Annotated in this window: 83 protein-coding genes and 1 riboswitch (1 of these 84 running past the window's edge); of the genes, 13 read left to right on the plus strand and 70 right to left on the minus strand. The window is 53.6% G+C overall.

Translation table 11 applies throughout. From position 1 onward, the window contains the following. The 5 genes from FPZ45_RS19230 to FPZ45_RS19250 all read right to left on the minus strand — a co-directional run. Positions 1-328 carry the 5' portion of a flagellar hook-basal body protein gene (locus tag FPZ45_RS19230; RefSeq protein ID WP_144705488.1) on the minus strand. 506 nt of this gene lie to the left of the window's left edge, so 328 of the gene's 834 nt are visible here — the first part of the coding sequence; it begins with the start codon at positions 326-328; its stop codon lies off the left edge, out of view. A 27-nt stretch (positions 329-355) separates the two neighbouring features. Continuing rightward, positions 356-1,222 (minus strand): flagellar hook-basal body protein, encoded by an 867-nt coding sequence (locus FPZ45_RS19235; protein WP_144705490.1) that lies wholly within the window; start codon positions 1,220-1,222, stop codon positions 356-358. 67 nt (positions 1,223-1,289) lie between these two features. Then, positions 1,290-2,288: a rod shape-determining protein MreB gene (gene mreB / locus FPZ45_RS19240; protein ID WP_144705492.1), complete on the minus strand. Its 999-nt coding sequence runs from the start codon at positions 2,286-2,288 to the stop codon at positions 1,290-1,292. 105 nt (positions 2,289-2,393) lie between these two features. Next, positions 2,394-2,681 carry a sporulation transcriptional regulator SpoIIID gene (gene spoIIID / locus FPZ45_RS19245; RefSeq protein WP_144705494.1) on the minus strand — a complete coding sequence of 96 codons (288 nt, stop codon included), beginning with the start codon at positions 2,679-2,681 and terminating at the stop codon, positions 2,394-2,396. 202 nt (positions 2,682-2,883) lie between these two features. Then, positions 2,884-4,017 carry an HD-GYP domain-containing protein gene (locus FPZ45_RS19250; protein WP_144705496.1) on the minus strand — a complete coding sequence of 378 codons (1,134 nt, stop codon included), beginning with the start codon at positions 4,015-4,017 and terminating at the stop codon, positions 2,884-2,886. A 328-nt stretch (positions 4,018-4,345) separates the two neighbouring features. Between FPZ45_RS19250 and FPZ45_RS25415 the strand changes: the two genes are divergently transcribed. Further along, entirely contained in the window at positions 4,346-4,501 is a 156-nt protein-coding gene (locus FPZ45_RS25415) for a hypothetical protein (protein WP_186438470.1), read from the plus strand. A gap of 192 nt (positions 4,502-4,693) precedes the next feature. Here the strand turns inward: FPZ45_RS25415 and FPZ45_RS19255 are convergent, their stop codons facing one another. The 17 genes from FPZ45_RS19255 to FPZ45_RS19335 all read right to left on the minus strand — a co-directional run bounded on the left by FPZ45_RS19255 (position 4,694) and on the right by FPZ45_RS19335 (position 22,018). Then, positions 4,694-5,425 carry a M23 family metallopeptidase gene (locus FPZ45_RS19255; protein ID WP_144705498.1) on the minus strand — a complete coding sequence of 244 codons (732 nt, stop codon included), beginning with the start codon at positions 5,423-5,425 and terminating at the stop codon, positions 4,694-4,696. 94 nt (positions 5,426-5,519) lie between these two features. Further along, a complete protein-coding gene (spoIID, locus tag FPZ45_RS19260; protein ID WP_144705500.1) occupies positions 5,520-6,617 on the minus strand; it encodes a stage II sporulation protein D in 1,098 nt (365 codons plus the stop codon). 432 nt (positions 6,618-7,049) lie between these two features. Beyond that, complete coding sequence (gene murA / locus FPZ45_RS19265) at positions 7,050-8,435, minus strand: UDP-N-acetylglucosamine 1-carboxyvinyltransferase (protein ID WP_144705502.1); 1,386 nt, start codon at positions 8,433-8,435, stop codon at positions 7,050-7,052. 230 nt (positions 8,436-8,665) lie between these two features. Further along, positions 8,666-8,926: a DUF1146 domain-containing protein gene (locus tag FPZ45_RS19270; protein WP_144705504.1), complete on the minus strand. Its 261-nt coding sequence runs from the start codon at positions 8,924-8,926 to the stop codon at positions 8,666-8,668. A gap of 61 nt (positions 8,927-8,987) precedes the next feature. Then, positions 8,988-11,114 carry a S8 family serine peptidase gene (locus FPZ45_RS19275; protein ID WP_186438471.1) on the minus strand — a complete coding sequence of 709 codons (2,127 nt, stop codon included), beginning with the start codon at positions 11,112-11,114 and terminating at the stop codon, positions 8,988-8,990. Between the two features lie 183 nt (positions 11,115-11,297). Beyond that, positions 11,298-12,848 (minus strand): NADH-quinone oxidoreductase subunit N, encoded by a 1,551-nt coding sequence (locus FPZ45_RS19280; RefSeq protein WP_144705508.1) that lies wholly within the window; start codon positions 12,846-12,848, stop codon positions 11,298-11,300. 1 nt (position 12,849) lies between these two features. Then, the gene (locus FPZ45_RS19285; RefSeq protein WP_144705510.1) at positions 12,850-14,460 is read right to left on the minus strand and encodes a complex I subunit 4 family protein; all 1,611 of its coding nucleotides are present in this window, start codon (positions 14,458-14,460) and stop codon (positions 12,850-12,852) included. Next, positions 14,460-16,328 carry an NADH-quinone oxidoreductase subunit L gene (gene nuoL, locus FPZ45_RS19290; protein ID WP_144705512.1) on the minus strand — a complete coding sequence of 623 codons (1,869 nt, stop codon included), beginning with the start codon at positions 16,326-16,328 and terminating at the stop codon, positions 14,460-14,462. The genes FPZ45_RS19285 and nuoL overlap by 1 nt, the downstream gene beginning before the upstream one ends. 6 nt (positions 16,329-16,334) lie before the next feature. Then, positions 16,335-16,637, minus strand: coding sequence for an NADH-quinone oxidoreductase subunit NuoK (nuoK, locus tag FPZ45_RS19295; RefSeq protein ID WP_425457028.1), 303 nt, complete (start codon positions 16,635-16,637; stop codon positions 16,335-16,337). A 2-nt stretch (positions 16,638-16,639) separates the two neighbouring features. Next, the gene (locus FPZ45_RS19300) at positions 16,640-17,164 is read right to left on the minus strand and encodes an NADH-quinone oxidoreductase subunit J (protein WP_144705530.1); all 525 of its coding nucleotides are present in this window, start codon (positions 17,162-17,164) and stop codon (positions 16,640-16,642) included. A gap of 3 nt (positions 17,165-17,167) precedes the next feature. Continuing rightward, positions 17,168-17,614 carry an NADH-quinone oxidoreductase subunit NuoI gene (gene nuoI / locus FPZ45_RS19305; RefSeq protein ID WP_144705532.1) on the minus strand — a complete coding sequence of 149 codons (447 nt, stop codon included), beginning with the start codon at positions 17,612-17,614 and terminating at the stop codon, positions 17,168-17,170. Between the two features lie 16 nt (positions 17,615-17,630). Continuing rightward, positions 17,631-18,638 (minus strand): NADH-quinone oxidoreductase subunit NuoH, encoded by a 1,008-nt coding sequence (gene nuoH / locus FPZ45_RS19310; protein ID WP_144705534.1) that lies wholly within the window; start codon positions 18,636-18,638, stop codon positions 17,631-17,633. Further along, complete coding sequence (locus FPZ45_RS19315) at positions 18,638-19,738, minus strand: NADH-quinone oxidoreductase subunit D (RefSeq protein WP_144705535.1); 1,101 nt, start codon at positions 19,736-19,738, stop codon at positions 18,638-18,640. Before FPZ45_RS19315 ends, nuoH begins: the two co-directional genes overlap by 1 nt. Before the next feature lie 6 nt (positions 19,739-19,744). Then, positions 19,745-20,551: an NADH-quinone oxidoreductase subunit C gene (locus tag FPZ45_RS19320; RefSeq protein WP_144705537.1), complete on the minus strand. Its 807-nt coding sequence runs from the start codon at positions 20,549-20,551 to the stop codon at positions 19,745-19,747. After that, a complete protein-coding gene (locus FPZ45_RS19325) occupies positions 20,548-21,066 on the minus strand; it encodes a NuoB/complex I 20 kDa subunit family protein (protein WP_246120509.1) in 519 nt (172 codons plus the stop codon). Before FPZ45_RS19325 ends, FPZ45_RS19320 begins: the two co-directional genes overlap by 4 nt. Further along, positions 21,051-21,422 carry an NADH-quinone oxidoreductase subunit A gene (locus FPZ45_RS19330; protein ID WP_144705541.1) on the minus strand — a complete coding sequence of 124 codons (372 nt, stop codon included), beginning with the start codon at positions 21,420-21,422 and terminating at the stop codon, positions 21,051-21,053. The genes FPZ45_RS19325 and FPZ45_RS19330 overlap by 16 nt, the downstream gene beginning before the upstream one ends. A gap of 161 nt (positions 21,423-21,583) precedes the next feature. Further along, positions 21,584-22,018, minus strand: coding sequence for a Dps family protein (locus FPZ45_RS19335; RefSeq protein ID WP_144705543.1), 435 nt, complete (start codon positions 22,016-22,018; stop codon positions 21,584-21,586). A 159-nt stretch (positions 22,019-22,177) separates the two neighbouring features. On the opposite strand from FPZ45_RS19335, the gene FPZ45_RS19340 reads away from it, so the two are divergent. Then, complete coding sequence (locus FPZ45_RS19340) at positions 22,178-22,690, plus strand: TlpA family protein disulfide reductase (protein WP_144705545.1); 513 nt, start codon at positions 22,178-22,180, stop codon at positions 22,688-22,690. Here the strand turns inward: FPZ45_RS19340 and FPZ45_RS19345 are convergent. The 16 genes from FPZ45_RS19345 to upp all read right to left on the minus strand — a co-directional run bounded on the left by FPZ45_RS19345 (position 22,672) and on the right by upp (position 37,308). Next, on the minus strand, positions 22,672-23,907 hold the full coding sequence (locus FPZ45_RS19345) for an ABC transporter permease (RefSeq protein WP_246120510.1): 1,236 nt from the start codon (positions 23,905-23,907) through the stop codon (positions 22,672-22,674). The two genes, FPZ45_RS19340 and FPZ45_RS19345, sit on opposite strands and share 19 nt — an antisense overlap. A 1-nt stretch (position 23,908) precedes the next feature. Further along, positions 23,909-24,586, minus strand: coding sequence for an ABC transporter ATP-binding protein (locus tag FPZ45_RS19350; RefSeq protein ID WP_246120511.1), 678 nt, complete (start codon positions 24,584-24,586; stop codon positions 23,909-23,911). Then, a complete protein-coding gene (locus FPZ45_RS25420) occupies positions 24,583-25,476 on the minus strand; it encodes a hypothetical protein (RefSeq protein ID WP_186438472.1) in 894 nt (297 codons plus the stop codon). The genes FPZ45_RS19350 and FPZ45_RS25420 overlap by 4 nt, the downstream gene beginning before the upstream one ends. 33 nt (positions 25,477-25,509) lie before the next feature. Then, positions 25,510-27,570 (minus strand): alkaline phosphatase, encoded by a 2,061-nt coding sequence (locus tag FPZ45_RS19360; protein ID WP_144705547.1) that lies wholly within the window; start codon positions 27,568-27,570, stop codon positions 25,510-25,512. A 507-nt stretch (positions 27,571-28,077) separates the two neighbouring features. Then, complete coding sequence (locus FPZ45_RS19365) at positions 28,078-28,482, minus strand: F0F1 ATP synthase subunit epsilon (RefSeq protein WP_144705549.1); 405 nt, start codon at positions 28,480-28,482, stop codon at positions 28,078-28,080. Positions 28,483-28,509: 27 nt separating this feature from the next. Beyond that, a complete protein-coding gene (gene atpD, locus FPZ45_RS19370; RefSeq protein WP_144705551.1) occupies positions 28,510-29,928 on the minus strand; it encodes a F0F1 ATP synthase subunit beta in 1,419 nt (472 codons plus the stop codon). A 96-nt stretch (positions 29,929-30,024) separates the two neighbouring features. Beyond that, positions 30,025-30,885 (minus strand): ATP synthase F1 subunit gamma, encoded by an 861-nt coding sequence (gene atpG / locus FPZ45_RS19375; RefSeq protein ID WP_144705553.1) that lies wholly within the window; start codon positions 30,883-30,885, stop codon positions 30,025-30,027. 83 nt (positions 30,886-30,968) lie between these two features. After that, on the minus strand, positions 30,969-32,483 hold the full coding sequence (gene atpA, locus FPZ45_RS19380) for a F0F1 ATP synthase subunit alpha (protein ID WP_144705656.1): 1,515 nt from the start codon (positions 32,481-32,483) through the stop codon (positions 30,969-30,971). A 46-nt stretch (positions 32,484-32,529) separates the two neighbouring features. After that, positions 32,530-33,078 carry a F0F1 ATP synthase subunit delta gene (locus tag FPZ45_RS19385; RefSeq protein WP_144705555.1) on the minus strand — a complete coding sequence of 183 codons (549 nt, stop codon included), beginning with the start codon at positions 33,076-33,078 and terminating at the stop codon, positions 32,530-32,532. After that, on the minus strand, positions 33,075-33,560 hold the full coding sequence (atpF, locus tag FPZ45_RS19390) for a F0F1 ATP synthase subunit B (RefSeq protein WP_144705557.1): 486 nt from the start codon (positions 33,558-33,560) through the stop codon (positions 33,075-33,077). The genes FPZ45_RS19385 and atpF overlap by 4 nt, the downstream gene beginning before the upstream one ends. Positions 33,561-33,656: 96 nt before the next feature. Further along, positions 33,657-33,875, minus strand: coding sequence for a F0F1 ATP synthase subunit C (gene atpE, locus FPZ45_RS19395; RefSeq protein ID WP_144705559.1), 219 nt, complete (start codon positions 33,873-33,875; stop codon positions 33,657-33,659). A gap of 81 nt (positions 33,876-33,956) precedes the next feature. Continuing rightward, a complete protein-coding gene (atpB, locus tag FPZ45_RS19400) occupies positions 33,957-34,721 on the minus strand; it encodes a F0F1 ATP synthase subunit A (RefSeq protein WP_144705561.1) in 765 nt (254 codons plus the stop codon). 24 nt (positions 34,722-34,745) lie between these two features. Next, positions 34,746-35,120: an ATP synthase subunit I gene (locus FPZ45_RS19405; protein WP_144705563.1), complete on the minus strand. Its 375-nt coding sequence runs from the start codon at positions 35,118-35,120 to the stop codon at positions 34,746-34,748. Continuing rightward, the gene (locus tag FPZ45_RS19410) at positions 35,113-35,340 is read right to left on the minus strand and encodes a hypothetical protein (protein ID WP_144705565.1); all 228 of its coding nucleotides are present in this window, start codon (positions 35,338-35,340) and stop codon (positions 35,113-35,115) included. The genes FPZ45_RS19405 and FPZ45_RS19410 overlap by 8 nt, the downstream gene beginning before the upstream one ends. Before the next feature lie 183 nt (positions 35,341-35,523). Beyond that, the gene (gene wecB / locus FPZ45_RS19415; protein WP_144705658.1) at positions 35,524-36,645 is read right to left on the minus strand and encodes a non-hydrolyzing UDP-N-acetylglucosamine 2-epimerase; all 1,122 of its coding nucleotides are present in this window, start codon (positions 36,643-36,645) and stop codon (positions 35,524-35,526) included. A gap of 33 nt (positions 36,646-36,678) precedes the next feature. Then, entirely contained in the window at positions 36,679-37,308 is a 630-nt protein-coding gene (upp, locus tag FPZ45_RS19420; protein ID WP_144705567.1) for a uracil phosphoribosyltransferase, read from the minus strand. Between the two features lie 229 nt (positions 37,309-37,537). Here upp and FPZ45_RS25800 point away from each other — a divergent pair, with 229 nt between their 5' ends. Next, positions 37,538-37,828, plus strand: a complete 291-nt coding sequence (locus tag FPZ45_RS25800) for an LSm family protein (RefSeq protein ID WP_246120512.1) — start codon at positions 37,538-37,540, stop codon at positions 37,826-37,828. A gap of 64 nt (positions 37,829-37,892) precedes the next feature. Here FPZ45_RS25800 and FPZ45_RS25805 read toward each other — a convergent pair whose 3' ends face one another. From FPZ45_RS25805 to thrC, 8 genes are all read right to left on the minus strand, one after another. Further along, positions 37,893-38,021: a hypothetical protein gene (locus FPZ45_RS25805; RefSeq protein ID WP_342780077.1), complete on the minus strand. Its 129-nt coding sequence runs from the start codon at positions 38,019-38,021 to the stop codon at positions 37,893-37,895. 415 nt (positions 38,022-38,436) lie between these two features. After that, on the minus strand, positions 38,437-39,684 hold the full coding sequence (locus FPZ45_RS19435; RefSeq protein WP_144705662.1) for a serine hydroxymethyltransferase: 1,248 nt from the start codon (positions 39,682-39,684) through the stop codon (positions 38,437-38,439). Positions 39,685-39,724: 40 nt separating this feature from the next. Next, positions 39,725-40,303, minus strand: a complete 579-nt coding sequence (locus FPZ45_RS19440; RefSeq protein WP_144705569.1) for a TIGR01440 family protein — start codon at positions 40,301-40,303, stop codon at positions 39,725-39,727. Between the two features lie 116 nt (positions 40,304-40,419). Continuing rightward, positions 40,420-40,502, minus strand: a riboswitch (ZMP/ZTP riboswitch). Between the two features lie 53 nt (positions 40,503-40,555). After that, positions 40,556-41,137: a low molecular weight protein arginine phosphatase gene (locus FPZ45_RS19445; protein WP_144705571.1), complete on the minus strand. Its 582-nt coding sequence runs from the start codon at positions 41,135-41,137 to the stop codon at positions 40,556-40,558. A 34-nt stretch (positions 41,138-41,171) separates the two neighbouring features. Continuing rightward, positions 41,172-41,732 (minus strand): manganese efflux pump MntP, encoded by a 561-nt coding sequence (locus FPZ45_RS19450; protein ID WP_144705573.1) that lies wholly within the window; start codon positions 41,730-41,732, stop codon positions 41,172-41,174. 222 nt (positions 41,733-41,954) lie between these two features. Continuing rightward, entirely contained in the window at positions 41,955-43,013 is a 1,059-nt protein-coding gene (locus FPZ45_RS19455) for an L-threonylcarbamoyladenylate synthase (protein ID WP_144705575.1), read from the minus strand. 73 nt (positions 43,014-43,086) lie between these two features. Further along, on the minus strand, positions 43,087-43,755 hold the full coding sequence (locus tag FPZ45_RS19460) for a stage II sporulation protein R (RefSeq protein ID WP_144705577.1): 669 nt from the start codon (positions 43,753-43,755) through the stop codon (positions 43,087-43,089). 115 nt (positions 43,756-43,870) lie between these two features. Further along, positions 43,871-45,127: a threonine synthase gene (gene thrC, locus FPZ45_RS19465; protein WP_144705579.1), complete on the minus strand. Its 1,257-nt coding sequence runs from the start codon at positions 45,125-45,127 to the stop codon at positions 43,871-43,873. Positions 45,128-45,269: 142 nt separating this feature from the next. Between thrC and FPZ45_RS19470 the strand changes: the two genes are divergently transcribed. After that, positions 45,270-46,154: a LysR family transcriptional regulator gene (locus FPZ45_RS19470; RefSeq protein WP_246120513.1), complete on the plus strand. Its 885-nt coding sequence runs from the start codon at positions 45,270-45,272 to the stop codon at positions 46,152-46,154. Here FPZ45_RS19470 and prmC read toward each other — a convergent pair. From prmC to FPZ45_RS19495, 5 genes are all read right to left on the minus strand, one after another. Then, positions 46,144-47,034, minus strand: a complete 891-nt coding sequence (gene prmC, locus FPZ45_RS19475) for a peptide chain release factor N(5)-glutamine methyltransferase (RefSeq protein WP_144705581.1) — start codon at positions 47,032-47,034, stop codon at positions 46,144-46,146. The genes FPZ45_RS19470 and prmC overlap by 11 nt on opposite strands. A 15-nt stretch (positions 47,035-47,049) precedes the next feature. Further along, positions 47,050-48,123: a peptide chain release factor 1 gene (prfA, locus tag FPZ45_RS19480; RefSeq protein WP_144705666.1), complete on the minus strand. Its 1,074-nt coding sequence runs from the start codon at positions 48,121-48,123 to the stop codon at positions 47,050-47,052. 175 nt (positions 48,124-48,298) lie between these two features. After that, positions 48,299-49,423 (minus strand): stalk domain-containing protein, encoded by a 1,125-nt coding sequence (locus FPZ45_RS19485; RefSeq protein ID WP_144705583.1) that lies wholly within the window; start codon positions 49,421-49,423, stop codon positions 48,299-48,301. 276 nt (positions 49,424-49,699) lie between these two features. After that, on the minus strand, positions 49,700-50,800 hold the full coding sequence (ychF, locus tag FPZ45_RS19490) for a redox-regulated ATPase YchF (RefSeq protein WP_144705585.1): 1,101 nt from the start codon (positions 50,798-50,800) through the stop codon (positions 49,700-49,702). Between the two features lie 138 nt (positions 50,801-50,938). Further along, positions 50,939-51,817 (minus strand): DUF6612 family protein, encoded by an 879-nt coding sequence (locus FPZ45_RS19495; RefSeq protein WP_144705587.1) that lies wholly within the window; start codon positions 51,815-51,817, stop codon positions 50,939-50,941. Between the two features lie 444 nt (positions 51,818-52,261). Here FPZ45_RS19495 and FPZ45_RS19500 point away from each other — a divergent pair, with 444 nt between their 5' ends. Continuing rightward, a complete protein-coding gene (locus FPZ45_RS19500) occupies positions 52,262-52,972 on the plus strand; it encodes a hypothetical protein (protein ID WP_144705589.1) in 711 nt (236 codons plus the stop codon). Positions 52,973-53,927: 955 nt separating this feature from the next. Here the strand turns inward: FPZ45_RS19500 and FPZ45_RS19505 are convergent. From FPZ45_RS19505 to FPZ45_RS19525, 5 genes are all read right to left on the minus strand, one after another. Next, on the minus strand, positions 53,928-55,952 hold the full coding sequence (locus FPZ45_RS19505; protein WP_186438473.1) for a YhgE/Pip family protein: 2,025 nt from the start codon (positions 55,950-55,952) through the stop codon (positions 53,928-53,930). An 83-nt stretch (positions 55,953-56,035) separates the two neighbouring features. Next, complete coding sequence (locus FPZ45_RS19510) at positions 56,036-56,611, minus strand: TetR/AcrR family transcriptional regulator (protein WP_144705593.1); 576 nt, start codon at positions 56,609-56,611, stop codon at positions 56,036-56,038. 382 nt (positions 56,612-56,993) lie between these two features. Then, the gene (gene trxA / locus FPZ45_RS19515) at positions 56,994-57,305 is read right to left on the minus strand and encodes a thioredoxin (protein ID WP_144705595.1); all 312 of its coding nucleotides are present in this window, start codon (positions 57,303-57,305) and stop codon (positions 56,994-56,996) included. Between the two features lie 98 nt (positions 57,306-57,403). Continuing rightward, positions 57,404-57,829 (minus strand): RrF2 family transcriptional regulator, encoded by a 426-nt coding sequence (locus FPZ45_RS19520; protein WP_144705597.1) that lies wholly within the window; start codon positions 57,827-57,829, stop codon positions 57,404-57,406. 123 nt (positions 57,830-57,952) lie between these two features. After that, a complete protein-coding gene (locus FPZ45_RS19525; protein WP_281284917.1) occupies positions 57,953-58,708 on the minus strand; it encodes an aldo/keto reductase in 756 nt (251 codons plus the stop codon). A 188-nt stretch (positions 58,709-58,896) separates the two neighbouring features. On the opposite strand from FPZ45_RS19525, the gene FPZ45_RS19530 reads away from it, so the two are divergent. Together FPZ45_RS19530 and FPZ45_RS19535 are read left to right on the plus strand one after the other, a co-directional pair. Further along, positions 58,897-59,532 carry a DsbA family oxidoreductase gene (locus FPZ45_RS19530; protein ID WP_144705599.1) on the plus strand — a complete coding sequence of 212 codons (636 nt, stop codon included), beginning with the start codon at positions 58,897-58,899 and terminating at the stop codon, positions 59,530-59,532. Positions 59,533-59,880: 348 nt separating this feature from the next. Further along, on the plus strand, positions 59,881-60,792 hold the full coding sequence (locus tag FPZ45_RS19535; RefSeq protein ID WP_144705601.1) for a cation diffusion facilitator family transporter: 912 nt from the start codon (positions 59,881-59,883) through the stop codon (positions 60,790-60,792). Between the two features lie 66 nt (positions 60,793-60,858). Here the strand turns inward: FPZ45_RS19535 and cyoD are convergent, their stop codons facing one another. The 8 genes from cyoD to FPZ45_RS19575 form a co-directional block, all read right to left on the minus strand. Next, the gene (cyoD, locus tag FPZ45_RS19540; protein ID WP_144705603.1) at positions 60,859-61,197 is read right to left on the minus strand and encodes a cytochrome o ubiquinol oxidase subunit IV; all 339 of its coding nucleotides are present in this window, start codon (positions 61,195-61,197) and stop codon (positions 60,859-60,861) included. A gap of 1 nt (position 61,198) precedes the next feature. Beyond that, on the minus strand, positions 61,199-61,828 hold the full coding sequence (cyoC, locus tag FPZ45_RS19545; protein WP_144705604.1) for a cytochrome o ubiquinol oxidase subunit III: 630 nt from the start codon (positions 61,826-61,828) through the stop codon (positions 61,199-61,201). Then, a complete protein-coding gene (locus FPZ45_RS19550; protein ID WP_144705606.1) occupies positions 61,828-63,798 on the minus strand; it encodes a cbb3-type cytochrome c oxidase subunit I in 1,971 nt (656 codons plus the stop codon). The genes cyoC and FPZ45_RS19550 overlap by 1 nt, the downstream gene beginning before the upstream one ends. A gap of 20 nt (positions 63,799-63,818) precedes the next feature. Next, a complete protein-coding gene (gene cyoA, locus FPZ45_RS19555) occupies positions 63,819-64,712 on the minus strand; it encodes a ubiquinol oxidase subunit II (RefSeq protein WP_425457029.1) in 894 nt (297 codons plus the stop codon). A gap of 296 nt (positions 64,713-65,008) precedes the next feature. Further along, positions 65,009-66,862: a cyclic nucleotide-binding domain-containing protein gene (locus tag FPZ45_RS19560; protein ID WP_186438474.1), complete on the minus strand. Its 1,854-nt coding sequence runs from the start codon at positions 66,860-66,862 to the stop codon at positions 65,009-65,011. 22 nt (positions 66,863-66,884) lie between these two features. Beyond that, entirely contained in the window at positions 66,885-67,496 is a 612-nt protein-coding gene (locus FPZ45_RS19565; protein ID WP_144705610.1) for a hypothetical protein, read from the minus strand. A 99-nt stretch (positions 67,497-67,595) separates the two neighbouring features. Next, complete coding sequence (locus FPZ45_RS19570; RefSeq protein ID WP_144705612.1) at positions 67,596-68,264, minus strand: hypothetical protein; 669 nt, start codon at positions 68,262-68,264, stop codon at positions 67,596-67,598. A 29-nt stretch (positions 68,265-68,293) separates the two neighbouring features. Further along, complete coding sequence (locus tag FPZ45_RS19575; protein WP_186438475.1) at positions 68,294-69,106, minus strand: NPCBM/NEW2 domain-containing protein; 813 nt, start codon at positions 69,104-69,106, stop codon at positions 68,294-68,296. 133 nt (positions 69,107-69,239) lie between these two features. On the opposite strand from FPZ45_RS19575, the gene FPZ45_RS19580 reads away from it, so the two are divergent. Together FPZ45_RS19580 and FPZ45_RS19585 are read left to right on the plus strand one after the other, a co-directional pair. Then, entirely contained in the window at positions 69,240-69,827 is a 588-nt protein-coding gene (locus tag FPZ45_RS19580) for an RNA polymerase sigma factor (RefSeq protein WP_186438476.1), read from the plus strand. Continuing rightward, entirely contained in the window at positions 69,808-70,581 is a 774-nt protein-coding gene (locus FPZ45_RS19585; protein ID WP_144705618.1) for a DUF4367 domain-containing protein, read from the plus strand. The genes FPZ45_RS19580 and FPZ45_RS19585 overlap by 20 nt, the downstream gene beginning before the upstream one ends. Positions 70,582-70,737: 156 nt before the next feature. Here the strand turns inward: FPZ45_RS19585 and FPZ45_RS19590 are convergent, their stop codons facing one another. Further along, positions 70,738-70,980, minus strand: a complete 243-nt coding sequence (locus FPZ45_RS19590) for a hypothetical protein (protein ID WP_144705620.1) — start codon at positions 70,978-70,980, stop codon at positions 70,738-70,740. A gap of 125 nt (positions 70,981-71,105) precedes the next feature. Further along, a complete protein-coding gene (locus FPZ45_RS19595; RefSeq protein WP_144705622.1) occupies positions 71,106-72,575 on the minus strand; it encodes an ABC transporter substrate-binding protein in 1,470 nt (489 codons plus the stop codon). 272 nt (positions 72,576-72,847) lie between these two features. Between FPZ45_RS19595 and FPZ45_RS19600 the strand changes: the two genes are divergently transcribed. The 4 genes from FPZ45_RS19600 to FPZ45_RS19615 all read left to right on the plus strand — a co-directional run bounded on the left by FPZ45_RS19600 (position 72,848) and on the right by FPZ45_RS19615 (position 76,221). Continuing rightward, entirely contained in the window at positions 72,848-73,417 is a 570-nt protein-coding gene (locus FPZ45_RS19600) for a DUF1700 domain-containing protein (RefSeq protein WP_144705624.1), read from the plus strand. Positions 73,418-73,419: 2 nt separating this feature from the next. Further along, a complete protein-coding gene (locus tag FPZ45_RS19605; RefSeq protein ID WP_144705626.1) occupies positions 73,420-74,289 on the plus strand; it encodes a DUF4097 family beta strand repeat-containing protein in 870 nt (289 codons plus the stop codon). 227 nt (positions 74,290-74,516) lie between these two features. Then, entirely contained in the window at positions 74,517-75,125 is a 609-nt protein-coding gene (locus tag FPZ45_RS19610) for a hypothetical protein (protein ID WP_144705628.1), read from the plus strand. A gap of 118 nt (positions 75,126-75,243) precedes the next feature. Then, positions 75,244-76,221 carry a helix-turn-helix transcriptional regulator gene (locus FPZ45_RS19615; protein ID WP_144705630.1) on the plus strand — a complete coding sequence of 326 codons (978 nt, stop codon included), beginning with the start codon at positions 75,244-75,246 and terminating at the stop codon, positions 76,219-76,221. A 7-nt stretch (positions 76,222-76,228) separates the two neighbouring features. On the opposite strand, the gene FPZ45_RS19620 is transcribed toward FPZ45_RS19615, so the two are convergent. The 4 genes from FPZ45_RS19620 to FPZ45_RS19635 all read right to left on the minus strand — a co-directional run bounded on the left by FPZ45_RS19620 (position 76,229) and on the right by FPZ45_RS19635 (position 80,897). After that, on the minus strand, positions 76,229-79,267 hold the full coding sequence (locus tag FPZ45_RS19620) for an EAL domain-containing protein (RefSeq protein WP_144705632.1): 3,039 nt from the start codon (positions 79,265-79,267) through the stop codon (positions 76,229-76,231). Positions 79,268-79,427: 160 nt separating this feature from the next. After that, the gene (locus FPZ45_RS19625) at positions 79,428-79,904 is read right to left on the minus strand and encodes a CcdC protein domain-containing protein (protein WP_144705634.1); all 477 of its coding nucleotides are present in this window, start codon (positions 79,902-79,904) and stop codon (positions 79,428-79,430) included. A 65-nt stretch (positions 79,905-79,969) separates the two neighbouring features. After that, complete coding sequence (locus tag FPZ45_RS19630; RefSeq protein WP_144705636.1) at positions 79,970-80,566, minus strand: AAA family ATPase; 597 nt, start codon at positions 80,564-80,566, stop codon at positions 79,970-79,972. A 43-nt stretch (positions 80,567-80,609) separates the two neighbouring features. Continuing rightward, on the minus strand, positions 80,610-80,897 hold the full coding sequence (locus FPZ45_RS19635) for a hypothetical protein (protein WP_144705638.1): 288 nt from the start codon (positions 80,895-80,897) through the stop codon (positions 80,610-80,612). Between the last annotated feature and the right edge of the window lie 227 nt (positions 80,898-81,124).

Raw genomic sequence — 81,124 nt, forward strand, 5'->3', positions numbered from 1 at the left:
CACCGTTCGTCCGAACCTCGAACATTCCGTTGCCTTCGATCGCAATGTCCGTCATCTCGCCGGTGTGCTGAAGGGAACCTTGGGCCAAGTCCGTCCGGATGGATGACAGCCTTGCGCCCCAGCCGAGCGTCAAGCCGAGAGGCGTTTTCCTGCCCTGCTGGTTGAAATCATCGATCTGCGGATTCAAGCTCGTCAGAATGTCTTCGAACGTCGCTGACTTGCGTTTATATCCGACCGTATTGGAATTAGCGAAATTATCGGCAATTATATCCAGTTTCTGCTGAAGGGCGCCCATGGATACGGACGCGGTAATCATCGAATTGTTCACCCGGAAGTTCCCCCTTGCGGACGTTTATTATACGCGGCCGATTTCGTTCACGGCTTTGTCCAAGCTGCGGTCGTAAGTCTGGATTACTTTCTGGTTCGCCTCGTACGCCCTAAGCGCGGCCATTATATCGATTGCCGCCTGCGCAGAATCCACGTTGGAACGTTCCAGGTATCCCTGGCGCACTTCCACTCTGTCGCCCGCCGCGATCTGATTGATGCCAGCCGTATCCCCTTCATAGCGGAAGCGTCCATCGCCTTCACGGATGAGGAAATTGGGGTTGTCCACGCGCATGATGCGGATTTGTGGATTTCCTGGGAGCTGCTGTCCCGTTTCGTTATTGATGAGTTTGCCGTCGGCCGTCACGCCGACTTCATCCCAAGGAACGTTAATGACGATCGGCTGGCCGTTCGCTCCAACCACCGGAAACCCGTCCGACGTGACCAGTGTGCCGTCCGGAGCGGTCGTAAAGCTGCCGTCCCTCGTATAGCGTTCTTCGCCTCTCGCTTTCTCGATGGCAAAGAAGGCTTGCGGTTGATATGTCGTTACGCCGTTCTCGTCCACGAACTTGCCGGAAGGATCGAAAGTGACCCCGTTCACGAGAATATCCGACAGGATCGCAAAATCCTGATTGCGACGGGTTTCCTGCATGTCTCCTTGAAGCATGCTCGGCAAGTGCTCTTCGGCGAATACTCCGGTTCCGAGCTTACCTATGTTTCCATTGGAAGGATTAGGCCCGCCCATCGCATAAAGAAGCATATCGGGAAACGTTCGATTGACCGAGTTGCCCGCCTTGAACCCCGGCGTATTAATATTGGCGATGTTGTTCGTAACCATATCGTGGCGACGTTGCTGCGCCATCATACCCGATGCTGCCGTGTACAGTCCCCTTAACATGAAGCCATCCTCCCAGCGGACCCGCTTGGCGTTCGTCCGTTAATTCGTCGTATGCTTCGTCTCTTGCTTAGCCCAGCTTGCGGGTCATCTTGTCCAGATGGTCCAGCATAATGCCGGTCCCTTTCACGACACAATGCTTCGGCTCTTCCGCGATCAACACCGGAACCTTGATCTCGTCGGCAAGCAGCGCGTCCAGGCCGTCCAGAAGCGCTCCGCCACCGGTCAGGATCACGCCGCGATCGATGATGTCCGCGGCCAGTTCAGGCGGCGTGCGTTCGAGCACGGACTTGGTCGAGGCCACGATGGACATGACCGGCTCCCACAGCGCTTCGCGCACTTCCTCGGAATGGATCGTTACGGTCAGCGGCAATCCACTGACCATGTCCCGACCGCGGATGTCCATCTCGTCCCGACGCCCTCCCTGATAGACGGTGCCGATCTTGATCTTGATGTCTTCGCTCGTGCGTTCGCCGATCAATAATTTATATTTGTTCTTTATGTACCTCATGATCGCGTTGTCGAACTTGTCCCCCGCGACTTTAAGAGAAGAGGCGGTTACGACGTCGCCCATAGAAAGAACGGCCACATCCGTCGTACCTCCGCCAATATCGACAACCATGTTTCCGCTCGGCTGGAATATATCCATGCCCGCTCCGATCGCGGCCGCTTTAGCTTCCTCTTCGAGGAATACTTCCTTAGCGCCGCTTCTTTCCGCCGCTTCGCGGATCGCTTTCTGTTCCACGGACGTAATGTTCGTTGGACAGCAAATCAGAATACGCGGCCGGCTGTACCAGTTCCTGCCCCCGACTCGCTGAATAAACGCCTTCAGCATCATATCCGTCACTTCGAAGTCGGCAATAACGCCGTCCTTAAGAGGACGTATGGCGATAATATTGCCCGGGGTGCGCCCGACCATCCGATGGGCTTCCTCTCCCACCGCAAGCACTTTGCGGGAGTCGTTCTCAATCGCTACTACGGAAGGCTCGTCGAGCACGACTCCCCTGCCTTTAACGTGAATGGATACGTTCGCCGTACCCAAATCGATGCCGATGTCTTTGCTAAACATGCGCCTATTATCCCTCGCCAAAATGGAGTGTCTGATCTTTTAATAGTATAATATTCGATGCGTTTGCGGCAAATCCTTCTTTTCCTCTCGACATCGTTAGCAAAATTATACTTTTCCCGCTGTCATAACTTCCCGCTTCTTGACGGTTGTCTTCTTGTACTTGATTTTGGTCGCCTCCCCCCCTCTCAGGTGCCGGATCGACTTATGGTACTCAAGGATGTGCTTGACTTGATCTGCCAAGTCCGGATTGATCTCCGGCAGACGCTCGGTCAGGTCTTTATGCACCGTGCTCTTGGATACGCCGAATTCTTTGGCGATCGTACGAACCGTATGGCGCGTTTCCACAATGCAGCGGCCAATCTTAATCGTGCGTTCCTTGATGTAATCGTGCACGCTCCCGCCTCCCTGCTCAAATAGATTGGTACAGTATATGAGGGGCGCGGTCACTTATTCTAGATAGCCAAGCCTGCCGAGCTAGGAAAGTCCCTTTTTTGACGTAAAATATAGGTCTGACAGGCTTTGAAGTGAATCTTAAGTCCCAAGAAAAAAAGACGAAGGAGCTTGTCTCCACCGTCTTCCGGACTGGCTATTCCAGTTATTTGTCGTCTTTTCCGACGATCACGACGTTCATATGCTCCCGCAAATCCAGCAAATAGGGAATAATTGCGGCTTTCCCGTCCGATTCGCAATACACTTGGACGAGCGGACGTTGAATCGGCCGATTCTCCGTCTCCATCACGGTGGCAAGCTGCCCGCTGCTTAACCGAACGCAGGTGGAAACCGGATAGACGACCAAATGGTTCAAAAATGTCTTGATCAAGTCCCAATCGAAATCGTAATAGCCCGATGCGAACAAATACTCGATCGTCTCGATCGGACCGTAAGCGTTGCGGTGATGACGCAGTGAGCCAAGGGCGTTATAGACGTCCGCGATTGCGACGATCTGGGCGAATTCGGGAATTTTGTCATTCGTCATTCCGAGCGGGTAACCCGATCCCCGATATCTTTCATGATGCAGTAACGCGCACTGTGCGGATGAGATCGGAACTTCCTTGATCCCTTTCAGCACCCTGTAGCCTTCGTTCGTATGCTGACGCAGCATCGCCAGCTCACCCTCGTCCAATTCACGGTTCACTTTAGTAAGTCCCGCCGGCAATCGGATCATGCCGATATCGCAGAAGAGAGCCCCCAAGGAAAGATCGTACAATTTGGAACTGTCGTATCGCTGTGCGGTCCCGATAATGTTCGCGCATAGGGTGACATTAAGGGCGTGCTCGAACAACAGGCGATCCGTCGACATCATGACGCCGAGTTCTTCGGCCAATACGGGCTGCGAAGAGATTTCCGCTAGAATCTCGCGTAATTGCTGGCGGAAATTTGCATCGGGAAAAGGCAGCACGACTTGCTCGAGCATCAGGTCTTTGACAGCGAAATCCTGAACGGCCTTGACCGCCTCTCTGCGGGACGCCTGGTCGTTTTTCATTTCGTCAATATTCGGTCGAATCCAAGTGTCGGCCGGTATGTCTCTTTTTCCCGTTACGACTCTTGCAACTTCCGCCTTGGCTTCATTCGCCAAGTAAATCGTTTTGATTCTGAGCGCCTTGAGTCTGCTAATATATTGTTCCGTAAGAACCGTGCCCGCCTCCAGCATCACGATGCCGTTGCTCCCGTTTACCGGTCTTTCTAGAACGTCCCCCGCCTCTAGCTCCGATACTCCTACGATCCTCATGTCTACCAACCTTCCCCAGAAGTACGACAGATGAAATCCACTAATGAAAAATTATGGCATATCCTCCTCCGATTGTCGATATCCCGCTAGGCGCATGTTCTATCGGTTTTGCCTCTATCGGGGCTATTCTATATGAAATTTCATATACGTTCCTTGGATCCCCCCTCTTCTGAGTCGGTTCTGTATGAAATTTCATATAGAATCAGTAGGTTCGGCGCGAGGGTGGCGCATTGTATATGATTATTCGCATATATTCTCCTCATTTGCGCTGATCTTGTGATTTGTATATGAATTATCGTGTTTAACATGCGCCGTATATGCGGGAGAGTTGTTCGATATAATCGAGCTATTCCCGGACGGCGGCGTCTATATGGGGGAGTTGTTAGATATAATCGGACTATTCCTGGACGGCAGTGTCTATGTGGGAGAGTTGTTCGATGTAATCGAGCTATTCCCGGACGGCGGCGTCTATGCGGGAGAGTAGTTCGATACAATCTAATCGAGCTATTCTCAAACGGCGGCGTCTATGCGGGAGAGTTACTCGAAATGATCGGGCCACTCCCAGACGGCAGTGTCTATGCGGGAGAGTTGTTCTACTTTTCTCAAACGCACAAAAAAAATAGAGCGACCCTGCCGCCTGAACGGCGGTAGAATCGCTCCATTTCTTTCTACTCTCTTACTTCGCAGACTTGATCAGCGTGTTAGGGTTAACGGGAAGCCCGTTATTGCGAACCTCGAAGTGAACGTGAGCACCTTCTTGAGGCTCCAACTCGCTTTGGCCAGCGGCGGCAATCGTATCGCCTTGTTTAACTTCGTCGCCGACTTGAACTTTCACGTCGGTCAAGCTTTGATAGACGGTTACCCATCCGTTAGGATGCTCGATCTGCACCTCGTAGCCGTTGGTCGGCGTTTGACTGGCCACCGTTACCTTGCCGCTCATAGCCGCCATAACTTTGAACGACTCTGCATCTTTGCGCGCCAAGTCGGTCGCCATGTGCGGCGTGAACGTGTTCTGATACTCGACCATTGCCGCTTCCTTCTCTTCCTCGGACGCCGAGGCGTCATAGAAAGGAACGAGCGTAGTCATTTCTTCCATCTTGGCTACTGGCCAACGAAGCGTTTCTCCGTTAGCGGTAACCGGGGCTGCATCCGGACTTGCTTGTCCGTTCGCGGTTGCCTCGTTCGCGACTCCGGCTTGACCTGGGACGGCCGTTTCTTTTGCGTCCTTCCCCGAGTTGAGCCAGAGAATCGTTACGATGATTGCTGCCGCGGCCATGTAAGCTGCCGGGAATACCCAGCGCTTGGATAGAAACTTCTTCCATCCTGTTGGCCTAACAGCGGGGGACGTACCCGCAACCGACTTGTGGGATTCTTCGAGTTTGCGTGGCGTTTTGTTGCCTTCATTCATGGTTATCATCACCTCAGTAAGCCATTGTTACCAGGTGACGGGGTTTTATACCTGTTTACGTTGAAAGATTGCAATTTTTATAGCGACAACCTACTTAAAACGCGTTTCCGCTTCGTTTCACAAGCTTAGAAACTTGCTCGATACGAGCATCTATATAATAGTGTTCCAGAATCTGATGCGAACTTTTTCCCGATTTAGCCAGCCCTTCCGCTCCCCACTGGCTCATCCCGACGCCGTGTCCGCTCCCATAGACAGTCAGGATCAAGTCGTCTCCGGTTACCTTCCAATCGAAAGCAGCAGATCGCAGTCCCAATCGCTTCCGGACTTCAACGCCGCTGAATTTGCGGTCTCCGGCAAGCAGTTCCTTCACTCTTCGGCCTTCCGTCCACGCCAATATTCGAATCGGCTGCGTCCGGCCCGCGCTCTTGCCCGCCGCAATGGAGTCTACACCCAATTTATCGTAGAAATCCGCAAGCTTCATTTCTACCGTTTCTTGCGCTCGAGGGGATTCCGCCTTGTCCCATGGACTTTCCACGGATCGCAGATAAGGGAGCTTGGCCGAAAATACCTCTTCCGAATTTTCTGTATATCCGTTGCTAGTGGAAAAGAATAGCGCTTCTATCGGCTCGCCTCCGTACGTAATGATCTCGCCCTCCGTACTCTTAACGGCTTCTTTTGCCTTTAACCAACCGTCCCCGTCCTTCTCTTGAAGCTCCTTCATCTCTGCCAAGGACCGATAGATTTGGTTATCTTGCGTATTCGTGACGTCCGCGCCTCCTACCGGCACTCCCGAACGATCGTGCAACCACAGTCGACGGACCACATACGTGCGGGCGGCAATCGCTTGCGCCTCAAGGGCAGCAGGATGAAATTCCAGCGGCATCTCCCCGGCTATAACGCCTTGAACGTACGTTTCAAGTGGGACCATCTCGACTCTGTGCTCATCGGCCAAGTACACCCGGATATCCGGTTCATGATAATCGTCGGATACCGATATCGGTGAATCGTCCATTGCCGCTTCCTGACTCGCAACCGGCATTACTTCCATTCTCGCATCCTCTTGGCTAAGTACCGCTCCCGACCGCCGATCGCCGTTCTCCCTATGAATTGACGACCACAACCCTATCGCTAACCCGATTCCGATCGCGAACCCGATCCAGATCGGCGCCCCCAACCCAGCCGACTTCCTCACCGATCCACCTCGCTGGTTCGATTTCGGCTCGCCGCTGTCTATCTGCTTGTCTGTCAGGCAACCGATGCTTTCAAAATATGCGAGTTTCCGAGAAGGTAGAACCTATCAACACCACACCAACAGCCACTCCAACTCAGGATATATGTAGGCGGAATGAACCTATCGAAAAGGCACACTTGGGCAAGAAATAAATGCATGGAACGAACCAATTTGCGGTCTCCCGGACCGTTACAGCGGAGGATTCGCGATATTGTGGGCGTGTAGCGGTCTCCCAGACCGTTACAACGAAGGATTCACCAGATCGCAGCCATCTAACGGTCTCCCAGACCGTTAGATCGCCGGATCGAAACAAAACAAAAAGCCCCCGGACCGCGAAGGTCCGAGGACATACAGAATAATCGATTAAGTATGAGAACACGTAAAACTTATGGTTTACGCCAGCGTCGGCTGAATATTGCGAATAACGACTTCCGTCGATGCCGCCGCGTGTTGTTCCATTTGTTTGATCAAGTTTTCCGGCTTTAAGGACTCCTCCTCGGATTCCTGAAGCACGTCTTCCGGCGATGGCGCGCGATAAATATCCGCTCCAAGCGCGGCCAATTTGCTTACGATGTTGACATATCCGCGTTCAATGTGGTGGATTCCGCCTACTTCAGTGCTTCCATCCGCCACGAGCGCTGCGCAGATCAATGCTGCCCCCGCCCGAAGGTCGGTAGCGCTCACGCTTGCCCCGGACAGCTTCATGCCCCCGGTTACGATAGCCGTACGTCCGTCCACTTTGATCTCCGCACCCATCTTAATGAGCTCGTCGACATGCATGAAACGGTTCTCGAACACCGTTTCGGTCACGATGCTCGTTCCGTCCGCGACTAGCAACAGCGTCATCATCTGTGCCTGCATATCGGTCGGAAATCCCGGATAAGGTAATGTTTTCACGTCTACGGCACGAAGTGGCTTCGAAGCCTGAACGCGAATGCCGTTCTCGTCGCAATCCACGCTAACGCCCATTTCCTCAAGCTTGGCAACAATCGGCCCAAGATGATCGCGAATCGCGCCTTCCACATAGACGTCCCCGCCCGTAATCGCAGCGGCGATCATGTAAGTTCCCGCTTCGACGCGGTCGGGTATCACTTGATGATCGGCGCTGTGGAGTTGATCCACTCCTTCAATACGAATGACGCCGGTTCCCGCTCCGCGGACTTTGGCTCCCATTGCATTGAGGTAATTCGCCAGATCAACGATCTCCGGTTCTTTAGCCGCATTCTCGATAATTGTCGTTCCGATCGCGGTCGCGGCTGCCATCATAATATTCTCCGTGGCCCCTACGCTCGCGATATCCAAATAAATTCTCGCCCCGCGCAACTTTCCTTCTACTTTCGCTTCGATAGAGCCTTGACCGAAACCGATCTCCGCTCCCATCGCTTCAAACCCCTTTAGATGCTGATCGATAGGACGCGTGCCGATGGCGCATCCGCCCGGCAACGATATTTTGACCTTGCCCAAGCGAGCCAACAATGGCCCCATGACCAAGAACGAAGCACGCATTTTTCTAACCAGATCATAAGGCGCTTCCCATGAAGTCAGCGACTCCGCATTCAATTGGACGCTTCCGTCTTGTTGCTGCGCGTAAACCCCCAAAGCCGCGAGCACTTGAAGGATATTCTTAACATCGTCCAGAGCAGGAACGTCAGAAATGACGCTAGATCCTTTTTCCGCCAATAAGGAAGCGGCCAGGATCGGAAGGACGGAATTTTTAGCGCCGTGCACGCGAACTGTACCCGATAGGGTGCGTCCGCCGCGGACGATGATTTTGCTCATGGGTGGTTCCCTCCGCGCATTATAAGTTGATTCCGAGGCTGGCAATTGTACCCTGCTCCGAAAAACCCAAATTTTATCATACCACTTCGCATATCATTGACACAAGCGGCATTTTCTGGGGCATACCGCTGAAATTCGAGTTCTTTCGACTTCTTTGTGACCAATTTCGGTGGTTTATATATTATTACCCAACTTCTTATGAAATCCGGCGCTATTCGGCGTTCAAGCGCTTAACCGTTATCGAACAACCATTTGAGATTGCCGACCCAATTCCAATAATCGAGAACAAATCGAGCGAGCAGGTAACCAAGCCCGACGGCGATCAGCAATTGCAACATTCTGGCTCGTGAACCTCTGGGATCGCGCAAGATTTTATCCCATTTTACTTCCTGCAGCACGATCCATACGACGACAACGCAGCCTAACGTAACGAAGATCGAAAACAATCCGTTCCAACCGGCTACTGCGAATACGTCCGACTCGATCCCCATCCATAAGTTCCCCCCGTTCTTCTACGACAAACAGCCACATAAAGTTTAAATCTAGTTCCGATTAGTCTGTTGAATACTGCAGCCAAAGTCCATAATATTGATTGCGATTGGGCCTGTCGGCCGTCACTCTCAGATGATACGTACCAGGGGTCAGCTTTTTTTCTCCGGAGAGCGTTTTCTCTTTTTCCCCGTTGCTCCATTTACTTAGGGTTTGCAGCTTCTTATCGCGCAATTCAACGCTTAACTTCATCTCCGCCGGAATGTGACTGACATCAAGCTTAACCGTTTGCGCCTTTGTAATTTGGAATTTAAACCAATCTTGATCCTTGGCGGTCTGAATCAGAGCGTTATGAATTTTATCCGGCGTTAGCGGTGTTGCCGTTAACGCGCTGTCGTTCGGCTCGTAAAAATCTTCTTTATCGGTAATGTATTCCAATGACGCAGTATATGTCCCGATTACCGCTTCGGGATTCGAAGAAACCGCATTGGAAATCCGAAAATAATATTTTCCGGCTTTCGCATTGTTCAAAGTCCAGTATTCAATGCCCCCGTCTCCGCGCTCGTCGACGATAATCATCTGGCCTCCAGCCGGTTGAATGCGGATTTCCGGATCGATCCTCGTCGTATCGGGCGTAACGGTCAGCTTTAGAATTCCGGGTTTGGGCAAGTTAATGACGAACCAGTCTACATCTCCGCGCTTATGAAAAGTTCCGGTCCATTCCTGGCTCCGAGCGGGAAGATGGGCTGCAGTAGCAGCAGTATCGTTAGGCTCGAACGCATCGGGATTCATCGCAAACGCGGATACGAGCCGGTAACCCTCGGACAACGCGGACGATTCCGCCGCTTGACGCACTTGCAGCCAGTTGCGTCCCTTCTTGACCGGCCACTGGGCAAGGAGGACCTCCGGAACGACCTCCGCCGGAAACGGTTTAACGATCCCGTTCGCCCCGTAAAGCGCGAATCTGGCAGCGTCCCCGGACACGCCGTACACTCCGTCATACGGAGCATCGAACACATACCAGGCGGAATCGGCCGGGCTGCCCCAAGCTCCCACGACCTCTTTGCCGAGCGGGAACTCGCTTGCGCGCGCTTTGGTGTTATTTGGCTTGCGCCAATCGATATGATCATCCGCTTGCAAAGCTTGGGCAGCCGAGAGCAGTCCGTAACCCGCACTTGGACTCCATGGAACGCCTCCGACTGCTTGCGCCGATTTCCTGATCGTTTCTCGAATCTGGATCGGCTTCCAGTCCGGATGCTCGGCTTTGATCATCGCCGCGACAGCCGCCACCTGCGGCGCGCCCATGGAGGTTCCCTCCATCTCGATTCCGCCTCCGCCGACCGCCAGCGTCTGAACGCGCCAAGGGGCGCCCACATCGTTCTCCGGCCCAGCGGTGGCTTGCGCTACTGGTTTCTTCCCTTCAAGGCCGGTTACGGAAAGCACGCTCGGGTACGCAGCCGGATATTGAACGGCAGCTTTCTCGCCGAAGACGGCCGCGTCGTTGCCGCTTGCCGCGATGAGAAGAACATCCCGTCTCTCGGCGTATGCGACCGCGTCGCGCAATCCCGGCGCATCTCTCCTGAGACCGAGCGAGAGCACGATGATATCCGCGCCTTGATCCACCGCGTAAATTATGCCTTGCGTCAATTTTTCTTCGTTACCCGCTCCGAACTGGTCGAGCGACTTGACGGGCAGCAATTTCCCTTTCCATCTTCCCTTGCCCGGGGAGGACTCACCCGCTTTGGCTACAGCGGCGATCACTCCCGCGACGGCGGTTCCGTGGCCGTTGTCGTCCTGTGCCGACTTGCGTTCATTGATCAAATTTTTGCCGTTCATCAGCAACGCTTTCAATTCGGGAATGTTAAAATCGACCCCTGTGTCTACGATAGCAATCGTGGAAGTCACATCTTCGTTTAACTGCGCCCATGCGTCTGGGATCTCGATTGCCCTAAGGTATGACGGAATCGGCAAAGGAGAAGCCAGTTTGCCCCCGTCCGTATCGGATGCCTGCGCACGAACGGCCGTCCGCACTTCGGCGCCTTTCGGCGCAACCGGATTCTCGACGACTTTCTGCGAGCTTGAATAATTGAACAGGATAGTTGCGCAGCATAAGATCGCCAACAGACAAGCCGTCGCGCGACGCCAACCATATGTACGGCTATGGAGGTTTGCTCTCGAATCATTATACAACGTCAACCACACCTTTATCCTCTGAAACTTTCCTAATAAAAGATTTCGAGTTTCGACAACAAAATCCCTTCTTCTACCTATATTTTTAGGACTGAAGACCCATAAATTGGTGGGTGTATCGACCATATGCAAAAAGACGACCCCAAAGCCGTATGCTTTGAAGTCGTCTTTGGTTAATTTTTCTTAACCCCGGAACACTAAGAAATCAAACTGGATCGAGAAAACGTCGTTAATCCAATTTAAGATTGGTACGGGAAAGAATCCGAGCGCCAAGGTGGCGATCGTACAGATCCAGATCGTTATCCCCGCTGGGAACGTCATTTTCAAGCCCGTATCCAATTCTCCGCTGCGCATGAACATCTGCCGAATGAGTGTAAAATAGACCGCGTACGACACGACCGTCGTCGCCAGCATAATCGCGCCAAGCCAGTAAGTGTGCGTCTGAATCGTGCCGAATAGAATGAAGAGCTTCCCGAAAAATCCGCCCGTCACCGGCAAGCCCGCCAAGGAACAAAGCAGCACAACCGCCGCGGCCGCCGTCCAAGGAGCGCGGTGATACAATCCGGCGAACCCGGACAGTGTCTCGTTGCCCGAATCTCTCGATACGATCGTTAGCACGGAGAAGACGCCGATGTTCATGAACGCGTACGCGATGAAGTAATAAATGAACTCGGAGAACATTGAAGTATGGAATTGCGTTAGGCTAAGCGCCAGCGGAGTCAGTAAGATCCCCGCATTTGCCACGCCGGACAACGCGAGAAGCCTCTTTACGTTGCGCTGCCTTAACGCTCCCGCCGTGCCGACGATCATAGCGGCCGCCGCGAGAACGGCCAAGCCCAGGAATATGTCCTTCTGTATGAAGCCCGTCGATCCGATGGCGAAGAAAGCCGTTCCCATGAAAATCCGGTACAGCATCGCGAATGCCGCTCCCTTGGCCACGACGGCCAGGAAGGAAGTAACCGGCGTCGGCGCGCCTTGGTACACGTCGGATGCCCAAGCATGGAACGGAGCAAGCGCCAGCTTGACGGCGAATCCGGCGATCATCAGGAAAAAGCTAATGTAAAGCAGCGCCTCGGAATTCTCGATCGCCGAGTTAAGCCCGTCGTAGATCAAGGCTATGTTCGTGGAGCCGGTAATCCCGTAGAGGAAAGACATCCCGTATAGGATAAACGCGGAAGCCGCTCCGCCGGTCACGACATACTTGAATGCCGCTTCACTGGAGATACGGTTGTTCTTGCGAACCGCGACCAGAATGTACGACGTGATGCTCAGAAGCTCCAGGCCGACGAACAACGTGAGCAGATCGCCGGAGGAGGACATGACCATCGCGCCCAGCGTCGCCGGCAGCACAAGATAATACATTTCCCCTTTGATCGGAACGTCTTCGTCTTTCACTGTCCCAAGGGAAGAGAATACGATGAACCCCGCCGAGCCTAAGAACACCAACTTCAGTAAGTTGCCGAAGTTATCGATCCGGTAGCTGCCTCCCAAGAGGCTGTGGAATGGTTCGGCGCTATTCACTTCGGTTCCGTCGCCAAGAGAGAGAAGGAGCAGGACAACGCATACGCCTGCGCAGATCAAACCTGCAAGCGTCAGCCAGCCAATCACATTGCGGTTGACCTGCTTAGGAAGAAACAGATCGAGCAGCGCGAGCGCAATCGCGAAACCCGACAACACGAGCTCGGGGGATAAGTACCACGTATCGCTCCACGTTAAAGTCTGCAAAGCTTCCATGTTAACCCCCCACCCTCGTCTGTAATTGTTCTAGCAGTCCATCGAATCCATGCTGCATTAGATCGGTCAGTATGGATGGGTAAACGCCCAAGAGAACGATTAGCGCAGCTAGCGCGATCATCGGCAGCGCTTCGACGAACCGGGCGTCTTTCATGTCCGCGAATCGTTCCGGAAGCGCGCCGTATGTGATGTTCAGTATGCTTCGCAGCACGTAGACGGCCGCGAATAGAATGCCGAGAACGCCGATTGCCGTGAGCCACTTCATCGAACCGAACAAGCCGAGGAAAGATAGGAACTCTCCTACGAACCCGGACAATCCCGGCAACCCGAGCGAAGCGAGGCCACCGAGCAGCAATATGCCCGAAGTAAACGGAACGGCTTTGGCTAGGCCTCCGAGTTCGTCTAGTTGGGTCGTGTTCGTTCTTTCATAGAGACTGCCCACGATAAGGAACAGCAGTGCGGAGATCAGGCCGTGAGATACCGATTGGAAGAGCGCGCCCTGTAACCCGACTTCGCCCAGAGAGGCGATGCCGAGCAGGACGATTCCCATGTGACTGATACTGGAGTACGCGAGCACGAGCTTGAACTCCCGCTGTACGCAAGCCAGTACCGCTCCGTACAGGATGTTGACCACGCCGAGGATCGCCAGCACCGTCGACCACGAATGCGATTGCTCGGGAAATAGGAACAGAACGAAGCGGATCAAACCGTATACGCCCATTTTCAGCAAGATCCCCGAGTGGATCATGACGACCGCCGGAGGCGCCTCGGTATGCACCCGGAGCATCCAAGTATGGAACGGGAAGATCGGAACTTTGATCCCGAACGCAATTAGAAGCAGAAGGAACGCCGCCCATCTCGCATTGTCCGTTAAGAATATTCCGAAACCTCTCATCTCCGCGGCATCGATATTCGCCCACGCGTTCGGATTCGACAGATTGCTGAGCAGGACATCGTAGTTACCGGTGAACGACAGATTTGAGCCATCGGCCATGCTGAATCCGAGCGTCCCGATGAGAATAAGGAAGGCGAGTAACATAGCTGCAGACCCAAGTCCGTTATAAATGAGAAACCGCGTCGCCGCTTTCTCTCGCCCGTAGTAGCCCCATATCCCGATCAGGAAGAACATCGGAATGAGCGTCACTTCGAAGAAAATAAAGAACAAAACCAAGTCCCTTGCCAGGAAGACTCCGTATATGCCGGTAAGCAGCAATAGGAAGAGCGAATAGTACGTTTTCCAGCGTTTGCGGATGTGCACCGATGCAAGCACGGACATTGTAGACACGATGCTCGTCAGCAGAACGAGCGGAAGTGAGATGCCGTCGACCGCCAGATGGTAATCGAATACGAGCTTTAAGGAGTCGACCGCTTTAAAAGTTTCGATGTTCAGTGGAATCGACAGCCATGTCGCCTGTTCCGAATAAGCGCCCCCTCCAGAAGAAGGGTGATACGCCGCAAATAGCCATAAGGACAAGACAAGAGGTATGACCGTGAAAATAATGGCGACGGAGCGCAGCCAATTGCTTCTGGCCGCCGGCAGCAGCAGTACGACCAAGGCTCCGACGAGCGGAGCGAACGTAATCAGGGATAAGACCGGCAGGTTATCCAGCATTACCAGAACCTCCTTCCGGCGATGGCCACGATCAAGATGACGATGCCGATTAAGGCGGTGAGCGCATAGGTCTGAACTTGGCCGTTCTGCAGCCTGGAGTTCAACTTGCCAATCGCCGATACCGAATAGCCGGATGCCCGGACTATGCCGTCAACCACGTATTCGTCGAATAGCTCTAGCGCTTTACCCAAGCTTTGAAGAGGTTTCACGAATAGCGCCCGATACAATTCATCGATATAAAATTTATTTTCTAGCAACTTTAACAGCCCCGGCATCCGCGAGGATATCGCATCGCGCCGAATCGTCCCCTTCACGTAGGTCAGCCAGCCGATATAGAGGCCAAGCAGGGCGACCGCAGCGGATAAAATCATCACTAATCCGTTGACGTTGTGTTCCGATTGTTCACCCCACAGCCAATTGCCGAGCCAGCCGTTAAACGGCGTCTCGACGAATCCGGCGACGACGGCCAATACGGCCAGTACGACGAGAGGGATTGTCATGACGGACGGCGACTCATGCGCATGCTGATTTTCTCTGGGCTTGCCCGTAAAAACAAGGAAGAACAGCCGTGCCATGTAAAGAGCAGTGAAGAACGCCGCGATCAATCCGACGATAAATAGAATCGGTTGCTTATCCATCGCCACAGACAAAATCGCGTCCTTGGACCAGAAGCCCGAGAACGGAGGAATGCCCGACAACGCCAGCGCGCCGATTCCGAACGTCCAAGCGGTCAGTTTCATTTTGCCGCCCAGGCCGCCCATCTCTCGGATATCCTGCGTATGTACGCTATGAATGACGCTTCCCGCTCCCAGGAACAGCAGCGCCTTGAAGAACGCGTGCGTAAACAGGTGGAACATCGCGCCGGTAACGGATCCGACGCCAAGCGCCAGCATCATGTAGCCGAGCTGACTGATTGTCGAATAAGCGAGAACCCGCTTGATGTCATTCTGCGCAAGTCCGATCATTGCGGCGAAGATCGCCGTGAACGCGCCGATGATCGCCACCGTATTCATCGCAATCTGCGACGCTTCGAAAATATCGAAAGTACGCACAACGAGGAACACGCCGGCCGCGACCATCGTCGCCGCGTGGATCAAGGCGCTGATCGGCGTCGGGCCTTCCATCGCGTCAGGCAACCAGACGTGCAGCGGGAACTGGCCGGATTTGCCGACCGCTCCGAGGAAGATCAACAACGCGATCAGCGTCGTAATGCTCGTCGTGATGACGCCGCTCTGCGTATGGAATACGTTATGCAGCGCTGTAAAATCGAGAGCGTGGCCTGGCATGTACCAGAATAAGAGCAAGATGGCGATCAGCAGCCCTAAGTCCCCGATGCGGGTAACGATAAAGGCTTTCTTCGCCGCCGCTTTTGCTTCCGGCTTCTGAAACCAGAACCCGACGAGCAGGAAGGAACACACGCCGACGAGCTCCCAGAAAATATAGAAGGTAAGCAGATTGTCGGATAGCACCAGCCCTAGCATAGAACCGGTGAACAGAGCAACGTACGAGAAAAACGTCGTTATTCTCTCGTCTTTCTTCATGTAGCCGAGCGAATATAAGTTGACGAGAAATGCAACCAAGGTCACGACAACCAGCATCAACGTCGACAGGTTCGTCACTTCATAACCGGCGGACAGCTTCATATTGCCGATATGAATCCAATCATACTGCCTGCTGTAATCCGCTGCATTGCCGGACAATCTCTCGGATGCCAAGCACAGTGATAATACCAGAGAGACGAAGGAAGCGATCGTGGCGACCCACGCCCCGCTTTGCTTCAGCCCTTTGCCCATGGCTGTCAGAACGACGAACGCGGCGAACGGCAACACCGGTACGAGCCAAGCGTTCTCGGTAAAGAAGGTGCTCATGGATGTTTACCCCCTCAACTCGTCGAATTCGTCCACGTTCACCGTCACCCGGCTGCGGTAGAAGACGATCAGGACCGCAATGCCGACCGCGGCTTCCGCGGCCGCTATCGAGATGGTGAACAAGGAGAAGATCTGTCCCGTCAACGACGGGTGGACTCCGTATTTCGAGAAGGCGATCAAGTTGAGGTTAGCCGCGTTGAGCATCAATTCGATCGACAGCAGCACGATAATCGCGTTGCGTTTGGTCAGCACTCCGTATAACCCGATACAGAACAGAACCGCCGCAAGCGTAAGAAAAGAGGACAGCATGCTCATTCGGCCCCCTCCTCTCTTTTCGCCAAGGCGATCGCTCCGATGAACGCGACCGTCAGCAGAACCGAGATCAACTCGAACGGAATCGCGTATTTCGTAAATAAGTGCATCCCGATCAACCGCGTATTTTCGTCTGCGATAAACACGTCTTGGGGCGAAAAGTTCGCGTTGCGGATACTATAGAAGAGTATGCCGAAAAGACAGATGCACCCGATCGCAGCCAGCGCCTCTAGAAGAGGCCGGGAAGGTTCCTGCCCTTCGCTGTCGTGTTTGGTCATCATAATGCCGAAGATCATCAGTATCGTGATCGCTCCGACGTACAAGAGCACTTGCACGAAGGCGAGGAATTCGGCCTCCAGAAGCACGTACAATCCGGCGATTGCGACGAAGGTGAACGCGATCGAGAGCGCCGTGTGCACGACTTTCGTGAAGTTGATCGCCATGACGGCGCCGATGATCGCACAAACCGACAGAATGAAAAACGCAACGAATTCGCCCGTGAAATCAATGTTAAAGTTAAGCACCGCTTATTTGGCGCCCCCTTTCGGAGAGCCGATATTGTTGTTGTCCTCGCGGATATTCGAGTTGTTCTCGAACAGCCATTGTTTGTCCTTGTACAGATCGTCGCGGCTGTAGGCGGCAAGCTCGAAATTGTTCGTCATCACGATCGCTTCCGTCGGACACACTTCCGTGCACAGGTCGCAGAGGATGCAGATCTCGAAGTTCACGTCGAACGTATCGATGACCTTGCCCTTTTTTTCCGGATCCGGATTCGCTTTGCCCGTGAGCGTAATGCAGTCCGTTGGACAGATGCGCGCACATTGGTTGCAGACGATGCATTTCTCCGGATCGAAATATTGAATTCCACGAAACCGTTCCGGCATCTGGATGGGAACGTCGGGGTAAGCGTACGTCACCTTCTTCGTACCCATCGTTTTCAGTGTTACGCCGAGCCCTTTGAGCATTCCTTTCATGTCGTCAGCCTCCTCCCTATCCCAGCCATTCGATACCGATAGCCGTTAGGAAAATATTGAGTATCGCGAGCGGCAGCAGCACTTTCCACGCCATCCCCATCAGCTGGTCGACGCGAAGCCGCGGGAAAGTGGCCCGAATCCAGAACAGGGAAAAGACGATAACGGCGAACTTCAGGAAAAACCAGATCAGCCCCGGCACGAAATCCAACTGCGGTATCGGCGGATTCCATCCGCCAAGGAACAGGATCGTGGTCAAGGACGCTATCGCGTATACGTAGATATACTCCGTCAGCATGAAGAACGCGAAGCGGAAACCGCTATACTCGACGTGATAACCGGCCACAAGCTCGGACTCGGCCTCCGGCAAGTCGAATGGAGTACGATTCAACTCGGATACGGCGGCGATCACGAAAATCCCGAACCCGAGAATCTGGGGGATAAAGTTCCAGTGCCAGAAGTAACCGCTCTGGGCAAGCACGATTTCCCTCAGGTTCAAGCTTCCGCTCATCATCACGACGCCGACGACGGACATTACAAGTGGTACTTCGTAGCTGATCATCTGCGCCGCCGAGCGCATTCCGCCCAATAAGGAGTACTTGTTGTTCGAAGCCCAGCCGGCGACGACAATCGCGATTGTCGTAATCCCGGACAGCGCGATGTAGTAGAGAAATCCAACGTTCAAATCCGCAAATTGCAGATTCATCGTATACGGAATGAAAGCAAGTACCGCAAAGGAAGGAATGAATGCCAGCGCCGGAGCCAGAATGAACAAGCCCCTGTCGGCCTTTCTCGGAATCGTGTCTTCCTTCAGCAGCAGCTTGGCGACGTCCGCCACCGTCTGCAGCAGGCCGAGCGGCCCCGTGCGGTTCGGACCTTTGCGATACTGCATCCAGCCGATGAATTTGCGTTCGAAATAAATGGCATAAGTAACGAAAATTATGACTACCGCAAGGATGGCAATCGCGCCCGCGACGAAAATTCCGGCATTGCCCCAGCTTAAAGGCTGATCCCAGAAGCGCTGCATCAGCAGTCAACCTCCCCGAGCACGATATCGATGCCGCCGAGAATCGTAACCAAGTTCGTCATGCTCTCGCCGACGAGCAGCTTCGGCAGAATTTGCAGGTTCACGAAAGACGGTCTGCGGAACTTCAGCCGGTAAGGCTCGGCCTTTCCTTTGGAGACGATATGGCATCCGATCTCGCCCCGCGGCGACTCGATCCGCACGTAAATCTCTCCGGCCGGCGGGCGAATGACGCGTGGCACTTTGCCCATCGTCTCCCCGTCTCCCGGGAATTGCTCCAACGCTTGGTCGAGAATGCGCAGGCTTTGTTCGATCTCCGCCATCCGAAGCTGGTAACGATCGAAGCAATCTCCGTTTTTCCCAACAGGCACATCGAACTGGAACCGGTCATACAAGCTGTAAGGCTCCGCCTTGCGCAGATCCCAATCCACGCCGGTGCAGCGCAGATTCGCGCCGGACAGGCCGTAGTTGATCGCCGTCTCCGCGTCGTATTTGCCCACACCTTTGATCCGGGACAGGAAGATTTCGTTGCCGCTGACCAGGTTATGGTATTCGTCCAGACGGTTGTACATGTCTTTGACGAACGTCTTAACGCGGTCGATCCAGCCTTCCGGAGCGTCCCATTTCACGCCGCCCACCCGCATGTAGTTGTAGGTGAGCCTTGCTCCGCACAACTCGTTGAACAGGCCGAGCACGCGTTCCCGATCGCTGAAAGCGTACAGGAACGGGCTGAGCGCACCGATGTCGAGCAAATACGTTCCCCACCATACGAGATGGCTGGCGACTCTTTGCAGTTCCATGACGATAAGGCGCAGGAATTCCGCGCGTTCCGGAATCTCCAGCCCCATCATTTTCTCTACCGCATGGCAGAGCACGTAGTTGTTCGTCATGGCGGACACGTAATCCATTCGGTCAGTATAAGGGACGATCTGCGTAAAATTCAAATTCTCCGCAAGCTTCTCTGTGCCGCGGTGCAAGTACCCCATCACGGGAGTCGCTTCGGTAATGACTTCTCCGTCCAATTTGACGATAATCCGAAACACGCCGTGCGTGCTTGGATGTTGTGGACCTACGTTGAGCAGCAGTTCTTCTGTACGAATCACGCGTGCTTACACCTCCGGGTCAAGCGGAACGTAGTCTTTGCGAAGCGGATGGCCGACCCAATCGTCAGACATCATGATGCGTCTAAGATCCGGATGGCCCGGAAAATCGACGCCCAGCAGATCGTAGATTTCTCTCTCGTTCCAATTGGCCGTCTCCCAGATCGGAGTGACCGAATCGACCGACGGCCGTTCGCGGTCCGTCTTTACTTTCACGCAATAACAATCGCGCGTGGCCATATTGAGAGGATAGTAGACGACTTCCATGTACGTCTCATAATCTACGCCGGATACGTTGCGTAAATAACTGCAACTTAGATCGTCATGGTTGCGGAACAATTGCGCGGCCCGCCGCCAATGCTCGTTCTTGACGACCAGCGTCGGCAAATGATCGTTGGCTTCGTTAATATAAGCTTCCTCTACCGAATCTTCCGCGATCAGTTCGCGCAATAACGCAACGACTCGATCGAGGCGCGGCTGATTCGGCGAAGGCGGCTTGGGAGGCTGCTCTTCCCCGCCTCCCGCCGCCGCGGCTCCATCGCCTTCGGCGCCGACGGGAGCTGGGCTCGCCGTCCCGGCTTTGGCCGCCTCGGCCGCGGCTTGGGCAGCGGCGGCTTTCGCCGCTTCACGGGCTTCTAGCGCGGCTTTGCGCCGCGCCGCTTTCTCCTCGTCCGTCTCCTTCCGACGGACGGGAGGAGGCGCCTCGCCTTCGGCGGCAGGCGCGGATGGCGTCTCCGAAGCTGGTTCGGGAGAGGATTCAACCGGTTCGCTCGGAGGTTGCTCATGACCCGGTTCTTGCTTGTTCTCCTCGCTCATCGGTTCGTCACCTGCTTCCCGGTCTTCGCTTCGTAGCGAATCTTCTCCTGCAGCTTGTTAATGCCGTAGATCAAAGCGGCAGGGTTGGGAGGGCATCCCGGAATATACACGTCGACGGGCACGAGCTGATCGACGCCTTTAACAACGGAATAGGATTTAACGTAAGGGCCTCCCGCCGTCGCGCAGGACCCCATCGCAATGACCCATTTGGGCTCCGGCATCTGGTCGTACAGGCGCTTGAGCAGCGGTCCCATCTTCTTGGTTACCGTTCCCGAGACGATCATGACGTCTGCTTGACGCGGCGAAGTCCGGAACATGACCCCGAAACGGTCCAGATCGTAGTGCGCGCCCCCCGCGGCCATCATCTCGATCGCGCAGCATGCCAAGCCGAAGGTCAGCGGCCACAGCGAATTGCTGCGGGCCCACCCCTTCAATTGTTCGATGGTGCCGAAGAAAACGTTGCGCTCTACTTCCTTCCGGTCTTCCGGAGATACGTTCGCTAAATCGAGTTCCACTTGAACACCTTCTTTCTCCATGCATACACGAGTCCGACAAGAAGCAATCCCGCGAAAATCACCATCTCGACCAGCGCAAATAGACCGAGTTGCTTATACGCCACGGCCCAAGGGTACAGAAATACGGTTTCTACATCAAATACGACAAACATAAGTGCATACAAATAATACCGAACGTTAAAGCGGATCTGGCTGTCTCCTACGGGTTCGTTACCGCTCTCGTACGTGGTCATCTTCTCTTCTGTCGGCTTCTTGGGCCGCAGCACGGATCCGAGCCACAATACGAATATCGGAAAAACGATACCGATCACGAGGAAGACGGTAACAATGACGTAAGAATTCACATATTTATCCATTGCAACGCCTCCGCAAACAGGTAAATTTCCCCCACAATTATAACAAATGCTCCCAATCAAGTCCACGAAAAAAGCGTTTTCATTGGAAGGCACAACAAAGAGCCGTCGCTCCGCTAACGAGTCGACAGCTCATTTACTCCGCATTTTACATAACGTACAGCTTAACTTAACGTTGACTTTAACATCCACACTTGCTTCTGCAGTTCCTCGATCTGGCCAGTCAATATATCCGCCGTCGCCGTATCCTTCCCGTCCTCCGCCGCCTCCGACGCAGCTTGGAGCCCTTCGATCAATTCCCGCAGATCAGCTATGGTCGCGGAAAGCATGTCATTCTCCGACTTTGCCTTGTCCGCCTCTTTGATCGTAGCATGCGCCAGAAACTCCTTCATCGTCGATACCGGATTGCCCTCTATCGCGAGAATTCGCTCGGCAAGCTCGTCCAGTTTCAGCGCGGCTAACTCGTACAGTTCTTCGAATTTCGCATGCAGCACGGGGAAATGAGGCCCCTTCACATACCAATGATAATGATGCAGTTTAATGTATAACACCGACCAGTTGGACAATTGTACATTAAGCGAATCCGTCAATTTACTCATGGAAATCCCTCCAGCGTTAATTTAACTCTTCCATTTTAATGTACCCTCGTACGGCGAAAAGAATCAGAACTGATTTAATACGACGATAACCTTAAAGAGTTAATCTGGACAAGTAAATCGGCTTCGCCGGCTGATTGATTGAAAAAGGGGATCGGATGAATGAAAAAAATAGGTCAATGGGCGGTGATCGTGGCCGCAATTATAATAGCTGTCTTCTGGGCGATGAAGTCGCCAGATCGGCCGACAGAGGCTAGAATGGGAGAGCAAGCCCCGATGATTAGTCTGCCCTCGCTTGATGGGCATTCGTATGCGTTACGGCCGGAGCCGGGAAAAGCTTTAATCGTCAACTTCTGGGCTTCCTGGTGCGAACCGTGTCGGCGTGAAGCCCCTGAACTCCAGGAATTCCATGACCGCCATCAGGATGAGGCTAACGTTCTCGCGGTGAATTTAACGTCAAAGGATCAAATCGACTTAGCGTTCGCGTTCGCCCAACAAAACAACCTCCTCATTCCCGTCCTGTTGGATGAGAAATCGGAGGCTGCCAATGCTTATCACATCGCTTCGTTGCCGACCACTTATGTGATCGCTCCGGATGGAAAGATATCCGCGAGAAAAATCGGCCAGGTCGACCGGGAAACGCTGGAGACGTTCATTCAGGACGCGTTCAAATAACGCGCCGATTCCGTTCGATAGGCTCCAAGCGCCGGGAATAATCCGGCTGCCGTTCCGACCAGTCCCACCATGCCGATAAAGATTAGCCATTCCCGGTCAAAACCGACCGGAACCGCGATAGATACCTGCTGGCTCATGTAACCTGCCAACACTCCGGCCAAGGCGTAACCTCCCGCTACCCCGATCGCACAGCCCAATATCATGATCAGCACGGATTCCAGCAGCACGATGGCCATGACGGCTCTGCGGCCCGCCCCTATCGCCCTTAGGATCGCGACCGTACGTCTTCGTTCAATGGACGATCCGTACAACGAGAGTGCCACGGTGAATCCTGCCATTCCTAGCACGACATAGCCGATATCGCGCAGCACCGCTTCTCCGCTGCCCATCATATCGAAGATTTTGGCGATCGTCTGACCGGGAAAGACGGCTTGAGCATCCTTGCCCTGATTGATCTCTTGGTACAATTTCATCAGGTCGATGTAACTGTTCGGCTTGACCATGGCGGCGGTAACTCCCCGAATTCCCTCATCTTCTTCCTCATGCCCGATCCCACCCGCTTCCGCTTCGTCATGATGCTCATGACTGACCCAATAGCTATCCATAGAAACAAAGATGCCTTTGTCCGAAGGTGCGGATACGCTTCGCAGAATGCCTACTACGGTATAAGAATGGTCCAGATGCTCCTCAGGTTCGGCTGCCGCGACAACGCCATGAGCGGATGCGAACCGGTCGCCGATCTTCAATCCCGTTTCTTGTGCAACATCGGCCCCAAGCACCGCCTCGAACGCCTGCCCGAACAGCTTTCCCTCCGATAGCCGAAAATAGGGCGGATCCGCCGGCCTACCCCGCAGCTCGAAGAACGAAGGGTCCGTACCGACAATGCGGAAGCCTTTATAGTTATCGCCCAAGGCGAACGGAACCGCCTGTGCGACTCGCGGGTCCTCGCTCAACCGGTCGTAATAGGCCTGTTCCAGATTCCCAAGCGGACTGTCCATCAGAAAAATCGTATTGAATACAAGCTGGTTCGCGCTGCCCTTGGACCCGACGATCATGCCGAACGGTTCGCTGGCGCGGACGATCCCCTGCTTGATTCCGCTCGATAGAATGAGGATGGCAAGAGTCACCGCCAAGCCAACGGCGACGACTCCGATTGTGATCAACGTCTGAATTCGCCGGTTAAGCAGATTTCTCCAAGCCATATATCCCAGGGACATCTTAGTCTCCCCCTTCGGACAATTCGCGCATCTGAACTTGACGTTCCATCCGCCCGGCCAGCTCCAGATCGTGCGTACATAATAGCAATGCCGCCCCTGCCTCCTCGCAGGCATTGGTCAGCAATTCGAACACACGCATGGCGTTGGCGAGGTCTAGACTGGCCGTTGGCTCGTCCGCCAGCACGAGCGAAGGCCTGTTCGCAAGCGCACGAGCAATCGAGACACGCTGCTGTTCTCCTTGACTCAACTGACTGGGGCGATGGTGCAATCGATTTCCGAGTCCGACCTTGTTAAGCAATTCAATCGCTCGCCCTTTTCGATCCGACCGGGACAGATTGGAGCCGAACCGCATGGCGACAAGCACGTTCTCTAGCGCAGTAAACCCGGGCAGCAGGTTAAAACTCTGGAACACATAGCCGATATGAGCAGCCCTAAACCGGTCCAGCTCGGCTTCGCCTGTATCTTCCAGCGTCTTGCCCAGCAGCCGAATCGTTCCTTCCGTCGAACGAAGAATCCCGGCAATCAGATGAAGCAAGGTGCTTTTTCCCGACCCGCTCGGACCGGTCAACGCCGTCCGCTCTCCGGCTGCCATCGCGAAACGGCGGATCGACAGCACGCGCAACGGTTCCCCGCCTTGCTGCGAATAGGATTTAACAAGCCGATCGATTTCCAGCATCATGGGAGCACCTCGGCTTTGACCGCATTGATCCGGACCAGGCTCACGAAGCCGGTCTCCTCGTCCGTCTGGGAGCCAACGCTGAGCGTGCCTGTTACTTTCACTTGATGCTCGGTCGGCTTGATTTCCTTGCTTTCCGGCATGAATACGACGACGATATCCGTCGGCCAATCCGCGTCGGTCGAGCAGAATGGACAGATCGTAAGCGCCACCTTCGTCAATACGAAGAAATGGACGGTCGCGCTGAGCGGCGGCGCCATAAAGCCGGTCATCTCCACCTTCTGCCCATTCAACCGATTGACTTTGTCCGAGAGCTTGATGCCCCTTGCCGTAATATCCGCGTACAGTTCCGAAAATTTCAACGTCTCCGGGTCCCCGTTCTTGGCGGGCGAAGGAAGCGGAGAATCCGATGCGGATGCGGATTCGACCGGTTCGGTTGATGGAGTCGCTGCAGCGGGTTTCCCGTCTGTACCTTCGTCTAAAGGCTTCTCCGCCTTTGGTTGCGGACTCTTCGGAGTTCCCGTGTTCTGCGTGCTAGCCGGCGCTTGTTTCGGCTCACCTGTAGGCGCTTGATGTGAGGGCTTCTCGGTTGCTGGCGGGGTTATTGTGTTGTCGGCAGGCGTGTCCGTTGCCGATGGTGCATTCGTTGCCGATGGTTCGCTCGTTGCCGATGGTTCGCTCGTTGCCGATTGCCCCCCTGCCGATGCATTAAGCCCTTTCGCCTCCGGCGTAGCCGCGGCTTCGCCCAAGCTGTCTCCTATCGCTCCCGAAGCAGACAACGGGGCCGTCTCTTCCCGTTGAGGAAGAGACGGCCCGCCGCAGCCGGCAGCGAGAAGGACGCTTGCGCCGAACAAGATGGTCCTAGCGGAATTCCGCAAGGCACTTGGTTTCATGCACAACGCCTCCTGGCCTATTCAATGTTCCGATTAATTCGTCGCCAACGTTTTGATCAGCGAATCGCTCGTAACAATTGTTTTGCTTTGCACGATTTTGAACTCGAGGTTGACAGGTTTACCTGACTTGGTTGCCTTGCCCGTTGCGTGATTCAGAACGATCGTTTTGCCGTTTGCCGTGATCGTCGTCGTTTTTGATGTACCGTTGTACTTAGAAGTTCCGCCTACAGCCTTCAAGAAATCGTCAAGAGAAACCCATGCTTTACGGTCCGGCTTAGCGCCTGTCAGACTCAAGCCCAAGGAATTTGCCATTCCGAAGAATACTTCCGTGTTGTCCATCGTTCCTTGGAAATAGCTCGAGCCTGGGCCATACGCCATCAGCGGTACGTCGTCAGCAGTGTGAACCCCTTGGGAATCCCCTGCAGGGTTGATCGTACCCGTGCGGTGGAAACGTTCGCGATTCGGATCTTCCGGATTCGCAAGCGTCGCCGGGTTGGCCACGTAAACGCCATCCGAATTGATCGTCGGGGACGTCGGCACCTTGTCGAACTTGTAGTCTTCGTAATGGTCAGGGGCAGCGCCGAATACAACAGCCAGCTTGCGGTCCGGATCTGGATTGTCGGGGAACCCGTCCTTGTTCGCGTCTACGTATGTCGGAAATTTCGCAGCTTCATAGGTGCGCACCGCTTCGCGGCCCGATTTACCGTCACCTTCCCAGTACGTACCCGCAATGCTAGCTGAGTGGGAGTGGTCTGCCGTCACAATGATAAGCGTGTCGTTGTTAATATCCGCGAATTTGCGGGCGACTCCGATCGCCTTATCGAACTCGATCGTATCGTAGGAGGCTCGCTCCCAATCCAACGCATGAAGCTGTTTGTCGATGCTGGCGCCTTCCACCATAAGGAAGAAACCATTCTCGTTTTGGCTCAGTACGTCGATCGCTTTTTGCGTCATATCCCACAGGTTCGGCTGATTCGTAAAGGTCTGAAGGGCGTCCTTATTGTTCGTGGAACGATCATAGTAAACGTTCATATCGCCCGTATGGAATAGTCCCAGCAGTTTATTCGTCTTCGCAGCCTTCATTTGCGTTGCGTTCTCGACGAACGAGTAGCCTGCTTTCTCGAATTGACCGATGATGTCTTTTTCATCCTTGCGCTTAGAGCCCGGGGTCGATTTCGGCAAGAAATACGCGGAACCTCCGCCAAGAACAACTTCCGGTTGCAGCTTGTAGAGCATTTCGGCGATTTCCGGTTTGTCGGAACGGCGGCGCGTATGCGATACGACCGCAGCCGGCGTTGCATCCTCGATCTCCGAGGTGGACACCACTCCGATCGACATGCCGCGAGTACGCTTCAGCATTTCTGCCAGCGTTTCAACCCTCGGATCGTCCAGCGAATCTTCCGTATTGTCCGGATAGATCCCTAGGCCGTTGACTGCCGATTTGTGGCCGGTATTGTACGCGCTGGCGCTGTTAGCGGAGTCGGTAACGAGCGAATCCATACCAGATGTCGTCACGACGGCACGCTGATCGAACTTGTCCATCTCAAGCAAGCCGTTGTACTTGCCTTCGGTCAATCCTTTGGACATGATACGCGCAATAGTAACGCTCGGAAAGCTCATGCCGTCGCCGACGAACAAGATGACGTTTTTCGCTTTTTTACCGACCGGATCCACGTCTACGACTTCATACTTGACCGTTTTGGACAGCGAACCTGCCTTGACGCTCACTGTATATGTACCGGCTTGTTTGATCGTCACATCGCGGACCATGAATTCACGGCTGGTGCTCGTGCTTGTCTTCACGAGGGATTTTCCGAAGAAAGATGCGGCGTCCTTACCGTTCACCGTTATCGTTACAGCTCCCGGATCGCTATTCAAGTCGTTTAACTCTACGCGAAAGTCGAACTTACTGCCTGCAAGAAATTTCGCCCGGTCGATCGGAGCGATGTACACGGAGGGTGCTTTCACCACGGAAGTAGCAGCCACTTCGGCCGCGTTCGCCTGAAAGGATTGGTGGGGCAATGCAGTCTCGCCGACGATAAAAGCCGAAGCGAGAATCACGCTCGTTGCGGTTTTCAATATTTTCGTTTTCATGAAAACAAGAGCACCTCCAGATAATGGGCATGTTATTAACTCTCCCTATCATAAGAGGGTAATGTTATTAGAAAAACATGGAACGGTTAAAGGAATATTAAATGTAAGCGCCAATCGCAACTGTCAGTAGTTGAGTTGTTCGATTGTTTCGAGTTACTCCCCCGGATTCCCGTCTCTGTAGCAGAATTGTTCGATTGTTTCGAGTAACTTCCCTACTTATCCCGAATAACGATGTGTAACATCGCTATTCGACTTGTTCGCATGCTGCTTTGCCGCAATAGCGATGTTCTTCATCGTTGTTCGTCGGAGATTCGTCGTTTGACCGCGACAATTCCACTAAGTACGATGTTTTGGATCGCTAATCGCTCAACAATCGCACCAATTACAGCAATAGCGATGATTTCTATCGTTATTGCTGTAATTGGCGGGTCGATATATAAAGCCGCAAAAAAACGCCTTCTCCGAATCGTGATCGATTCAAGAGAGGGCGTTTTCCTCAAAGCTAGTCTATTTCATATCGTCGACCGTTTCCAGCCGAGCGATCGCGCGTCGCAGCGCCAGTTCGGCACGCTGCGCGTTCATGTCCGCTTGCTTCTGCGCCAGACGGCGCTCAGCGCGTTCCTTGGCGAGGCGCGCACGGGACACGTCGATATCGTTGCCAAGCTCTGCAGCTTCGGCGAGGATAACGACTTTATCCTTGCGAACTTCCATAAATCCGCCGTGAACGGCAATGAACTCGTTGTCGTTGCCGATCTTGGCTTTAACCGGAGCCACTTTCAGCGGCGTAACCAGAGGAATATGGTTGGGCATGATACCGAGTTCGCCGGACACACCTTTGACGACGACCATATTCACGTCTTTCTCGTAAACCTTGTGCTCCGGAGTGACGATTTCCAACCGAAAGGTACTCATATCGTTCCCTCCAAACCGACCGCCGGATTAAACCTCGGCAGCGAGTTTCTTCGCTTTCTCGACCGCTTCCTCGATGACGCCGACGTTATGGAAAGCCGGTTCTGGAAGATCGTCATGTTTCCCTTCGAGGATCTCCTTAAAGCTGCGAATCGTTTCTTTGATCGGAGCGTAGACGCCCGGAATGCCGTTGAACGCCTCTGCGACGTGAAGCGGCTGGGACAGGAACAGTTGCACGCGGCGAGCGCGAAGAACGACCTGTTTGTCTTCGTCGGACAACTCGTCCATACCGAGGATGGCGATAATGTCTTGAAGCTCTTTATAACGTTGAAGCAAACGTTTAACACCTTGAGCGACGTTATAGTGCTCTTCTCCGACGATTTCCGGAGCTAGAATCCGCGAAGAGGAAGCCAGCGGGTCAACCGCAGGGAAAATCCCCATCGCCGCGATGTTACGCTCCAAGTTCGTCGTCGCGTCCAAGTGAGCGAACGCCGTAGCTGGAGCCGGGTCGGTATAGTCATCGGCAGGAACGTAGATCGCTTGGATCGACGTTACGGAACCTTTTTTCGTGGAAGTGATACGCTCTTGAAGTTGACCCATCTCGGTTGCCAGCGTCGGTTGGTAACCAACCGCGGAAGGCATACGGCCGAGCAAGGCGGATACTTCGGAGCCCGCTTGTGTAAAGCGGAAGATGTTGTCGACGAACAGAAGAACGTCGCGGCCTTCTTGATCGCGGAAGTATTCCGCCATCGTCAGACCCGTCAGAGCAACGCGCATACGCGCACCCGGAGGTTCGTTCATCTGGCCGAACACCATCGCAAGCTTGGCGATAACGCCGGATTCCGTCATCTCGTGGTACAAGTCGTTACCTTCACGAGTACGCTCGCCTACACCGGCGAATACGGAAATACCGCCGTGCTCGGAAGCGATGTTGTGAATAAGCTCTTGCATGAGGACCGTTTTACCGACGCCTGCGCCGCCGAACAGACCGATCTTACCACCCTTGGTGTAAGGAGCGAGCAAGTCGACGACTTTGATTCCCGTCTCCAGCATTTCCGTCTGGGTTGTCAACTCTTCGAAAGAAGGAGCCTGACGGTGAATCGGATTCGTGTGCGTACGGTCTACCGTACCTTTGCCGTCGATGGAGTCGCCAAGTACGTTAAATACCCGGCCCAACGTGGCAGGTCCAACCGGGATCGTGATCGCAGCGCCGAGGTCAATAGCTTCCGTGCCTCTGACCAGACCGTCCGTGGAGGACATCGCGACCGCGCGTACCAAGTTGTCGCCCAGATGCTGCGCGACTTCAACCGTCAGGCTGATATCAGCGCCGCCAGCCTTCTCGGCTTTTGCTTCAATTTTAACCGCATTGAGAATGTCAGGCAGGTGACCGTGATCGAACTCGATGTCGACGACCGGTCCCAGGACCTGAACAACGCGCCCTTTGCTCATGGGTTTACCTCCTAAAAATAGTGCGATCAACTAGCTGCGTCCATGACCTCTTCGCTTGATCGTCACTGTGCAATCATTTCGTTTCGCTAAGAACCGTTACTGCTGCGCGTTCGCTCCGCCGACGATCTCCGCGATTTCCTGCGTGATTGCCGCTTGACGAGCGCGGTTATACACGAGCGTCAAATCAGCGATCATCTTCGTCGCGTTCTTCGTCGCGTTACCCATCGCAGTCATCCGCGCACCGAACTCGCTGGCTTTGCCTTCGAGCACCGCGCTGAATACGAGAGTCTCCGCGTATTTCGGCAGAAGCACGTTCAGCACTTCTTCCGCGGACGGTTCGTACTCGTAGTCGGCTTTATCGCCACCGGCTTTCATCTCTCCAAGCGGAAGCAGTTGTTTCAACGTCGGAATCTGCGTGACCGCGTTCTTAAACTCGTTGTAAGCCAAGTGAATCTCGTCGTAAGTTCCGGCCTCGAAGCCTTGAACGGCTTTGGCCGCGATATCCTTGATGTCGGAGAACTTAGGAGAATCGGCCAGACCCGTTACCTCGTCGACGATCGGAATGTCGCGGCGCGCGAAAAAGTCGCGTCCTTTGCGTCCGATGACGAACACGGCGTATTCATCCTTAGAGTTATGCTTTTCTTTGATCGTCTGCATCACTTTACGCAGAATATTGGCGTTGTAACCGCCGGCAAGACCGCGATCCGAGGTGATGACCAGATAGGCCGTCTTTTTGACCGGTCGGCTCTGGAGCATCGGATGCTTGCTTCCTCCCGACGCGGACGCGATGCTGGATACAACTTCCTTCATCTTATCCGTATACGGACGAGCGGCAACTGCAGCCTCCTGGGCTCTTCTTAGCCTTGAAGCCGCGACCATCTCCATCGCTTTCGTGATCTGCTTCGTATTCTGCTTGCTCTTGATCGAGCGCTTGATCTCGCGCATACCTTTAGCCATTCATTTCACCACCTTATTGCCGAGCTTGCTTGCGGCAAGCCCGGCTCAAGCTTATTGTTGCGTCCCGAGTTCAATGAATCCATTTATGCCGTTACGGAAAAGCCCTTCTTGAACGCTGCGATCGCGTCGATCAAAGCTTTGTCGGTGTCAGCCGTCAAATCTTTCGTTTCGCGGATCGAGCTGAAGATTTCCGGACGGTTCGCTTCCACGAAGGACAGGAATTCCGCTTCGAAACGACGAACGTCCTGCACCGGAATCGAATCCAGATGGCCTTTAGTTACGATATAGAGAGATACGACTTGGCGCTCGACCGGAAGCGGCTGGTTAACGCCTTGCTTCAGAATTTCGAGCGTACGGATACCGCGGTCCAGACGCGACTTTGTAACTTTGTCGAGATCGGAACCGAATTGCGCGAACGCAGCCAATTCGCGATATTGCGCAAGGTCGGTCTTAAGCGTGCCCGCGACCTTCTTCATCGCTTTGATCTGCGCGGAGCTACCTACCCGGGATACGGAGATACCGACGTTAACCGCCGGACGTTGACCGGAGTAGAACAAGTCCGATTCAAGGAAAATTTGACCGTCTGTAATCGAGATTACGTTGGTCGGAATATATGCGGAGACGTCGCCAGCTTGCGTCTCGATGAACGGCAGCGCGGTCATCGAACCGCCTCCCAATTCGTCGCTCAGTTTCGCTGCGCGCTCTAGCAGACGGGAATGCAGATAGAATACGTCGCCCGGATACGCTTCGCGGCCCGGAGGACGGCGGAGCAGCAAGGAGAGCTCACGATAAGCCGCCGCTTGTTTCGTCAAGTCATCATAGATGATCAGAACGTGCTTGCCGTTATACATGAACTCTTCGCCCATCGATACGCCGGTATAAGGCGCAAGATAAAGCAAAGGAGCAGGCTCGGACGCGTTCGCCGTTACGACGATCGTGTAGTCGAGAGCGCCGTGTTTGCGAAGCGTTTCAACCAAGCCGCGCACGGTCGATTGCTTCTGGCCGATAGCAACGTAGATACAAATAACGCCATTGCCTTTTTGGTTAACGATCGTATCGATCGCGATCGTCGTCTTACCCGTTTGACGGTCGCCGATGATCAGTTCCCGTTGTCCGCGGCCGATCGGAATCATTGCGTCGATCGCTTTGATACCGGTTTGCATCGGCTCATGAACGGATTTACGGGCCATAACGCCTGGCGCGGGGGATTCGATCGGACGGGTTTTCGTCGTGTTGACAGGGCCGTTGCCGTCGACCGGCTGGCCTAGAGCGTTCACGACGCGGCCAAGCAATTGCTCGCCCACCGGAACTTCCATGATGCGTCCCGTTCTTTTTACTTGGTCGCCTTCGCGGATCCCCGTATAAGGTCCCATGATAACGACACCGACATTATCTTCCTCGAGGTTGAGGGCCATGCCGATAACGCCGTTGGAGAACTCGAGAAGTTCCCCTGCCATACATTTCTCCAAACCGTGCACGCGCGCGATTCCGTCACCGACCTGGATGACGGTGCCGACGTCAACGACTTGAATATCGGATTGGTACTGCTCGATCTGTTGCTTAATCAGAGTGCTGATTTCTTCGGGCCTAATACTCAATTCGTTCACCCCTGTCTCCATTGCTTGCAAATGGTATTGTTATTCATTAAATCGCCGCGGAATGCAGCGTTTTGTTCAGACGTTCGAGTTTGCCTTTTAAGCTGCCGTCGTACAGCGTGTCGCCGATACGAACGGTCACGCCGCCGAGCAATTCGGGATCGACGGTATTCGTGACCCGGATTTTCTTGCCGAGCAAAGCGCCGAATTTCTCGGCCAGCTTCGTTTGCTCATCGTCGCTCAGAGGAGCGAACGAAATCACATGCGCGTCCGAGCGCCCTAGAGCGTCGCCCGCGACTTGAAGATAAGCGGCGAGCACAGCGGCCAATTCACCTTCGCGGCCCCGTTCGATCAACAGAATGACCGTATTCAGGACGACCGGCGTCACTTCGGCTCCGAAAGCTTGAAGCAGCGTTTGCTTCTTCGTCGAGAGCGTGATGTTGGGAGCCGTCAGGAACGCGCGCAAGTCGGCGTTTCTCTCAATGACGTCGACGATCAGCTTCAACTGGTTTTCCGTCTCGGCCACGAGGCCTTTATCTTGTGCCGCTTGGAACAGCGCCTTTGCATAACGTTTGGCGACTACCGTACCGCGGCTCATGATTTATTCCCTACATTCTGCAGGTATTGATCGACAAGCTCCTTCTGGGATTGCTCGTCGACTTGTTTCTCGATGATCTTCGAAGCGATCAGGACGGACAAGCCGCTGACTTGTGCTTTAAGCGCGGCAACCGCTCTGTTCTTCTCCGATTCGATTTCTTGAAGCGCCTCATCCTTGATGCGGGTGGATTCGTTACGAGCCGTCTGAACGATGTCGTCCGCTTGCTTGGAGCTCGTAATTCTAGCCTGCTCGATAATGTCGTAAGCTTCCTTGCGCGCTTGTTGCAGCGCTTGCTTCTGCTCTTCTATGAATTGATCGGCTTCCGCGCGATTTTTCTCAGCGCTATTCATCTGCTCCTGAATCATCTCGCGACGCTTCTCCATGATGCTAAACAACGGACCGAATGCGTACCTATTGAGAAGCCAGTACAAAATGCCGAACGCTAGGATCGCGTATACAAAAGATTCCCATCTTAAGTCCATGGTTGCACTCCTTTCCGTAATCTGATCTTACCTCATTAAAAAACGATGGCGTGGAGGGCTTTGGCCTTCCCCGCCATATTCCGTTTTGCTATGCAATTAGCTGAAGAATGCCAAGAAGCCGATAACAACGCCGATGATCGGAACAACTTCGACGATACCTACGCCGATGAACATCGTTGTTTGCAATTTACTTGCGGCTTCCGGTTGACGAGCGATACCTTCAACCGTCTTGCTTACGATCAGACCGTTACCTACGCCGGCGCCGATAGCGCCCAAACCTACTGCGATTGCTGCTGCCAATACATTGTAATCCATCTGTGAAAATCCTCCTCAAAATGGGTTTGATTAATTATCCTTCCATCCGCGGCCGCCCTCTTGCGAAGCCGGTTCGCGGAGTCAGTGCTGCTCGTTTTCGTCGTGGATCGCCGCCTGCGAGATATAAACCATCGTCAGGATCGTGAACAGGAACGCTTGGATCGCGCCTACGAAAATACTGAAGCCCTGCCAAACGATCATGAACGGCGTTCCCGCAATGCCAAGCATCAAGATCGTGGCGATCAGGACCTCGCCCGCGAAGATATTCGCGTAAAGCCGCAAAGCCAGCGTTAGCGGTTTTGCGATCGTCTCAATCAAGTTGAGAGGTGCGAAGAACCAGTACGGCTGAAAATAGTGCTTGATATAATGCTTGCGATTCAGCTTGAGACCGAGGAAATGAACCACTACGAACACGATTACCGCCAATCCCGCCGTCACATTAATATCCGCCGTAGGCGATTTCCACCACGCGAGCTCGACTGCGCCCCCGTGCTCATTCAATAATTCCTGCGTGACGCCGAGCGCCGCATTGACGCTGTGGGTCTCGGTTACGATCCCGAACGGCAGTCCGAGAAGATTGGATATAAAGATGAACATGATCAGGGTCAATCCTAGCGCCACGAACGGCTTGACGCGGCGAAGCGGCATCGTGCTGGCGATCGTGTTCTGAACGAACTCGACGACCCATTCCATGAAATTCTGCAGTTTGGATGGGTTTTCTACAGACAAGTTGCGCACTGCCAGTCTCGCTAACAAGAAAGTAATGATAGCGGAGACGGTAATCGCCAGAAAAGTCGAAATTTCGATGTGCAGTCCTCCGACCTCTAGCACGGGAAATTCATGCATGCTGTTGTTTCCCCCTCCTTTCCGTCAGAATGTACGTCTGTTGCGTAGAATAGCAAAGAACAATGAAACGACAGGCATAAAGAAACAAGAGTACAAGACAGAAGGCAGATGAAAAAGATCGGGATAACGGTGAGCCAGCATCGCGGCCAACAAAACCACAGCCAGACGGCTCGCCAGTCCCAGACCGACTTTGCGCGGCGGATTCGGATTATCCTTGGACAGGGTTCCGATCCAGGCGACTCTCTTTCGCAGCAAAAAAGCGTTTACCAAGCTGGCCGACACGCCGAGGACAACGCCTGCGGAATAAATCCTCCACTCCGGCCACACCGCCCAAACCATCAGGCTTATCGCGAGGAACCAAAACGCCGCCCGAGTCGATTTCGTTAATATTTCATCCATCTTTGTTCTCCAGAGCCCTCTTGACGAGCAGGATCGCGATCAGGAGCCCGATACCCAGACCCATGAAAACGCCCGCCATCTTCCATCCGGAAGAGGTCGGGCCGATCCAACCGCCAATCAAGTAACCCATTATCGTGCAAGCGCCTACTTCGAAGCCTAGCGCTCCGACGAAGGCCAACGCGCGCCATGGGTTGTCCTCATTGTCCTTCTTTATCATCATGTGTACCTCTGTCGACCTTCATACATTTTATCTAAGTCAAAGAAGGTTTGTCAATTCGAAGAAATTCAAAAATTATGTGAACAAAAAGAAAAGAAACCTTATAACTACGCGGTTTTTTGGCAGACATAACCATACAGTTGAACTGTACACTGTACAGACCGGCACTCAAAAAAAATGTCGGTTCTACGGGCGAAAAGCCTCAGGACGCTCACCGCGTCCAAAATGATGCAAAATGGCTTCCGCGATCCGCTTCGACGCCCGCCCGTCGCCGTATGGATTTGCTGCCTCGCTCATCTTGGCGTACAGCGCTTCGTCCGTCAGCAGGGCGCGAGTCCGCTCGTAGACGTTCTCTTCGCCCGTCCCTACGAGCTCCAGCGTCCCCGCCTCGATGCCCTCCGGGCGCTCCGTCGTGTCCCGCAGCACCAGTGTCGGCACGCCAAATGAAGGAGCTTCCTCTTGAATTCCGCCAGAATCGCTTAGAATCAGATGAGTGTGCGGATAGAAGTTGTTCATTTCGACAACGTCCAAAGGATCGATCAATTTGATGCGGGGGTGGTCTCCGAGAATGGCCCGCGCCGGTTTGAGTACGGCCGGATTCGGATGCACCGGATAGACGATCGCGACATCCTCGAACTCGTCGGCGATCCTTCTAACCGCATGGAAGATTTGCCGATGCGGTTCTCCCAGCGATTCCCGGCGGTGCGCCGTCATCAGAACCAGTCTCTTGCCCGAAGCCCAGTCCAGGACCGGATGGGTGTAATCCGCTTTGACCGTGTACTGGAAAACGTCGGTCGCCGTATTGCCCGTGATGTAGATCGTGTCTTCGTTCTTGTTTTCTTTGCGTAGATTGTTCGCGGACCAATCGGTCGGCGCAAAATGCACGTCAGCAAGAACGCCAGTCAACTGCCGGTTCATCTCTTCCGGATACGGATTCAGCTTGTTCCACGTACGCAGGCCCGCTTCGACGTGACCGACCTGAATCTGTTGCAAGAAAGAGGCGTAACTGGCAAGGAACGTCGTTAACGTGTCTCCATGAACCAGAACGATATCCGGTTTCGCTTCTTTAAGCACCGGTTCCAATCCCTGAAGAACGCGGATGGAAACGTCGTTTAGCGTCTGGCTGGCCTGCATGACGTCCAGATCGTAATCGGGCTTGATCCCGAACACCTCCAGCACTTGGTCCAACATCTGGCGGTGCTGCGCGGTCACGCATACGATCGGTTCGATCTGGTCCGGATACTTCTGGAGCTCCAGAATCAGCGGAGCCATCTTGATCGCTTCCGGCCGAACGCCGAATACGGTCATTACTTTGATCTTGCCGCTCACGTAAATCCCCCCTTACTTCGTTCCGTACAACCGGTCGCCGGCGTCTCCCAAACCTGGAACGATGTATCCTTGCTCGTTCAGCTTCTCGTCGAGTGCAGCCAGATAGATGTCGATGTCGGGATGTTTCTCCTGAACGGCTTTAACCCCTTCCGGAGCCGCGATCAGGCACATCAGTTTGGTCGGGCGGCAACCCCGCGATTTCAGCATATCGATAGCCGCGATAGCGGAGCCTCCGGTCGCGAGCATCGGATCGATCACAATCAGTTCCCGTTCCGTGACATCGGAAGGCAGGCTGCAATAATATTCTACGGGCTGCAGCGTTTCGTGATCCCGATACAGACCGATATGGCCGACTTTGGCCGACGGTATGATCTTCAGAACGCCGTCTACCATGCCGAGTCCTGCACGCAGAATCGGTATAAGCCCCATCATTCTTCCGGCGATGACCTTGCCTTCTGCCACCTGAACCGGCGTCTCCACCCGAACGGTGGACAGCGGCACGTCCCTCGTTAATTCATAAGCCATCAACATGGCCACTTCGTCTACTAGCTCCCGGAATTGCTTCGTATTTGTCATTTTGTCGCGAATGATCGTGATTTTGTGTTGGATCAACGGATGATCGCATATGACGAGTCGTCCCATTATGTTTCTTCCCTTTCTTTAACTACCGACACGGCCGTATTCGGCGGTTATCGGTCGTCTTCCTATGTAGCTTGCCCGTACATTATATCATTGTCTCCGAACAGGTGCATAACATCCTTTCAACCTGCCCGAAATTCGTCGAATTTTTCGAGAGCGGCCGCGCGAAACGCTTCACCTTTTGCTGGGCATCGGCATAACATGAACCAGGATATCCCTAGGAGGAATGCCCATGCCCTCACGCTCCACCGCCAACAGCCCGTTGTATAAAGCGGATAGTCAATGGTCCGATCAGATTCGCAGAACCCGCCAGAAGCTCGCCGGCGTATCCGGGCAGTGCATGAACCGCAGAGTCCGCGTAGAGACGGTAGACGGCCATACGTACGAAGGCGTCGTTGTCGGATCGGATAACACCTACCTGCACCTCATGACCGGCGACACCCGATTTTTCGGCCCCTACGCCTCTGGCGCCATCCTTACTCTGGTGCTGTACGAACTGCTTGTCATTACACTGCTCATTTAGAAAAGCTAGGCCGGTTAAGCGAACCTTGACCGGCCTCGTTTTATTGCCAATTCATGGGGAACTGTTAATTCGCGTTCGTACTGCGGACTTCCTTCAGCGTCGGCATCCCTTCTTGCGCCCCGAATCTCGTCACAGCAAGCGACGATACCCGAATCGCGAAAGCCGCCGCCTCGTGCTCCGCCGGTGTTCCCATTCCTCCAGCACGCCGCGAAGTTCACAAATAGTGGCTGGCACGCTCCTATTAGCGATGTTTTTCATCATACTTGCTCCCCACCAGCGCCCCTCGAGGCGAAAGTATGATGTTTTTCATCACTATTCAGCCGGGAATCGATCAAAAAGTGGCTGGTACGCTCCTATTAGCGATGTTTTTCATCATACTTGCTCCCCACCAGCGCCCCTCGAGGCGAAAGTACGATGTTTTTCATCACTATTCAGCCGGGAATCGATCAAAAAGTGGCTGGTACGCTCCTATAGCGATTATTATCCATGTTCTTACCCTAACAAATTTCTAAAATAGGGCAGTTATTTTATACTCTGATATGTTTAAAAAACCTTAAGCCGGACAAGCCGGCTTAAGGTTCGTCTCTCCCGGTTGCGAAAATGGGAGATTAATATTCCAGATTCGGATATAGCGGGTATTGGGCCGTCAGTTCCGCGACCATGCCGCGCGCTTTCTCAAGCGTGGCTTCGTCCTTCGTATTTTTGAGCGTCAAGGCGATCACGCGGGCGATTGTTTTCATCGCTTCCGGTCCCATGCCGCGCGTCGTGACCGCAGGCGTACCGATCCGGATGCCGCTCGTGATGAACGGGCTCGTCGGATCGAACGGAATCGCGTTCTTGTTAACCGTAATCGCAACGGAGTCGAGCACATGCTCGGCTTCTTTGCCCGTGATGCCCAGATTGCGGGTGTCGATCAGCATCAGGTGGTTGTCCGTGCCTCCGGATACGATATTCAACCCTTCGGCGACCAGCGCCTCTGCGAGAGTTTTCGCATTAATAACGACGTTGCGGGCGTATTCTTTAAAAGAAGGCTGGAGCGCCTCTCCGAAGGCTACCGCTTTCGCCGCGATGATGTGCATGAGCGGACCGCCTTGCGTGCCCGGGAATACGGCTTTATCGATCGCCGCCGCCCAAGCTTTGCGGCAAAGGATCAAGCCGCCGCGAGGACCACGGAGCGTCTTGTGCGTCGTCGTCGTGACGAAGTGTGCATGCGGTACCGGGCTCGGATGCTCGCCGCCGGCAACAAGACCAGCGATATGCGCCATATCGACCATGAACAATGCGCCTACGTCGTTCGCGATTTTGCCTATTTTTTCGAAATCGATCGTACGCGGATAAGCGGAAGCGCCCGCCACGATCAAGCGCGGACGGTGCTTGAATGCCGCCTTGCGCAGCTCTTCGTAATCGATCGTGAACGTTTGGTCGTCCACGCCGTATGCGACGAAGTTATAGAGCAAGCCGGACGCGTTAGCCGGATTGCCGTGCGTAAGGTGTCCGCCGTGCGCCAAGTTCATACCCAGAACCGTGTCGCCTGGTTTCAGGACCGCTAGGTAGACAGCAAGATTCGCCTGAGCGCCGGAGTGCGGCTGCACGTTGGCATGCTCGGCTCCGAACAATTCCAACGCGCGTTCGCGGGCGATCTGTTCCGGGATGTCTACGTACTCGCAGCCGCCGTAGTAGCGTTTGCCCGGGTAACCTTCAGCGTATTTGTTCGTGAGCACCGTACCCATCGTTTCCAGCACGGCTTCGCTTACGATATTTTCGGATGCGATCAGTTCGACGTTGTCACGTTGGCGTTTCAACTCCAAATTCAATGCTTTGACGATTTCAGGATCCTGCTTGCGCAAATTCTCCAACATAGTCATTGCCTCCCAAGAGTTTATAATGGTTGTTTCATTAATCACAAGATTCTGCAGATCGGTCTTCCCGAACGTATACGGCGCGGGCGCCTCCGATCAGCTTGGGTCGGGTCGTCGCTAGGTTTGCCCTAGCTTGCCCGATCATACGGATAGTCGGCCTTAACGGGATGGCCACGGGACGAAGATGCATGCCAATCATCGTCTCGCCAATGTCGACCCCGGCATGAACCTGAACGGCTTCGACCAGGCAGGGATCTTTCATACGGCGATAAGCGCAAGAGGCCATCGAGCCTCCGGCTTTCGGAATGGGAACCGCCGATACTTCGGTCCATCCCTGGGCCTCGGCCAAGTCGCGTTCGGTCACGAGCGCGCGGTTCAGATGTTCGCAGCATTGCCATACCGCATGGAAACCGGCTTGCTCTCGCACCCGTTCGACGCCGGCGTAGATCTGTTCAGCTACGTCCTCTGCGCCCGACGTACCGATTCGCTTGCCGCGAACTTCGCTCGTGCTGACACCCATCACGACGATCTGGCCCGAACGCACACCGCCCGATTGCACCAATTCATTCAACAAAACTTCGACTTGATCGGTTATCGACCGGGTTTCCGTATCCATTCTCCAACCTCCTCGCGAGTCTTTTCCATGAGACGACATAATAAAGGTATTATACCTGAATCATCGCGGCTCAATCGAATAAAAGACAAAAAAGAGCAAACGTGCTTACGCACGCTGCTCTTCGCCCAGGCGACCGGCCGTCATTCCGATGCTCCACCGTGGTATGCTCCACTTGTCGTCGCCAGTTACATCGGAATCTTGAAGTTGTAGCTTTATCATACCGAAGGTCCGCGGAAAAATCAATCACCGATCTTACGTATCCGAATCCAATTTATCCACGAGCGTCAACAAAATATCCTCGATCTCGTCGGCGCACTGCTCGTATAACGGCAGTGGTCCCCCGAAAGGATCCGCGATATCGAAATTCGGAATTCTCCGCTCCAGTTCGAGCAGGCGCGAACGCTCCCCATCGGTCAGAGATTGACCGAGCGCTTGCTTGACCTGCCATTCGGAATACAATCTCTCGATCTCCGCGACGTCGTCCATGACCGGATCGCCGCGCAGAGCGTACTCCTTCAGCGTGTAGGTTTTGGATAACGCCTCAGGATACCTCTCCAGAATCGCCCGCTTGTGCCCCGCAGTCATCGTAAGAATGACGTTCGCCCAGAGCACCTCTTCCGCATTCAGCATCGCGGCCGGGCCCGGCGGAGTCAGCTTACGCCTCCTTAGCGTCTCGGCCGCGTTGGGTGATATCGGCATCCCGTTCGAGGCGGCAACGCCGGCGGAACGAATGTCCAGCCGCTTCCCGCTTCGTTCGGCTAAATCCTTAAGGATCGCTTCGGCCATAGGACTGCGGCATGTGTTGCCGGTGCATACGATTAAGACCCGATTCATGTTCTCACCCCCGTAGATGTTGTCGGTAAAATGCTTATATTAGAAATAATAGACCAAAAGCGAATAAAATGACACCGCCTAACGCCTCTCCATATCCTCCCAGCGACCGGCTCGCGCTTCTTCCTATCATTAACCCGAGCACGCTCATCAATCCGCCGAGCATTCCGAACACGAGTACCGTCATCAGCACGCTCGAGGAGAACATTCCCAGCGATACCCCTACGGAGAATGAATCGATGCTTACGCTAAAAGAAAAAACGAGCATCCCCCAGATCGTGCGATGGTTAATGGATTCAACTGCCTCCCCGCGGATGGCGCTGTACACCATATGGCCTCCCAGGAGAAGCAGCAATGCTCCCGCTGCGGTCGTCGCGATTCCTCCCAACAGAGTGCTGACGTATTGTCCTGTATACATTCCGCCCAGAGGCATCAGAACGTGGAAAATGCTAATCAACGCACTCAACTTCAGGATATCCAACAATCGAATGCCTTTCAGGCCGATTCCGATTCCGAGAGAGAACGCGTCCATCCCCAGCGCGACGGCCATAATGAGTATAGTCAGCATTTGCCCGATCTCCGCCGTTATGTCAAACATCGCTTGCCCCTCCCCCGCGCGTCGCCCGCGCTGCAACGCAGCTGCCTTGTCCTCTAACCAACATATGCGGACAAGTAAACGAACATGCAAAGGGATGGGGGTGGAAAACGGTCCGCGGCGCGGGAGCAAGCAACATGCGTAGGCCAAGGTACTTTATTGGCCTTCGTTCGCTCAGAGCACTTTATTGGCCTTCATTCGCATACCAGCCGTGCCGGGAGAGAATCAGCCTGCGCTAATCTCCCTGCCGGCGGCCGCTTTGCGCAGCCGGTTCATCAGCGCGGCGCCGATGCCGTCCTCGGGGTATCCCTCGGCGACGATATAATCGAGTCCGCGTTCATCGCATTCACGAAGGAACGCGTACAGCGAGTGCGCCGCCTGCTCGGGAGCACGCCTCGGGCCGCAGTCGAACACCGCTACCGCCTTATAGCGGTCAACGTGCTCCGAGCAGCACAGCACGGCGACGCGGCGACCTTCGCCGGCCGCTTCGTCCGCTTTCGCCTGCACGACGGCCGGCAGCTTGTCCGGCACGCCCGTCACGATCAGCATTTCGCCCTTCGGCGCGTAATGCGCGTACTTGACCCCCGGCGACCGGGGCGCTTGCTCGTTCCCCCGCTCGTTCTCCGGCACCTTCGACGACGCGATGTCCGCCGTTCCGCCGACCGCCTCCAGCAATTGCTCTTTCGTCACGCCGCCCGGCCTCAGAATATGAATCCGGCCGTCCAACACCCGAACGACGGTCGATTCCAAGCCTACGCCGGTCGCTCCTCCATCAAGCACCCCGTCGATACGGCCGTCCAGATCCTCCAGCACATGCCGCGCCTGCGTCGGGCTCGGGCGGCCCGAACGGTTGGCGCTCGGCGCCGCGACCGGACAGCCCGACCGCCCGATCAATTCCCGCGCCAACTCATGCTCGGGAACCCGGACCGCGACGGTATCCAGCCCGGCCGTCACCAAAGGCGATACGGCGCCTGCCCGCACGGGCAGCACCAACGTCAAAGGCCCCGGCCAGAAGGCGTCCATCAGCGCCTTCTCGATCTCGCTCACTTCCGTCGCAAGCTCGCCAACGTCCTCGCTTCGCGCCAGATGCACGATCAGTGGATTGTCCGAAGGACGTCCCTTGGCCTCGAAAATCCGCTTCACCGCCTCCGTGCTTCTCGCGTCCCCGCCGAGCCCGTACACGGTCTCCGTAGGGAATGCAATAACGCCGCCTGCGGCGAGCGCCGCGGCGGCTTCTTCTATTCCGAGCTGCGTCTGTTCCGCAGACCAGTATTTCGTTTTCATCGTCTATTCATTCCTTATCGGCTGCCATGCCATGCTAAGTCTTTTTCCGCTATTATAGCACAGCGCGCAACGCTCAAGAGAATAAGGAACGAAGGAACGCGAACAGCTTCTGAAAGAGTTCGACCAAGAAAAACTTCGCTTTCGGCTCTTCGCCGGCTGTGCCGGCAGATGCTTGCTTAACCCCTGTTTGGGCTTTGTTTTGCGTCGCCCCCGCAACCGCGGGCTTGTCGTCCTTGGCCACAGCCGCCGTCAAGCACAGCGGCGGGAACAACACGCACCACCAATTAGCTCCCGCCCCTTTGCCCAAAGTAATCCGCAGCGCCTCGTAGTCTCCCGCCGAATAGGACTCGCTATCGAACTCTTTTTCCGGGAATGGCACTTTCGCAAGCTCTACTTTGCCCCCATACGAAGCCCCTAGGCGATCGAGCTCGTCATTAACGAGCCGCCCGATCTCGGGCAGATGGCCCTCGATCAAATCAAACGCCTCATCATGCGTCGACGGCATCGCTCCCCAAGATTCGATATATGCGGCGACAGCCCCGCGCACTTTATTTTTAATGGCTTGATCCGCCTTAGCGTCGGAGTTCGCGAGAATGCGAATGCGAATGGCGTCATCGGGAATCAGCTTGCCGGAGCTCGCCGAGGCGAATTTGCCGATAAACGCGGATACGACCAAACCGATTACAATCATGCCGACAATTGCTTTAATCGAAAAATAAAAAAAATGATGGCTCTTACGCATAGTTCCCGCTCCTTATCGCACCCGTCGGTGCAGCGCTATGCGTTCCGGAACGTCTTAGCCATCATTATGTCCGGATCTGCAACTCTATAAACCTACTCTATTTAAATTAACCCGATCACGATCCCCGAATGAGCCGCTCCAACGATTCAACCGTCAGATCGGCCGCGAGCATTTGGGCCCTACCGTCCTTAAGCAAATACTCTCGCAACACATCCGTATCCTTTAATAGATTTCCCGTCAGGATGCACGCCACGCTTTCTTCCGCGCCGATCTTCTTCTCCGCGATCAGCTTCCACACGCCCGCGACCGTCGCCGCCGACGCCGGCTCGCAGCCGATCCCGCTTCGGTCGACGAGCGCCTTCGCTTCCATGATTTCTTCATCCGTCACGGAGCAAGTCTCGCCCCCGGTCCGAGACAGGAAATCCCGCGCTTTGCTCCAGCTCGGCGGATTGCCGATGTTCATTGCCGAAGCGATCGTCGACGGACGCTCCACCGGCTCCAGGTTCCGCTTTCCTTGCGACATCATCATATGAAAAGGACTTGCCCCTTCCGCCTGAACCACGGCCACCTTCGGCATCCGCCGAATAAAACCGAGCTCCAGCATATCCTGCAGCCCTTTGCCCAGCGCGGTCACGTTGCTGAGTGCCCCGCCCGGAATGACAATCCAGTCGGGCAGTTCCCAGTTCAAGCTCTGAGCCATCTCGTAGACGATGCTCTTCTGTCCCTCGATCCGAAACGGATTAATCGAGTTGCAGATATACACCCCAAGTTCCCGTCCGTACCTCTCATAGAATCGGATTCCGTCATCGTAAGTGCCGTCGAAACCGATCACCTTCGCCCCGTAGGCGAGCGTCTGAAGCACTTTGTTGAGCGATATCTGTTTCCGGGGCACGAGCGCGATCGCTTCTTTTTCCGCCAATGCGGCGTACATGGCTAGAGATGAAGACGTGTTCCCGGTCGAGGTACAAGTAAAACGTTCGAATCCCAAGGCGCGCCCGTGCGAGATCGCGACCGTCATCCCGTTGTCCTTGAACGAGCCGCTCGGGTTCTCGCTTTGCGCTTTCAGCCAAAGTTCCCGAATGCCTAGCGCACTCCGGATCTGCTCCGAACGATACAGCCCCGTATTCCCTTCATATTTGGTTACGATGTCGCTCTCGGCCAACTCCGGATGAATCAGTTCCTTGTAGCTCCATACCCCGCTTGCGTATACGCTCATCCTCTCGGACAGCCGTTGCGCGAACAGCCGCTTCAATTTCTCCGCATCCAGCCCCGTAAAATCATGGATGACCTCGAGCAGCCCTCCGCAAGAACACCGGTAAACGAAGTTTCCGTCCTTCTGCTCCTTGCCGCATTCGTAACATACGATCTTCATTCCGATCCCGTCCTCTCCCATTAAAGTTGATTCGAGCCTCTCTTGCAGTTAGGATAAGGGAGAACCATTCATAAATCTAATATATTATAATTTGGTTATCATAACTGATTCTTATATCTCCGAAAAAGGGGCCTCGATTCGCATGCTGAACCTTCACGCACTCAGATTGTTCCATCGCACGGCCGAGCTCGGAAGCGTCACGAAAGCGGCGCAGGAATTGAACATCAGCCAGCCCGCCGTCACTTCCCAGATCAAGAAGCTGGAAAGGGAAATCGGATTGCGTCTGCTATCCCCACACGGGAGAGGCGTTTTCCTGACCGATGCCGGCGTTCGGCTGGCTCTCGATGCGGGTAGGCTGTTCGCGCTGGAACGCGAGATCGAAGGCACGTTGGAGCAATACAGACTCGGCCATGCAGGGACGCTCAAGATCGCGGCCACCTATTTGCCGGCCAACTTCCTGCTGCCGCGATGGATCGCTCGCTTCAAGCGCGAACATCCGCAAGCGGACGTTCGTTTCGTCACTAACGGCTCATCTGCGGTCTTCGATCTGTTGTTGCGGTACGAAGCGGATATCGCCTTTATCGGGGGCAGTCAGCAAGATCATCCGCTGTTGGAACGGTCGCCGTGGCAGGAGGACGAAATGTGGTTCGTCGCCCATCCCGATCATCCGCTTGCGGGCCGGGAGACGTCGCTTCGGGAGGTCGTGCGGGAGCCGTTCGCATTTCGCGAGGAAGGCAGCTACTCCCGCGAACAATTGCTTGCCTTATGCCGCACCAGGCGACTGCCCGAGCCCGGCATCGGCCTAGAGATGAACGGGTACAACGAACTGATCCGCGTCGTCGCCGACGGGTATGGCATCGCCTTTCTGTCCGCGCTCGAAGCTCGCGAGGGGATCGAAAGGGGCGTTCTTAAGCGGATTTACGTCCAAGACGTCCACGTTGTGAATCCGATTGGGCTATATACAAGAAAGGAACCTCTGCCGACGCACGCGCAGAGGTTCCTGGAATTCATGTCATCTATTTCATAGCCAGTACATGCCGGTCGATACCCGCGTAATCCTTGACGAATCGGATTTCCCGCCAGTCCGCGGCCGTCCGAAGCAAATCCGCGACGTCCTCGGCTTGTCCGGCCCCCACTTCCCAGGCGACGAGACGAGGCAGTCGCGCGAGTCGGGACAGTTGTGACGCCATGATCCGATAAGGATTCAAGCCATCTTCTCCGCCATCCAAGGCCAGATGAGGTTCATGGTCGCGAACTTCCCGCTGCAAGCCGGGAATATCCGCCGAAGGAATGTACGGGGGGTTGGACACCAGAATATCGATACAGGCCTCGCCGTTCTCGACAAACGGAGTCAGCAGATCCCCCTGAACGAAGGAGATCCGATCCACGACGCCATGCCGCCCCGCGTTCCGCTCCGCCATGCGAAGCGCGTCCGGGGACAGGTCGGAGGCGGTCACCCGCCAAAACGGTCGTTCAGCTGCCAACGTCACGGCAAGGATGCCGCTCCCCGTGCCGACGTCGAGCACCCGCGGCGCTTCATCCGGCCAGAGCTCGTCCCCGATCCGCAGCACCGCTTCCGCCAGCAGCTCTGTTTCAGGGCGCGGAATGAGTACATCTTCAGACACCGCAAACACGCGCCCGTAAAAATGCTGCTCCCCGATCACGTATTGGACGGGAAGTCCAGTCGCCCTTCGCTTCAATAGCGCTTCCCAATCCTCCATTTTCCCGGCCGGTAAAATTTCCCGCCAGTCCCGCAACAATTCCGCCTTGCCAACTCCGAGCAAATAAAGAAGAAGAAGCTCCGCGTCCGCGTTCGCTTCTTCAACTCCGGCTTGCCGCAATTGTTCCGACCCTCGCCGCCAGGCTTCCCCTAGCGTCAGGGTTTCAGGCTTACGTTCCAAGTTCACGCCAAGCCCACTCCCTTACCTCATTTGCTCGCGCTCGAGAATTTCCGCTTGCTCCGCGAGCGTCAACGCTTGAACGATCTCTTCCATGTCGCCGTTCAGCACATACTCCAGACGATGCAGCGTTAACCCGATGCGATGGTCCGTCACCCGGCTCTGCGGAAAATTGTACGTGCGGATCCGCTCGCTCCGGTCGCCCGTTCCGATCTTCTCCCGACGCTCTCCGGAATACTTCGCTTCCTCTTCCTGGCGTTTCACATCCATAATCCGCGTCCGCAGCACCTGCAGCGCTTTGTCCTTATTGTCGTTCTGCGATTTGCCGTCCTGACACGTCGCGACGATGCCCGTAGGCACGTGCGTTACGCGAACCGCGGATTTCGTCGTGTTGACGGATTGGCCGCCGGCGCCGCTGGAACAGAACGTGTCGACGCGAATATCCTTGTCGAGGATAACGAGATCCACTTCCTCGGCTTCCGGCATGACGACGACGGTCGACGTCGACGTATGGATCCGGCCGCCCGATTCCGTCTCGGGAACCCGCTGCACGCGGTGGGCTCCGCTTTCGTACTTCATCATGCGATAGGCTTCCGCGCCGCTGACCGTGAAGATCACTTCCTTGAACCCGCCCAGATCGCTCACGCTCGACTCGAGCACTTCCGTACGCCAGCCATGACTATCCGCAAACTTCGAATACATCCGGTACAGCTCCGCCGCGAAGAGGTTCGCCTCTTCCCCGCCGGCCGCTCCGCGAATCTCCACGATAATATCTTTACCGTCGTTCGGATCTTTGGGCAGCAGCAGGACGCGAACCTTCTCCTCGAGTTCCGTGCGTCTCGTCTCGAGTTCTTCGATCTCGAGCTTTACCATTTCCCGCATTTCGTCGTCCAATTTATCTTCCTGCATCGCTTTCGCGTCTTGTAATTGCGACAGCACTTGCTTGTATTCTTCGTAAGCGCGGTAAGCTTCCTCCAGCCCGGCCTGCTCCTTCGCGTAGGTTCTCAACCGCGCGGAGTCGTTCACCACGTCTGGATCGCTTAGCAATTCGTTAAGCTTCTCATATCGATCCGCCAATATTTGCAGACGGTCTAACACTGTTCTCATCCCCCGTAGCCTATCAACATTATCGTTTTTCTGTAGTATACCACACGAAAGCCGATTCGTGCGGAATCGATGCGAACCGGGCGGAATGGCAATATTTTCGGCCTCGCGGACGACAAAAAAGCGACTCCCTCGTACGGGAATCGCCTTCGGATGGAACGTTATGATCCTATCTGCGCGGGAAAAACCCCAGGAACTGCTTCGTGTCCGGATCGAACGCGAGCTGTAGAGGTCCGATCAGCGCATTCTGGTCGGAATCGTACAGCACTGCGATCAGCTTGCCGTTAGCGGCTTTGATCTCTTCGAACTTTTTCTTCTGGGCATCCGTCTCCGTCAGGAGGCCGGCAACCTGGGAGTCGATCTCGGACACTTGCGCGTTTTCCTTCGCCGTCGTCAGATGCGACTTCTGTTCCTCCGGCACGTGCTTCCAAGCCAGATCGCGGTACTCTTCGACCGTTGCCGGCGCAAGCTGATCTTTAGCCGACAGCACGATCAAGTAGTGCAGCGGGCTTTGCGGAGGAAGGCTCTTCGTCATCATCGGTCCGTAATAAGCGCGCACCCGGTCGCCAGCCTTCAAGTTCGCGAACGCGACCGGCTCTCCTTGGGAAGTCATGACGCTCGTTTCTTTGCCCGCATTCAGCACGATCGTCGTTGCCGCATTCCCGTCCTTCGTTTCTCCGAGCTTCACTTGCCAGCCGTCATCGGTTTTCTCTACCGATTGAATGACGTCGTCTTGCGTCAGCGCCTGAGATTGGACAACGATCTTATGCGCTTGGGATTGGCCGGGGAAGCTCATCGCGATGATCGGTCCGAATTCCGCCATGACCCGCGCGCCCGCCTTCAGATCCGACGCGGCTATCGCTTTGCCGCTCTCGTCGGTCAACTCAGTGTCCTTGTCGACGCCTAGAATGATCCATCTTTGGTCACCGTTTCCAAGCAATTCAACGCGGTAGCTGCCTTTTTCCATACCAGGACTCACGTCGACGATAACGCCTAACATTCTCGCGTATTCCACAGCCTGCTCTTCTTTCGATTTGATCGAGATTTCCTTACCTTTTGAATTCCAATTCAGTGTATATCCGAGTTCCGCCGCCGCATCCCGGGCCGGCAAGTAAGCTTTGCCGTTAATATAAACTGGGTGCAGCTCCGTTTCCGTTCCGTTCACCGTGACGACGACGTCTTTATGATACTCTCCGGTTACCTTGCTCACCAAACCGCTCGCTCCCACCGCCGCGCTCGTGCCGAGCAATCCGATGGCGGTCGCCGCGACCAATAACTTTTTCTTCTGCATCATGAGATTCTCCTTTCGGGTCGTACCTGATAGTCAGTTGGCAGATGCTGCCGATATGGCTTTCATCCTCACTGACGCGTTGGGGTTGGTAAAGGTTACATTAGAAAAAGTTAACTTACGCCAAGTAAACCTGCTTCGCCGTCCTTTGACGGCGGTATACGTTTGTATCGAGCAATCAGATAGGTAAAAAGGACTTGCAAAACTTATACTTTCTGATTGATAAAAAAAGCAACTTAACAGGGGTCTCCCCTCCGCTAAGTTGCTTCTCTTTTCGATATTTTACACGTTAAACAAGAAATGCATGACATCTCCGTCTGCAACGACGTATTCTTTGCCTTCTAGACGAACGAGGCCTTTTTCCTTGGCTGCTTTCATCGAGCCGTTGGCGGCCAGATCCTCGTAAGAGACGACCTCGGCACGGATAAACCCCCGTTCGAAGTCGGTGTGGATGACACCCGCAGCCTGAGGCGCTTTCGTTCCTTGACGAATCGTCCATGCGCGCACTTCCTGAACGCCCGCCGTAAAATAAGTAAACAATCCAAGCAGCTTGTACGAAGCGCGAATCAGACGATTAAGCCCCGACTCGGTCAGGCCGAGCTCCTGCAGGAACATCTCTTTGTCCTCGCCTTCAAGCTCCGCAATCTCGGACTCTACCTTCGCGCTGATATGCACGACTTCGGAGCCTTCCGCCGCCGCGTACTCGCGCACTCTCTGAACGTACTCGTTGCCGTCGGCATTGGCCGCATCGCTCTCGCCCACGTTCGTCGCATAAAGCACCGGCTTCATCGTAAGCAGGTGCATGTCGCGAACGAGGCGGCTTTCCTCGGCGGTCAATTCCAAGCTTCTCGCAGGCTTCTCAGCCGTAAGGGTCGCGTGAAGGCGCTCTAATACCTCAAGCTCCTCGGCGACTTTCTTGTCTCCGCTTTTCAGTCCTTTGCGCGTGCGCTCCATCCGCTTCTCGACCGACTCGATGTCCGTCAAGATCAGCTCCAAGTTGATCACCTCGATATCGTTGATCGGGTCGATCTTGCCGGAGACGTGAGTGATGTTCTCGTCCTGGAAACAACGTACGACATGTACGATCGCGTCCACTTCGCGGATGTTGGCCAGAAACTTGTTGCCCAGACCTTCTCCACGGCTAGCGCCCTTGACCAAGCCCGCGATATCGACAAACTCGAAGGCGGTCGGAACGATCCGATTTGGGTTCACGATCTCTGCCAACTTCTCCATCCGCGCGTCCGGCACTTCGACGACGCCGACGTTCGGGTCGATGGTGCAGAACGGGTAGTTCGCCATTTCAGCTCCGGCTTGTGTAATTGCATTAAACAAGGTCGACTTCCCTACGTTCGGAAGGCCGACGATTCCGCAAGACAATGCCATTGATCTAACACTCCTGACTCCTTGCGGCCGCCCTCAGCCACCCGGCGTTAGGGACGTACCGTCAAGCTGTTCAATTCTCACGCCATTATAACGGAACTGGGAGTCCGCGTCCACATGGGCGCACTCTTTTAAGTTCAGTTATTGGCCGATTTCGTCGGGGTCGGGAGCGTTTAACGCTTCCTTCGGCACGACGATGGAAGCCGTGGCGTTAGGTTTGCTATACGTGCCGGCCACCGTCTGGGAGATCGGAGTCTGCTCCCCCTTGTTCAGCTCGATCTTCAGATCCGTCTCGATGCGATAAGAGAGCGGCCAGTGTTTCTCCGCATCCATCGTGAAGATCACCGACATTTTCCCTATTTTCACCCGTTCCGCGACATCCGCTTCGGGATCGGTGATCCCGAGCGTGCTTCTCAGTAGACCAGCCGCGAACGCCGATGCTTCGGGACCGTTTCCGTCGTATCTCACCGTGACCAGCGAACCGTTGCTTTCGGCGGTTAACGATCGCCCGAGCTGTTGGATTCGCTGCACCGCCAGTTCGGGTCTGACTTGGAAATCGGAGAGCGTCGCCACGTTCTCCGCGGCGGATGCCTTGGACAGCTTGCTCCACTCCTCATATTCGGGCAAGTACATATAATAAGCCTCCGGGGTCACGATGGAACGAACCGTCGATTGTTCTTTATCGATAACGCTACGGATCGTTTGATCCAATTTGAGCGGGTTTCTCTCCACGCGGCCCTGCATGTCGACACGAACGTCGGAGCGGCCTTCTTTTCCTTCCTCGCCTAGCTTTTGGTTCATTTGCAGCTCGAAAGCGAATTTCCCCATCTCGCGGGCGGCATTTTGGGCCATAATGAGCCAATCTTCGGCCAAGCTTTCATTAACCGTCCCCGTCGCGCTTGGGGAAGGCGAAGCTTCCGGTTGCTTTGTGGAACAGGCCGCCACCAGGATCGCGACCAAGAGCCAGGCCAAGCCAACCCGCGCCCTCCGATAACGAAACAAACCACTTTTCAATCTCACTTTTTACGGACCTCCTTGCGGATAACGCCGAGTGGGAATGCGCACAATGACGACGAAGAGAGGAGGGAGCATCCCTGGAAAACAAATCTCACAAAGGCAACTATAAGGGCACGACGAAAATGAATGCCGAAAATCAAGACATGGCCTTCGTCAACGACGTATTGGAGAATACCAAGTCCGTCGCACCCGCGCCATCCGCCAACAAAAAGACCGACTAACCCTTTCACCCCTCGGCAACGATTGCCCACACGGCCCGATTCTCGTTCGCATTTCCCCCCTCATGAGGGAGCGACGAAATCGGGCTGTTCTGCCAGCGCTCCTCCCCGCTAGCTTACCCATTTAAGGATCACGCATGATAAAGTTGGAACACACATCATTTTCCACCGGAACATCTCGGCCACTTTTGCGTCTAACTAAATACTTAACTGCAAGGAGGAATAGATCATGCGCAGAATGTACCCGCTGCTGGCTGCGGTTCTTCTCGCTGTCTTATTGGCTGGCTGCGGAGCCAAATCCAATACGACCGGAGCATCCGATGTTCCAAATACATTACCTTCCGCCGGTTCCCCAGACATTGTGCCTACGGTCGGCGAAGGCGGCGAAGCAACTCATACGTCTGGCGGAGCGGAGGCACCGAGCGAACAGCTTAGCGCCAAAGAAACCCAATTAAAAGAAACCGCGCAGGAAGTCGTCGAATATTTGCGGGAACGGGATTTGAACTCGCTCGTCCCGTTCATCGATCCTAAACTGGGCCTCAGATTCTCACCTTACTCCCATGTGAATAAGGATACCGATCTCGTATTCACCCCTGACACGCTTCCAAGTTTTAAAGACGCGACCAAGCAGGTTTGGGGAACGAACGACGGCAGCGGCGATCCGATCGAGCTTTCTTTCCGGGATTATTACGAGAAGTTCGTTTACAATAAGGATTTTGCGGATGCTCCCAATATCAGCGTGAACAAGCTGCTCGGAAAGGGGAACACCGAGTTTAACGTTACCGACGCCTACCCGAACGCTTCATACGTGGAGTATTATTTTCCGGGCTCCGATAAGGATCTGGGCGGCATGGACTGGCAGAGCCTTATTCTTGTCTTCGATCCGGAAGGCGACGATTGGCGCCTAACCGGAATTATGCACGGTCAATGGACAATATAATGGATTGAAAAGAGGGGCTGACCTAGTGATGAATCACTTTGGTCAGTCCCTCTTTTTACAGGGTTTGGCCCGATGGGGCGCGAATTGTTCGATTATTTCGAGCTACTCCCACGGTCTAGCCCCATGCAACGTGAGTTGTTCGATAATTTCGAGCAACTCTCACGGTTTAACCCAATGCAACGTGAGTTGTTCGATTGTTTCGAGCTATTCCCACGGTTTAGCCCCATGCAATGTGAGTTGTTCGATAATTTCGAGCTACTCCCACGGTTTGACCCCAAGCAACGCGAGTTGTTCGATTATTTCGAGCTACTCCCAGGTTTTGACCACAAGCATCGTGAGTTGTTCGATTATTTCGAGCTACTCCCAGGTTTTGACCACAAGCAACGTGAGTTGTTCGATTATTTCGAGCTACTCCCACGGTTTAGCCCCATGCAACAAGAGTTGTTCGATTGTTTCGAGCTACTCCCACGGTTTGGTCCCAAGCAACGTGAGTTGTTCGATTATTTCGAGCTACTCCCACGGTTTGGCCCGATGGGGCGCGAGTTGTTCGATTATTTCGAGCAACTCTCACGGTTTAACCCAATGCAACGTGAGTTGTTCGATTGTTTCGAGCTATTCCCACGGTTTAGCCCCCTGCAAACGCGAGTTGTTCGATTGTTTCGAGCTATTCCCACGGTTTAGCCCCATGCAATGTGAGTTGTTCGATTATTTCGAGCTACTCCCAGGTTTTGACCACAAGCATCGTGAGTTGTTCGATTATTTCGAGCTACTCCCACAGTTTAGCCCCATGCAACGTGAGTTGTTCGATTTTTTCGAGCTACTCCCAGGTTTTGACCACAAGCAACGTGAGTTGTTCGATTATTTCGAGCTATCCCCTGGGCTAGCATAAACGCAAAATGGTGGAGCTGGGATAGTAACCCTCAGCGCCACCATTTTTCATATCGTTCTCAATGGTTTATGAAGCCGTAACAGCGTTCGCGCCGCCGTTCGGTTTGCGGTAATGTTTGCGGTATGCCGCCGAGAAGTAGACTAGCGAGCATAAAGCGAAAGCCGCGAAATAAATCAGCATGAGCCATGCGTTATGCCACATGAGCGAATAATCCCCGCTGGAGATGACGGCCCGGAACCCCGCGATAGAGTGGGTCATCGGCAGCCATTCGCTTACTTTCTGCAGCCATCCCGGAATCATTTCGAGCGGGAAAGTGCCTCCCGAGCTCGTCAATTGGAAGATCAGAAGAATGATCGCGATAAACCTTCCCGGATTTTGCATGGATGCGACCAAAAACTGAATGATGGCCATAAAAGTCAAACTCGTCACGATGCTAAACAGGAAGAAGAACGGAACACTCTGCACCTTTAATCCTACACCGTACAGCAAGACCACATCGGCGATAAGCGCCTGCCCCAGACCGATCGTCGCCATCGTCATCAGCTTGCCCAGAAACCAGCTCCAGCCGTTCTCCGGTCGGTTGAGAGGTTCTTTCACCGTATAAACGACGGTCAGAAGCAACGCCCCGACGAAAAAGCTCATCGACACAAAATAAGGAGCGAACCCCGTACCGTAGTTTGGCACTTCATTGGACTTCACTACATCGAGCTGTACGGGATCCGAGAACATATCGACGACCGAATCGCCGCCATTGATGCCGGAAGTTTTCTCTGCGGCCTCGGATAATTTGCCCGACAATTCTCCGGTTCCGTCAGTCAGCTTCACCAATCCGTCCGTCATTTGCTTCGCACCTTGGCCGAGTTGGCTCGAACCGTCGACGAATTGGTTCACCCCTTGTGATAATTCGCCCAATCCTGCTCGCAGTTGGGTTGCCCCGCCGTAGAGCTTATCGGCGCCTTTCGCCAAAGCGGTTCCTCCTTCGCCCGCCGATTGCAGCTGCGCCCCGAACTGCTGAAGTCCCTCTGCCAGTTGGCTCGTACCCTCGCTCAGCCGGTTTGCTCCTGCTGCAAGCTGCTCTTGGCCTTGCTTGGCGGCAGCAGTGCCAGTCGCGACTTCTTTGCTCGCCGCGATTAACTGCTGCAAGCCGGCATCTTCTGCAAGCTCGGGATGGGCCTTCGCATATTGCTCCAATCCGTTCGCGACGGCTTGGGCTCCGGTATCCAGCTTATCTGCCCCGGAGGCCGATTTCGCGAGCCCATTCGCAAGATCGGAAGCGCCTTGCTTGGATTGGACGGCTCCGCTCGTGAGTTGGCCGTTCGCATCGTTCAGCTTCGCAAGGCCGTCGGCGAGCGAATGCCCGCCTAGCCGCAAATCCGCGGTTCCTTTCTCGAGATCCGCGCTTCCCGATACAAGCTTGGTGATTCCGTTCTTTAACGTCACGGAGCCGGAAGCGAGCTTGTTCAGATTCTGTTCGATCTTCATAGCGCCGTCCTTAGCGCTGTCCGTTCCCGAGGCAATTTCATGCGCGCCGTCGCTCGCTTGGCTCAATCCGTCGGCGAGTGTCTGAATTTGCTCGAACATCGTCCGCGTATAAGCTTTCGTCACTTCTTTGCCAAGCTCGGTTTTCATTTTCTCGACGGCGTTTTTGCCGATCTGCGAAGCCAGGAAGTTTGAACTTTCGTTCGGCATAAATACGATTTCTGCCGGCGAAGGCTTATCGGACGTCAACGTCGCCGCGCTTGCCGAGAAATTCTCGGGAATCTCGATCGCCATGTAATATTTATTGTCCTTCAGTCCGGCTTGAGCTTCATCCTTGTCGACGAAGCGGAAATCGAATGTTTTGTTTTCTTGAAGCTTCTCCACGAAGTCTTGCCCGATATGCATAGTCTCGCCTTTATACGCGGTGCCCTTATCCGAATTCACGACCGCCACCGGCAAGCTATCCATATGACCGTACGGATCCCAGAACGCGCCGAGGAACATTCCGCTATACATAATGGGGATCATCAGAATGCCGATCACTGGTATGAGCAGTTTCGGATTGCGGCCGATGGCCGCCATTTCCTTGAAATATTGTTTAATTCCTTTCATCCTGTTACACCCCTCAAACGAATTGACTATTTTATTCATTTGGTCATTTAATGTCAAAAAAAGCGGACATTTCCGCACCCGGCTTACGCCATCGTCAGTCCGTCCAGAAGATACAGCTTGAACAGTTCCGCTATTTTTTCTTTGGCTAACGCCTCGTGCGAATGCTGCCACTCCGATGCTAACGCCAAATACAGCTTGAGCATGACGAACGCCGTAATTTTCGGATCGCACGGCTTTAACTCGCGCTTGTCGATCGCAATCTGGATTTTCGCCTGAATATAGCCTATAATTGCCTCTTCCAGCTTATTCAGCCCTTCGATCGCCTTAGGCGTCCCCATATCCCTGACTTCGTGCGCCAGCTTCACGGCGAGTTGATGTTTCTCCCGGAAATCGAGTATCCGGTGCAGTATCCGGTTCAAGTTATCGAAGAACGTCCGATCCGCATCGTATTCCGCGTCTGCGACTTGTTTGATTTCCCGGATCAGAAGATTCATGATCTCGTCGAACAGCTCTTCCTTATTGGAGAAAAAAGTATAGATCGTGCCTTTCCCGACGTTCGCCAGCTTGGCGACTTGATCCATCGTCGTTGCTTTGTAGCCGAACAGCGCGAAAGATTGAGCTGCTGCCTCCACGATTAGCTTCCTTCGGTCCACCGCCATCCGAATCATCCCCTTCATCGTAACGCCAAAACTGACTGTATTTCATTTTCGGTCAATTAGTCAGAACTGAATAATAGCACGGTTTTTTTCGTTTTGCAATGGGGTTAATACCATTTGAAATTCTAACGGACGTCACAGCCGCTAACAGCCCCATTATCCGACATCTGAAACTCTAGCGGACCTGACAGCCGTTAATCGCGCGAAAACGGCCAAATTCATGCTTTTTCAGACAAATAAGGACGCTGGTGTCCGTAAGGTTCCGGAAAACCCCGTTTTCGATAAAATAGCGGCGCTGACATCCGTTAGCCAGAGCGAGAGCATATAACAAAAAGAACCGCAGCCCCTTATTTCAAGGAAACATACGGTTCTTATCGTTCCAACCTTACAGTTGGTTTTGGATTTTCGCTTTCAAGGAATCTTTGCTTTGCAGACCGACAAGCTTGTCGACCGGTTGGCCGTCCTTGAACAGGATCAGCGTAGGAATGCTCATGACGCCGAATTGGCTAGCGAGCTCAGGCTCTTCGTCGACGTTGACTTTCGCGATCGTCGCCGTGCCTTTCAGTTCTTCGGAAAGCTCCTCCACGATCGGAAGCTGCATTTTGCAAGGTCCGCACCATGGCGCCCAGAAATCAAGCAAGGAAACTCCTTGCGCTACGCTCTCGTTGAAATTGTCCTTCGTAATTGCAATTGCCATCACGCATCTCTCCTATCCTCAGTGAATGATTAGATAACGCCTATGATGATCGGGCAAATCGGAATCGCCCGCTCCATCTTTTCTTATCGGCTTCGAAATTACGCGCGAGCCATCGCCGCCACCCGTGACAGCATCTGACCGATCGTAATCGACTCGAAGTACCGTTCCAGCTGTTGATCCGCGCCACAGAATACCGCATTCATGACTTCGCCCATGTTCGAGCCGACTAGACAGTCCGACTGCGGATCGCCACTGCACCAATTCGGCGCAAGCGAACCTGCGGCAAGAGTGCGGTAAACGTCCGCCAACGTCACGTCGCCAGGTTCCCGGGACAAGCGGTATCCGCCCCCGGAGCCTTCCCTCGTATCCACGAAGCCATGCTTGCGCAGGCAGCTCATGACTTTGCGGACGCGAACGGGATTCGTGCACACGTTCGTCGCGATTTCTTCGCTGGATGCCATCCCATCGGGGCGATGCGCCAAGAACACAAGGCTATGGACGGCTATAATGAATTCGCTGTTCACGTTCTCAGCCTCCCCGGTGATTACTGTAATAATATCAGTTACAGTTATTGCTGTCAAGGGGCTGCCTCTTCCGTAGTATTCCGAACCGCTAAGCTCTTTATTCTCTTGAAATCGCCTTGCCGGTTATCCCGTGCTGTAGTTCTTATTCAAGGCATCGATCCGCAGCATATCCTCCGGCTCCAGCTCAAAATCGAATACATTCGCGTTTTCCCTGATCCGTTCTTCGTTTACGGACTTGGGAATCGCGACAATGCCTAATTGCAGATGCCATCTGATCACGATCTGCGCCGGCGATTTCCCGTACTTGACGGCAAGCTCTTCGAGGAGGGGCAGATCCAACTTCCCGTACATGAGGGGACGCCACGCTTCTAGTTGAATACCCATCGTTCGGCAAAATGAAAACAGTTTTTTCTGCGTATGTAACGGATTTATCTCTACCTGGTTGACCATAGGTTTGATCCGGCAGCTCCCCATCAGTTCGTCGAGTTGGGCGATATCGAAATTGCTGACACCGATTGCCTTTGCGAGTCCTTGCGCGTACAGATCTTCAAGCGCTTTGTAGGTTTCCTTGGATTTACCCTCTACAGGCCAGTGAATCAAGTATAGATCTACGTAATCCAGGCCCAGACGATCCAGGCTGGCCCGGCAAGCTTTAATCGTCGAATCGTAGCCTTGATCGTTATTCCATACTTTCGTCGTCACGAAGATTTGCTCCCGCGGAATGCCCGATGCCCGTACGGCTCGTCCAACCGCCGCTTCGTTGCCATACATGGAGGCCGTGTCGATGCTCCGATATCCGGCTTTAAGCGCGGTGAGCACAGCGTTTTCCGTTTCCGGACCTTCCTTCGCGTTCCATACGCCAAGGCCGAGCCTGGGCATCTCCACGCCGTTCAGCAGCTCTGCCGTCGAATCTAATCTTAGTTTCAACCGTTTATCCTCCTTTACAAGTCCGCCTACATTCTTTTTGTATATTACCATTACATCGTAAGAATCGTACATTGAAACCATTGAGGTAGTCTGCCATACTTATGGAAATACATGAACTTCCTTCAGATGAGGTGTAACCGATGAAAATAGAAGTCTATTCCGATATGGTGTGCCCTTGGTGCCGAATCGGGAAAAAGAACATGAACGACGCTATCGAGGCGTGGAACGAACAAACAGGACAGACGGTCGAAGTCAGCCATCATGCCTATCAATTGGATCCGACCCTGCCTCCGGAAGGCCTGCCTTTTAACAGCGTCATGGAGAAAAAAATGGGCGGTGCCGAGCGCCTTCGGCCGATGCTGCAGCGGGTAACCGATGCCGGGGCCGACGTCGGCGTCACTTTCCATTTTGATCAAGTCGAGCGTATGCCCAACACCGTGCTAGCCCATCGAATCACCGCGCTGCTTCCGCAAGAAGACGAGGGACATTGGATCGACGCCGTCATGAAAGCTTATTTCGAGGACGGCAGAGATATCGCTAAGCTGGACGTGCTTCTGGACATCGCCGCCGAATTGGGCCTCGACGCGGAGGAAGCGAAGCGTCTACTCGAGAATGGCGAAGGGCTTCAAGACGTGGAGAAGGATATGGAATCCGCCAAATCGATCGGGATATCCGGGGTTCCTTTCTTTATCATCAACAACAAATACGCTTTGTCCGGCGCTTACCCATCCGCGCAATTTCTCGAAGCGTTCCGTAAGATTTCCCAGGGAGGGTAACATGTCTTGAGGGGCCGCAGCAGCGCTGCGGCCTTTTTGCGTGAATTTAGCGGATTTCCGTGTAGCCAAGGCACTTTTCTGGCCCTCGCCCGCACGCTGTCCCGGAATCCGCCCGCGAACTCCACCAAATTTTCACCTTCCCCCAGCCAAACCCCGTTCGCTTCGAACGCCAGGGTATGGTATAATAAATCGAATGATTAAATAACGCTCTTGGGAGAGGGTGGCTTTCACCCATGCAATCGAATAATCAACCCAATCGCATAAATTCGCAAACGAGCTTACAGCCTAATAGCTGAAGCTCGTTTTTATTTTTGCGCGGAGTAAACTTTATTTGAAGGGGCAATCATTGTGGCAGATAGGCATCATTCGGGATTATTGGCGATATGGATCAGCTTGATAAGCAACATATTCCTGACGGTATTGAAGGTTACGGCGGGAATTGTGCTCGCGAGCCCCGTACTGCTCGCGGACGGGGTTCACAACGCGGGGGACATTATCGCCACCGTAGCGGCGCTGACTTCCTCCATGATTTCCAACAAGCCGGCGGATGACGACCATCCCTATGGGCACGGCAAAGCGGAGGTCGTCGCCTCCGCTTTCGTCGCCGTCGTCCTTGCGCTGGCTGCGATCTGGATCGGCTATCAATCGATCGCCGCACTGTTCGAGCCGCCGGCAGGCGAGAATTGGCTGGCGCTCGGAGCCGCGGCCGTTTCCCTCGTCTGGAAGCAGGCGCTCTACATCTACACCATCCGCGTAGGTAAAGCGACCAACAGCAAAAGTGTGCTCGCCACCGCCTACGACCATCTCGCCGACGTGTACGCTTCCCTTGCCGCCGTGCTCGGGATCGGCCTTGCCTTGCTTGGCGACCGCCTCGGCTGGGACTGGGCCGCATATGGCGACCCGATTGCGGGAATCATCGTATCTGTGCTCGTGCTTAAGCTCGCTTACGAGATCGGACGCGATTCCATCAACATCCTCATGGAGCATAACGTTGATCCGGAGAAGCTGGCCCATTACGAGAATCTTCTTCGCACGGTTTCCCAAGTGAAACGAATCGACCGTGTAAGAGCCCGGGAACACGGCCATTACATTATCGTCGACATTCGTGTCGGAGTCCCTCACGATTATACGATTCAGCAAGGACACGACATCAGCAGGGAGCTTAAAAAGCTGATCATGGACTACGACCCCGACGTGATCGAGGTCATGATCCACCTTAACCCATGGGAACCGAAGGAGCCTGTCGCAACCTCGCGCTAGTCCGCCGAACCAAAGAAGGAGAAGGTCCGCTATCGGAACCTTCTCCTTCTTTAGTTACGCTTATGGTTACGCCACTTTATTGTACGTCATAATCCAGATCGAACCTGCAACTATCGTCAGTACGATGATCAGGCCAAGAATCAACACCATCATATTGTACCGTGGTTTGCCCTCTTCCTTCAGATGCATGAAGTAGACTAATTGCACTATGAACTGCAGAACCGCGGAGCCGAGCAGTACGACCGTTGCCGCCGTTCCCTTCAATACATCATTGAGCACGATGATCAAAGGAATCGCAGTCAGAACGAGCGATAGAACAAAACCGATGACATAAGACTTAAGCGAGCCATGCGCCTCGTGAGAGCCGTGAGCGTCATGAGCGCCTTGATTCGTATGCTGCGCCATCTTACATCACCCCCATCATGTATACGATCGTAAAGACGAAGATCCACACGACGTCGAGAAAATGCCAGTACAAGCTGATGATACCGACTTTGCGCCGGGTCACGGAATTAATTCCATGACGCCCCAACTGAATCATGATCGCGATCATCCATACGAGACCGACCGAGACGTGAAGCCCGTGCGTGCCGACCAGCGTGAAGAAAGCGGACCAGGAAGCGCTCGTAGAGATCGCCGCGCCTTCGTGCACCAAATTAACGAATTCAGTAATTTCAAGCGTGATGAACGATGCCCCGAGCAATACCGTTATCGCCAGCCATACAATCAGCCCTTTGCGGTCGCCTTTGTTCATGCACAGAACCGCCAAACCGCTCGTAAAGCTGCTCGTCAGCAAGATGAACGTTTCCGCGATCACTCCCAGCATTTCGAACAATTCGGCCCCTGTCGGACCTCCCGCCGTGTTCCCGCTGAGTACGACGTAAGTCGCGAACAACGATCCGAACAGAATGCAGTCCGTAATCAGGAAGATCCAGAAGCCCATCATCCGCATGCCTTCGAGATCGTGATGCCCCTCGTGGCCGTGCCCGTCTCCGTGCGATGGCGCGGCGACGGCGCGGTTACTCGAATGTGCCATTAGATAGCCCTCCCTGCCGCAGCTTCCGTGCGCTTGATTTCTTCTACCGGGATGTAATAATCCGTATTGTAATTAAACGAGTGAGCAAGCATGCATGCCGCTACGCCGACGAGTCCCGGAATGGCCATCCACAGCCAGTCGAAAATAAATCCGAATCCCGCCACGAAGAAGCACGCCGACATAATAATCGGAATCCCCGAGTTTTTCGGCATATGAATCGGCTCCAGCTTCGGCCGCGGCGACGGCGCCCCTCCTTGGGCGATGCGCTGCTTCTCTTCCCACCAATCGTCCTTCTCGCTCACCCGAGGCAAGGTCGCGAAGTTGTACATCGGAGCCGGGGAAGGAATCGACCATTCCAGCGTCCGTCCATCCCAAGGATCTCCCGTCGTATCGCGCTCCATGAACTTGATGCTGTGCAGGATCTGCCATACTTGGAACAGGAAGCCGATCCCCATTAGGAAGCCGCCGATTGTCGAAATCAGATTCAGTTCATACCAGCCTTTGTCCCAGCCGTAAGTGCTCAGACGACGGGTCATTCCCATCAACCCGAGGAAGTACTGAGGCATGAAGCAGACATAGAATCCGATATTCCACAGCCAGAAAGCCCATTTGCCGAGCTTCTCGTTCAGTTTGAATCCGAACACCTTAGGCCACCAGTAGTAAAGGCCCGCGAAATATCCGAAGGCGACCCCGCCGATCAGCACTTGGTGGAAGTGGGCGATCAGGAAGTAGCTGTTATGGAACTGGAAGTCCGCCGGAGCGACGGAGAGCAGCACCCCGGTCATGCCGCCGACGACGAAACAAGGAATAAATCCGAGCATCCAGAGCATCGGCGTCGGGAACGACAGCCGTCCGCGATACATCGTGAACAACCAGTTGAATATTTTAACCCCCGTCGGAATCGCGATAATCATTGTCGTGACCGCGAAGAAGGCGTTGACGTTGGCGCCCGATCCCATCGTAAAGAAGTGATGCGCCCACGTAAAGAACGAAGCGACGCTGATACTCATCAACGCAAAGACCATCGATTTATATCCAAACAGCCTTTTCTTGGAAAACGTAGCGACGACTTCGGAGAAGATCCCAAATGCCGGCAAAACTACGATATATACTTCAGGGTGTCCCCACATCCAGATCAGGTTGATGTACATCATCGGATTGCCGCCGCCGTCGAGCGTAAAGAAATGCGCGCCGAGATAGCGGTCGATGAACAGCAGCGCCAAAGTGACCGTCAAAATCGGAAATGCGAGGATAATCGTCAAGCAACTGGACAATGTCGACCACGTGAACATCGGCATTTTCATCAGTTTCATGCCTGGCGTACGCATTTTCAAAATCGTGACGATAAAGTTGATCCCCGTCATCAAGCTGCCTATCCCGGAGATCTGAATTCCCCAGATGTAGAAGTCTTGGCCGACTCCCGGGCTAAAGGCCTTCTCGGACAACGGCGGGTAAGCAAGCCAACCCGTATCCGGAGAACCACCGATGACGAACGAAAGGTTAAACAGCATCGCGCCCATGAAGAACAGCCAGAAGCTCAGCGAGTTCAAGAACGGATACGCGACGTCGCGCGCCCCGATCTGCAGCGGGATGACGAGGTTGAACAATCCGAACATAAGCGGCATCGCCATGAACAGGATCATGATGACCCCATGGGTCGTGAAAATGGCGTTATAATGTTCCGGATTCAGAAATTCCAGTTCCGGAACCGCGAGTTGCGTGCGCATCAGAAGCGCATCAATGCCTCCGCGGAACAGCATGAGAAGCGCTGCAATCACGTACATGATGCCGATTTTCTTATGATCGACCGTGGTTAGCCATTCCTTCCATAACCAGGTCCATTTCTTAAAATAAGTGAGCGCGGATACGATCGCCACCATCGTAAGCACGATGGCCACGTCCGCCCCATAGATGAGAGGATCTCCCGTCACGAAAAAATCGGAGGCGAAATCCTTAACGTTATCCCACATGCCGGCACCTTCCTTTCCTGCTATTCTTTGCTATCGGCTTGTTCACTTGCCGAGCCGTGATTATGACCGCTGCTGTATTTCGTTACGATTTTCTGGAACAAGCCTTCCGGAATCGAAGAGAAGGACTGTAAGTCCGACACGCCCGGCTCTGCCAATTGCAGATAACCTTCCGTCGTCAGAGCTGGAGAAGATCCTTTAATCTGCTGAACCCAGCCGTCAAACTCCTCTTGCGAGGTAGCATTGGCCGTAAATTGCATTTTGCCGAAGTCCTTCCCGCTGAAGTTCGCTCCGCTGCCCATGTAAGATCCCGGTTCGTCCGCGATCAAGTGCAGCTTCATCGCCATCCCGGACATCGTGTAGATCTGCCCGCCCAGTTGCGGAATCCAGAAGGAATTCATCGGCGCGTCCGAAGTCAATCTGAATTCGATCGGCACGTTCGCCGGAAACTCTACGTAATTCACCGTGGCGATTCCTTGCTCCGGATATTGGAACAACCATTTCCAGTCGAGCGAGGTAACTTCGATCACAAGCGGCTTGGCTTCATGCTTAAGCGGCTTGGACGGCTCGAGCATATGCGTATATTTGACCGTGATGATCCCCAGAATCGCGATCACGACGATCGGAATGCCCCACCAGATCGTTTCCAACTTCGTGCTGTGCTCCCACTTCGGGGAATATTTCGTGTCTTTGCCGGGTCTATGCTTATACTTCCAAGCAATATAAAAAGCAAGAATCAATACAGGAACAAGGACTACCAGACAAAGCACGCTTGAAATAATTATCAAATCCAACTGATGTTTGCCGATCTCGCCTTTCGGATTGAGCACGACAATCTTATCGGTGCAGCCTGTCATCATAATCGTCATCGCGATCAGCGACAGAACGGCCGTGAGGCGCCGCAGCCTTTTCATCATCACCATCTCCCCATCTTCTTGCTGCTTGCCGTTACCCGGTTCGCGAGAATCCAAAACATGTATTTCCGAGGGTGGAGTAACAGACCATTCCCTCATCTTCATTCAACATAACAGAAAGCGATGTAATGTTCCTCACAGTTAACAAAGGCGACAATTAAACGTTGAAATTTCGCAATACTTTGTTCACCGTTTCGCCATATTGTGAATTTTATTACATACTCAGTCGATTTTAACCATCGAAAAGAGGCCGCCAAAGCGACCTCGATCTATTCGCATATCCGGGCGGTGCCTGTACGTCATCCTCCCGCGTCCTCCAGGAGCAGCGCCTGTCCGCATCGCGTGCAATAGGTTGCGCCACGCGGCGAGTAGGTTCCGCACGCCTCGCAAAGGATATCCGCGCCCTGCTTCTCCGCTTCGTCCTGCCGCAGCCTTAACTGTCGCGGCGGATTCAACGCGGCCAGCGAGCGGCGTTCCTCTTCGCCTCCTCGGCGAATGAGCAGCAGCAACAGGAACAATCCGCCGCAACCGATGAACGTCAGCCACAACAATCTGCCCCAGCCGCTCCATGGCTGAAAGTCCCAGCAGGCATGCAGCACGATAGCAGCAAACACCAACAAGGCGGCAATCGTCCACTTGCGAACAGCTCCCGACCCGGCCGCCTCCCCGCGTTTGGCATGTACGGTTAACCCGTACCATATGCCAGCGGATGCGATAGCCGTCCAAGTTCCGTGACCGAACGGAGACAGCAGCGTACGCGTCCACAGCACCGCTAACATCTGCCAAGCCGAGTTCTGCTCCAGATGCATCCAGCCGTAATAGGCGCTCTCCAGCGCCGCAAACCCCATTCCCGCCGTCGCGCCGAATACGATCGCGTCCATCAAGAAACGCATGCGTTTGGCTCGCAGCAGGGCAACGACCAGCAGCAGCTTGGATAATTCTTCGACGACCCCGATGACGATCGGCGCCGCATCGACCCGAAACGAGCCGAGCGGCCCTTCTTCGCTGACGAGCAGCCACTGTTCGAGCACCCAGGCTAAAGGTACAGCGAACACGGCGGAAAGAATAAACATTAATGCTAGCCGCCTCGCCTGAAATCCAAGCAACTGAGCATCCCGTATGATCGACACGAACGTTATCGGTCCGACGGCGCCTCCGACGATCAGAGAGGCGACGATTACCGCCTGGTTCCCCTTCAGCAATAAGGCGAGCAAACTAAGCAAAATAAATGCCCCCGCCGATAGGAGCAGCACGTTCATCCATGAATCTCGCTTGCGTCCTGCAACCGGTGATGAGGTCTCTTCGGTCTGGCGAACCGCAACCTCATGCTCGACGTTCTCCTCGCGCGAGACGGAAACGGTCAAATCCGGTCTTCTAATGCGAAGCACTTCCGTAAACTGCTGTTTGACCGGCGGATAATAAGCCAAGATGGAATGGAATTCTTCTTCGGCCATCACCATCAACTCTCCGTCGGTCGCGGCGACGATCGTGTTTTCCTCCGGCACGCCCGCCAGAAGCGACACCTCTCCAAAAAAATCCCCTTTGCGAAGCACGGTAGCGCGCTTGCCCGCTTGGGTCATTTCAAACTTGCCGTCCAGCACCATAAAAAATTGATTGGAAAACTCTCCAGAAAGAACGACGGTTTCTCCGGCTTCGACGTGTTTTCTTACCGTGATTTCGGCAAGCCCGCGCAGCTCTTGTTCGGGAATCGCCGACCAGATGGACGCTTTCTGCAGGATGCCGTGAATCATACGTATTTCGGCCGTGTAAGATAAACTTTCGTAGAACAACGGACTTATCTCCGAAAGACGGGCAAACGCGTCGCGGTCGATCCGCAGCGCGTTAACCTCCGTTAAAGCCTGAACGCTCGCGCCCCTGCGGTCATTACGCATGAGCGCGATCTCACCCACCATCTCTCCGGCCGAGAGCTCCGACAATACCACCCGCTCCCCGACCAAATTACGGGACGTGACCTGGGCTTGCCCATCTAACAAAAGAAAACACTCTTCCGCCAATTGACCCTCTTTCATCAGCCAGGATCCGGAAGCAAAAAAAGCCGGCTTCAGCAAACCGGCCGCTTCTTGCAATTCCTCCCGAGGCACCCCGTGGAACCAGGGGTGCTCCCGAAAGTATTCCTCGATCGATACGTTCATCGCACGACTCTCCATAATGATATTAGCGCATGTTGCCGATGATCGACGAGCGAGACTCTTGCATCTTCTTAACGAAATTGGTCATCACGTCAAACGCTTCGTTCCGCTTATTCGACAAGCTCTGCAAGCGAAGCATGTCCATCTGTTGGGAGTTGGAGAGCGAGTCGATTCTTTCATTTAATTGAGCGATCAGGTTTGTCCACTCTGCGCTTTTCAGCGTCTGCGCTTCCGGAACTTTGATTCCGGCTTTCGTCAGATCGTTCCGTAAATCCGCGGGAAGTACGGCGGACGCTCCACTTACCGGCTGTAACTGTTGAAGCCTTCCCTTCAGAGTGGCGTAATTACTGACTTCTTGGTTGCGGGATTGAACCTGGTTAATCTGATCCTGGAGCTGTTTATCCAGCAGATTCGCTCTTTGGTTTTGGACCATGAGCAACGCCGTTTCAAGATCCATGCCGCTCAAGTCGATCGAAGAAACGCCCATCGAAGTAACGCCCATCGCATTGCTTGTACCGGACGCGCCGATCGCATTGCGGATCGAATCCGAGGCGTCGTCGTTCAGCATGATCCCGATGCCTCCGGCAATCCCGACCACGAATCCGGCCAATGTCAATACTGCCTTCACTCGAAACATTTTCCTACCTCCGAATTTGAAAATAATGTCTTTTTTCTTATTATAATCGATAAATTCGGACATGGATATATTTTCATCATCGGAAGCTGCTCCGAACTGCTACCGCTCGCCAGCAGATGCAGCCAATTCTTCTTTCATCATGTCATAGCCAAGCTGCTCTTTTTCTTCGCTGTTCTCTTCAAAATGCTGTTCAAAATAAGCTTTGGCCGGATGCATCGTTGTCTGTCCCGAAACAGTTAACAAGTAAAACAGCTCATAATTGAAATTTTTCTTGTTGTCCTTGTCAAAGGTTAGCCTCAGCGGAAAGGAACTACGGTCTGTTTTGTTGTAGTATGGCTCCATTTCCTTCAGATAGCCTTCAATCATTTGTTTCCCCGCTTCTCCCAACTTCTCGTCATTCGCTTCCGATAAAGCCTTGCTCATCCCGATAATAACGGGACGATCCTCCGGCGCGGTTATTGAGGTTAAGTCCGCATCCGCGGTCACATCTACAGAAATGACGCTTCCTTCTATATGGTAATCGGAAAAAAGAAGCGATACATTCTCAACCCGATCCGACTTTTGCGGATACGTGGATAGCAGCAGCCCAACAATGTCCTGATAGACTACCTCTGCCTGCTCAGCAGATAAATATTTACTGTTATTTATGATTTGCTTACTTGCTGCTTTGAGAGGCAAATTTTCATCCTCTATGACATTGTTGCATGCCACCATGAATGCAGAGAGTACTGCTGCCTGCATAAAACACATCCATAATCTCTTTCTCATTATCGCGTCCCTCTTTTTAACCTATTCTTCTAATCAAACAACTTTCCGTGTACCAGATCGATTGACACCGTCTCGGTACCGTCACTTGTAAACACCAGCTCCAGTTTTCGAACATTTACAACATCGATATCAATCTGCCGTGCCAGATCCCCTCCCCGGAGCCCAGATACCGTAAGACGTTCTTTGCCGTCGGCAATGATTGTAAATGAGCCGGATGCGAGGCTGTTTCTTGTCAGATCATCAATGCCAATAAATCCGCTGAATCGGGAGTACAAGCCATTTAAGTTGTACTCTAGGGAGCCGGCAAGCGGCCCCTCGGTATGCTCCTTCTTCAACAGTTCGACTTTGATTCCATTGTTTCGGTATTCCGCCCCGCCGATTTTCAAGGAAGTTCGACTGGTGATCGTATGATTTCTTGCCGCGCCATTCACCCTTGCATATCGAAGGCTGGCCAAATCATCGAACCGCCCGGCCTTCGTGCCGATCCACACCGTATTGTGCTCTGCGTCCCATTGAACGCGCTTGCCTGTAACATCACTGACAAGAGCTAAAGGCACATACAACTTCCCTTTATGGGCAAAGCTCTCCATCCTGCTGCTTGCCGTTTCCACGCCATCAACCATCAGGCGGGCATTATGAAGCAATCCTTCAACTGAGTTTCCTGCGGAGGCATACGCGGTTGACCCAAACACAATGCTGGATAAAGCAATACCCCATACAAAACCTTTCCATTTGTCTATCAATTGAGCCACTCCTTTAAGTAGAACTTCGTGGACGTCTATGAATATTAACAACGAGTAATAGCAATAGGTCGCAGTTATTTCTGAAATAATTTTTTCCATGAAAGTATTCCAAAAGAAAAATTCATTTGGCATAATGTACTAAATTGTTTGAACGAATAAGTTCCGAAAAAAAGCTTCTCCCGTGGGCGGCACATTTGTTTGTGTTTGTGTTATCTTGCAAGGAGGTATGAATTTGCCGGACGAGCTGCTGTATCTGCAACATCAGAACTTTGCAAATCTGAGCCCAGATCTGCAAAAGGAGATTTATAGAACCTTCTACAACATGTACTATCCGACAATTTATTACATGGTAAATAACCACTCCACAACCGAGGACATTATTCAGGAGTCATTTTTGAAAGTCATTTACCGTATGCCAGGGACAGGCAGCTTGGACAAGACCAAAGCCTGGATTAAAACAGTCGTCAAAAACACAACCTTGAATTTTTTACGAAAAAACAAAAAAGACCTTAACAATGTTGACCTGGAGCATGTTTTTAATTCTGAGCATGAATGTGTTACTGATTCAGAAGGAGTAGCAGAGAAAATCGAATTCAAGGAATTGATCCAGGCTGTTGAGCACTGCCTTCATGATTTGAAGCCAGAATATCGCATTTTAATTGAACTGAGATGGAGACGCGAGCTAAGTTACAAAGAAATAGCCGATGAGTTGAATATTACGGAACATAAGGTGAAGTACACGCTAAACCGGGCAAGAGAAGCCATTAAGAGGCGGTTAGCTAAGGAAGGAGGCTACAAATATGAGGGAGAGGCATTTTGACAAATTGTTTGATGAGGCTTTCGATGCAGCCGCCAAAAAAGCGACGGTAGTTCCTGACGCCGAACCTTCCTGGGAGAGAATGCAAAAGAAAATAGGCAGCAAAAATAAGCGACGCAAACTGCTGGGCTCGCTTCCTGTTGCCGTAGCTTCATTCCTGCTTGGGGCGTTCTTGTTCGGCTCGCCCGCGTTGACATCTGCGCTTAACCCATTGTTTGATACCGTGAAACACTATCAACAGAACGTTGTCAGTTTTGTATTTGGCACAAGAAGTACCGACGCAGGCGCACTGACACCTCCTCCTGATGAGAGCGCGGGAATAGAGGAAAACAACCTCTCAGAGCTGCCCATTTACGAAAAATCTTATTCTTCCTGGGAGGAAGCCGCGCGTCATTTTGCATTTTCAACATTAAAAATACATGACATTCCCCCGGATTACAGGCTATCGGAAGTAAGGCTCTATTCGGCAGATGCGGACAGCCCGGCGAATGAAGCGCGGCTCGTCTATTATAATCATGACAATCAGCGCTTGATCATCAAATTAAGTAAGCTGGGTGCACACACCACCATCACCTCATCCCATGCGCAAGATGGTGGAACCTATGAAGTAATTGAGCTTGATCACTTTACTGCTTACTATTTTGCGGTAAATAACGGTCTCGGGATGCTGGAATTCATCCATTCCGGTCTTCATATTTCGCTATCCGGCCCCCTGACGAAAGAGACTTTCATCCAATTGGCAGAGAGTATAAAATAACATCCACTATGATAACCGCAACCGGAATAAGTCAAAGCTAAAGGGCATGGATACGGTACAGTACCGAATCCATGCCCTACGAGTGCTTAACGATATCGTTCTAACTTTCTGGATCAATTCATTCCGTCCAGGCGATTCTCATGCGAATGAATTCAGTTACGCAAGCTCTTCCTGCGCGGGAGCCGCAGCTTGAACGTGATCTTGGTTTTTCTGCATAAGCGGAGCGATTACGCCGAATAGCATAATTTGCGCGCCGCCGATCAGAAAACCGATACCGACCATCAGACCGAGATTACGATCGTTGAATTGGGCGATATTGAACAGGCAACAAACGACGCCGACCGCGATGACGACCATCGCTACCCATTTCAGCATGCGGGACATTTCTTTATTTCTCATGAGGGAGCCCTCCTACTGTGTAAGCGCTATATGTGACCATTTTAGCACAACCTTGTGACAATTCAAAGTCATAATTCACAAGTTGGACAAAAATAGGCTCCCTCAATGCTCCCGCTCCATATTGTTTACTGTGCGGGCACGGCTTCCTCGGATGCTGCGCCGGAATTGCCGGACGAGGAGGACTCCGTCGCCGAACCTGCCTGCCCCTCCGGCGATTCGGACGGTTGGCCTTCTTTTGCGCTTTCTTCGGTCAGAATTTTCTGGCCTTTGGCTTGAAGATTATCCAGCGCGTCGGACACCGTAGCTTTGCCGTCCTTTACCTTCTGGAATTCTTCTTGCGTCAGCATGTTGAATTGCTCGAAGAACTTCTGCGGGATTTTATCGTAATCCTTGTACATATTATTCTCTACCGGCTTCAACGAGTAGAACGCTGCGATGTTGATATTGTTCTCATTGGCGATATATTTCGTTCTCGACGGGAAGTTGCCGTTCTGCAGCTTGGAAGTGACCCGCGCAAAGTCGTCGCCGTTCACGTAGCTGACGAATTTCCATGCGGCCTCCGCGTTGGCGGAACTCGCATCGATCGCGAAAATCTGGCTCGGCGACATCGCCGTGCTCTCGTCCGGATTTTGAGGATTCACCGGCATCGTCACGATGTCCCAATTCTGAATGCCTTTATCCTTCAATCTGGTTTTGGCTTCTTTGATCTGGTTCATTAAATAACTGCCTTCCATCGTCATGGCGACTTTGCCGCCGATAAACGGATCACGGAGCAGGTAGTCTTCGTAAGTGGTTGCGCCTTCGTTATTGCGATACGGATCGTCAGTGTACAACGTCTCGGATTTGATGGCCTTGTCCGCTAGCTCGAAAACATTTTTCCAGGAATCCGAATTGATCATGAGCTGCTTGGTTCCGGCATTGATATAGGACAATCCTTGAGTAGAACCGATGTTCAATCCTAAATAATAGAGCTCGTTTTGATAACCTGCCTTTAACCCGTAGACGCGGTCCTGCTCCGATCCCGTCGTCGGGAAGCGCGCGGCAAGTTCAAAAAGCTTCTCCCAGCTCATGCGGTCTTCGGGTAAAGAAACACCGTATTTATTAAATAAATCTTTATTGTAATAGATGACTTGGCTATAGAAGGTCGGAGACAATCCGTACAGAGCGCCATCGCTAGCCTGCCTGATGGAGTCCAGTATCCCCGGAGCGATTCCTTCCAGATCGAATTTATCCTTCTTGATGAACGAATCCAAGTTGTACAACTTGCCTTCGCTCGCCATTCGCCTATACTCATCGGTCCCCAGCATCAGAACGTCCGGTTTTTCTTTCTCCATAAATTCGCGCATCGACTGCTGATAGTCTTTGCCTTCTTCGTACACGTTCTGCGTAGAGACGACTTCGATTTCGATGTTCGGGTATAAGGTAGAGAATAGCATGCCGTATTCCTGATAGAACGACCGCTCATCGTAGTACATCACTTTAAGCGCGGATTTCTCATTCGTGTTCTTATCTCCGCCGCCAGTGCTGCAGCCGGAGGCCACCCCGACCAATAGCGACGTGCCCAGCAACATCGTTATCTGTTTTCCGTAACGCATTTTTTTACACTTCCTTTATTCTTAAATTCTATGAAATCGATTGGAACATCAGATTTGCTTCCTATGGCTCCCAATCTATTTACATATTGTACCATGAAAGGTATGGGTACTTTCTTAAGTTTTCCTTAACAGCACTATAGTCCTACCCATTGAACGGAGATCGCCTGTCTATCCCCAACTTAAGTCGGGGTCGGTTATCCCCTCGCGTCGGGTGACAAAGATTTAAACAGTGCGCTATGATGGGTTGAGCCGAATGAAAGGAAGATGATTCCATGAACAGATTGGAATTTATGGATAAAATCAAGAACGACTTGGAGCCCTTGCCCGAGAACGAACGGAACGAACTGCTGCGCCGCTGCGAAGAGTGCTTCGAATCCGGACTCAGACAGGGCAAGACGGAAGAAGAGATCGCCTGGGAACTTAGCGTCCCCCGAGAGACTCCGCAGGAAATATATCGCGGTTCGTCCTCTCCTCTCCCCGCACCGCCTTGGGGTCCTCCGCCCGCTGCGAAGCCCGTCACGGATACGCCCAGATTCATCGGAGTCGGCATCATGCTCTTTTTCCTCAACGTCCTCATTGCGATTCCGGTCTTCGCGTCATTGTGGGCCGCTCTGATCTCGCTATGGACAGGCGCGGTCGCGACCTTATTGTCGCCTGTCATGGCGTATCTGGAAAAAACGTTATATGGCGACTTTACGACGGCCAAATTGTTCATGGCACTGGGAATGGTCGGAGTCGGCATGCTGTTGGCCGGTTTAGCGTGGCTGCTCAGCAAATGGCTTCTGCTTGCAACGAAATCTTATGCCATCTGGAACTTTAAGACTTTGAAAGGAAGAAACTAACGATGAAGAAGCTCTGGTATCTTACCGCTATCTGTCTTATTGTGATCGGAATCGCCGGCGCGCTGCAGTATGATTGGAAAGCAGGCGACAAGGATTTGCGGGACTTCGAGAAGGAATGGACGTTCTCAGCCGACGATTTGCGTACCCTGTCGGTCGTCAGCGACTACAACGTAAGCATGAAATTCATCAAGAGCGAAGACGGGCGCAACAGCATCCGTCTGAAAGGCCGCGGAACGGAGAAGATGATCGAAAAGGCGCAAGGCGCGGAGATTGCCGACCGGACGTTAAAGCTGGATTTGGTCCGCATGCCGAAAAGATACATCAATCTCTTTAATTTCGACTTCCGCAACAACAAGGAAGAATTCGTCATCGCCGTGACGGACGACGCCATGCTCGATAAGCTGAAGATCAAGGTGGATTCCGGAAATATCGATTTGACGGACGCTCCGACTCTGTCCATCAAGGACGCGGACTTATCCACGGATTCCGGCAATCTTAAATTCAACGACTTTCACAGCGATACTCTGAACATCAAAATCGATTCGGGCAATATTAAAGGCGGCAGACTAAGTACGAATCTAACGGCATCTACCGATTCGGGCAACATTACGATCGAGAACATGACCGGCCAAGCACGCATTTCCGTGGACTCGGGTAACGTCAAGCTCTATAAACTCGATACCTCTAATGCCGAAATCAAGACGGATTCGGGTAACATCTACGTCCAGGTTCCCGCGTCGTTCGCCGGCGTTTACGACCTGAAAGTCGACTCCGGAAGAGTGCGTTCCCCCGATTCCAAGCATCAGACTACCGATTACGTGAAAGTCAGAACGGACAGCGGAAATATTACGATCGAAGAAGCCGGCCGCTAATCGACCAACGCCGAACAAACAAGCCGCGAATCTCTCGACTGGAGAGCGTCGCGGCTTGTTTCTCGTATCCCGTAATAGTGTCTGGCATGCGAAAAGGCGAGGAGGTCCTCCAACTTTGGTCGGGGCAGATTCCAAACCTGGGACGGTTACGGAAGCTCCTTCCGGGAGCTAGGATAGAGATATAACTTCTTCGCATTGGACACAAACCGAATAAGGAGGCTCACCCCGTGTTCTCGATATATAACGGTATCATTGGCGCTAGTGCGTTACTCTTGCTGATTCTCTCCTGGATCGGCGGAAGAAAAGCTTCCAGGCTGCTCTACGGCGGATCTGCGGCAAGGTTGCACCGCAAAACCCGCAAACAAATGGTGTGGGCGGCTTATATCGCCCTACCCTCGATCGGTATTATCGCGGCTACGCTCCATATGACAGCTTCGATGCCCTCCGTATTCTGGGAAGATCGCGTGCTGCTTCATCTCCCGCTAACTCTCGTACCCATACTCGCTATCTGGCTGCTGGCCATGCCGCGCTTGTGGGCGCTATGGAAAACGACCCGCACCGATTCAGGAGCACCGCTTCCCGTGGAGGTTCGCAGGCAGGCCGCGCATCCGATGCTTGTCGTCCCCTTCCAGACTTCCGCGATCGCCGCTGCCGCGATTCTTTATTTCCTGCTCGTCACGCCCGTGTCGCTCCGGTTCGGGAACGCCATCGTCCCTATCCTGCTCTGGGCGACCGCTTCCGCGGCATTATGGACGATTCGCGATCGCCGCTGCCGCGCGATCGCCAGGCCGGCGGATCGTTACGAGTCCGGCTTTGTCGCGGATCAACGACTATAAACAATCGACTCCTCGCTCTTATTAGTTGATTCTTAAGCGTACCTCCGATATATGACATCTTCTGTCTTATAGGGATGGTATACTAAAAACGATTATTCGTACGAGGAGAGACCACCCCATGAGAGCGGATCGGCTGCTTCTGATTTTGTCTTTGTTGCAAGTTCATGGACGTTTGAGCTCCCGGGAGCTTTCCCGCCGCCTCGAAGTATCGTCCCGTACCGTGCATCGCGATATGGAAGCCTTATGCAGCGCCGGCATCCCGGTGTATGCGGAACGAGGCGCGAGCGGCGGGTGGACGTTATCCGAAGGTTATCGCCACAGGATCGCCGCGGTGACGACCGAAGAGATCAGCTCGCTGTTGCTGCTCCAATCGTCCAACGTCGTCAAGGACTTGGGCTGGAGCACCCAGGTTCAGAACGCATTCCTGAAGCTCCTCTCGGCTCTGCCTGTCTCGGCAAGGAAGGGCGCGGAATACGCCCGGGCGCGTCTGCACGTGGACGGCGCGGGCTGGCATTTCTCGCCGGAGCGCGTCCCGTATTTATCCGTCGTTCAGGAAGCCGCATGGGAGCAGCGGAAGCTGCTCATCTCCTACCGGAGCTGGGAATCTGACGAGGATACGGAACGGGTCGTTCACCCGCTTGGGCTGGTTGCGAAGATGAGCGTCTGGTATATGGTAGCGGCCATCGAAGACGCCGAAGAGGAGATTCGAACTTTTCGAATCTCCCGGCTTAAGAAGGTCGATAGGTTGAATGAATCCTTCGTCCGATCGGAAACATTCGATCTTGCGGCTTTCTGGGAACAATCGACGGCACGGTTCAAGTCCAATCTCCCGCGCTATCCCGCGAAAGTACGCATAGCTTCCAATCATTGGAGACGGTTTTCCCAAGAAAGATATGTGGTCGTCCATCATCAATCAAGCTTAGTTGAAGGGGAGCGGATAGAAGCAGAGGTGGAGTTCCACACACTGGAGTCGGCATGCGAAATTCTGCTTAAATACGGCCGCCACGCGGAAGCCGTGGCACCGGAACAGCTTCGCGACGCCGTAAGCGAAGAGTGCCGTGCCGCGGCCTCCTTATATGGGTCGATCGGGAAATAAGGGGAGCTCACTCGTTCATCCAACTGGAGATTTCCCGGAAGTAGGCGATAAACTGATCCGATGCCATCGGTCGCCCGGTAAAGAAGCCCTGAATCCGGTCGCATTGCAACTGCTGCAGTCGTTGAAGCTGGGCTTCCGTCTCGACGCCTTCCGCCGTTACGGAAAGGCCCAGGCTATGAGACATATCGATGACCGCCTTCGCGATCGCGTGGTCGTCCGAATCCTCGATCATGTTCAGAATAAAAGATTGATCGATCTTGACGATATGGACGGGAAGCTTCTTGAGCCACAGCAGCGAGGATTGACCGATCCCGAAATCGTCGATCGCGATTTTGACGCCAATGTCGACCAATTCGCCCAACAAACGCACGCTGTGTTCCATGTTCTGAACGGCCGTATGTTCGGTAATTTCGAGGCACAGGTTAAACGGCTCGATCCCCGTTTCCCTTAACGCCTTGCGAACGATATCCGGAAAATCGGACTGCTGGAATTGGACCGTGGAGATATTTACCGAGATGACCAAAGACGGCATCCCCGCTTGAATCCAACGCTTACACTCTCGGCAAGCCTGCTCCAGAACCCACTGTCCGATCGGGATAATCAGCCCGGTCTCCTCCGCGAGCGGAATGAATTCTCCCGGAGGGATCGTGCTGCCTTCGGGCGAATTCCAACGGATAAGAGACTCCGCGCCGTATACCTTCCCCGTGGCTAACGAGACTTGCGGCTGATAGTCCAACGACAGTTCTCCCCGCTCCAGCGCATTTCTCAGGCCAGTCTCCATATTAAACCTCTCGACGCTCTTCGAACTTAACGCCGGCGTATAGATCTGTAGCCTGTTGCCCCCATGCTCCTTCGAATAGTACATCGCCAGATCGGCAAAACGGATCAGGGAATCGACATCCGATCCGTCATTCGGATATATGCATGCCCCGATGCTTGCGGATAGATAGAACTCCTGTCCCTCCAGCAGGAAAGGCTCGGTCAGCATTTGGAGCATACGTGCTGCGATCTTGCTGACGTCGTCTTCTCTCTCGATCCTGGATAGCAGGACGATAAATTCGTCCCCGCCCAAGCGGGCAATAATGTCTTGTTCTCCGACGCATTCCTTCAATTCGGCAGCCGCGCGCTGCAGTAGCTTGTCCCCCGTCTGATGCCCTAGCGTATCGTTGACGATTTTGAAGCGATCCAGATCGATCATCATGACGGCGAGCTTGTTCCCGTCGCGCAGTCGTTCCTCCATCGCCTCTTGTAACTGGTCTTTGAACAGCAGACGGTTAGGCAAGCCTGTCAACGAATCTTGATAGGCAAGTTGAGTGATTCTGGCCTCATTCGCTTTCTTCTCCGTAATATCGGTCAGCGAACCGATGATCCGGATCGCCGTTCCGAGTTCGTCTCTCACGACATCGCCCGCCATGAACACCCAGATGAATTGTCCGTCCGAACCGGGAATTCGAAACTCCAACTGCAACGGCTTGTCCATCTCGGTCGTTTGCTTGAACGCGTTGCGGACGGCTCTGCGATCCTCCGAATGGATGAGTCTGAACAAGGAAAGGGGGTGACTCGTCAGCTTTGCGGTAGAAGTATGTAAAATTTTGTGCGCGCGGATGTTCCAATCAATCCGGCCCGATGTCACATTCCAATCCCATATGCCGTCGTTTGTCGTTCGGGAGACGATCTCAAGCTTCTCGGCAATCGAACGTACCCGGTTGAAAAGCAACTCGCGCTCGAGTGCGACAGCCAGAATCGTGAAGCTGTGCCTAGAAAGGTCGTTCGCGACCAGATTGTTAAGCGGATCGAGCGGACCCGCAAGCACGATGTAGCCCCAGTTCTTCATCTCCGACTTGATCGGATGCAGAATGATGACGTCTTCTCCTCCCGGACCCGTGCTTGGCGGCAAATAATCGAGCGGCGGGAAATGCCGCAGGTCGTACTTCTCGCCTTGCGGTGGGACCGGATCACCGTTCTTGCTGAATACTTGGCGCACGACCAGCTTCCTCTGCCCGCCCTCGTCTTCTTCCCACAAGGCCAGGCATGCCCAATGGGATAAGTTCCAGAACAACTTAGCGATATTGATGTTTTCATCTTTCGTCGCATTAATAAGTCCGCGCGTCATTTTATAATTGTTGGTCGTTATGTTGTGAAAAGAACTGCGCAGTTGGGACAAGTTCCGCAAATATCGGTCGAAATCTTCCGCGGATACGAATTGCGTCCTTTCCGAACAGGCGCACGAAGACCTGACGATGAATCGAGCCCGTATGATCGTCTCCCGTTCCGCCGGCGGACGACCCTGCAGCATTTCGAACGCTTTGCACACCGCTTCCCGCGCCATCTCCTCGAAAGGCTGCTGGACCGTCGATAGCGAAGGGTAGTTTACGGCAGCCTGATGAATGTCGTCGAATCCGGTAACCGCATAATCCCGCGGCACGTTGAAGCCTTTCGACTGCAGACAATCGATGGCGCCAAGCGCGATCATATCCGTTCCCGCCGCGATCGCAGTAAACGGAACTTCTCTAATCAGCAGCTCTTCGGCGGCGGATATGCCGCTTGCCAATAAATTATCGTGTGCCTTCACGATCAGGCGCTCGTCAAGCGGCACTCCTCTCTCATATAGCGCATCCAAATACCCTTTGTAACGTTCAAGAAGGTCGTACTGTTCCATATTGCCGATAAAAGCGATCTCCCGATGACCGTGATCGAGTAGATGTAATACCGCGTCCTTCATGCTCGCACGGTTCTCCGTCAGGACGGAATGCCCCTGCGGGTATGGGGACTGAAATCCGATGCAAACAAAAGGTTTATCGCCGGTTTCGAGTATTTCCAGAAGTGAAGGACTTGCGGACGGAAGGATGAGAATCCACGCATCCACAATCTCGAACGCGATAGGTTCTTCCAACGAGGTAATGCCTAGATAGTCGTCGGCAGCCTGTATGGCGAACAGTTGCGATCGTCTTTCCCGAACGGCTTGATGGATGTGGGGCAGCAGCCTGCCATAGTACTCCCCATCCAGGTGCGGTGCGATGACGCCGATTCGATATTCTTGAACCATGGTGCTCCCCGCCTTCTATGATTAGGTCGATCGTTAATGAGAGATATTGTCAAATTTCAACATGAGCACTCAAAATCCTTTTCCAGACCCTTATTTGGATAAAAAAAACATAAAGCCCAAGCAGGCTTCATGTTCCGTAGAGTGGAGTATGTTATTGCGATTATACGGCCTGCTCCGGCCCACTTAAATACAACTTACGGAACTTCAAGTACGATGCGATCCTCCAAGGTACGACGTACCCGATCAACACAGTCATGAACAAAGAATACATCGTCTCTTGATCAATGCCGCTCAAGTAATCTCGGAGGATAAATCGGACGGCGAGGACGCAGATGAATGAAACGAAAAAACCGATGCTTTTGACCGTGTAGATTTGTTGGTCTGCTCTCCGCTCGTAATTCGTCGTCAGGATAAGCGGCAAAGACAGCAAACCCCCGATTCCGATCGCTGCGATCCATTCCCAAGCCGGTGCATGCGCCTTCGGATTCACGATCAGGAACAGGCAGGGAACAAGAAACAACAGCGGCCTGAGCAGCCGGAAGCCGCTCCCCTGAATCGGCCTATACATTCCCCGTGTTCTTCTCCAAATAATCAATACGGCAACGAGTATGACAATCCCATAAACCGAAAAATCCATATTACGCCACCTTACCTAATGGATTTCATTATCTTATCATAAGGATGTTGTATTGGTGAAGCCAGCTAATTGAAAAAGCGAATCTGCTTGATTTGCGTTGCCCAGCGATCGTAAGTTTTTCTCGCTTTGCTGCGGTTGTCCGGACTCAAGGTAAGGCCCGACATGGACGCGATCCGTTCTGCGTTATCCGATACGGACAGGTTGTCGGTATCGATGTGGTGCCGAAACGTCTCTCCCGACAACGCCTCCATACACCTATCGATCTGCGCCGCCGCCCACGAACGTTCGCCCTCTCCGCGGCTTTTTAGCCGTCTAAGCAGCGTCCCCTTGGATGCGCATAAGGAGTAATGGCGCACGTCCGCGCCGCTTGCACGCAATCTCCCCACGATCTCGTCGAAATATTCCGACTGTACAATTGTCATGGGAGCAATCACGATCCCTGTGTATTCCCGGTTGAGATGTTCAAGCATCGCGTAATTCGTTTCCCGCCACATCGGATAATCCTGAAAATCGGGCTTGGAGATTTCCTTGGGGACATTTTTGCGAATATAGTAACCGGCATTCTCCGGGTCGTACACGTAGGAGTTCGGCAGCCTCCGATGAAGTTCGTAAGCCGTCTGCGATTTGCCGGAGCCGAACGCTCCGTTGATCCAGATGATCATCTTATCACCCCAATGAAAACGAATCGCCTTTTCCTTTAATTTATCATAGTTCGAATCGTGCGAGGAGACCTCGTTGATGCGGGATTTGATCGATTTTTTCGAGTATCTCCGCCACTTTTCCCGCCACCGCTGCGAGTTGTACGATTTTTTCGAGTATCTCTGCCACTTTTCTCGCCACCGCTGCGAGTTGCACGATTTTTTCGAGTATCTCTGCCGCTTTTCCCGCTACCGCAGCGAGTTGTACGATTTTTTCGAGTATCTCTACCCCTTCTCTCGACACAGCAACAAGTTGTACGATTTTTTCAAGTATCTCTACCCCTTCTCTCGACACAGCAACAAGTTGTACGATTTTTCGAGTATCTCTGCCACATTTCTCGCCACAGCAACAAGTTGTACGATTTTTTCGAGTATCTCTGCCACTTTTCTCGCCACCGCGGTCAAGTCCATTTTTATGTGTATATTCTCTTTAGATGAGGTTAGCCGGATGCAGTTAAACACGGCTACCTTTTTCTTTTTTCCATACTAGGTATGTCCGCATGTCAATAAATCGTTTTTCTT

The organism is Cohnella terricola, assembly GCF_007786475.1.
GTDB lineage: Bacteria > Bacillota > Bacilli > Paenibacillales > Paenibacillaceae > Cohnella > Cohnella terricola.

Excerpts from the sequence above, each read along its gene's own strand:
- FPZ45_RS19235 (WP_144705490.1), bottom strand. The coding sequence starts at position 1,222 with ATGTTAAGGGGACTGTACACGGCAGCATCGGGTATGATGGCGCAGCAA.
- mreB (WP_144705492.1), bottom strand. The coding sequence starts at position 2,288 with ATGTTTAGCAAAGACATCGGCATCGATTTGGGTACGGCGAACGTATCC.
- FPZ45_RS19250 (WP_144705496.1), bottom strand. The coding sequence starts at position 4,017 with ATGAGGATCGTAGGAGTATCGGAGCTAGAGGCGGGGGACGTTCTAGAA.
- FPZ45_RS19255 (WP_144705498.1), bottom strand. The coding sequence starts at position 5,425 with ATGAATGAAGGCAACAAAACGCCACGCAAACTCGAAGAATCCCACAAG.
- murA (WP_144705502.1), bottom strand. The coding sequence starts at position 8,435 with ATGAGCAAAATCATCGTCCGCGGCGGACGCACCCTATCGGGTACAGTT.
- FPZ45_RS19270 (WP_144705504.1), bottom strand. The coding sequence starts at position 8,926 with ATGGGGATCGAGTCGGACGTATTCGCAGTAGCCGGTTGGAACGGATTG.
- FPZ45_RS19280 (WP_144705508.1), bottom strand. The coding sequence starts at position 12,848 with ATGGAAGCTTTGCAGACTTTAACGTGGAGCGATACGTGGTACTTATCC.
- FPZ45_RS19285 (WP_144705510.1), bottom strand. The coding sequence starts at position 14,460 with ATGCTGGATAACCTGCCGGTCTTATCCCTGATTACGTTCGCTCCGCTC.
- nuoL (WP_144705512.1), bottom strand. The coding sequence starts at position 16,328 with ATGAGCACCTTCTTTACCGAGAACGCTTGGCTCGTACCGGTGTTGCCG.
- nuoK (WP_425457028.1), bottom strand. The coding sequence starts at position 16,637 with ATGCTGTCCTCTTTTCTTACGCTTGCGGCGGTTCTGTTCTGTATCGGG.
- nuoI (WP_144705532.1), bottom strand. The coding sequence starts at position 17,614 with ATGAAAGGAATGCTCAAAGGGCTCGGCGTAACACTGAAAACGATGGGT.
- nuoH (WP_144705534.1), bottom strand. The coding sequence starts at position 18,638 with ATGCAGCGCTTCTGGGATCAGCCTTTAAGCTGGGGCAATGCCGGAATT.
- FPZ45_RS19320 (WP_144705537.1), bottom strand. The coding sequence starts at position 20,551 with ATGAGCGAGGAGAACAAGCAAGAACCGGGTCATGAGCAACCTCCGAGC.
- FPZ45_RS19330 (WP_144705541.1), bottom strand. The coding sequence starts at position 21,422 with ATGGATAAATATGTGAATTCTTACGTCATTGTTACCGTCTTCCTCGTG.
- FPZ45_RS19335 (WP_144705543.1), bottom strand. The coding sequence starts at position 22,018 with ATGAGTAAATTGACGGATTCGCTTAATGTACAATTGTCCAACTGGTCG.
- FPZ45_RS19340 (WP_144705545.1), top strand. The coding sequence starts at position 22,178 with ATGAAAAAAATAGGTCAATGGGCGGTGATCGTGGCCGCAATTATAATA.
- FPZ45_RS19345 (WP_246120510.1), bottom strand. The coding sequence starts at position 23,907 with ATGTCCCTGGGATATATGGCTTGGAGAAATCTGCTTAACCGGCGAATT.
- FPZ45_RS19350 (WP_246120511.1), bottom strand. The coding sequence starts at position 24,586 with ATGATGCTGGAAATCGATCGGCTTGTTAAATCCTATTCGCAGCAAGGC.
- FPZ45_RS25420 (WP_186438472.1), bottom strand. The coding sequence starts at position 25,476 with ATGAAACCAAGTGCCTTGCGGAATTCCGCTAGGACCATCTTGTTCGGC.
- FPZ45_RS19360 (WP_144705547.1), bottom strand. The coding sequence starts at position 27,570 with ATGAAAACGAAAATATTGAAAACCGCAACGAGCGTGATTCTCGCTTCG.
- FPZ45_RS19365 (WP_144705549.1), bottom strand. The coding sequence starts at position 28,482 with ATGAGTACCTTTCGGTTGGAAATCGTCACTCCGGAGCACAAGGTTTAC.
- atpD (WP_144705551.1), bottom strand. The coding sequence starts at position 29,928 with ATGAGCAAAGGGCGCGTTGTTCAGGTCCTGGGACCGGTCGTCGACATC.
- atpG (WP_144705553.1), bottom strand. The coding sequence starts at position 30,885 with ATGGCTAAAGGTATGCGCGAGATCAAGCGCTCGATCAAGAGCAAGCAG.
- FPZ45_RS19385 (WP_144705555.1), bottom strand. The coding sequence starts at position 33,078 with ATGAGCCGCGGTACGGTAGTCGCCAAACGTTATGCAAAGGCGCTGTTC.
- atpF (WP_144705557.1), bottom strand. The coding sequence starts at position 33,560 with ATGGACTTAAGATGGGAATCTTTTGTATACGCGATCCTAGCGTTCGGC.
- atpE (WP_144705559.1), bottom strand. The coding sequence starts at position 33,875 with ATGGATTACAATGTATTGGCAGCAGCAATCGCAGTAGGTTTGGGCGCT.
- atpB (WP_144705561.1), bottom strand. The coding sequence starts at position 34,721 with ATGCATGAATTTCCCGTGCTAGAGGTCGGAGGACTGCACATCGAAATT.
- FPZ45_RS19405 (WP_144705563.1), bottom strand. The coding sequence starts at position 35,120 with ATGGATGAAATATTAACGAAATCGACTCGGGCGGCGTTTTGGTTCCTC.
- FPZ45_RS19410 (WP_144705565.1), bottom strand. The coding sequence starts at position 35,340 with ATGATGATAAAGAAGGACAATGAGGACAACCCATGGCGCGCGTTGGCC.
- wecB (WP_144705658.1), bottom strand. The coding sequence starts at position 36,645 with ATGACCGTATTCGGCGTTCGGCCGGAAGCGATCAAGATGGCTCCGCTG.
- upp (WP_144705567.1), bottom strand. The coding sequence starts at position 37,308 with ATGGGACGACTCGTCATATGCGATCATCCGTTGATCCAACACAAAATC.
- FPZ45_RS25800 (WP_246120512.1), top strand. The coding sequence starts at position 37,538 with ATGCCCTCACGCTCCACCGCCAACAGCCCGTTGTATAAAGCGGATAGT.
- FPZ45_RS25805 (WP_342780077.1), bottom strand. The coding sequence starts at position 38,021 with ATGGGAACACCGGCGGAGCACGAGGCGGCGGCTTTCGCGATTCGGGTA.
- FPZ45_RS19440 (WP_144705569.1), bottom strand. The coding sequence starts at position 40,303 with ATGGATACGGAAACCCGGTCGATAACCGATCAAGTCGAAGTTTTGTTG.
- FPZ45_RS19445 (WP_144705571.1), bottom strand. The coding sequence starts at position 41,137 with ATGAATCGGGTCTTAATCGTATGCACCGGCAACACATGCCGCAGTCCT.
- FPZ45_RS19450 (WP_144705573.1), bottom strand. The coding sequence starts at position 41,732 with ATGTTTGACATAACGGCGGAGATCGGGCAAATGCTGACTATACTCATT.
- FPZ45_RS19455 (WP_144705575.1), bottom strand. The coding sequence starts at position 43,013 with ATGAAAACGAAATACTGGTCTGCGGAACAGACGCAGCTCGGAATAGAA.
- FPZ45_RS19460 (WP_144705577.1), bottom strand. The coding sequence starts at position 43,755 with ATGCGTAAGAGCCATCATTTTTTTTATTTTTCGATTAAAGCAATTGTC.
- thrC (WP_144705579.1), bottom strand. The coding sequence starts at position 45,127 with ATGAAGATCGTATGTTACGAATGCGGCAAGGAGCAGAAGGACGGAAAC.
- FPZ45_RS19470 (WP_246120513.1), top strand. The coding sequence starts at position 45,270 with ATGCTGAACCTTCACGCACTCAGATTGTTCCATCGCACGGCCGAGCTC.
- FPZ45_RS19485 (WP_144705583.1), bottom strand. The coding sequence starts at position 49,423 with ATGATGCAGAAGAAAAAGTTATTGGTCGCGGCGACCGCCATCGGATTG.
- ychF (WP_144705585.1), bottom strand. The coding sequence starts at position 50,800 with ATGGCATTGTCTTGCGGAATCGTCGGCCTTCCGAACGTAGGGAAGTCG.
- FPZ45_RS19500 (WP_144705589.1), top strand. The coding sequence starts at position 52,262 with ATGCGCAGAATGTACCCGCTGCTGGCTGCGGTTCTTCTCGCTGTCTTA.
- FPZ45_RS19505 (WP_186438473.1), bottom strand. The coding sequence starts at position 55,952 with ATGAAAGGAATTAAACAATATTTCAAGGAAATGGCGGCCATCGGCCGC.
- FPZ45_RS19510 (WP_144705593.1), bottom strand. The coding sequence starts at position 56,611 with ATGGCGGTGGACCGAAGGAAGCTAATCGTGGAGGCAGCAGCTCAATCT.
- trxA (WP_144705595.1), bottom strand. The coding sequence starts at position 57,305 with ATGGCAATTGCAATTACGAAGGACAATTTCAACGAGAGCGTAGCGCAA.
- FPZ45_RS19525 (WP_281284917.1), bottom strand. The coding sequence starts at position 58,708 with ATGCCCAGGCTCGGCCTTGGCGTATGGAACGCGAAGGAAGGTCCGGAA.
- FPZ45_RS19530 (WP_144705599.1), top strand. The coding sequence starts at position 58,897 with ATGAAAATAGAAGTCTATTCCGATATGGTGTGCCCTTGGTGCCGAATC.
- cyoD (WP_144705603.1), bottom strand. The coding sequence starts at position 61,197 with ATGGCGCAGCATACGAATCAAGGCGCTCATGACGCTCACGGCTCTCAC.
- cyoC (WP_144705604.1), bottom strand. The coding sequence starts at position 61,828 with ATGGCACATTCGAGTAACCGCGCCGTCGCCGCGCCATCGCACGGAGAC.
- FPZ45_RS19550 (WP_144705606.1), bottom strand. The coding sequence starts at position 63,798 with ATGTGGGATAACGTTAAGGATTTCGCCTCCGATTTTTTCGTGACGGGA.
- cyoA (WP_425457029.1), bottom strand. The coding sequence starts at position 64,712 with ATGATGAAAAGGCTGCGGCGCCTCACGGCCGTTCTGTCGCTGATCGCG.
- FPZ45_RS19560 (WP_186438474.1), bottom strand. The coding sequence starts at position 66,862 with ATGAACGTATCGATCGAGGAATACTTTCGGGAGCACCCCTGGTTCCAC.
- FPZ45_RS19565 (WP_144705610.1), bottom strand. The coding sequence starts at position 67,496 with ATGTTTCGAGTGAAGGCAGTATTGACATTGGCCGGATTCGTGGTCGGG.
- FPZ45_RS19570 (WP_144705612.1), bottom strand. The coding sequence starts at position 68,264 with ATGAGAAAGAGATTATGGATGTGTTTTATGCAGGCAGCAGTACTCTCT.
- FPZ45_RS19575 (WP_186438475.1), bottom strand. The coding sequence starts at position 69,106 with ATGGAAAAAATTATTTCAGAAATAACTGCGACCTATTGCTATTACTCG.
- FPZ45_RS19585 (WP_144705618.1), top strand. The coding sequence starts at position 69,808 with ATGAGGGAGAGGCATTTTGACAAATTGTTTGATGAGGCTTTCGATGCA.
- FPZ45_RS19590 (WP_144705620.1), bottom strand. The coding sequence starts at position 70,980 with ATGAGAAATAAAGAAATGTCCCGCATGCTGAAATGGGTAGCGATGGTC.
- FPZ45_RS19595 (WP_144705622.1), bottom strand. The coding sequence starts at position 72,575 with ATGCGTTACGGAAAACAGATAACGATGTTGCTGGGCACGTCGCTATTG.
- FPZ45_RS19600 (WP_144705624.1), top strand. The coding sequence starts at position 72,848 with ATGAACAGATTGGAATTTATGGATAAAATCAAGAACGACTTGGAGCCC.
- FPZ45_RS19605 (WP_144705626.1), top strand. The coding sequence starts at position 73,420 with ATGAAGAAGCTCTGGTATCTTACCGCTATCTGTCTTATTGTGATCGGA.
- FPZ45_RS19615 (WP_144705630.1), top strand. The coding sequence starts at position 75,244 with ATGAGAGCGGATCGGCTGCTTCTGATTTTGTCTTTGTTGCAAGTTCAT.
- FPZ45_RS19620 (WP_144705632.1), bottom strand. The coding sequence starts at position 79,267 with ATGGTTCAAGAATATCGAATCGGCGTCATCGCACCGCACCTGGATGGG.
- FPZ45_RS19625 (WP_144705634.1), bottom strand. The coding sequence starts at position 79,904 with ATGGATTTTTCGGTTTATGGGATTGTCATACTCGTTGCCGTATTGATT.
- FPZ45_RS19630 (WP_144705636.1), bottom strand. The coding sequence starts at position 80,566 with ATGATCATCTGGATCAACGGAGCGTTCGGCTCCGGCAAATCGCAGACG.